The sequence below is a fragment of the Cobetia sp. SIMBA_158 genome, from assembly GCF_046566945.1.
Lineage (GTDB): Bacteria > Pseudomonadota > Gammaproteobacteria > Pseudomonadales > Halomonadaceae > Cobetia > Cobetia amphilecti.
Map to the genome: position 1 here is coordinate 572,207 of NZ_JAWJYL010000001.1, position 113,793 is coordinate 685,999.

Annotated in this window: 111 protein-coding genes (2 of these 111 only partly in view); 86 read left to right on the plus strand and 25 right to left on the minus strand. The window is 62.6% G+C overall.

From position 1 onward, the window contains the following. The 14 genes from R2R70_RS02610 to R2R70_RS02675 all read left to right on the plus strand — a co-directional run. Positions 1–459, plus strand: partial view of a phage regulatory CII family protein gene (locus R2R70_RS02610; protein WP_410977188.1) — the 3' portion only. It extends 6 nt beyond the left edge of the window; only the last 459 of its 465 coding nucleotides appear in the window; its start codon lies off the left edge, out of view; it ends in the stop codon at positions 457–459. Between the two features lie 78 nt (positions 460–537). Further along, positions 538–858, plus strand: a complete 321-nt coding sequence (locus R2R70_RS02615) for a hypothetical protein (RefSeq protein WP_054557037.1) — start codon at positions 538–540, stop codon at positions 856–858. Further along, positions 855–1,115 (plus strand): hypothetical protein, encoded by a 261-nt coding sequence (locus R2R70_RS02620; protein WP_152965445.1) that lies wholly within the window; start codon positions 855–857, stop codon positions 1,113–1,115. The genes R2R70_RS02615 and R2R70_RS02620 overlap by 4 nt, the downstream gene beginning before the upstream one ends. Continuing rightward, positions 1,112–2,011, plus strand: coding sequence for a DnaT-like ssDNA-binding domain-containing protein (locus R2R70_RS02625; protein ID WP_410977189.1), 900 nt, complete (start codon positions 1,112–1,114; stop codon positions 2,009–2,011). Before R2R70_RS02620 ends, R2R70_RS02625 begins: the two co-directional genes overlap by 4 nt. Then, on the plus strand, positions 1,953–2,696 hold the full coding sequence (locus tag R2R70_RS02630) for a replication protein P (protein ID WP_410977190.1): 744 nt from the start codon (positions 1,953–1,955) through the stop codon (positions 2,694–2,696). The genes R2R70_RS02625 and R2R70_RS02630 overlap by 59 nt, the downstream gene beginning before the upstream one ends. Continuing rightward, positions 2,689–3,045: a hypothetical protein gene (locus R2R70_RS02635; protein WP_176493366.1), complete on the plus strand. Its 357-nt coding sequence runs from the start codon at positions 2,689–2,691 to the stop codon at positions 3,043–3,045. The genes R2R70_RS02630 and R2R70_RS02635 overlap by 8 nt, the downstream gene beginning before the upstream one ends. 181 nt (positions 3,046–3,226) lie before the next feature. Then, entirely contained in the window at positions 3,227–3,511 is a 285-nt protein-coding gene (locus tag R2R70_RS02640; protein ID WP_084208170.1) for a hypothetical protein, read from the plus strand. Continuing rightward, positions 3,508–4,044 carry a VRR-NUC domain-containing protein gene (locus tag R2R70_RS02645; RefSeq protein ID WP_303569994.1) on the plus strand — a complete coding sequence of 179 codons (537 nt, stop codon included), beginning with the start codon at positions 3,508–3,510 and terminating at the stop codon, positions 4,042–4,044. The genes R2R70_RS02640 and R2R70_RS02645 overlap by 4 nt, the downstream gene beginning before the upstream one ends. 22 nt (positions 4,045–4,066) lie before the next feature. Beyond that, complete coding sequence (locus tag R2R70_RS02650) at positions 4,067–4,624, plus strand: hypothetical protein (RefSeq protein WP_410977191.1); 558 nt, start codon at positions 4,067–4,069, stop codon at positions 4,622–4,624. A gap of 199 nt (positions 4,625–4,823) precedes the next feature. Further along, the gene (locus tag R2R70_RS02655) at positions 4,824–5,081 is read left to right on the plus strand and encodes a hypothetical protein (RefSeq protein ID WP_410977192.1); all 258 of its coding nucleotides are present in this window, start codon (positions 4,824–4,826) and stop codon (positions 5,079–5,081) included. 264 nt (positions 5,082–5,345) lie between these two features. Then, entirely contained in the window at positions 5,346–5,876 is a 531-nt protein-coding gene (locus R2R70_RS02660; RefSeq protein ID WP_410977193.1) for a glycoside hydrolase family 104 protein, read from the plus strand. A 44-nt stretch (positions 5,877–5,920) separates the two neighbouring features. Further along, the gene (locus R2R70_RS02665) at positions 5,921–6,274 is read left to right on the plus strand and encodes a phage holin, lambda family (protein WP_144726159.1); all 354 of its coding nucleotides are present in this window, start codon (positions 5,921–5,923) and stop codon (positions 6,272–6,274) included. After that, the gene (locus R2R70_RS02670) at positions 6,262–6,687 is read left to right on the plus strand and encodes a hypothetical protein (RefSeq protein WP_410977194.1); all 426 of its coding nucleotides are present in this window, start codon (positions 6,262–6,264) and stop codon (positions 6,685–6,687) included. Before R2R70_RS02665 ends, R2R70_RS02670 begins: the two co-directional genes overlap by 13 nt. Beyond that, entirely contained in the window at positions 6,671–6,889 is a 219-nt protein-coding gene (locus R2R70_RS02675; protein ID WP_410977195.1) for a hypothetical protein, read from the plus strand. Before R2R70_RS02670 ends, R2R70_RS02675 begins: the two co-directional genes overlap by 17 nt. A 5-nt stretch (positions 6,890–6,894) precedes the next feature. Here R2R70_RS02675 and R2R70_RS02680 read toward each other — a convergent pair whose 3' ends face one another. Continuing rightward, the gene (locus tag R2R70_RS02680) at positions 6,895–7,086 is read right to left on the minus strand and encodes a DUF2188 domain-containing protein (protein ID WP_410977196.1); all 192 of its coding nucleotides are present in this window, start codon (positions 7,084–7,086) and stop codon (positions 6,895–6,897) included. A gap of 47 nt (positions 7,087–7,133) precedes the next feature. Further along, the gene (locus R2R70_RS02685; RefSeq protein WP_410977197.1) at positions 7,134–7,379 is read right to left on the minus strand and encodes a DUF2188 domain-containing protein; all 246 of its coding nucleotides are present in this window, start codon (positions 7,377–7,379) and stop codon (positions 7,134–7,136) included. A 106-nt stretch (positions 7,380–7,485) separates the two neighbouring features. On the opposite strand from R2R70_RS02685, the gene R2R70_RS02690 reads away from it, so the two are divergent. From R2R70_RS02690 to R2R70_RS02760, 15 genes are all read left to right on the plus strand, one after another. Next, complete coding sequence (locus tag R2R70_RS02690; protein ID WP_410977323.1) at positions 7,486–7,824, plus strand: HNH endonuclease; 339 nt, start codon at positions 7,486–7,488, stop codon at positions 7,822–7,824. 112 nt (positions 7,825–7,936) lie between these two features. Continuing rightward, positions 7,937–8,416 (plus strand): phage terminase small subunit P27 family, encoded by a 480-nt coding sequence (locus R2R70_RS02695; RefSeq protein ID WP_054557049.1) that lies wholly within the window; start codon positions 7,937–7,939, stop codon positions 8,414–8,416. A 6-nt stretch (positions 8,417–8,422) separates the two neighbouring features. Next, a complete protein-coding gene (locus R2R70_RS02700; protein WP_410977198.1) occupies positions 8,423–10,132 on the plus strand; it encodes a terminase large subunit in 1,710 nt (569 codons plus the stop codon). Between the two features lies 1 nt (position 10,133). Then, entirely contained in the window at positions 10,134–10,298 is a 165-nt protein-coding gene (locus R2R70_RS02705; protein WP_165873905.1) for a hypothetical protein, read from the plus strand. Then, positions 10,295–11,515 (plus strand): phage portal protein, encoded by a 1,221-nt coding sequence (locus tag R2R70_RS02710; RefSeq protein WP_410977199.1) that lies wholly within the window; start codon positions 10,295–10,297, stop codon positions 11,513–11,515. Before R2R70_RS02705 ends, R2R70_RS02710 begins: the two co-directional genes overlap by 4 nt. Further along, on the plus strand, positions 11,512–12,114 hold the full coding sequence (locus R2R70_RS02715; protein ID WP_084208182.1) for an HK97 family phage prohead protease: 603 nt from the start codon (positions 11,512–11,514) through the stop codon (positions 12,112–12,114). Before R2R70_RS02710 ends, R2R70_RS02715 begins: the two co-directional genes overlap by 4 nt. Before the next feature lie 15 nt (positions 12,115–12,129). Beyond that, the gene (locus R2R70_RS02720) at positions 12,130–13,365 is read left to right on the plus strand and encodes a phage major capsid protein (protein WP_286989352.1); all 1,236 of its coding nucleotides are present in this window, start codon (positions 12,130–12,132) and stop codon (positions 13,363–13,365) included. 77 nt (positions 13,366–13,442) lie between these two features. After that, entirely contained in the window at positions 13,443–13,772 is a 330-nt protein-coding gene (locus tag R2R70_RS02725) for a head-tail connector protein (protein ID WP_054557054.1), read from the plus strand. 7 nt (positions 13,773–13,779) lie between these two features. Then, the gene (locus R2R70_RS02730) at positions 13,780–14,325 is read left to right on the plus strand and encodes a head-tail adaptor protein (RefSeq protein WP_410977200.1); all 546 of its coding nucleotides are present in this window, start codon (positions 13,780–13,782) and stop codon (positions 14,323–14,325) included. Between the two features lie 11 nt (positions 14,326–14,336). Then, positions 14,337–14,915 carry a phage tail protein gene (locus R2R70_RS02735; protein ID WP_410977201.1) on the plus strand — a complete coding sequence of 193 codons (579 nt, stop codon included), beginning with the start codon at positions 14,337–14,339 and terminating at the stop codon, positions 14,913–14,915. Further along, a complete protein-coding gene (locus tag R2R70_RS02740) occupies positions 14,912–15,352 on the plus strand; it encodes a hypothetical protein (RefSeq protein ID WP_410977202.1) in 441 nt (146 codons plus the stop codon). Before R2R70_RS02735 ends, R2R70_RS02740 begins: the two co-directional genes overlap by 4 nt. 33 nt (positions 15,353–15,385) lie before the next feature. After that, positions 15,386–16,102 (plus strand): hypothetical protein, encoded by a 717-nt coding sequence (locus R2R70_RS02745; protein ID WP_410977203.1) that lies wholly within the window; start codon positions 15,386–15,388, stop codon positions 16,100–16,102. A 12-nt stretch (positions 16,103–16,114) separates the two neighbouring features. After that, entirely contained in the window at positions 16,115–16,288 is a 174-nt protein-coding gene (locus R2R70_RS02750) for a hypothetical protein (RefSeq protein ID WP_410977204.1), read from the plus strand. A gap of 76 nt (positions 16,289–16,364) precedes the next feature. Next, positions 16,365–20,168, plus strand: a complete 3,804-nt coding sequence (locus R2R70_RS02755) for a hypothetical protein (protein ID WP_410977205.1) — start codon at positions 16,365–16,367, stop codon at positions 20,166–20,168. A gap of 33 nt (positions 20,169–20,201) precedes the next feature. Next, the gene (locus R2R70_RS02760) at positions 20,202–20,600 is read left to right on the plus strand and encodes a hypothetical protein (protein ID WP_410977206.1); all 399 of its coding nucleotides are present in this window, start codon (positions 20,202–20,204) and stop codon (positions 20,598–20,600) included. 4 nt (positions 20,601–20,604) lie between these two features. On the opposite strand, the gene R2R70_RS02765 is transcribed toward R2R70_RS02760, so the two are convergent. Further along, positions 20,605–20,895, minus strand: a complete 291-nt coding sequence (locus R2R70_RS02765; RefSeq protein WP_410977207.1) for a hypothetical protein — start codon at positions 20,893–20,895, stop codon at positions 20,605–20,607. Between the two features lie 244 nt (positions 20,896–21,139). On the opposite strand from R2R70_RS02765, the gene R2R70_RS02770 reads away from it, so the two are divergent. From R2R70_RS02770 to R2R70_RS02795, 6 genes are all read left to right on the plus strand, one after another. After that, the gene (locus tag R2R70_RS02770; protein ID WP_410977208.1) at positions 21,140–24,517 is read left to right on the plus strand and encodes a hypothetical protein; all 3,378 of its coding nucleotides are present in this window, start codon (positions 21,140–21,142) and stop codon (positions 24,515–24,517) included. 86 nt (positions 24,518–24,603) lie between these two features. After that, the gene (locus R2R70_RS02775; protein WP_410977209.1) at positions 24,604–25,782 is read left to right on the plus strand and encodes a hypothetical protein; all 1,179 of its coding nucleotides are present in this window, start codon (positions 24,604–24,606) and stop codon (positions 25,780–25,782) included. Further along, on the plus strand, positions 25,782–27,026 hold the full coding sequence (locus R2R70_RS02780) for a carboxypeptidase-like regulatory domain-containing protein (protein ID WP_410977210.1): 1,245 nt from the start codon (positions 25,782–25,784) through the stop codon (positions 27,024–27,026). Before R2R70_RS02775 ends, R2R70_RS02780 begins: the two co-directional genes overlap by 1 nt. After that, a complete protein-coding gene (locus R2R70_RS02785) occupies positions 27,023–27,424 on the plus strand; it encodes a hypothetical protein (RefSeq protein WP_410977211.1) in 402 nt (133 codons plus the stop codon). The genes R2R70_RS02780 and R2R70_RS02785 overlap by 4 nt, the downstream gene beginning before the upstream one ends. Before the next feature lie 8 nt (positions 27,425–27,432). After that, complete coding sequence (locus R2R70_RS02790) at positions 27,433–29,520, plus strand: hypothetical protein (protein WP_410977212.1); 2,088 nt, start codon at positions 27,433–27,435, stop codon at positions 29,518–29,520. Between the two features lie 42 nt (positions 29,521–29,562). Next, entirely contained in the window at positions 29,563–29,784 is a 222-nt protein-coding gene (locus R2R70_RS02795) for a hypothetical protein (RefSeq protein ID WP_043336619.1), read from the plus strand. Between the two features lie 442 nt (positions 29,785–30,226). Here R2R70_RS02795 and R2R70_RS02800 read toward each other — a convergent pair whose 3' ends face one another. The 3 genes from R2R70_RS02800 to R2R70_RS02810 form a co-directional block, all read right to left on the minus strand. Further along, positions 30,227–30,832 (minus strand): hypothetical protein, encoded by a 606-nt coding sequence (locus tag R2R70_RS02800; protein ID WP_410977213.1) that lies wholly within the window; start codon positions 30,830–30,832, stop codon positions 30,227–30,229. A gap of 543 nt (positions 30,833–31,375) precedes the next feature. Further along, positions 31,376–31,843, minus strand: a complete 468-nt coding sequence (locus R2R70_RS02805) for a thermonuclease family protein (protein ID WP_410977214.1) — start codon at positions 31,841–31,843, stop codon at positions 31,376–31,378. Between the two features lie 548 nt (positions 31,844–32,391). After that, complete coding sequence (locus R2R70_RS02810) at positions 32,392–33,561, minus strand: glycosyltransferase (protein ID WP_410977215.1); 1,170 nt, start codon at positions 33,559–33,561, stop codon at positions 32,392–32,394. Positions 33,562–33,776: 215 nt separating this feature from the next. Between R2R70_RS02810 and R2R70_RS02815 the strand changes: the two genes are divergently transcribed. Further along, a complete protein-coding gene (locus R2R70_RS02815; RefSeq protein WP_410977216.1) occupies positions 33,777–34,718 on the plus strand; it encodes a methyltransferase domain-containing protein in 942 nt (313 codons plus the stop codon). Between the two features lie 81 nt (positions 34,719–34,799). Continuing rightward, positions 34,800–35,855 carry a methyltransferase gene (locus R2R70_RS02820; protein ID WP_410977217.1) on the plus strand — a complete coding sequence of 352 codons (1,056 nt, stop codon included), beginning with the start codon at positions 34,800–34,802 and terminating at the stop codon, positions 35,853–35,855. 60 nt (positions 35,856–35,915) lie between these two features. Here the strand turns inward: R2R70_RS02820 and R2R70_RS02825 are convergent, their stop codons facing one another. After that, entirely contained in the window at positions 35,916–36,455 is a 540-nt protein-coding gene (locus R2R70_RS02825; RefSeq protein ID WP_410977218.1) for a GreA/GreB family elongation factor, read from the minus strand. Positions 36,456–36,643: 188 nt separating this feature from the next. On the opposite strand from R2R70_RS02825, the gene R2R70_RS02830 reads away from it, so the two are divergent. The 6 genes from R2R70_RS02830 (at position 36,644) to cysN (ending at position 42,879) form a co-directional block, all read left to right on the plus strand. Continuing rightward, positions 36,644–37,333, plus strand: coding sequence for a tetratricopeptide repeat protein (locus R2R70_RS02830; RefSeq protein WP_410977219.1), 690 nt, complete (start codon positions 36,644–36,646; stop codon positions 37,331–37,333). Between the two features lie 389 nt (positions 37,334–37,722). Beyond that, entirely contained in the window at positions 37,723–38,361 is a 639-nt protein-coding gene (locus tag R2R70_RS02835; protein WP_410977220.1) for an NUDIX domain-containing protein, read from the plus strand. 345 nt (positions 38,362–38,706) lie between these two features. Next, the gene (locus R2R70_RS02840; RefSeq protein ID WP_043337025.1) at positions 38,707–39,153 is read left to right on the plus strand and encodes a DUF1249 domain-containing protein; all 447 of its coding nucleotides are present in this window, start codon (positions 38,707–38,709) and stop codon (positions 39,151–39,153) included. Between the two features lie 120 nt (positions 39,154–39,273). Continuing rightward, complete coding sequence (locus tag R2R70_RS02845; protein ID WP_192838500.1) at positions 39,274–40,020, plus strand: metallophosphoesterase; 747 nt, start codon at positions 39,274–39,276, stop codon at positions 40,018–40,020. Positions 40,021–40,357: 337 nt separating this feature from the next. Further along, positions 40,358–41,269 carry a sulfate adenylyltransferase subunit CysD gene (gene cysD, locus R2R70_RS02850; protein WP_303592935.1) on the plus strand — a complete coding sequence of 304 codons (912 nt, stop codon included), beginning with the start codon at positions 40,358–40,360 and terminating at the stop codon, positions 41,267–41,269. Positions 41,270–41,427: 158 nt separating this feature from the next. Continuing rightward, positions 41,428–42,879 carry a sulfate adenylyltransferase subunit CysN gene (gene cysN / locus R2R70_RS02855; protein WP_054557075.1) on the plus strand — a complete coding sequence of 484 codons (1,452 nt, stop codon included), beginning with the start codon at positions 41,428–41,430 and terminating at the stop codon, positions 42,877–42,879. A gap of 165 nt (positions 42,880–43,044) precedes the next feature. Here the strand turns inward: cysN and R2R70_RS02860 are convergent, their stop codons facing one another. Next, positions 43,045–44,262 (minus strand): globin domain-containing protein, encoded by a 1,218-nt coding sequence (locus R2R70_RS02860; RefSeq protein WP_324691987.1) that lies wholly within the window; start codon positions 44,260–44,262, stop codon positions 43,045–43,047. A 195-nt stretch (positions 44,263–44,457) separates the two neighbouring features. Here R2R70_RS02860 and norR point away from each other — a divergent pair, with 195 nt between their 5' ends. After that, positions 44,458–46,239 carry a nitric oxide reductase transcriptional regulator NorR gene (gene norR, locus R2R70_RS02865; protein WP_410977221.1) on the plus strand — a complete coding sequence of 594 codons (1,782 nt, stop codon included), beginning with the start codon at positions 44,458–44,460 and terminating at the stop codon, positions 46,237–46,239. Between the two features lie 152 nt (positions 46,240–46,391). Here the strand turns inward: norR and cmoB are convergent, their stop codons facing one another. Both cmoB and cmoA read right to left on the minus strand, forming a co-directional pair. Next, on the minus strand, positions 46,392–47,420 hold the full coding sequence (gene cmoB / locus R2R70_RS02870; protein ID WP_410977222.1) for a tRNA 5-methoxyuridine(34)/uridine 5-oxyacetic acid(34) synthase CmoB: 1,029 nt from the start codon (positions 47,418–47,420) through the stop codon (positions 46,392–46,394). A 31-nt stretch (positions 47,421–47,451) separates the two neighbouring features. Beyond that, positions 47,452–48,198 carry a carboxy-S-adenosyl-L-methionine synthase CmoA gene (cmoA, locus tag R2R70_RS02875; protein ID WP_043335167.1) on the minus strand — a complete coding sequence of 249 codons (747 nt, stop codon included), beginning with the start codon at positions 48,196–48,198 and terminating at the stop codon, positions 47,452–47,454. A gap of 204 nt (positions 48,199–48,402) precedes the next feature. Here cmoA and pgi point away from each other — a divergent pair, with 204 nt between their 5' ends. The 6 genes from pgi to R2R70_RS02905 all read left to right on the plus strand — a co-directional run bounded on the left by pgi (position 48,403) and on the right by R2R70_RS02905 (position 57,430). Next, positions 48,403–50,106 (plus strand): glucose-6-phosphate isomerase, encoded by a 1,704-nt coding sequence (gene pgi / locus R2R70_RS02880; protein ID WP_410977223.1) that lies wholly within the window; start codon positions 48,403–48,405, stop codon positions 50,104–50,106. A 270-nt stretch (positions 50,107–50,376) separates the two neighbouring features. Continuing rightward, a complete protein-coding gene (locus R2R70_RS02885; protein ID WP_233593451.1) occupies positions 50,377–51,129 on the plus strand; it encodes a YqiA/YcfP family alpha/beta fold hydrolase in 753 nt (250 codons plus the stop codon). A gap of 214 nt (positions 51,130–51,343) precedes the next feature. After that, the gene (parE, locus tag R2R70_RS02890; RefSeq protein WP_043335172.1) at positions 51,344–53,224 is read left to right on the plus strand and encodes a DNA topoisomerase IV subunit B; all 1,881 of its coding nucleotides are present in this window, start codon (positions 51,344–51,346) and stop codon (positions 53,222–53,224) included. Positions 53,225–53,347: 123 nt separating this feature from the next. Next, on the plus strand, positions 53,348–55,624 hold the full coding sequence (parC, locus tag R2R70_RS02895; RefSeq protein WP_131431579.1) for a DNA topoisomerase IV subunit A: 2,277 nt from the start codon (positions 53,348–53,350) through the stop codon (positions 55,622–55,624). Between the two features lie 106 nt (positions 55,625–55,730). Next, positions 55,731–56,942: a phosphoserine phosphatase SerB gene (serB, locus tag R2R70_RS02900; protein WP_054557084.1), complete on the plus strand. Its 1,212-nt coding sequence runs from the start codon at positions 55,731–55,733 to the stop codon at positions 56,940–56,942. Positions 56,943–57,181: 239 nt separating this feature from the next. Further along, positions 57,182–57,430 carry a TIGR02647 family protein gene (locus R2R70_RS02905; RefSeq protein WP_043335179.1) on the plus strand — a complete coding sequence of 83 codons (249 nt, stop codon included), beginning with the start codon at positions 57,182–57,184 and terminating at the stop codon, positions 57,428–57,430. A gap of 109 nt (positions 57,431–57,539) precedes the next feature. On the opposite strand, the gene R2R70_RS02910 is transcribed toward R2R70_RS02905, so the two are convergent. Beyond that, the gene (locus tag R2R70_RS02910; RefSeq protein WP_043335180.1) at positions 57,540–57,899 is read right to left on the minus strand and encodes a 5-carboxymethyl-2-hydroxymuconate Delta-isomerase; all 360 of its coding nucleotides are present in this window, start codon (positions 57,897–57,899) and stop codon (positions 57,540–57,542) included. A gap of 125 nt (positions 57,900–58,024) precedes the next feature. Continuing rightward, positions 58,025–59,245 (minus strand): EF-P beta-lysylation protein EpmB, encoded by a 1,221-nt coding sequence (gene epmB, locus R2R70_RS02915; protein WP_410977224.1) that lies wholly within the window; start codon positions 59,243–59,245, stop codon positions 58,025–58,027. A 91-nt stretch (positions 59,246–59,336) separates the two neighbouring features. Between epmB and efp the strand changes: the two genes are divergently transcribed. Together efp and R2R70_RS02925 are read left to right on the plus strand one after the other, a co-directional pair. Further along, positions 59,337–59,903, plus strand: a complete 567-nt coding sequence (efp, locus tag R2R70_RS02920; RefSeq protein ID WP_043335182.1) for an elongation factor P — start codon at positions 59,337–59,339, stop codon at positions 59,901–59,903. Between the two features lie 238 nt (positions 59,904–60,141). Beyond that, on the plus strand, positions 60,142–61,257 hold the full coding sequence (locus R2R70_RS02925; RefSeq protein WP_410977324.1) for an EF-P lysine aminoacylase GenX: 1,116 nt from the start codon (positions 60,142–60,144) through the stop codon (positions 61,255–61,257). A 487-nt stretch (positions 61,258–61,744) separates the two neighbouring features. On the opposite strand, the gene asd is transcribed toward R2R70_RS02925, so the two are convergent. Both asd and R2R70_RS02935 read right to left on the minus strand, forming a co-directional pair. Next, positions 61,745–62,662: an archaetidylserine decarboxylase gene (gene asd, locus R2R70_RS02930; protein ID WP_410977225.1), complete on the minus strand. Its 918-nt coding sequence runs from the start codon at positions 62,660–62,662 to the stop codon at positions 61,745–61,747. Between the two features lie 291 nt (positions 62,663–62,953). After that, complete coding sequence (locus tag R2R70_RS02935; protein WP_279831148.1) at positions 62,954–63,817, minus strand: sulfurtransferase; 864 nt, start codon at positions 63,815–63,817, stop codon at positions 62,954–62,956. A gap of 604 nt (positions 63,818–64,421) precedes the next feature. Here R2R70_RS02935 and R2R70_RS02940 point away from each other — a divergent pair. After that, positions 64,422–65,756, plus strand: a complete 1,335-nt coding sequence (locus R2R70_RS02940; protein WP_082388884.1) for an NCS2 family permease — start codon at positions 64,422–64,424, stop codon at positions 65,754–65,756. A gap of 147 nt (positions 65,757–65,903) precedes the next feature. Here the strand turns inward: R2R70_RS02940 and rsgA are convergent, their stop codons facing one another. Next, positions 65,904–66,914 carry a small ribosomal subunit biogenesis GTPase RsgA gene (gene rsgA / locus R2R70_RS02945; RefSeq protein WP_043335189.1) on the minus strand — a complete coding sequence of 337 codons (1,011 nt, stop codon included), beginning with the start codon at positions 66,912–66,914 and terminating at the stop codon, positions 65,904–65,906. A 183-nt stretch (positions 66,915–67,097) separates the two neighbouring features. On the opposite strand from rsgA, the gene orn reads away from it, so the two are divergent. Beyond that, a complete protein-coding gene (orn, locus tag R2R70_RS02950) occupies positions 67,098–67,670 on the plus strand; it encodes an oligoribonuclease (RefSeq protein WP_107335235.1) in 573 nt (190 codons plus the stop codon). Positions 67,671–67,715: 45 nt separating this feature from the next. Here orn and queG read toward each other — a convergent pair whose 3' ends face one another. After that, positions 67,716–68,786: a tRNA epoxyqueuosine(34) reductase QueG gene (gene queG / locus R2R70_RS02955; protein WP_410977325.1), complete on the minus strand. Its 1,071-nt coding sequence runs from the start codon at positions 68,784–68,786 to the stop codon at positions 67,716–67,718. 326 nt (positions 68,787–69,112) lie between these two features. On the opposite strand from queG, the gene R2R70_RS02960 reads away from it, so the two are divergent. The 19 genes from R2R70_RS02960 to R2R70_RS03050 all read left to right on the plus strand — a co-directional run bounded on the left by R2R70_RS02960 (position 69,113) and on the right by R2R70_RS03050 (position 92,334). Continuing rightward, entirely contained in the window at positions 69,113–70,918 is a 1,806-nt protein-coding gene (locus tag R2R70_RS02960; protein ID WP_410977226.1) for an NAD(P)H-hydrate dehydratase, read from the plus strand. After that, positions 70,899–71,384: a tRNA (adenosine(37)-N6)-threonylcarbamoyltransferase complex ATPase subunit type 1 TsaE gene (gene tsaE / locus R2R70_RS02965; RefSeq protein WP_043335197.1), complete on the plus strand. Its 486-nt coding sequence runs from the start codon at positions 70,899–70,901 to the stop codon at positions 71,382–71,384. The genes R2R70_RS02960 and tsaE overlap by 20 nt, the downstream gene beginning before the upstream one ends. A gap of 121 nt (positions 71,385–71,505) precedes the next feature. Next, a complete protein-coding gene (locus R2R70_RS02970; RefSeq protein ID WP_043335201.1) occupies positions 71,506–72,960 on the plus strand; it encodes an N-acetylmuramoyl-L-alanine amidase in 1,455 nt (484 codons plus the stop codon). 163 nt (positions 72,961–73,123) lie between these two features. After that, a complete protein-coding gene (gene mutL / locus R2R70_RS02975) occupies positions 73,124–75,457 on the plus strand; it encodes a DNA mismatch repair endonuclease MutL (RefSeq protein WP_410977227.1) in 2,334 nt (777 codons plus the stop codon). A 60-nt stretch (positions 75,458–75,517) separates the two neighbouring features. Further along, the gene (miaA, locus tag R2R70_RS02980; protein WP_082388890.1) at positions 75,518–76,501 is read left to right on the plus strand and encodes a tRNA (adenosine(37)-N6)-dimethylallyltransferase MiaA; all 984 of its coding nucleotides are present in this window, start codon (positions 75,518–75,520) and stop codon (positions 76,499–76,501) included. A 114-nt stretch (positions 76,502–76,615) separates the two neighbouring features. Then, a complete protein-coding gene (gene hfq, locus R2R70_RS02985) occupies positions 76,616–76,864 on the plus strand; it encodes an RNA chaperone Hfq (RefSeq protein WP_043335203.1) in 249 nt (82 codons plus the stop codon). A gap of 15 nt (positions 76,865–76,879) precedes the next feature. Beyond that, complete coding sequence (hflX, locus tag R2R70_RS02990) at positions 76,880–78,250, plus strand: ribosome rescue GTPase HflX (protein ID WP_052384759.1); 1,371 nt, start codon at positions 76,880–76,882, stop codon at positions 78,248–78,250. Between the two features lie 388 nt (positions 78,251–78,638). Then, entirely contained in the window at positions 78,639–79,865 is a 1,227-nt protein-coding gene (gene hflK, locus R2R70_RS02995; RefSeq protein WP_410977228.1) for an FtsH protease activity modulator HflK, read from the plus strand. After that, complete coding sequence (gene hflC / locus R2R70_RS03000; RefSeq protein WP_043335206.1) at positions 79,865–80,746, plus strand: protease modulator HflC; 882 nt, start codon at positions 79,865–79,867, stop codon at positions 80,744–80,746. The genes hflK and hflC overlap by 1 nt, the downstream gene beginning before the upstream one ends. Before the next feature lie 348 nt (positions 80,747–81,094). Next, positions 81,095–82,279 (plus strand): ATP phosphoribosyltransferase regulatory subunit, encoded by a 1,185-nt coding sequence (locus tag R2R70_RS03005; RefSeq protein ID WP_410977229.1) that lies wholly within the window; start codon positions 81,095–81,097, stop codon positions 82,277–82,279. Between the two features lie 146 nt (positions 82,280–82,425). Further along, complete coding sequence (locus R2R70_RS03010; RefSeq protein ID WP_043335209.1) at positions 82,426–83,721, plus strand: adenylosuccinate synthase; 1,296 nt, start codon at positions 82,426–82,428, stop codon at positions 83,719–83,721. Positions 83,722–84,113: 392 nt separating this feature from the next. Further along, on the plus strand, positions 84,114–84,620 hold the full coding sequence (locus R2R70_RS03015; protein WP_192837877.1) for an SUF system Fe-S cluster assembly regulator: 507 nt from the start codon (positions 84,114–84,116) through the stop codon (positions 84,618–84,620). 119 nt (positions 84,621–84,739) lie between these two features. Further along, the gene (gene sufB, locus R2R70_RS03020; RefSeq protein ID WP_054557094.1) at positions 84,740–86,182 is read left to right on the plus strand and encodes a Fe-S cluster assembly protein SufB; all 1,443 of its coding nucleotides are present in this window, start codon (positions 84,740–84,742) and stop codon (positions 86,180–86,182) included. Positions 86,183–86,256: 74 nt separating this feature from the next. Next, positions 86,257–87,006 carry a Fe-S cluster assembly ATPase SufC gene (gene sufC, locus R2R70_RS03025; protein ID WP_043335213.1) on the plus strand — a complete coding sequence of 250 codons (750 nt, stop codon included), beginning with the start codon at positions 86,257–86,259 and terminating at the stop codon, positions 87,004–87,006. After that, positions 87,006–88,418, plus strand: coding sequence for a Fe-S cluster assembly protein SufD (gene sufD / locus R2R70_RS03030; protein ID WP_216059846.1), 1,413 nt, complete (start codon positions 87,006–87,008; stop codon positions 88,416–88,418). The genes sufC and sufD overlap by 1 nt, the downstream gene beginning before the upstream one ends. Continuing rightward, positions 88,415–89,659 carry a cysteine desulfurase gene (locus R2R70_RS03035; protein WP_043335215.1) on the plus strand — a complete coding sequence of 415 codons (1,245 nt, stop codon included), beginning with the start codon at positions 88,415–88,417 and terminating at the stop codon, positions 89,657–89,659. Before sufD ends, R2R70_RS03035 begins: the two co-directional genes overlap by 4 nt. Positions 89,660–89,825: 166 nt before the next feature. Next, positions 89,826–90,401: a putative Fe-S cluster assembly protein SufT gene (gene sufT, locus R2R70_RS03040; protein WP_043335218.1), complete on the plus strand. Its 576-nt coding sequence runs from the start codon at positions 89,826–89,828 to the stop codon at positions 90,399–90,401. A 256-nt stretch (positions 90,402–90,657) separates the two neighbouring features. Beyond that, a complete protein-coding gene (locus R2R70_RS03045; RefSeq protein WP_153635363.1) occupies positions 90,658–91,263 on the plus strand; it encodes a YceI family protein in 606 nt (201 codons plus the stop codon). 138 nt (positions 91,264–91,401) lie between these two features. After that, the gene (locus R2R70_RS03050) at positions 91,402–92,334 is read left to right on the plus strand and encodes a vancomycin high temperature exclusion protein (protein ID WP_410977230.1); all 933 of its coding nucleotides are present in this window, start codon (positions 91,402–91,404) and stop codon (positions 92,332–92,334) included. A gap of 105 nt (positions 92,335–92,439) precedes the next feature. On the opposite strand, the gene R2R70_RS03055 is transcribed toward R2R70_RS03050, so the two are convergent. The 4 genes from R2R70_RS03055 to R2R70_RS03070 all read right to left on the minus strand — a co-directional run bounded on the left by R2R70_RS03055 (position 92,440) and on the right by R2R70_RS03070 (position 96,446). After that, positions 92,440–92,898: a hypothetical protein gene (locus tag R2R70_RS03055; RefSeq protein ID WP_043335223.1), complete on the minus strand. Its 459-nt coding sequence runs from the start codon at positions 92,896–92,898 to the stop codon at positions 92,440–92,442. A 307-nt stretch (positions 92,899–93,205) separates the two neighbouring features. Next, positions 93,206–94,114, minus strand: coding sequence for a 30S ribosomal protein S6--L-glutamate ligase (rimK, locus tag R2R70_RS03060; protein WP_043335225.1), 909 nt, complete (start codon positions 94,112–94,114; stop codon positions 93,206–93,208). A gap of 197 nt (positions 94,115–94,311) precedes the next feature. After that, positions 94,312–94,821, minus strand: coding sequence for an ATP-dependent zinc protease (locus tag R2R70_RS03065; RefSeq protein ID WP_082388802.1), 510 nt, complete (start codon positions 94,819–94,821; stop codon positions 94,312–94,314). Between the two features lie 500 nt (positions 94,822–95,321). After that, the gene (locus R2R70_RS03070) at positions 95,322–96,446 is read right to left on the minus strand and encodes a DUF3549 family protein (RefSeq protein ID WP_410977231.1); all 1,125 of its coding nucleotides are present in this window, start codon (positions 96,444–96,446) and stop codon (positions 95,322–95,324) included. A 780-nt stretch (positions 96,447–97,226) separates the two neighbouring features. Between R2R70_RS03070 and R2R70_RS03075 the strand changes: the two genes are divergently transcribed. The 3 genes from R2R70_RS03075 (at position 97,227) to R2R70_RS03085 (ending at position 99,544) form a co-directional block, all read left to right on the plus strand. Continuing rightward, on the plus strand, positions 97,227–97,961 hold the full coding sequence (locus R2R70_RS03075; protein ID WP_043335456.1) for an amino acid ABC transporter substrate-binding protein: 735 nt from the start codon (positions 97,227–97,229) through the stop codon (positions 97,959–97,961). A gap of 147 nt (positions 97,962–98,108) precedes the next feature. Beyond that, positions 98,109–98,783, plus strand: coding sequence for an amino acid ABC transporter permease (locus tag R2R70_RS03080; protein ID WP_410977232.1), 675 nt, complete (start codon positions 98,109–98,111; stop codon positions 98,781–98,783). After that, a complete protein-coding gene (locus R2R70_RS03085) occupies positions 98,780–99,544 on the plus strand; it encodes an amino acid ABC transporter ATP-binding protein (protein ID WP_131431600.1) in 765 nt (254 codons plus the stop codon). The genes R2R70_RS03080 and R2R70_RS03085 overlap by 4 nt, the downstream gene beginning before the upstream one ends. Before the next feature lie 193 nt (positions 99,545–99,737). Here the strand turns inward: R2R70_RS03085 and R2R70_RS03090 are convergent, their stop codons facing one another. After that, a complete protein-coding gene (locus tag R2R70_RS03090; RefSeq protein WP_054556810.1) occupies positions 99,738–100,004 on the minus strand; it encodes a late competence development ComFB family protein in 267 nt (88 codons plus the stop codon). Positions 100,005–100,203: 199 nt separating this feature from the next. Then, on the minus strand, positions 100,204–102,192 hold the full coding sequence (locus tag R2R70_RS03095; RefSeq protein ID WP_410977233.1) for a cation:proton antiporter: 1,989 nt from the start codon (positions 102,190–102,192) through the stop codon (positions 100,204–100,206). A gap of 75 nt (positions 102,193–102,267) precedes the next feature. Between R2R70_RS03095 and R2R70_RS03100 the strand changes: the two genes are divergently transcribed. Together R2R70_RS03100 and R2R70_RS03105 are read left to right on the plus strand one after the other, a co-directional pair. Then, on the plus strand, positions 102,268–102,633 hold the full coding sequence (locus tag R2R70_RS03100) for a YqcC family protein (protein ID WP_410977234.1): 366 nt from the start codon (positions 102,268–102,270) through the stop codon (positions 102,631–102,633). A 115-nt stretch (positions 102,634–102,748) separates the two neighbouring features. After that, positions 102,749–103,249, plus strand: coding sequence for a gamma-glutamylcyclotransferase family protein (locus R2R70_RS03105; protein ID WP_410977235.1), 501 nt, complete (start codon positions 102,749–102,751; stop codon positions 103,247–103,249). 135 nt (positions 103,250–103,384) lie between these two features. On the opposite strand, the gene brnQ is transcribed toward R2R70_RS03105, so the two are convergent. Beyond that, complete coding sequence (gene brnQ, locus R2R70_RS03110) at positions 103,385–104,725, minus strand: branched-chain amino acid transport system II carrier protein (protein ID WP_197738709.1); 1,341 nt, start codon at positions 104,723–104,725, stop codon at positions 103,385–103,387. A gap of 269 nt (positions 104,726–104,994) precedes the next feature. After that, positions 104,995–106,296: a DUF1853 family protein gene (locus R2R70_RS03115; RefSeq protein WP_410977236.1), complete on the minus strand. Its 1,302-nt coding sequence runs from the start codon at positions 106,294–106,296 to the stop codon at positions 104,995–104,997. A 1,266-nt stretch (positions 106,297–107,562) separates the two neighbouring features. Here R2R70_RS03115 and R2R70_RS03120 point away from each other — a divergent pair. From R2R70_RS03120 to R2R70_RS03150, 7 genes are all read left to right on the plus strand, one after another. Further along, positions 107,563–107,904, plus strand: a complete 342-nt coding sequence (locus R2R70_RS03120; RefSeq protein WP_107335218.1) for a hypothetical protein — start codon at positions 107,563–107,565, stop codon at positions 107,902–107,904. An 86-nt stretch (positions 107,905–107,990) separates the two neighbouring features. After that, positions 107,991–108,323, plus strand: coding sequence for a hypothetical protein (locus R2R70_RS03125; RefSeq protein WP_043335406.1), 333 nt, complete (start codon positions 107,991–107,993; stop codon positions 108,321–108,323). A 96-nt stretch (positions 108,324–108,419) separates the two neighbouring features. Further along, a complete protein-coding gene (locus tag R2R70_RS03130) occupies positions 108,420–108,752 on the plus strand; it encodes a hypothetical protein (RefSeq protein ID WP_043335408.1) in 333 nt (110 codons plus the stop codon). Positions 108,753–108,867: 115 nt separating this feature from the next. Beyond that, positions 108,868–109,200: a hypothetical protein gene (locus R2R70_RS03135; protein ID WP_410977237.1), complete on the plus strand. Its 333-nt coding sequence runs from the start codon at positions 108,868–108,870 to the stop codon at positions 109,198–109,200. A gap of 516 nt (positions 109,201–109,716) precedes the next feature. After that, complete coding sequence (locus R2R70_RS03140) at positions 109,717–109,983, plus strand: hypothetical protein (protein ID WP_192837887.1); 267 nt, start codon at positions 109,717–109,719, stop codon at positions 109,981–109,983. A 550-nt stretch (positions 109,984–110,533) separates the two neighbouring features. After that, positions 110,534–111,346 carry a haloacid dehalogenase type II gene (locus tag R2R70_RS03145; RefSeq protein ID WP_410977238.1) on the plus strand — a complete coding sequence of 271 codons (813 nt, stop codon included), beginning with the start codon at positions 110,534–110,536 and terminating at the stop codon, positions 111,344–111,346. A 227-nt stretch (positions 111,347–111,573) separates the two neighbouring features. After that, entirely contained in the window at positions 111,574–112,257 is a 684-nt protein-coding gene (locus R2R70_RS03150) for an alpha/beta hydrolase (RefSeq protein WP_410977239.1), read from the plus strand. Between the two features lie 139 nt (positions 112,258–112,396). Here the strand turns inward: R2R70_RS03150 and R2R70_RS03155 are convergent, their stop codons facing one another. Next, complete coding sequence (locus R2R70_RS03155) at positions 112,397–112,963, minus strand: DUF6314 family protein (protein WP_410977240.1); 567 nt, start codon at positions 112,961–112,963, stop codon at positions 112,397–112,399. On the opposite strand from R2R70_RS03155, the gene R2R70_RS03160 reads away from it, so the two are divergent. Beyond that, positions 112,962–113,793: the 5' portion of a carboxylate/amino acid/amine transporter gene (locus R2R70_RS03160; RefSeq protein WP_043335420.1), read on the plus strand. Its footprint extends 44 nt past the window's final position; the window shows 832 of its 876 coding nt (coding positions 1–832); the start codon lies at positions 112,962–112,964; its stop codon lies off the right edge, out of view. The two genes, R2R70_RS03155 and R2R70_RS03160, sit on opposite strands and share 2 nt — an antisense overlap.

Sequence of the window (113,793 nt, forward strand, 5' to 3'; positions counted from 1 at the left end):
ACCTATCTGGATGCGGTGCATGACGTGGTTTTCGAGTGCTGCCCAAAGGTGCTGGCAAGCGATATCGGCATGTCGGTGAAGTCACTTTACCGCCGGGTGGCCGAGGACGACCCCATGCCGATGCGTCTGATCGATGTGGTGGGGATCTTCTGGAACGTGGACCGCGAGCACCAGATGCGTTTGATAGCCCCGTTCCTCGATCACTTGGGGATGGTGGCGGTGCCGCGTTATGGGCAAGGCGAGGTGAGTCGTGGAGACGTGTTCGCATCTGTACTGAATGCACAGCAGGGCCAGGGCGCGATGGCGGCGCTGATTCAGGCGGCGATTGCGGATGGCGAGATAGATGACAAAGAGGCGGCGCAGCTTGAAGCGCAGCACAAGGCCATCGAGCAGCAGATGAGCACCCTGATGGGCCAGCTGCAGGCGATGCGTAAGCCGCTGAAGGTGGTTGGCAAATAACGAAACGTTAGATGCAAAGAAGCCCCGCCGGCGACCAAACCATGACGGGGCATCTCAAATACGCCAAGGAAGTATGGCATGACGATCAAGACGAGTGAAGCCAGGCAGATGTTGACCAGCTATCGCGGTTGGAGTTGTGAGTCCCTCAAGGCCGAGACCTATCGACTGGCGGTGGCCATCGAGAAGCGTGAGCGGGTGGGTGGCGTGATCGATTTGCGCATGAGCATGCAGCACCACCTGGCTGTGGTGGCCCTGCTGGAGTGTGGCAAGGGGCAGGGGGAGACGGCCAAGGAAGATGCCCGCCGATCCCTGTCGATCGACCACCACATGAGTGAGGCAGGACGCTATGAGCGCTTGTCGCTGGGGATGGCTGCCAAGGGTGACGAGGTAACGGCATGACGATAACGGCAAGCATGAGCACGGCACGTATTGAAGCCGAGATGGCTCGCGCGAGTCGTCATGTTGCTCAGCGAGAAGATATCCGCCATGAGCAGCCGGTGCGGGCCCGTGAGTACCACGAAGCCTATGCCACTTGGCACAAGTGCAATGCCATTCTCGCTGCCCGCCGAGGTGACAAGGGCGATGAGCTGGGCGGCAAGAAGTGGCACCGGGCGCGTGCGGCACGTCACTTGAAGTTGGCGGGAGGTGAGGCATGAGCCTGCATGCGATGAGTTGGGCGCGTGAGGTGATGCCCGAGATGCCTGAGTCGATCAAGGCGGGCCCGCGTCTGTTGCTGTTGTTGATGGCCGATTACGCGAACGAGCAGGGCGTGTGCTGGCCGTCCGTTCGTCGCCTAGCGGATGAGATGGCCTGTTCGATGCGCACGGTGCAGCGCGCGATTGAGGCGCTGGTCGAGCAAGGGGTCATGACGGTTGTGGCCCGCAAGACACCCTCTGGACGTCAGACCTCGAACTTCTACCGCCTTGCCATGGGTGATGACCAGCAGCAACCGCAAGCCGCCGATGAGCCGTCACCGGAAGAGCTCGAGGCGCTGATGGCCGGTAACGATGAGGAAGAGGCGCCTGCCGAGCCCGCCACAGCACCTGGCCAAGCCGAGCATCCCATCTTCGCCAATTCCGCCCAGCAGGCAGACAACGGCCAGTCGCAAGTGACTGCCGGTGCCCGTCAGGTGCCGATGACGCTGGACTGGCGACCGGACGACACCCACTGGCAGGCGGAGACCCTGCGCCGGGGTGATCCATCGCTGACATGGGATCAGGGCGAGCTGGCGGACTTCACCGCGCACTTCGCGGATCAGCCCGGACGGAGGCATTCGCATCATGCCTGGTGCGCCAAGTTCGCGGGCTGGGTGAGTGAGAACCGCAAGCGAGAAGCGGCCCGTCAGGCCCGCATGAGCCAGAACGCCAACACTTCATCGAACAACAATGCACGCAACGCTGGAGGCACCCATGGAAGCCGTCGCTCAACTGGTCCAATCCGTAACTCGAAACTCTCAGCCGCTGAAGGGCGTGCACTCATTGAGCGCCGCCGCCGTGAACAAGCCGAAGGCCAGCCGCCGTCCGGCGACGTCATCGATGGCGAGTGGTTGTGATGACCTGCCACGGGTGAGTCAGAAGGCGGTGGATGCGCTGTTCGATCGTTTGGCCCAGTTGCATGGCGCCCATTGGCACCGCCGCTGCCGTGAGATGGGCTGGGGCACTGAAGAGAATGGCCAGTGGGTGAGCTGTGACGTGGAAGGCGAGTGGCTGGCGGCCCTGAGCCACCTGAGCGCCCAGCACCTGCGCTGTGGCTTGCAGGCCGAGAAAGCCCGCACGGCCAAGTCACTCCAACAGCGTGGTAACGCCTTCCCGCCTGACAGCGCCATGCAGTTCGCCGAGCTATGCCAGATGACACCCGAGGGGCTGGGCCTGCCGGACTTCGATACCGCCTGGCAGGCATTGCAGGACCACGCCTTCACCGGCAAGCCGTACCCGCATGAGGCCATCGCCGCCGCGGGCGAGCACATGGACCTTCACGGCATGGCGTCTGCCAGTTATCAGCGCATGGACAAGCACGAGCGCGCTTTCCGGGTGTACTACCAGCAGGTGGTGGAGCGATACGCCCGGGGTGATGACCTCAAGCCGCAAGCGGCGATTGGACATGACGGCCAGCTGTCACCGGCAGAACGTGCCGTCATGGCGGGGGAGGAAAAGGCCCATAAGGCAGCGGGTGAACTGGCAGGCATTACACCTGCCCAGGCATTGAAAATGATGCGGGGAGGGTTAGCGCATGGATAACCATGAACATCAAGCACTCACAACCACTACCGGTGCCAACATTGGCAGAACCCCACGGCCACGACGTGCGGCGTTGGATAACCCCGCAAGTCAGCTGGGGCGAACTTATCTGGCACTTAGCGAATCGCGCTCATGGCTGATGCTGCATGAGCTGGCCGCCGAGATCCGCAAGCGCTTCGATCGGTTGGATAGTGAGGCAGCTATCAGCGCCCGCCTGCGAGATCTGCGTCGCCATCATGGGGTAAGAGTGGAGAGTCGCCGCCGTGGGGGGAGTGCGGCCCATGAGTATCGCTTGCTGCATCTTGCTCGAGGCAAGTCCCAGTCTGACATGCTGGAGGCTCTGCAGTGAGCTATCGCCCCGCTGGCAGCTTCAGGCGGCCGAATCGTTCAGCCCTGCGTCGCTGCTTTGCCTGCGGTAGGCGTGTAGCCGTTGATCAGCTGGCGGCGTGCCTGGGTACGTGCAAGCGCTGCATTGCCCTGGGTAGGCCACACTACAACGCCAAGGGTGCTCGGATAAGAGGAACAGGGTGATGGGGTATTCAGGCGGCAAGTACGCTCAGATGGCGGAAATGTTGCTGGCTACGGAGGACTTTCTGCTATTTCTCGATCATGCCAAGCGCTACCGCTACAAACTTGATGAGAACACTATTCCGGATGGGACTCATCAATATGAGGATGGCGTGGATTTCCTTTGCAAGGCATGCGGCGTCACGACTTTTGCCGATATGGACAAGGGCAAGCGATCTGGCCAGATGCTGCCACGAATCATCGCCAACTTCCGACGTTGGCAGTCGGCGCAAAGGAGACCTGAATGAGCTGGGCAACACATCCTTCCGCCAAGGTTGAGGCCCGCAAGTCGCCAAACCGTACCGCCGGTAAAGCCCGCAAGTCGGCGCCACGCATCGATCGTGAAGGGTTGGAGCAGAAGGTGCTGATTCGCTGGCTGTACGCTCAGCAGCAGAACGGCATGCAGGTAGGGCAGTTGCTGGGCGGTGTGGTCTACCACGTCCCCAATGGCGGGAAGCGCAACAAGAAGACAGCGGCAGACCTCAAGATGCAAGGCGTGCGGGCTGGAGTGAGTGACCTGGTGGTGGCCACAGCCCGCGGTGGGCATCACGGGCTCTACATCGAGTTCAAAGCTGCGCCCCCTCACGATGCCGCCCTGGCGAAGTCTCAGCGTGAGTGGCTGGAGAAGATGGAGGGCAATGGCTATCTGGCGGTACTGGCCAGGGGCGTGGATGAGGCCAAGGCGGTGCTGGTGGCCTATGCGAGCTGGCCCGAGACGGTGGTGGCCGGTGAGCCAGAAGTTATGCCGCATGGCAGTGAGTGGCGCAAGGCAACGGCATAAGGCTCACGGAGCAGGAGGGGACATGCAGCGGATCGAGGATATGGGGCTGGCGGAGACTTTTCGCCTGATCGCTAAGCTGCCGGAGGGCGTGAGGCGTCAGCAGGCGTTGGCACATGCTCTGGATGAGCTGCTCGAGGAAGAGATCGAGTATCGCACCGGGCTGCGCCACCAGAATGCCGGGTGGCATCAGGTGTCATCGGTGGGCGGTATGGGGGAAGGGCGTGGCGAGTGCACGGGGCTGGTGGATCACGTCGGCAAGGCCGCCGAGCGCTATCAGCAGGAAAGCCAGTGGCGGACGATGGCGGCGGCGTTGCTGTCACGTCTGACCGATCGACAGCGCATGGCGGTACTGCTGGCGGCCTATGCCATTCCGCCGGTGCATAATTGCCAGTCACCCCGCATGATGACCCAATCGCAGGCCGTGGCGGCGCAGGTGGCAATTCTTGCGCGGCTGGGGTGGGCGCCTGGGGCGGTGGAGGTGGCGCCGTTCAAGTCACCCACGGCACTACGGAAAACTGCGGCGCGTGGCCGCGGCTCACTACTGTATATGGTGCTTTCACAGGCTGAAATGGCTGCTTGACTACCATATGTTGCAAAAGTGGCCGCGAGAGGATACGATTCAGCTACTGTGTGATTCTTGTGTCTCTGGATCACCGCTCATTTCAAGGCCCTGCCATCCGGCGGGGCTTTTGGGTTTATGTATCGTTTATAGATCGCTTGGCTCTTTCCCCCGATATGGCTCACCCTCGCTAATGGGGCATTTTGAGCAAGGGGAGAGCATGAATCACATAGATGCTGGACTCGTCGAAAGGGCTAAGGCTGACCCTGTGGAGCTTCTGGCTCTAGGGGCTTTGCTAAATAAAGAGCGAAACAGGGACGAGCTTACCTTCTCGGAGCTACTCGAACGCTATAGACACGTAGGGCTGACGAGTGACATAGCAGATTCGGCCTGTCACGAGGAGGAGCTTGCGCGCAGGCTGGAGGAAGCGAGAGGTATCAATCGGACTTTTTCCTCTAAGAGCGGCCATGCTCGATGACATCATTTGTGTGACTCATGTGGAGATGGCCAAGAGGGGAGAGCTTAGGCCTCTTGGCGAGTCTCTATGAATTGTGTGACGACATGGGAATAGTCTTGGATGTTGTTGTCGAGGAATGTGAGTTTACACGGCTCACTCATGACGTAGCTGAGGCAGCGCTGAAGCACGGCCATCCCCGCAGACGATATTCGTAGTGTGTTCCATGTGATTTGCGAGCCCTGCCATCCGGCGGGGCTTTTTTGTATCTGCTTACCGGTGAGCTCCATGCCTGCACATGCCCCCGCTCACTGGCTCGATGAGGTCGAGCTGGTGGGCTTCGATGCGCCTGTTGATCCGGCGGCTGATGATGCCAGCAACCTGGCGGCCTTCCTGGACACCATTGCCTATGCCGAGGGCACGCCACGCTTCAGCTCGATTGAGGGCTATGACGTGCTGGTGGGCGGCAAGACCTTCGATGGTTTCGATGATCATCCCCGCCAGTCGGTGTGGCTGCCGAATCTCGGTATCCACTCGACTGCTGCTGGACGTTATCAGTTCTTGATCCGTACCTGGGATGACTTGGCCAAGCGCTTCCACCTGCCGGACTTCTCGCCAACCTCGCAGGATGAGGCTGCCAAGCAGTTGATCCGCCAGTGCCGAGCATTGGGGATGGTGTATGACGGGCGCATCGCTGAGGCCATCCACGCCTGCCGGCGCATCTGGGCGAGCCTGCCAGGGGCAGGTTATGGGCAGCGTGAGCTTGATACCGATGAGCTGCTGGGCGTGTACGTGCGTGCTGGCGGCCACATCGCATAACGATAACGACGAACTACGCAGGGCCTACCGACGCAGGAGGCCATATGCATGATGACGACCACGAGCCCGCCGATATGCCACACCGCGATCCATCGACATGGCAGATGCTGCTGGAGTGGCTGCAGCCGTATCAAGCCAACCTCTATGCAGCAGGGCTGTCATTTGTGATCGCGCTGCTGCGCGGCCTGCATGCCGGTGGCCGCTTCTACAAGTCAGTGCTCGAGGCGACCCTGGTGGGTGGTCTGACACTGGCGCTCAAGCCGCTGTTGGACTGGGGTGGCTTGGATCAGGACATGGCCGTGGCCATTGGCGCCGCGATCGCTTTCCTCGGTGTCGAGTGGCTGCGTGCCAAGTCTGACGCCATCTTCGATAAGGTGCTGGGACGATGGCTGCACTGATCACGACCGCGTGGGCATGGGGCCGCAAGCTGATGTCAGGCGTGAAGTTCGAGGTCATCCTGATGGCGGTGGTGCTGGGCTGGGGTGCGATGCAGACCTATGAGGCGACCAAGGCCGAGCAGCATGCCAATGACCTCAAGGCTGAGCTATCCACCGAGAAGGCAGTCAACCGCGGGCTCGAGATGATGGCGTTGCACTATGGCAATCAGATGAAGAGATTGTCCGTCGCACTGGAGGCACGCGAGGCCAGCCGCGCCCTGGATGACCGCTCAATCATGGCTGCCCGGGCAGCTGCACGCCGGATGGAGAGAGACGATGCGCCGACTGGGGATTGGGCTGACCGGCCTGTGCCTGACGCTGCTGCTGAGTGGCTGCAGCGCCTTCGAGAGCAAGCCAGTGGTGATGCCCACTGAGTGGCAGTGTACACCCGAAGTGCCGAGCTACCTGCTCAATCCGCTGCCCGCCCCTGATCGGCCAGTGGCATCCAACCGCGACCTGCTCAGCCTGCTGGCTGACTATGAGTCACAGCGCCGCCGCTTCAATGCCGACCGCACGGCGACGGCCTCGATTCTCGAGCGCTTGGCCGATGGTCCAGAAGACGTGGGGAATGAGTGATTCAGTCAGAACACACGATCCCGCCCGTTTCCCCCGTCGCGGATGACATAGAGCTTGTAGCCCAGGACATGGGCGAGAGTCTTAGCATACTCGCGGGCTTCGTCTTCCTGCTCGAATGTCTTGTGAGGCACATCCTCGAGCTCACGACGTACTGCCCAGCCGTCAGAGCAACGATAGAGGTATAGCTCGAGCATCATTAGAGGCTCCTGTGATCGAAAGCCGTGGTTCGATATATGTGTAGTTCTTACTGTAGTAATGGAGAGCATTTATCAAAAATGTTCCCGCCTCTTGCTTCAATCACGAGCTTGGTTCTCAGTCGTGCCGCGAGGCCGCGTGCGTAATCAATCGCATCGTATTGTGTTGTAAAGCTTCTAATACACAGTGCTTTACCCTCTCGTTTCACGGCCCATTGGTTATCTTGAACGACTACACGGATGCTCTCAGGAGTCGTCATATCGGCCTTCCTTTCTCTTAGATGGGTCTTGTGCATCTTCGTGCACTAAATTAGTTCCATCAATAAGAATATAAATATCTATCGACCTGTCAGCTAGGGGCTCTATATGCCTATCAAGCCACCGCGCCCATGCAAGGCGCCCATGTGTGGTGGCAAGACGACTGCCTCTCATGGGTACTGCGAAGCGCATGCCGATCGCGCCATCAACTGGTGCAAGAGCAAGCAAGGCGGGCAAGGGCGAGGTGGTCGGCCATGGAGGCGACTGCGAAACGCGATACTCAAGCGAGATCGCTACCTCTGCCAGCCATGCGAACGCATGAATCGCATCACGCCAGCCACTGAAGTCGATCACATCGTGGGTAAGGCTCAGGGCGGCACAGACGACCCTGACAACCTCGAGGCGATCTGCAAGGTCTGCCACCAAGCCAAGACGACGAGCGAGGCGCTGCTGGCCAGATCAGGCAACCACGACAGGCCCTGAGAGGGGGGAGGGGGTGCAATCTCTACCACCTTTGGGGCCGGCCACCGTTCCGTTACGTTTCTTTCTCACACCCGCGAAATTGAAAAATCAGCCTAGCGCGAAGGATTCTCAGATGACACGAGGTCGCAAGCCCAAACCAAGCCACTTGAAGGCGGTGCAGGGCAACGCCGGTAAGCGTGCCATAAACCACGACGAGCCCGAGGGCGATGCACTCGATGAAGCCCCGCCGGCACCCGACTGGCTATGCGAGATCGGCCGCGATGCCTGGGACAAGCTCGCGCCCTGGTTGGTCGGCTCCAAGATTCTGACGCGCTCTGACCTGCATCAGCTCGAGGCCTACTGCGATGCCTACGCCACCTGGCGGCAGGCCGTGGTCGAGATCCAGCAATGTGGCCTGGTGCTGGAAAGCCCTGCCACCGGTGCCCCCATCAAGAACCCAGCTCTGACCGCGAAGAATGAGGCAGCCCGCCAGATGACGACCTTCGGCAGCGCACTCGGTCTCGACCCGTCCAGCCGAGCACGCCTTGCCGTGCCCGGGTCCAAGGACGCCGCCAACCCCTTCGCCGAGCTGCTGGGTGGCAACAAGCGATGACACTCAATGGCCAGCTATCCCAACGTCAATGCTGCGAACAAGTACGCTCGGGACGTGGTGGCTGGCCGTATACCCGCTTGCAAGTGGGTCCGCCTTGCCTGCCAGCGTCATGTCGATGAACAGAAGGCGGCCAAGACGCGCGCCTTTCCCTATCGGTTCGATCGTGACGCCGCCGAGCGGGCATGCGCCTTTATCCAGCTTCTGCCTCACACCAAGGGCAAGTGGGCGCGCGAACGCAAGCTGATCACGCTCGAGCCCTGGCAGCTCTTTATCTTCAGTGTGCTGTTTGGCTGGATGAGCAAGCGTAACGGTCAGCGCCGTTATCGTGAGGCTTACATCGAGGTGCCGCGCAAGAACGGCAAGTCAGTGATCGCCGCGGGTGTGGCCACCTACATGCTGGCCGCCGATGGCGAGTACGGCGCCGAGGTCTACTGTGGTGCCACCACTGAGAAGCAGGCCTGGGAGGTTTTCCGGCCTGCCAAGCTGATGCTGCAGAAATCGCCGGCATTGGTCAGTGCCGCCGGTATCGAGGTGATGGCCAAGAACATCAGTATCCCCGGTGACGGCTCCCGTCTGGAACCGATGATCGGTGACCCGGGCGATGGATCGAGCCCCAGCTGTGCCATCGTCGATGAGTTCCATGAGCATCAGTCGCCCAGCCTCTACGAGACCATGCTGACCGGCATGGGTGCTCGCGATCAGCCGCTGATGTTCATCATCACCACTGCCGGCTTCAACCTCGCTGGCCCTTGCTACGACAAGCGCCGTCAGGCACAGCAGATGCTCGATGGCGTGGTCGATAACCCTGAGCTCTTCGCGCTGATCTACACCATTGATGAGGGCGACGACTGGCAGTCATCGGACGTGCTGCGCAAGGCCAATCCCAACTTCGGTGTCAGCGTCAGCGAGGAATTCCTGCTCAAGGCGCAGCGCGACGCCATCCAGTACCCCAGTCGCCAGAACTCCTTCCTGACCAAGCACCTCGATGTCTGGGTCTCGGCACGCAGCGCCTGGCTGAACATGGCCACCTGGCTGGCGGCCGGCGATGACTCGATGTCGCTGGAACAGATGGAGGGCGAGCCCTGCTGGCTGGGCGTTGACCTTGCTAGCAAGACCGACATCGCCGCCATCGGCCTGATCTTCCGCAAGGTGCGCGAAGACGCCAAGGTCGAGTGGCGTGCCTTCGTGCGCAGCTACCTGCCGGAAGGCGCGATCGAGCGCGCCAGCAGCAACCGCGCTGCCTATGAGGGCTGGGTCAACTCCGGCCACCTGATCATCACCGATGGCGAAGAACTCGACTTCGAGGTCATCCGGCAAGACATCCTCGATCTCTCCAGTCGCTTCGATGTGCAGGAAGTCGCCTACGATCCGTGGCGGGCCACCCAGCTCGCCCATCAGCTGATGCAGGAAGGCGCGCCGGTCATCGAGTACCGCAACACGGTCCAGAACATGAGCCCCGCCATGCGCGAAATGGAAGCCGCCGTCACTGGCGGCCGCTTCACGCACCCGGCTGACCCGCTGCTCACCTGGATGGCCAGCAACGTGGTCGCCAAGGCCGACGCCAAAGAGAACATCTACCCGCGCAAGGAAGCCGCCGACAACAAGATCGACGGCATCATCGCGCTGCTCATGGCGTTGGGGCGTGCCATCACCCTCGATGTCGAGCCGCCCAGCCTTCTCGACTCCCTCTCAGACGACGACTTCCTGGTCATGTGACATGCGAAACCTACTGTTCGACACCCTCGGGCTGGCCGGCTTCGCCAGCCTGACGGGCGGCCTGTACCTGCGATTCGGCCTCGCGGACGCGCTGATGGCCAGTGGCAGCCTGCTACTGGTGTTGGCACTGCTCGGCGCACGCGCCATGCGCAAGGGGGCCTCATGATTCTCGATCAACTGTTCTCCACCCGCTCGGTCGAGAACCCGGCAACACCGCTCACCGGTCAGACACTGACGGACTACCTGCATGGCGACTCCAGCATCACGGTCAACCAGCAGAGTGCTATGACGCTTGGTGCGGTCTACGCCTGCATCTACGTGCTGTCATCCTCGCTGGCGCAATTGCCGCTGCACGTCATGCGCAAGCAGAACGGCGTCATCACAGCCGCCACGGACCACCCCGCGTATCAGCTGCTGCACGACGAGCCCAACGACTGGCAGACCAGCTACAAGTGGCGCGAGACGGCCCAGTCCCACGTGCTCGGCTGGGGCAATGGCTACACCGAGGTGGTTCGGGATGCGCGGGGCAATGCCGTCTCCCTGCAACGCCATTGCCCATGGAACTGCAGCCCGGTGAAGCGCGGCAACCGCTGGCTATATGCCGTCACCGATGACGATGGCTCACGCGCCGTCGCGACCGAGGACATGATTCACGTTCGTGCACTCGGCTCGCACGATCGCACCGGCGTCAGCGTGGTGCGCCAGCACGCCGAGACCATTGGCCTCGGGCTGGCGGCTCAGCGCTACGGCAAGGATTTCTTCGAGGGAGGCGGGCGCCCGACCGGGCTTGTCACCGTCAAGGACAGCTTGAACGCCGATAGCTGGAATCGCCTCAAGGAGACCTGGGCCAAGGCCGTGGCCAGTCTTCGCCAGTCCGAGAACAAGACGCTGATGCTCCCCGCACAGCTGGATTACAAGTCGATCACCATCGCGCCGGAGGACGCTCAGTTCCTCGAGACGCGCAAGCTCAATCGCTCCGAGGTGGCCGGCATCTTCAATGTGCCCGCGCACATGATCAACGACCTGGACAAGGCCACCTTCTCGAACATCTCCGAGCAGGCCATCCAGTTCGTGCGGCACACGATGATGCCCTGGGTCATCAACTGGGAGCAGGAGATCAACCGCGCCATCTTCACACCCACCGAGCGACGGGCTGGCTACTACGCCAAGTTCAACCTCGCCGGGCTGCTGCGCGGCACCCCCACCGAGCGTGCCGAGTTCTATCACAAGGCCATCACCGATGGCTGGATGGACCGCAACGAAGTCCGCGCCCTGGAAGACATGAACCCACGCGATGGCCTCAGCGAAATGCTGATCAGCGTCAACGCCACCCCAGCCAGTCAGCTGGGCCAGTCACCCTCGCCCGAGGACTCCACATCATGAGTGAGACAGAAAAGCGCGCACTGACGTGCGAGGTCCGCGCCGAAGCGGGCGAAGAAGGGCAGCCGTTGCGGATCATTGGTCACGGCGCCGTCTTCAACAAGCGCAGCGAGATGATCATGGGCATGTTCAAGGAGCAGATAGCCCCCGGTGCGTTCGACAACGTGCTGGGCGATGACGTGCGCGCCCTGTTCAACCATGACCCCAACTTCGTGCTCGGCCGCACCCTCAGCAACACGCTGTCGCTGTCCGTGGATGAAGAAGGCCTGCGCTATGAGATCGACCCACCCGATACCCAGTCGGTGCGTGATCTGGTCATGGCGCCGCTGGCACGAGGTGACATCACCGGCTCCAGCTTCGCCTTCCGTGTCGCCCCCGATGGTGACGAGTGGGGCGAGGACGAGCACGGCGTCATCGTGCGCACCATCCACCGATTCAGCCGCCTGCTGGATGTGTCCCCCGTGACCTATCCGGCTTACCCCGATGCGGGCGCCGCCAAGCGGTCGCTCCAAGCCCGTTGCGATGAACTCCGAGAGATCACGCAGCGTGCCGTCAATCAGCGCCGCGCCCGCGAGCGCTTCCTTGAACTCATCAATGCCTGAGCCCGTGGAGGCTACATGAAACTCTCTGAACTGAAGCAGAAGTACGCGGCCGTCGCCAAGGACATGCGCAAGATGCATGAAGATGCCGGCGACACCGAATGGAAGGATGATCAGCGCAGCCAGTGGCAGTCCATGAAGAGCGAGCTGGATGGCCTGCAGGACAAGATCGATCGCGAAGAAGCGCTGCGCGATGCGGATCAGCGCTTCGTGCGTGACAACGAAGAGGAGCTGCGCGGCCAGTCTCAGACGCCGGAAGCTGGGCAGTCCCAGGGCCCGAGTGTGGACGAGCAGCGTGCCGCGGCCTTCGATGCCTTCGTGCGTGAAGGCATGGGCAACATGAGCAAAGAGCAGCGCGCGGTCATGCGTGAGATGCGGGCTCAGGCAGCGGGCGTGGATGACAAGGGCGGCTACACCGTGCCGACCACCATGCTCAACCGCATCCATGAGTCCATGCAGGATTACGGCGGACTGGCCTCTGTCGCCCAGATCCTGAGTACCTCCGATGGCGCCAACATCGAATGGCCGGTGTCTGACGGTACTGGGGAAGAGGGCGAGCTGCTGGGCGAGAATACCGCCGCCAGTGAAAAGGATGTCGAGTTCGGCATCCAGAACCTCGGCGCCAAGAAGCTGAGCTCCAAGGTCATCCGTGTCTCCAACGAGCTGCTGCAGGACTCGGCCTTCGACATCGAGGGCTTCCTGGCCTCGCGCATCGGCTCCCGTATCGGTCGCGCCGAAGCCAAGTACCTGGTGAGCGGAACCGGTGCCGGCACACCCCAGCAGCCCAAGGGTCTTGCCACCTCGGTCACTGGCACCGTGGCGGCGGCCGCTGCGGCCAGCCTGAACTGGAAGGACATCACCAAGCTGATCCACAGCATTGATCCGGCCTACCGTCGCGCTGCGAACTTCCGTCTGGGCTTCAACGACAACACCCTGCAGAAGATCACCGAGATGGAAGATGGCCAGGGTCGCCCGCTGTGGCTGCCGGCCGTCGCGGGCCTGGCACCGTCCACGGTGCTCGGTCAGTCCTACTTCATTGACCAGGGCTTCGAGGACATGGCCGCGAGCAAGAAATTCATGTTCGCCGGTGACTTCCAGCAGTTCGTGATTCGTCGCATCAACTACATGACGCTCAAGCGCTTGGTCGAGCGCTATGCCGAGTTCGACCAGACGGCCTTCCTCGCCTTCCACCGCTTCGATTGCGTGCTGCAGGACACCGCCGCCATCAAGGCGTTGACCGGCAAGGCGGCCTGATCTTCATCCACCACCTGACACAAGGGCCGCCATCGCGCGGCCCTTGCCTGTTGGGACCGACTCCATGAGGCATGCCGATGCTCGAGCTGGACATCATCAAGCTACACGTCCGGCTGGAGCCGGACTTCTCCGAGGACGATCAGCTCCTCGAGACCTATTCCAATGCGGCCCGTCGCGTCATTGAAGGACGCACGGGGCGCACGCTGTATGAAACCCACGACGCCATTCCGGCAGAAGGGGATGAGCACGCGCTGGTCATCGATGACGACATCACCACCGCGATGCTGCTGCTGATCGGTCACTGGTACGAGACCCGCGAAGCCGTGGTCATCGGCACCATCACCTCAGAGGTACCCATGGCCGTGGGTGCCCTGGTCGATCACTACACCCATTACCACTTCGCATGAGGTGACTATGCGTGCCGGACAGCTTCGCCATCGCGTCACCCTGCTGGGTAGCCGCACCGGACACCCGCCCAGCTGGCCCACCTTGCGTGAGGTCTGGGCCGAATTCGTGGAGCCCAAGAGCGCCGGGCGAGAAGAGCAGTCGGGTATCCGCGCTCCATCCTCCACGCTGGTGCGCATGCGACCCCGCGCTGAGTTGGCGGCAGGCCAGATCATCCGCCGCCGCGATGGGGTGCTGTTCATCATCGAATCCATCGACCCGGCACGCAGCATGGTCGAGATTGCCGCGCGTCGCCTGCAGGGCGTGTCTGCCGAGTATGAGTCGCTGAGTGGTGAGGCCTATCCCATTCAGGCATGGCTGCACCGACAGAACGTCTTCATCGGCCAGGCCAATGAGGCCCGCAACGTGGTCGAGGTGCTGCAACCGGAGCTGCGCTGGCCATGGCCGGAGCCCGGCGACATGATCCACATCGCCGGCCTGGCGCTCGAGATCGAAGGCATCGTGGAAGGCAGCGATGACGGCATCAGCGTGCAGTTGTTCACCATCCCTCGCTGACAGGAGGCCCCATGCCTCGCAAGCGCGGCAGAAACTCGCGGCTGCCCAATGGGGTAACGATCGATGGTCTGTCAGAAAGCCTCAAGGCCTTCAAGGCGTTACCTGCAGCAACGCGACGTGCAATGACGACTGCCCTGAATGAGCAGGCCTCAGCGACGCGCAGTCAGCTCATCGATGACATCAGCGCCGATGGTCAGGTCAGGAAAACGGCTGTCCGTTCTCGTATCACCGTAGAGAAAGCCAACAAGGACCAGCCAAGCGCCAGCCTGACGCTCAGCCGCTCGCCGGTGCCCTTCAAGTCCTGGCAGTACAGCACCGAGATGGAAGACAGCACCGGCACCCGCGCCAGTATCTGGATTCGCAAGGGCGGCCAGCGGATGCGTGTCTACGGCTTCGTCAATCCCAAGGGGCGGGGCAAGACGCCGCTGGTGCGCTATCGCAAGGGCAGCCAACAGCGTTTGAGGCGAGCCAGTGGCTGGACCCTCAAGAATCACTGGAATCATCAGGTGAATGGCGAACTGCGCACCCGCATCGCCTTCGACCTCCAGCAACGCTTCCTCGCCCGCCTGGCCAAAGAGAGAGCCACATGAATCCCATCACCCGCGTGATCGATGCCTTCGTTGCACAACTGGCGGCCATCTCGACTACCAATGGCTATGCCACGGACATCGCGCATATCGAATCTGAAGCTATCCAGATCAACCTGCGTTCGGAGACACCGCTGCCGCTGCTACACGTCCGGCGTCTGGCTAGCAGCGTGGACGCCCGTGCCGGGCGCGGTACCCGCAAGGAATCCCTCAGCCTGCAGATCGAGGCCTATCTCGATCTCAAGACGGCCAAGCGTGTTGGGCAGGATGCACTGCTCAATGACCTCTACAACGCCATCTATCCGGACAGCCAGGTGCTGCTCGATGGGCTGGCGGTCACTATCACCACCGGTGATGCCGAACTGGATGATGCGGAGCTGGGCAGCCGCATTCTTCCCATCTATCTGCCCGTGACCATCACCTACACCCGCACGAGGTAACTCATGGCTGACTTCAAAGACACAGGCCTAATCATGTCTGGCGACATCTTCATGGCCGAGGTGGATGCAGACGGCACGTTCGGCGCTCTGAATGGCCCGATGAACGTGCCGTCCCTGAGCATCACGCCGACCAGCGTGAACCGCATCTCTCGCCCTTCCTTCCAGAAGGACAACTACGGACAGGCACTGGATGCCGTCAACCTGCCCAGTGACTCGGCCAGTGTCACCATCCAGTTCGATTCCATGCCTGCCTCCATGCTGGCGGAGACGCTCGGTGGCACGGCAGAGCTTGCCGATGCCGAATCTGACAGCGTGACAGGTGAGGCGCTCACCCTGACGGAAGGTGGCTGGGCCGCGCTGCCGCATTCCGGACTGACCGTCGGCAGTGTCGTGGTAACCAAGGACACCACTGATGTCACCGCTGACTGTGACATCAATCTGAGTGCTGGCCTCATCAAGGCGCGTACCGCTTCAGCGGCAGGCGATGTCACCGTGGATTACGACACCGAGGCCGTCACCGGCTATCGCGTGATGGGTGACACCGAGATCTCCAAGCCGCGTTACATCCTTGTGGATGGCATCAATCTCGCCACCGGCAAACGTACCCGGGTCGAGATCTTCCGTGCCGTGCTGTCAGCGGATCAAGCCACCGAGCTGATGGGCACCGAGTTCATCACCGGTCAGCTGTCCGGCTCGCTGGTAGTGCCGCCCGGCAAGGGCGCCGCCTACACCGCCACCATGTACAGCTAACGGGAGCGAGACATGACCGACAAGACCACTGCTGACAAGCCAGGCAATGAGGCAAAGCCCACCGACTCGGTGAGCGTCAAGCTCAAGAAGGCGCACCGCCACGGCGGCAAGGAGTATGCCGTCGGCGACTCCCTCACCCTCGAGGTGCGCCAGCTGGATCGACTGAAGAAGGCGGGCAAGGTCTGAGCCATTGCCCGTCGCTGTGAGATGCACACCCTAGCCCGCCGCCTGGCGGGCTTTTTCATGTCCGGAGCAAGACACGATGGCCAATCAGAGTGACATCCAGCTGCGCATTCAGGCCGCCGTCGATGGGCTGCAAGACATCGGCAAGCTGATGAATGAGCTGGACAATCTCGGGCAGGACAGCAGCGAGGCCTCTGCTGAGGTTGAGCGCCTCTCCGAGCAGATGTCGGCCATCGGCCAGCAACAGAAGCTGGTCACCCAGATAAAGAAGGTCTCGGCTTCCGTGGAGGATGCCGGGGCTGCCATGCAGGAGTCTGTCAGCAAGGCAGATGCGCTGCAGACCGCTTATGACGCCGCCGCCAGTGCCGCGACGTCACAGCGCCAAGAGGTGGCGCAGGCAGCGGAAGCCGCACGACTGGCCAAGCAGGCGCATCTCGAGCAGTCGCAAACCCTGTCCCAGCTGCAAACCAGCTACAAGGGGGCTCAATCGGCGACAAGTGCCGCCAGGCAAGAGTGGCGTGATGCGGCCCAGCGGGTCAAAGACCTCGAGGCCGGTATCGCCAGCAGTGGCGAAGCGACCGATGAGCAGCGCCAGGCACTCATGCGCGCACAAGGCGCGGTCGATCAAGCCAAGGACAGCTATGACTCGCAAGCCACCAGCTTGAGTGAGCTGCGTGACGCCCTGCAGGAGCAGCGTGAAGCGACAGATGGTGCGAAAGAAGATTGGCAGACGGCTCAAGGGAGTGCCTCGCAACTGGCAGCGGGTCTCAAGCCGGTAGAGCGTGAGCTGACCAAGCAGGAAAAGGCGCTCAACAAGGCCCGCGCTGCCGCGGAGAAAGCCACTGCTGCCCATGAAGCGCAGCGGCAACGTCTTGCGCGGCTGCAGCAACAAGCCCAGGACACTGGTGTCGATATCAGCGACCTGGCAGCAGAGGAAGAGCAACTGGCGCAGGCCGCCCAGGCGCTGGACGCCGATGTCGCTGCGTTGACGCAGAGCCTGCAGGAAGCGGCCAATGCCGCTCAGGAGTCCGGCGAAGCTGCCGAAGAGAGTGAGGGGTTCTTCAGAAGAGCAGGCGCCTCATTGCGCAACTGGGCAGCCGGTGCTGCAGCGGCGGCGGCGGCGGGCGCCGCGCTTGCCGTTGGGTGGGCCACACGTTATGCCGTTCAGCAAGCCGAACTGGCCCAGCAGCTGGACACCACATCGCGCTCGCTCGGGATTTCTACTGACGCACTTCAATCCTACCAGTACGCCTTCCAACGCGCGGGCATCGATGCTGACAAGACCGCCGACATCTTCAAGGACACAGCCGACAAGATCGGCGACGCCTACCAGAACGGCGGCGGTGAGGCGCAGGATGCCCTCGAAGCCTTGGGCATCGAGGCCGAGGAACTGATCGAGCTGGCTCCCGATCAGATGATATTGCGCCTGGCCGATGCCATGAAGGACTTGCCCCAGGCGTCTCAGGTCAATCTGCTGGAGTCGCTGGCAGACGATGCCACGCGTCTGCAACCACTGCTTGCCAACAATGCCGCTGAGCTTCGGGCGCTGATGGAAGAGGCCAGTGAGGTGGGGCTGATCATGTCCCCCGAGCAGATAGCCAACCTGCAGTCCACCAATGATGCAATAGAGCGTCTGCAAGGCAGGCTGCAAGAACTTGGCAACCGCTTGTTGAGTGAATTGTCGCCTGCGGTCAACGAACTTTCTTCGTCGTTTGATGACCTGCTGGAAGAAACCCCCGGCCTGCTGGATGACCTGAACGAGGTCATCAGCAGTGTCATTCGTACTAGTGGCGAATGGGCACGCAGCTTCATCGAGAACCGTGATCAAATCAGCGGCGCCATGCAGTCGATCATCGACACGGGGCAATTTCTCGGCAACTCCCTGACAGCCGTCTTCCGTGGGGTGCAATCGGTGGTGGCGGGGCTAGTGGCCGCCGTTGCCGCGGCATCCACCTGGATACTTGAACTTACGGCCTCCTCAGTCAGGGCGTTGGAGATGGTAGGTCTGGCATCCGAGGCGCAGGTGGCTCAGGCCAAAGCTCGGGCTGAAGCTGCGCGCGCCACGCTCAATGACCTGAACGCGGATGCAGTGCGCTATGCCCAGCAAGCCGCTGCCGCTGCAAAGGATGCCTTCAACGCCTTTGACAATAGTGATAAAGCTGCACAGAAGGCCGCCGAGTCTTCCGGCAAGCAGGCTGCAGCATCAAAAGCCGCTGCCATTGCCGCCAAGAAGCAGGCTGAGGAGGAAGAGAAGGCTGCCAAGCAGGCAACGGATGCGGCCGCCAAACGCCAGAAGGCACTGGAAAACGCCGCCACTTCTCTCGGTACCTCGCTGGGCGAGCTGTCCAGTGGTATCGCGGACAGCGAGCAGGAAGCCCTTGATGCCTTCGCCACGCTGGCGGCCAGTGGTGAATTGAGCGCGGCGCAGCTGGCGACGGCCTTCGAGAAGGCGCAGGACAAGATCAAGTCTGACAAGGGCATCGCCGCCCTCAAGGATCAGGTCGATGGGCTGGTAAATGACGGTGTGACCGGTGCGGATGCCCTCGCGAACAAGTGGAAGTCTGCCGGTGCTCGTCTGGCCAAGGACATGGGCACCACCCTGGAAGAGATTCGCACCGGTATCACCGAGGCGGAACGCTCGGCCATTGATGCCTTCACCAAGATCGCCTCCACCGGCGAGCTATCCGCCAAGGAGCTGAGCCGTGCCTATGTTGGTGCCAAGGAGCAGATCAGCTCTGACGAGGGCATCAAGGCCTTCGGCGCGGTTCTCGATGGGCTGGTTAAAGATGGCGTGACCGGGGCTCGCACGCTCAAGGCGCAGTGGATCGAGGCGCAGGAAGCCACGGCCAAGGCAGCCTGGGGTACAGGAGAGAAGGCGCAGCAGGCCTCTGCCGACACGGCCAAGACGGTGGAGGCCTCTGTCACGCGCAGTGCCCAGACCATTGCCCAGCTGATGAGCAATGCCCTGCACGAGACGAAAGAGCAGATGCGATCGCTCAGTGACGCCGCCTATCAGGCCTTCGCGACTGACTGGGGGATCGACACCCAAGCCGAAGGCATCGAGGGCATGCAGGACCGCATTGCCGAGTTGGATCATGAGATCGGTGATCTTCGCGACAACCTCGCCACCCGTCTCGACTCCACCGGCTTCACAGCCTGGATGACGGACCTCGCCACCACGTCACGACAGACCGAGATCGCCTTCCTCGAGCAGAAGATCGCCGTGGAATCGCTGACCGACCAGATCGAGGCAGGACGGGCGCCAGCCAGCGCACTCTCGCAGGATATGGACGACCTCTCACGCCGCTTCGACCTGCTTGATGAGTCGGACCTTTCCGGCCTCGAAAGCTCCATCCAGTCGGTGCGCAGTCAGGTCGAGTCGCTGTCAGACAGCGTGAGTGACACCCTGGCCAGTCTGCGCTCGGAGCTCGCCAGCCTCCAGGGCGATAGCTCCCAAGTGGAGGCGCTGCGCTATCAGCAGCAACAGACCGAGCTTCAGGAGGCGCTCAACGCCGCCCGGGCATTGGGCGATGCTCAGACCATCAGTGCAGCACAGGAGTCGCTGCGTCTGGCGGAACGCGCCCACGACCTTCGCCTTGAGGATATCCGCGCTCAGTCCGAGCAGGAGAAGCAGCAGGCCTTGGCCGATGAGGCTGAGCGTCAGCGCAACGTGCAGGAGGCCGAGGTCACCCAGCGCGAGAACAATCGTGACGCCCAGAACCGTACCAGCCAGCTCACCCAGTCGGTGCAAGCTCAACGGCGCGTGGCGGTGGATCTCAACATCGCCGGCCAGCAGGTCACGCTGAACGGGGTGGATGAGAGCGAGGCCGATGCCTTCCTTGATCGATTGACCCAAGCCTCACGCACGACGGCCCGCCGCTGATGGCGGGCGTTTCATTTCTATCGAGAGAACTCCATGGCGATCACCCTTGAGGGCATTGTGCTGCCCGATGACATCCAGTGGACCGATGAGCTGGTGTCCCACAGCGTCGGCCAGGTGCAGACGCCCACGCTGACCGGGGCACTCATCATTGAGGAATCCGCGCAGGCGGCAGGGCGCCCCATCACCCTCGCCAGCGGCAACGGGGCATGGGTAACCCGCGCCACCGCGTTGGCCCTCACTGAGCTCGCAGCCACGCCGCGGCCAGACGGTACGCCCATGACGCTCATCTGGGGCGATGGGCAAACATTCGATTGCGTGTTCGATCGTGCCAGTGGTGAGGCGGTCACGGCCATCGAGGTCTATCGCCTCGCCGCTGGCGGCCAGGGGCCGGATCACCCCTACACCATCACCCTGCGCCTGATCACTTCATAGCAAATTACTTAACTTGAATTACGGGAGTAATGAGCTTTTCTAACTCTTCACGACTATCGACATCTGAGAGGCTGGGGGAATGCAATATATCTTCTATTTCATGAATATTAGCTTTTCCTTCTAGCCCTAGTTTGTTCATTAATGACTGTATGAAGTAAAGCACTTCATAGCCCTCGTCTTTATCAATTTTTATTCTGTCAAGCTTTCCAGCGTACTCTCCATCTCCTTTATCTCTACTCCAAAGGTAAGAATATTTATTGATTTGTAATTCTGATCTTCTGATTTTTATCGTCACTGTAAACTCCTAAGTAAGTACGACTGTTTGCTAAATCATGATAGTTCACCACATCAATATCGGAACTATTTCAATGAGAGTCAAAAATAATTTAATTTAAGATGATCATCTAGACGAAAGGGTATTTAACAAATATTCAACGTGATTTCACATCAGTTTAGGAGTTATAGATGAATTTGAGTAATTGGCAAGAGAGCTAACAACTTAATATCACTCAAAAATATATTTTATTGGAGCCAGCCACATGGCCGACGACACGATTCACAGCGGCGACATCCGCATCCTGCAGTCTGAGCGCATGACCGACAACGCCGATGGCGGTGGCCGGCTGACTGGCCGCCCCGTGACCGATGGCGCGAGCAATGACATCTTTGATGACATCTCTGATCTTGATCGCGCGGCGGGGCGCACCTCGCTGCGCAAGGTCGGGGCCGGCGTGCTGACCGACAACACCGCCCAATATTTCGGCGCGCACGCGATCATTGACCAGGTGCCGGCTGATCCGAATGTCAGCGTGGTGATGTTCGATACCGGCTCGCCATCTGATGAGCGTGCCGAGTCCCGCGATTATGTCGAGAGCTATGTGACCGCCGGCGCGACCTCGCGCATGACGCTGCTGGGCGATCAGCTGGCCGGACAGCGCAGCATCATCACTTTCCAGATGCCAGAGGCCACGCTGCCCGATCTGGGCGATGTGCTGGCGCTGATGACCGAGCAGGGCGATGCTGCCGGCGAGGTCCAATATGTGCGCATCTCAGAGATCGACCACGAGATCAGAACGTTTGAGTATGAGAACGGCAGCAACGTGCAGACGTTCGAGCGCCGCGTGCTGACGCTGGGGCTATCCACTGCGCTGCGCCAGCGCGTCTATGGCGTGCAGCCCAAGCCTGGCACCCTCGACCCCGATACCGTGATCCGCGAAGGGCAGAGCACCGATGCCGCCCGTTACTATGGCGTCAGCACTCTGACCCAGCCGGCCACCTTCGGGGCCAATAGCGTCACCGTGGCCAGCACCTATGCGCCGCTTGTGCCGGCGACCACCACCGAGCAGGCGGTGACCGATGTGCAGGTAGGCGGCACGGCCACCATCAGCGTCAGCAGCGGTGGCTCGACCTTCGAGGTGGCGCAGATTGCCAGCACCACCCAGATCGCTATCGAGCTGAATAACCGTGGCTTCACCTATGTCAGCCGCCTGGACCCGCTGCCGGCACCTGGCAGCGTGGTGATCGCTTATCGCTCGCTGGGCAAGTGGTATGAGCTGCGCGACGATGACGCCAATGGCGATCTCAGCGGCAGCGGTGCGGGGCGCGTGGACTACGCCACCGGATCTGTCAGCGTGACACTGGGCGGCCTGCCGGATGTCGGCAGTTCGGTGCTGTTCAGCTGGGGAACGCCAGCCCACTATGAGGACCGCGCCGGCCAGGCCACCATCGACAAGCCATGGATGACGTTCGTGCTCGATCACGCCGGCGTGATGCCTGGCAGCGTTACCGTGCGCTGGATCTCTGGCGGCAGCGAGAAGACGGCCACCGATGATGGCCTGGGGAGCCTCAGCGGCGCAGCCACCGGCCGCGTGGTCTATGGCTATGCCGACGGCAGTGGCGCGCCCCAGCCTGGCGAGGCGTATGTCGAGTTCAATGGCGACGCCTTCCCAGATGCCAGCACCCAGGTCGAAATCGAATATGACTATGGGGCACCGAAAACCGAGCAATTCCTGCCGTCTGCCAACGGGGCCGGCCTGGTCAGCCTCAGCATCAGCGATGCGCCGGTGCGTCCTGGTAGCGTGGCCATCACCTGGTCGGTGGTGCGCACCTGGTCGAGCAGCGAGAGCGAGTCGCGTAGCAGCCCGCGCACCGGCACCTGGGAGACTGTCGAGCAGAATGGCGGCGAGGCCGATGTCACCTGCACCATCACCGATGATGGGCAGGGTGGCTTTAGTGGCGGCTGGGAGGGCAGCATCGACTACGCCACCGGCGCGGTGACTTTCGAGGTCGAGAAGGTCCGCGAGGTCAGCGAGTGGGATGATGGCGACGCCACGCACCGCGAGTGGGGCAGCAAAGAAAAGCGCGACGTTTTCGAGAATGGTTCGAGCGTCTGGCTGACCAGCCAGCTGGACAGCGCCGCCCCGACTACCCACACCATCACCCAGGATCTCGCCCCGCTGGATGTCGAGCTGATGCCCCTGCTGCAAGATAGTGTCGTGCCTGGCACGCTGTCGTTCATCTTCCGAGGCGATACGTTCATCGACCGCCAAGGCAGTCTCTATCGCAGCGTGACCAGCAACGGGGCCGGCGTTCTCGCGGGGACCATCGACTATGGCACCGGCGATGCCCGCATCACCGACTGGCCGAGCGGCACCAGCGCCACCATCACCGTCAAAACGCTGGTGAGCACCTTCGGCACCTGGACGCTCGATGAGGCGTATTTCCGCACGCCAGGCTCGCCGCTGCAGGTGGGTGGTCTGCTGATCCAGGCCACGACGCTCGACGGCCGCTCGATCACCGGCCAGGCGGCACTCTCTGGCGAGATCGAGGGTGACGAGATGGCAGGCTCTGCCAGCTTCGAGACGGGGGTGGTGCGCGTGACCTTCGGCAAGCTGGTCAGCAATGACAGCCTGAGCGCTGCCGAGCGCGCCGAATCCTGGTATGACGCCACCGCGGTGGATGATGCCGGCATGATCTGGCGGCCCACCCAGGTGATCCCGAGCACCGCGCGTTTCAATGCCGTAATTCTGACCACGCTGCCGCTCGAGGCTGAGCTGATCGGCATCGACCCCGTGCGCCTGCCCAGCGATGGCCGCGTGCCCATCTATCGCGCCGGCGGCGTGGTGGTGGTGCATCACACCGGCCGCGCCCCGTTCCCGCTGGGGATCGGTGGCGGCACCACGCTGGATGTCGGCCGCTCGCGGCTGGCCAGTCTGGTGGTGGAGGACGCCACCGGCGAGGAGGTGCCAGCCACCCAGTACAGTGCAGACCTCGACGCCGGCACCGTGCAGCTCGCCGCGCCTGACACTGCCACCCACCCCGAACCCTGGTACGCCCTGCACCGCGTCGAGGACATGCTGCTAGTGGGTGACGTGGATCTATCGGGGGCGCTGACGCTCAAGGGCAATTTGAGCCACGACTACCCCGCGAGCGATACGCTGGTCAGCGCCGCGATGGTGGCCGGCGATCTGCAAGCGCGCGTGGCTGATTTCTTCGATCTCTCGAGCTGGGATCGAGACTGGAGCAAAGACGACAACGATGGCGCAGATGGCACCCTGGCCGAGTACAACGTGACCACCTACCCGCCCATCATTACCAATCGCGGGGCCATCACTGAGGATTGGGCGCTGATCTTCACCGGCTCAAGCACGTTCCGCATCATCGGCCGCACCGTGGGCGAGATCGGCGTGGGCAATATCAATGAGGACACGTCGCCTACCAACCCGAATCAGGGCGTACCCTATTGGACGCTCAAGGCGGGCGGATTCGGGGCCGGCTGGGTGAATGGCAACGTGATCCGCTTCTCGACCATCGGCGCGAGCTTCCCGATGTGGCTGGCGCGCGTGATCCTGCAGGGGCCGGCCAGCGGCCAGCAAGACAGCTTTAGGCTGCAGATCCGTGGCAACGCCAACGCCTGACCGTAGCCGGCAGGCGCAACCCTCTATCCCTATCCCTCAACCGCCCAGCCACTTGCTGGGCGGCCTTGTTTCTGGAGACGTTCAAGATGGTCGATTATCCCGTGAAGTGGTTCAGCAATGACATGGGTGGCGCGCCGGTGCTGGGTGATACCGCTGCCGGTGATTTCATCGCGCTGCTCAAGGCGTGCTTGGTGACGGGCTTCAATGTGACGCCGGTGGCAAGCGCTACCTATGAGGCCGAGAGCGGCGAGGTGCTGGTAACGCTGACCACTGGGCATGGCTTCAAAGCCTGGCAGGTGATCGAGATCAGCGGGGCAGACCAGGAGAGCTACAACGGCCAGCACCGCGTGACGAGTATCGGCAGCGACTGGGTGCGCTATGTGCCCGACGCTGCGCCCAGCGTGTCACCAGCCACCGGCACCACTATCGAGATCAAAGCGGCACCGGTGGGCGGCTGGCAGGTTGATGCTGAAAATGTCGATACCCATAAGCTGGCACTTTCTCGCATGGCAGCAGATGCAACGGATATGACCTTTATCATCGCTAATGGAGAAGAAGAAGGGGAGCGGCCAACAGGAGGCGAGATGGTGGCGAATGTTCGGGTTTGCGAGTCATTTACTGATCTCGATACTTACACCGAAGTCGCTAGACAATACTGGCCAGCAAGCAGTAATTATGCGTCGGCTGAATGGTTCATGGTGGCTGATGGCTATATTATTTATTGGGTGATCCGCTATGGCTCATCAGGAAAAAGAAGCGCAACAGTGCTTGGGGACATAGTGACCGTGAGGCCAGGCGATGCGTATCATTGCATCATTAACGGTATCCAGAGTGGCAGTAATAGCGATTGGAATGGGAGTGAGAGGTATTATTCCGATCTTGCTAGGTTTGGCAGCACCGAGCGCCGCAGTATTGCCCGTGCATATCACCAACTGCCAGGCAATACTGTTTGGAAAATGCAGGGCATAGGTGATGGGTTTGGCAATACCATGGACTACCCAACGCCACAAACAAATGGATTCTACGTTAATGCTAGCAAATTGATGATTATCGAGTCAGGTGGATTGCGAGGCTTTGCGCCTGGACTAGTTCAACCCTTGCAAACGTCAAGTGCTTATCATGGCGCTGTTATTGATAATTTGCCCAACTTCGAAGGCGTGCCCATAATCTTTTGGCTCATGATGAATTATGATTATGATTCCTCCGATGGCAGTGAGGTGCTGGTCGGTTTTCGTCTCGATAGCTGGAGAGGTGAGGTTGGCTAATGAGCATTCATCGTGTGGCATTAAACGAGCCAGACCCATCACTAGATGGCGCATGGTTTTATGATTCAGTCAATGGGGCACTTCGAAGCGATGACATTGATGATAGTGAAAGCACAACGCTAACTATTAACCCTTTCGCTGGTGCGGCAGCTGGGCACAGTGCCGTAAGAGTAATCATTAATACTCGGGTAAGCTCCGAGGGTAATTATGACAAGCTGTTTATTAGCGGGCCTGGGTATCAGCAGAATTACTCTGGCGAGCAAGACTGGGTTGAGAGTTCTTTTGTTATATCTGATGGTGAAGTCATAACATTAGAATACCGAAAAGATACCAGCTCCTCAAAAGGAGACGACTCTGCCTTTATTAATCTAATTGAATACCGATATGGTTCTGAGGTTCCGGCAGAGATTACCGACGATAACTATAGTGGCGATTGGTATTTCGATATAAATGAGGGAGCGTATAGAAGTGCTAATATAGGGCATGACAAAACTTCCTCAATGCATCTGGATCTCAAAGGCATGGGCGTTAATGACCTGGTTCTGGCCATTCTCGAGGTTAGGGCGAGCATGGAGGAAAACGCCGATAATCTTGTGATCAGCCACGATGAGGGGGACATAGAAGTAACAGGAGATAGTGGCTGGGTGCGCGTTGCAGTGGCCGTTCCTGAAGATGGCGTAATTACACTGTCATACGTCAAGGATAGTTCTGTTACGCGGTACTTGGATGCTGCCTTTATTAAAGCTGTTTATCTCGTGGATGGCGGTCTAGAGGCCGAGCCAGTGGCGTTTTTCTCAATAGGTGCGCAGGGAGGTCTGCCCGCATTAGGATTCAACCCGTTCGCATCGCCCCGAGTTCCTAACCCGTCAGCAATATCGGCCTCCGGCCTTAGCTTGATAAGGGTGGTTATTGGTAGTGCCTCTGGGCTTGGGGCCATTGACCAGATCGACGGCAGCGGTGCCAATGGCACGCCGACTGGCGGCGTCTCAGATCCCGCCCGCATGGGCGTCATTGCCGGCACCGTGCTGGACATCCAGGCCCAGCCCGTCAGCCGGCGGGTGCGAGTGCATGAGCGGGCCACTGGGCGCATCGTGCGCGAGACGTGGAGCGATGCCGATGGCAAATACCGTTTCACGGACCTCGACCCGCGCCGCGCGTTCTACGTGATGGCCTTCGATCACACCCTGCAGCAAAACGCTGTCGTGTCAGACAATGTGCATTCTGAGGTGGAGGACGGCCCGTGATCAATTTCTCGACAAGCGTGAAAAATGCGCGCCTGGCGGCCATCGCCGGTGCGATAGATGCCGGCGATTCGCCGGCGTCATTCGTTGTGTACTCCGGCACCCGCCCCTCGCCTGGCGCTGCCGTCACCGATCAGGTGGCGCTGGCCACGCTGGAGGTGCCCCAGCCATTCGCCGCCGATCTCTCTGGCGGCGTCCTGACGGGGGCAGCCTTTGAGGAGGTGATGGCCGACGCTGATGGCGAGGCCACCTGGTCGCGCCTGGTCGATGGCGCGGGTGCGTGGGTGATGGATCTGGATGTCGGCATCGAGGGATCTGGTGCTGACGTGACCATCAGCTCGACAACGATTTATCGCGGGATACTGACGCGGATCAGCCGCATGGTATTCGCTGAGGGCTAGGGGGCACCGTGAGAGAGATCAGGCTGCAGTTTGTCCAGGGGCTTGCGCCCTGGAATGCGCGAGCGCTCGAGCTGCGCCTGGGTGGCGATCCTGGTTTGCTGCTGCTGTTCGCCGGTGACTATGCGCCGCCGGCGGGTGGCAATGTCGTGCTGGGCTTCGGCGGTGCCACTGAGGCGGTGGAGCTGCCGCGCGAGCTGGTGCTCGATGCTCAGCTGACGCCGCCATCCCTCGATGCTCGACTCGCCCAGGGTGGCGCTATCGAGATCGCGGCCAGCCTGGTGATGCCAGTGACCACCGTGCGGGCGCAGCTCGAGCTGATCCAGTCGCTCAGTCTGGAGGCGACCACGCCGCCGGTGACGGCAGAGATCCGCGTCGAGCATGGTGTCAGCCTTTCACTGGTGGCCACGCTGGGTGCGCCGGCGGTAGTCGATGTCGCGCTGACCCGCGAGATCAATGTCTTTCGAGGGCCATCAGATAGTGCCGGTGCCCGCTTCGAGAACGCGGTCCCGCTCGAGGCCCAGGGCAGCACCCGCTGGGAGCAGCCTGCTCGCCCCTATGGTGCCACCGCGTCAGGCTTCGAGCAGGGCGCGACGCTTGCGGCCAGCCAGGGTGGCCAGTGGTCGGCACGGCCCCGCACCGATGCCATCAGTGGCTCGCGGTGGGAGCAGGCCGAGCGCATCCTGGGCACGATCAGCGTCAGCTCATGGCTGAGTCTACCGCGTGCGCGCAGATCCTCGCGGCCGCTATGGGAGCAAGGGCAGGGCATCGCAGCTGCTCGCTCGAGCGGCTATCAGCACCCGCCTCGCAATGATGCCCGCCTGCGCTCGCGCTATGAGGAGGCCCGCACCCTCGAGCCGGTGACGATGGATGTGCCCTATCAGCAAGGGCGCACCACTGGCGACGATTGGCGCGTGCCCTGGGAGCAGGCCCGCCGGCCTTCGCCTGGCATCGACTTGCCGCCTGAGCCGCTCGAGCCGCCAGATCCGCTCGAGCCGGTGGAGGGCAGCACCACCCTGCAATTCTGCCACGCCATGCCGAGCGCCCCATGGGTGCTGCAGTTCGGTCTGACGTGTGAGATACCCACCCCGACCATTCCCGTCAAGAGGCTCTATATCGTGCAAAACTCCGCGCGCCTGGTGCGCCTCTCCGATGGCCTGGAGCTGCCGGCCACCCAGATGACGCTCAGCATCGACGCTGACAGCTGGGCATGGTCATTCTCTGCCGGCCTGGCAGGGCGTGACGCTCAAGCGCTGGTGACCGGCACCGATGGCCAGCCGGTGGAGGTGATGGCCGAGATCAATGGCGAACAGTGGCGGTGCCTGGTGGATGGATGGCGACGCTCCGAGAGCTGGCAGAGCCATAGCGTGACCATCAGCGGCCGCTCGCTTGCGGCGTACCTGGGCGCGCCCTACGCCACCGCGCGCAGCTACACCGAGGACAGCCAGGCCACCGCCTCGCAGCTCGCCCGTGCTGAGCTGCCAGAGGGCTGGTCACTGGATTGGCGCATGACTGACTGGGTGGTGCCCGCCGGCGCGTGGAGTTATGACAGCCTCGCGCCCATCGACGCCATCTCGCGGATCGCTCAGGCGGCCGGCGGCTATGTGCAGGCCCACCAGCAGGATCAGACCATCATTGTCGCGCCACGCTTCGAGGCAGCGCCCTGGCGCTGGGCTGAGAGCGAGGTCGATCTGGCGGTGCCCCGTGACATCATCACCCAGCTGGGCAGCGATCAGCAGCCAGGTGATGCCCGCAATGCCGTTTGGTTGCATGGCGACACCGGCGGCATCCAGGCCCAGATCATCCGGCAGGGCACCGCCGGCGATCAGCTCGCGCCCACCGTGGTGGATGCCCTGATTACCGATCAGGCACCGGCGCAGTCGCGCGGGATCGCAGAGCTGGCCGCAACCCTACGCCAGAGCACCGAGAGCCTGCAGATGCCCCTGGCGGCCTCTCTGGGCGGCCTGCTGCTGCCTGGCATGATGATCGAGTGCGATGGCTGGCGTAGTGTCTCGCGTGGCGTGAGCGTCAGCGCAAGCCTGCAGGGGCGTGCCCTGAGCGTGCGCCAGTCCATCGAGCTGCAGAGATTCCATCTGTGATGGCGTCGTGTGGTATCAGTTCAAACAAAGGAGGGGGATAGCATGGCCAATCCATATCGCCGCCTGCTGGCGTTGCTGCCGACCACGCCGCGCCAAGTAGGCGAGGTGATCAGCGTCAGCGGCTCGCGCGTTCGCGTGGATCTGGTAGGGGGTGGGGTGCGCACCTGCCAGGGCGATGCCCAGGTGGGTGGCATGGTCTACGTGGAGGGGGACCAGATCACTGGCGTGGCGCCGAGCCTGCCGGTGGTGGTGGTCGAGGTGTAGCGAGTGAGCGTTTAGTTATAATAATACAGGTTCGTAAGGGGAGCTCTTAAAAAATAGGTTCTAGGAAAGTTGATTGTTATTGGGGCATAGTTTTGATGCATAGTCCCCCCAAACGTTAACTCCTGTTTGCGCTCTTCTCTCCTTCATTTTATTATGTGATTTGGTGTCATAAGAGAGTCAATGCATATAGTTGTAAATATTATGATTGCATGTAAGATTTAATGTCTTATGATGGCGTTAAGTTGCATATAATCTCAGAGAATTATTTTTTGTATTCTATCATGTGACTAAGATAAGATTACACAATAGTCTGCCTGCTGACTATTGCGATAAGTGTTAGTGTTAGCGGTTTTATTTTACTTATCATAAGTTGATAAAGCTGTAGCGCTATTTCTGAACTAGGTGTTATGTCGATAGTTTATATTGTCTTAATTACTTGGGTTTATAAGACGGGTTTACCATATTTTTGTTCAAAATTAACAAATATGCGCTCTTCTTCAGAGTTGAATTGCTCGGCAGACAATGGAAATGAATATTGAAGTTCGCTGTTCTCAAGATATAGGTCACAGTATATGACTATATAGGCACTATATCGACACATTGAGTCATTAGCTTCAATTAATCTGATGCGATTTATTGCTTCGCTGCTATCAGAGTTATTGAAAGCCGAACTTTGATCTCTATAATGTTTCGAGTAAGTTTCAATAGAGTTCAATGCTGAGATTTCATGAGTAGATAGTTCTGCTGATATTTGAAGGTCGATATTTTTTATAAGACCGATGTCGATAGACTCTTTGAATGTTACAGTGCCTGTTTCTCTTAATTTATTTTTATTTTCATTAGCTGAGTCTATAGCCTCTAGAGCGTCTTTTTTTATACTAAAAATGCTTTGGTTAATGAATTCTTTCCTGCGTTTTATTATCTTGTTTTTGGCTTTGCTGGATAATATGTAAGTTGTTATGCTGCCGAGAATAGCTCCGACCAACCCATTGTTGAGCAAACTTATCAACAGTGCAGTCCATTGCTGCGCTTGTTCTAATATATTCATATTTTTAATATCCGTGTGTAATAATTTAAGTTTCTTGGTGCATGGCTATCAAATTTATATGTGGGCGAAGCTCAGTTTAGTTGGTTGTATTAACGATTTTTAAATGTGTTGTATGTTCTTCGATTTTTGTCAAAGGTATAGAATCTAGTCATGCTCAATTGTTGCAAGCGACAGACTGGCATTAAGCACTTGACTCCTTGGTGAGTGGATAGGTTAGTCAATAGGGGCACACTTATGCGTGCGAGTTTATTGCGTCGGCGGGAGAATGTACATGCAGGGTGATACTAGCTGGGCTAAACGCACTAAGTGGCGGGGTAGGTAGCTGGTCGAGGTCCGAGCCTGCCGGTAGTGGTGCAGGTGTGGGGCCGGCAGGAATCGGGCCATCGCTGGGTCGCAGTTTGGGCGCAGAGTGGGACCAAATAACGTCCGTCATGTGGCACATGGATTGTGCTTAGTGGCTGAAATATCTCGAAAGACCTGCTGCCAGTGCAGTCCACAAAATGCCAAAAACGGATTCAAAATCCGCCGCCTGATTGAAGCCTATCAAGCGCTTTCCGGGCACCATTGCTTACCGTGTGTGCCTGCTATGTAAGGTAGAGCAAGTCCATTGCTTAGCAATGCCGCATTCAAGCTCACGCCATCAGCCCATGCTTCGACCAAAGGTCGGTTAAAGCTATCTTGTCCAATCCTCTCAACCATTAGCGGCCCTGTTATCTGGTCCTCAACGAATCGCTTGGCTTGCCTGGCAAGCTCACGCTCATCTGCTCTAGCTGAAGGCGTAGAGCATCGGCTCGAAAGCTCAGGGGTATTCAGTCCAGCTAGCCGAGTCCGATGAATGTTCCATCCGGCGGTGTCCCCAGGGATCAGAATCTCTATGGTGTCGCCATCGATTACGCGAGTAACCAGCACCTCGATGGGCGCCGCCTTTGTCATTGATGCGATGATGAGCAGGGGTAGAGCGATGAATATACGCATCAGTACGCTATTGACCTCGTGTAGACCAACCAGCATCCCATGACGGGAAGTGAGTAGGGAGAGCTTCTATTTTCCCTTTCTCCCTAATCGATTAGCCTAGCTGGTAGCTGCGTGGAAGGATCATCGGCCAGCACAAAGCATCTTGTATGGTGGCGTGTATGGCGTGAGGCAAAACTCTCCAAGAGGCTAGTTGTGACGTGCCTGTATCACTCCTGCAGGGGGCGCCAGCAATCCCACCTTCTGGACGACGTCGTCTGTCCTGCCTTCTGCGTCATCGCCTTATCGTCTTCTCTGTACCGTTCGTTGCGTGCTCGGCCCTTGCTCTGTGAGCAGCGTCTGTCCTGGCTTCAGGCCCGACTTCCGAGCTTGGTTTCCGCACTTGATTACCCTATCCGATACTCGATCAATAATGCCCTGACTCTTGGTCTGGACATCGCATCGCCGTGTCTGTCGATCGCTTTGTCACCCAACCGTCTTGCCAGCCAATCGTCTTGCCAGTCAATCGTCCTGCCAGTTCAGCGTCTCGGGAAGCGCTAGAGCAAGCCCTGCAGGAAAGTCTCTCGATAAATGCAGGGCTTTAGGTGTCAGCGGGAGTTTGATGTCACGGCATCAGTGGGCAGGGACAGAAACTCCTGCATGATGCGGGTATCGCGGAAGCGTTCGATCAGCTCCGGATCCGAGTCGAGTGCCGGCGGGTTGGCGAGGCCTTCGCGAATCTTGGCTGCCAGCGCCTCGATGGAGTCTTCGGAGATCAGGCGCGCTTGATCATGGATCAACACGTTGCGAATGCCGCCGGGGACATCCGGTGCCACGCACGGCGTGCCACAGCACATGCTCTCCACCAGCACGATGCCGAAGGCCTCACTACGCGAACTGAGCACGAACAGACGGGCGTGCTTCATCCACGGGTAGGGGTTCAGGCGGCTACCGATCAGGTGGACCCTGTCGCCGACGCCCAGCTCGCGGATCAATGCTTCGGTGGCTTCCCGCTTGGGGCCATCGCCGACGATGACGAGGTCTTCCTCGATGCCTGAGGCGAGGTATGCCTTGATCAGCACATCCTGACGCTTGACGTCCGAGAGGCGACACACCTGTACCACGTAAGGGCGGGAGGGCAGTTCCACCTCTTCCTCTGCCATGGCGGCGATGGCATCCAGATCACAGACATTGCCGATGGTCGCGAGTCGCGCCGGCTTGATTCGATGCTTTTCCAGCAGGTTTTCCAGTTGCTGGCGCACATTGTCGGTGTTGCACACGACCTGTTTGCCGCTATACAGGCGGCTCAACAGGAAGCGTTGTTGCCAGCCCTCTTTCAGGTCGCCGGGCCATGACACCGCCACCTGCCACAGGCGAGGGTCTCGCCACGACCAGAAGGTCTCGAAGGCGCCCTGGCCGCGCGTGATGACTCGATCGATCGGGCCGTGTTCCTTTTCCAGACGCGCGACGAAACGGCGCAGATAGTGAGCGCCGTAATAGCCTCGCCAGACGTATCCTGAGCCCTTGATCCACGGGCCCAGCAGCAGGCGGGTGAACAGGTCGTAGAGCAGGCCGATGCCCGTCTTGCGAAATGCCTTGTCGAAGTCGACCTGATGAAGGTGCACGCCGGCATCCGGGACGAGTTTCAGTTCGCCCTTCAGTACCAGTACATGGACCTCATGGCCTTCGCGGTGCAAGACATTGGCGAGATTGACGGTATTGCGTTGGATACCGCCGATGTTGAGCTTGCGGACGATCAGCAGGACGCGTTGGCTCATGACCTCCCCCTCCTTCGCTATATGCCGTTCTCTGGTCTCCACGATGCTGGCTTCACTCTACGCCGATCCATTTGGCGGAGGAAATGCGTGGCAGCGGGCCGTCAGCGGCATCAGTGGGCGGTTCATCTGCACCGAGAAGTGCCTTTGGCGAGTGAGTGAGGCATTATCTGCACCATCGCTTCGTCAGTTCTTTCTCCTTCGCCAAGATATTCTTCATGCCTGAGCCGAAAACCTCGTCCCGCGCTGGCGCTTCCCGCGTTCGCCGTGCCACCGCTGATCGTCATTTCGATGGTCTGGCCGACAAGTTCGAACGTGGTTTCTACACCACGGAGCGCGGCCGTGTTCGTCTTGCGCTGACCCAGCGTCTGATGGATGAGCGTTTCTCGCACCTGCCGCCTTCCCCGGTATTGGAAATCGGTGCGGGTCTCGGGCAGACCGCTCACTGGTGGCTCACGCGTGGGCACCATCTCACGCTGGTCGAGCCCTCTGGCGAGATGCGTGAGCGCGCGAAACGCTTCCTGAGCACTGCCGCGCCGCAAGGCCAGGAGCTGTCCGCTGGTTCGACGGCTGATCCATTCCAGGCGGCTCAGGCGGCGTCAGATCCGCAAGTGCCAGGTCAAACCGACGCGCTGTCGAATGATGAGCCGTTCGCTGGGCGACTGGTCTGGGAGGGGGGTGACCTGCAGGGCTTCGCCGCCGCGACTGATCAGCAGTGGCCGGTGGTGGTGTGCCACGCCGTGCTGGAGTGGCTGGTCGATCCGCGGGAGGGTTTTGCATTGCTCGCGGAGTTGCTGGCGCCCGGTGGCGTCATGTCGCTGAGTGTCTTCAATCGCGATGCGCTGGCGTTTTCCAATGTCAGCAAGGGCAATTTCGACAAGGTGCTGGAAGGGCGCCTGGCAGGCTGGGGCACCGGCAAGCGCTTGACGCCCATCTCGCCGCTGCGCGATGGCGAGATACGCCAGTGGGCCGCGGAGGCGGGGCTTGAGGTGCGTGAGCTGACCGGGCTGCGCGTCTTCCACGACTATCTGCGCTCACGCGACCCGCTGAGCGAGGCTGACATGCAGAAATTGCTGGCGCTCGAGTGTCAGCACTGGCGCACGCCCCCCTTCGTCTATCTGGGCCGCTATCTGCACTATGAGCTGGTGCGCCCGGCCTGAGGCGGCACCCGCACAACCGCATTGTTTCGATATCCGGCGCCCTCGCCGTTGTCCGTATCTTCCTACTCTGTTGGAGTCTTCATGTCTGCTCAAACCCCCGCCTGTCAGCTGCTCGAGCGTCAGGACAGTGATTTCCGTGATTGGCTGTGGGTCGCTGCACCGCGTGATGACTGGTGGCTGTCATCGGACCGCCAGCGGCGTGTCTGGGGGCATGACACCGGCATCGTGAATGCCGCGCGGGAAGCCGGGCACCGGGTCAGCCATGCGGTGTCCTTCGCCGATGCGCGAGCTGATGACACCATCGCGCAAGCCGCGGGCGCCATCGTGTTCTGGCCCAAGGCGCACGCGCTGGGCGAATGGTGGCTGGTGGCGCTGTGTCAGGTGTTGCCGGCCGGTACGCCGATCAAGGTGGTGGGCGAGGTCAATGGCGGCATCAAGCGCGCTGAGCGCATCCTCAAGGCGCTGGGATTGACGGCGCGCAAGGACGATACCGCGCGCCGTTGCCAGCTGTGGTCATCTGCCACGCGTGAGTTGACGGCCGAACAGGCCGCCAGCAGTGAATCGCCACTGGCAGTGGCTGGGCAATGGACAGAAGGCTGGGGTGAATTCGAGGCGCTGGAGATGCGACTGACCAGCCATCCGGGGCTCTATGGCAATGCCAAGCTGGACCCGGGTACCGCGCTGCTGCTGGAGAACCTGCCGACCCGTGGCTACAAGCGTGCGCTGGATATCGGGGCGGGTGATGGCATCATCAGCTGCTGGCTGGCGCGCCACGGTGCGCGCGTAATGGCAGGCGATGTCAGTGCCTTCGCGGTGGAGGCGACCCGTCGCAGTCTGGCGCTCAACGGGCTTGAGGCGGACGTACGCCTGAGTGATGTCTTCGCGGCGTTCGAGGGGGAGCGGTTCGAGGCCATCGTGGCCAATCCGCCGTTCCATCATGAGCGCGATATCGATTACGGGCCGGCGGCGCGCCTGATCAGCCAGGCACCGGATCACCTGATGCCCGGCGGCACCCTGACGCTGGTCGCCAACGCCTTCCTGCCGTATCCCGATCTGCTGCAGGCGGCCTTCGGCGAGTTTGAAGTGCTCGCGGAAACGCGCCAGTTCAAGGTCTATCGTGCACGCAAGGCGCGCTGATTCCCTGCGACCTGAGCCTCTGCGGCCTGATTCCCCGCGGCCTGATGCCCAGCTCGCCGCTTACGCCTCCGGCGACTGATAGCGGATGGCCGTGATGATGTAGGTCGTCTTGCCACCCGGCGCGGCCACGCTCACTTCATCATCCAGCCCCTTGCCCAGCAATGCCTGGGCAAGGGGCGCATCGACGCTGATCCAGCGGCGCGGATTGTCGGTCTCATCAGGGCCGACGATGCGAATCTCCATCTCCTCTCCCTGCTCGTCCTCCAGCGCCACGAAGGCCGCGAAATAGACGCGCTCCAGATCCGCGGGCAGGCGATCGACCACCGTCAGCTCATCCAGGCGTTTCTCCAGATAGGCGATCTTGGCGATGGTCTGATTGAGCGCCTTCTTGTTATAGGTGTAATCCGCATTCTCGCTGCGATCCCCCATGGCGGCGGCCTCGCCCGTCTTGCGCGAAAGTTCCGGGCGCCTCACGCGCCTCAGGTGGTCGGCCAGCCCCTTCATCTTCGCGTGGCCCTGCGGGGTAATCACGTTGCTCTTCTTTTCCTGGCGCGGGTCCGTCTTGGGGTCGCGCCAGCGTGTCATGTTGCGACCTTGCATGGTCTGCTCCGCTGGTTCTGTGGGTAAGGCTCAAGGCGTCGTGTGCGATGTTCGCTAGCGTTGAGACCTGCGACCAAGGGTGATTGGCGGCCAATTCAAACGTTCGTTACAGTCAGTGTGTTCGCCGGAGCACTTGCGCGTCACCCATGCTGAATCTGCCAACAATAACGAAAATCAGGGAGCTGTCCATGCCTATGCTGCCATCTTCACACCCGTCTTGCCGTGTCATATCCCGTTGCTGTCGCGTATTGCTCTCCGGGGGCATGGCGCTGGGCATCACGCTGGCCGGCATGACCGGAGCCCATGCTGCCCCGGGCGATGATGACGTCTTCCCGCTCTCCAAGCGCTGGGCACAGATCAATTATCAGGTCTCCGGTGATGCTCAGGAAAAGGGCATGGAGGCCCTGGGCAAGGAGGTGCGGGCGCTGGCGGATCAGTATCCGGACAATGCCCATGTGCTGACCTGGGAAGGCATCATCCTGGCCTCATGGGCCAAGGCGCGCGGTGGCCTGGGAGCGCTGGATCTGGCCAAGGAAGCCAAGTCCACGCTCGAGAAGGCGATCACGCTCGACCCCAAGGGCGACAATGCCTCCGCCTATGTGACGCTTGGCGCGCTCTATGACAAGGCGCCTGGCTGGCCGGTGGGCTTCGGGGACGATGAGAAGGCGGGAGAAGTGCTGCGCAAGGGGCTTGAGGTCAACCCGACGGGCATGGATACCAATTATTATTACGCTGATTATCTGGCCTCCGAAGGCCGTGATGAGGAAGCGCTCAAGCATGCGCGTCTCGCTCAGGACGGGCCGCCGCGTCCCAACCGTGAGCTGGCCGATCAGGAATTGCAGAAAGAGATCGCCGCACTGATCAAGCGCCTGCAGTGAGTCTCCGCCGCCCGTATCGCTTGCATGGCTGTTGGAGGCGGAGGCTGGCTGGAGCGACCATCAGTGGGCCCAGCAAGTGAACGGCAGCACTGGCGTCAGGCGCTGATGTAACACCCCGAATGAATCCCCTGAATTCCTGAGCCCCTAAACCCCAGAGCCCCAGAGCCCCAGAGCCCCAGAGCCCCTGAGCCCCACGGCCCGAGCGGAGATCCCGTTCGGGCCGTGTCGTTTACCGCTCTGTGGATGAGAACTCGCCCAGATGCCTTCAGATGGCGCCTTGAATGGCGCTGATGACTGACTCGGTACGGTGCGGCAAGCAAGTTTGCAGGTGACGGGCTGGCCAGTCTCGCGGCAGGACAGGATAATGCCTGCTCAGCCAAGGAGGATGCATGAGCGAGCAACAAGAGCACGTCGCAGGGCAACAGGCCTTCGCACATGATGATGTCGAACTGGTCGAAGCCAGGGTGTTGCAGGACGGCTTCTTTCGCCTCGAGCAGCGCGAATTCCGCCACCAGCGTTTCAACGGTGGCTGGAGCGATGTGATCCATCGCGAGGTGCATGTCCGTCACGATGCGGTAGGCGTATTGCCCTACGACCCGGTCAACGACCGCGTGGTCTTCGTCGAACAGATTCGTGCCGGCATGCTGGAAGACGCACGCACGCCCTGGAGCCTGGAGCCGATTGCAGGGCTGGTGGACAAGGACGAACAGGCCCATGAGGTCGCGCGCCGTGAGGCGGTCGAGGAGGCGGGGTGTGAGCTGACCGACCTGATCGAACTCTACCGCTACTATCCGAGCCCCGGCGCCTGTACCGAGGAGGTCACGCTGTTCATTGGTCTGTGTGACAGCCGTGGGCTGGGCGGCGTGCATGGTCTGGCCGAGGAGAATGAAGACATCCGCGTGCATGTGCTCGATTTCCAGGCGGCCCTCACGCTGCTGGAACAAGGGCGGTTGGGCAATGCGATGGCCATCATGGCCATGCAATGGCTGCTGCGTGAACGTGCCTCGTTGCGCGTCATGCATGCCTGAGGCAGTGAAGGCGAAGCTTGGCAATCCCCCGCGTCTCACGCAGGCTTCCTCAACCTGCGCGTCAGAGCTGCTATTCTAGAGGCTTGCTGAAAACCGGCAGCCAGCAATGATCACTGTCAGCGCCAGTGTCCGTATCGGTCTCGGTTTTCGTCTCAGCTTCAGTCCCGAGAGCTGGACTCGAGAGTCGATAGCCGAAAGTTGATAGCCGAGAGCTGATCGCCGACAGCCTGAGCGCTGGCGCAGCGCTTGATTTATCGCACGCCGCCCGCATCTTGCCACGCACGATAGCGGGCGTGCTTTGACAGACAACATGCCAATGTTCTGAGATTCGCAAGGAGATCGCCCATGCAGGTCAAGAAAGCCTATGTGGCTGACCTAAAAGCACTCCATGCCGAGTGCGGGTCCAATTATCTGCGCCTCACGCGCATCCTCGGCAAGGCCGAGGCCGGTGACAGCTTCGCCTTCCCGCTGGCGGGCAATCAGGGCCACTTCGGCACGCTGCTGCTCGAGGTGGTCGAATGCGCGCCCTATACCACCATGGTCACGGTCGCCCAGACCGGCGTGCTGGACCACATCATCGATTCGCCGCGCATGAGTGTGCACCTGTACCACGATGTGCGCATGGCGGAGGTCACCGACTTTCAGCGCCAGCGTCACTTCTCAGGGCGCAATCGTTACCCGAATCCGCGCATGCACCAGCCGGACGAAAAGCTTCAGCTCAATCGCTTTCTCGGCGAATGGCTGACCCATGCCCGCGCCTTCGGGCAGGCGGATGTGCCGGAGTTGCCGTGACGCTCAAGGCTGGCATGGCGCACAGGCGCTGACACCCGATGGATTTCCCGTCTTGATTGACAGAACCGCGATGGCCCGGCCGTCGCGGTTCTGTTCATTTCCCTGCTGCTCGAGAGACCGATGCGACTGATTCAGATAAGTGATTGCCATCTGCGCGCCGACCCTGATGCGCGTTCACGGCTGGGCTTCCCCTGGCGTCAGCTGGAGGCGGTGATGGCGCATGCCTCGCGCCTGCGCCCCGATATCCTGCTGGTGACCGGTGATGTCAGCCAGGACGAGAGTCCTGCCTCCTATCGCATGGCGGCAGAGCTGTTCGATGGCCTTGGCTGCCCCTGGTTCTGGTTCGCGGGCAACCACGATCACCCTGAATTCATGCAGGAGCTGCGTCCCTTCCATCACGAGCTGGATCTGGGCGACTGGCGACTGCTGTGTCTGGATTCGCGCGTCACCGGGCAGGCGGGGGGAGAGCTTGGCGAGGAGCAGTTGAGCGAGCTTGCGCAGTCACTGGCGCTGTCCGTCGAGCTGGACCCGCGCCCGATCCTGCTGGCCATGCATCATCATCCGCTGCCGATCGGCTCGGACTGGATGGATGCGCTGGGCCTTGCCGACCGCGATGCGCTGTGGGAAACGTTGCGCCCATACCCGCAGGTGCGGGCCGTGCTGTGTGGGCATATCCATCAGGCCTTCACGCAACTCATGCCGTGTGGGCAGGGCAGTGTGGCCGTCTATGGCGTTCCTTCCACCTCCGATCAGTTCGCTCCGCTCAGCCATGATTTCGCCGTGGATGAGGCGGCGCGCCCCGGCCTGCGCGTGGTGGATCTCGATGGCGAGCATCTCGAGACCTGGGTGGAGCGGGTCACGCTCTAGCCAGGCTCGCAAGGAAGGGCGGGCAAGCTCGCCCCATGCGCTGGCGCTGCCACAGCGTCAGCATGAATGTTCTGGGCGTCAGCATGAAAGTTCTGGGTGTCAGCGTGAATGCCCTCGGCCTTCATGAATGTGGCGCAAGACCCACAGGTATCAGGTATGCCTTTTTGGTCTTAAAAGATAGTTTCTGATTCTTTGACGTTATCAAGGCGGGGCGAGTACCGTGTAACCATTCGGCGTGCTCCCTCGGGGCATCCATCTGTCGCTGACAGAGCGCGCCACTGACTTCACGGGCCGCCTCTCGGGGCGTGTCCCAACGCTCACGAGGTTGCCGCACGCGATGCTTACCCCCGAACGTCAGACCCACCTCAAGCAGCTTGAGGCCGAATCCATTCACATCATCCGTGAAGTGGCAGCGGAATTTGCCAATCCGGTCATGCTGTACTCCATCGGCAAGGATTCCGCCGTCATGCTGCACCTGGCGCGCAAGGCCTTTGCGCCGGGCGTGCCGCCGTTCCCGCTGATGCACGTCAACACCACCTGGAAATTCCAGGAAATGATCAAGTTCCGCGACGAGATGGCCGCGGAAGTCGGCATGGAGTTGATCGAGCACATCAACCAGGAAGGCGTCGCGGCGGGCATCAACCCGTTCGATCACGGCAGTGCCAAGTACACCGACATCATGAAGACCGCCGGTCTCAAGCAGGCACTCGACAAGCACGGCTTCGATGCTGCCTTCGGTGGCGCACGTCGTGACGAGGAAGCCTCGCGCGCCAAGGAGCGCGTCTACTCCTTCCGCGATCAGTACCACCGCTGGGACCCCAAGAATCAGCGTCCGGAGCTGTGGAACATCTACAACTCCAAGATCAACAAGGGTGAGTCCATCCGCGTCTTCCCGCTCTCCAACTGGACCGAGCTGGACATCTGGCAGTACATCTACCTTGAGTCCATCAAGATCGTGCCGCTGTACTACTCCGCCGTGCGTCCGGTGGTGAAGCGTGACGGCCTCGACATCATGGTCGACGACGACCGTCTGCCGCTCAAGGAAGGCGAAGTGCCGGAGATGAAGTCCGTGCGTTTCCGCACCCTGGGCTGCTACCCGCTGACCGGCGCCGTGGAATCCACCGCCGCGACCCTGCCGGAAATCATCCAGGAAATGCTGCTGACGCGTACCAGTGAGCGCTCCGGGCGTGCCATCGACCATGACCAGGCAGGCTCGATGGAGAAGAAGAAGCGCGAAGGTTACTTCTAAGGTCGCCCCAGTATATTGCCTGCAGGCGCCGCCACGCGTCGCTTGATGACCTGAACGAACAATTTGCCTGATGAGTCGGCTCGCAGCCTCACGAGACACTGGCTCGCGACACTGGCTCGCCACCTCATCAGGCCCATGACAGCGGCAAGGAGAAGAATGTGTCCCACGCGTCAGACAAGATTTCCGCGGATATCGAAGCCTACCTGCAAGAACACGAGCGCAAGGACCTGCTGCGCTTCATCACCTGCGGTAGCGTCGATGATGGCAAGTCGACCCTGATCGGTCGTCTGCTGTTCGATTCCAAGCTGATCTATGAAGATCAGCTGGCCTCCATTACCCAGGCCTCCAAGACCAGTGGCACCACCGGTGACGAGGTCGATCTGGCCCTGCTGGTCGATGGCCTGCAGTCCGAGCGTGAGCAGGGCATCACCATCGATGTCGCCTATCGCTTCTTCTCGACCGACAAGCGCAAGTTCATCATCGCCGACACGCCGGGGCACGAGCAGTACACCCGCAACATGGCCACTGGCGCCTCATCCGCGAGCCTGGCGATCATCCTGATCGATGCGCGCTACGGCGTGCAGACCCAGACCCGTCGCCACAGCTTCATCGCCGACTTGCTGGGCATCCAGCACCTGGTGATCGCGGTCAACAAGATGGACCTGGTCGATTATTCCGAGACGCGCTTCAACGAGATAGTCGCCGAGTATCAGGAATTCGCCAACAAGCTGAACGCGCCGGACATCCGCTTCGTGCCGATGTCAGCGCTCAAGGGTGACAACGTCGTCAATCGCAGTCCGTCACTGGACTGGTACACCGTCGATGGCGAAGCGGGCCCGTCACTGCTGGAGGTGCTGGAAACCGTCGAGCTGACCCACGACCAGAACCTCAGCGATCTGCGCTTCCCGGTGCAGTACGTCAATCGCCCCAACCTCGATTTCCGCGGTTACTGCGGCACTTTGGCGGCCGGTGTCGTGCGTCCGGGTGACAGCGTCAAGGTGCTGCCGTCCGGCAAGACCTCGACCATCGAGCGCATCGTCACCTTCGATGGTGATCTCGAGATCGCCTATCCGGGGCAGGCCATCACTCTGACGCTGGACGATGAGATCGATATCTCGCGTGGCGACTGGCTGGTGGCGGCGGATGCCGAACTGCCGCTCTCCAATGCACTGGAAGCGGATGTCGTCTGGATGCACGAGAAGCCGCTGCAGCCGGGCCGTCAGTACGATATCAAGCTGGCGACCCGTGACCTGACCGGCCAGGTCAGCGCCATCGACTACCTCTACGACGTCAACACGCTGGAGCATCACGAGGGCGACAGTCTGGCGCTGAACGCCATCGGCCGCGTCCAGCTCGAGCTGACCCAGGCGGTGCCGGTGGATGACTACCGCTCAAGCCCGGGTACCGGCAGCTTCATCGTCATCGATCGCCTGAGCAACGTGACCGTCGGCGCGGGCATGATTCGCGGCGTGGGTCGCTCCGGCACCCAGGCCACCACCCAGCAGACCGACTGGGCCGCGTTTGAAGCCGACCTCAACGCGCTGGTGCGCAAGCACTTCCCGCACTGGGAAGCGCGAGATGTACGCGAACTGCTCGGCCGCACCAACTGATTCCGTCCTGTAGCGACAGCAGAATGGAAGTCAGCGAAATACCAACAACAACGCTGGACACGCAATAACAACACGGCCTGCTGGAATGAAGCCGGAGAACGCAAAAGCCCCCATGGCCGCAAGGCGATGGGGGCTTTTTGCATGGTGCGGCTCACACCTGGCGCATCAGGCGACAGCAGTGTCGATGGCGAGCGGGGCGGAGGGGCCGAAATGCTCGTGGTGACACTGGCTGAGCGGTACGCCGATACGGCTGAGGTGCTGGATCATGCTCTGCATGAAGCCATGCGGGCCGATCACGAAGGCCTGCAGCGACTCGGCGCTGGCACCGGTCGCGGCGATCTGCTGCGCCAGCCAGTCGCGCTCGATGATGCCCAGCTGCGCATGGGGCGGCAGCGTCTCGGCCTGTTCGTAGCAGACCTGATAATGCAGCTGCCTTGGATACTGCGCGACCAGCGCCTTGAGGGTGGCGTCGAAGGCATGTACCTCGGGATTGCGCGCTGCATGCAGATAGATCACCTGGCGGCCTGCTGCCAGCGCCGCCGTCAGCAGCGAAAGCATCGGCGTCTGGCCGACACCGGCCGACAGCAACAGCACCGGGGCATCGGCGCTCTGCGGGGCAGCATGCTCGAAGGTCAGCTCGCCGGCCGGCGGCAGCAGTTCGATCTCGTCACCTGCCTTCAGCGCATGCAGGTACTGGCTGGACTGGCCGTGGGCCTCACGCTTGACCGAGATGCGGCAGAAGCGCTCGTCCGGCGCGTGGGACAGGCTGTAATGGCGGTGGATCACGCCCTGCGGTGTCGTCAGGCGCATGCCGATGTACTGGCCCGGCAGGAAGGAGAACATCGGGCCTTCCACCGGTGCCAGGTACAGCGAGCGAATCTCGCGGCTCTCGTCCTGCGTGCGCACGATGCGGAAGCGGCGCAGCCCCTGCCAGCCGCCGCGGGTAGCGGCGAAGCTGTCGTAGCGGCCCTGCTCGGCGGCGATCAGCACAGCGGCCAGTTCCCCGTAGAGGGCGCCCCAGGCATCGGCGATCTCCGGTGTGACGGCGTCCCCCAGCACCTCGCCGATGGCGGCCATCAGGCACTCGCCGACGATGGGGTAGTGTTCCGGCAGGATATTGAGCGAGACATGCTTGCTGACCACGGGCGCCAGCAGGCGGTCCACCGCCTCACGCGAGTGGCGCGCGCCGACATAGGCGAGTACGGCGCCGGCCAGCGCACGGGCCTGGCCGCCGCTGGCCTGGTGGGTCTGATTGAACAGCGGCTTCACCTCGGGATAGCGCTCGAACATCAGCGGATAGAAGCGCGCCGTAATGGCATTGAGGTGCTCGGCGACGACGGGAGCGGTGGCGGCGATCAGGTCTTCCTGGGCGTTGGTCAGCATGACGATACCTCTGATTGATGTCCTCCTATCCATGGCAAGGGGCGTGCCAACTCTCGAGGCCAGACGTCATGCACTCTGCAGGCCTGTGATGTCAAAATGACATGGTTATGTGGCGTGTTTTAATGACATCATGCGTGTCATGATGACATCAATCTTCAGTCCTCTCTCACTCCCGATACCTGCAAGGATGACCGCATGCCCGATGCCCACTTGCCCCTGAACGATACGCCGGTGGCGGCTGTGAATGCCTGGCTCGCCGCCTGGTTGTCCCGCGAGGAGGGCGGCGAGCGGCGCGCGCTGCCATGGACGCGTCTGCTGGCCGCGATCATGCAGCAGCTGCCCGGTGAGGCGGCGACCCTGATGCGCTACCTGCCCGAGCGTGACGAGCTGTTGCCACTGGCCACCTACGGCCTGCCTGCCGAGGTGCGCGGGCGACGCTTCGCGCTGGCGGAGCACCCGCGGCTCAAGGCGATCGCCGAGCACACGGGAGTGCATCGTTTTGCGTTGGACAGCGACCTGCCGGACCCCTTCGATGGCCTGCTGGGGGACGTGCATGGGTCGGATCTGCTGGTGCATGACTGCGCCGGTATCGCGCTGCGCGAGGGCGATACCCTGCTGGGAGTGATGACCTTCGACGCGCTGACGCCGGGAGTGCTGGCCCCGCTGGAATCGCTGTGCGCCTCTGCGAGCACGGACGAGCTGGCACTTCCGCTTCAGGAGTTGCAGGCCTGGTTGTCACTACCCGCGCATTGCCTGTCGCTGTCACTGCGACAGGAGTGGGCCGCGGGAGCCACGGTCGGCAGATCAGGGCTTTCGGCACCGATGGTGGTATCACCGACAGGCATGGCGTCACAGAGCGCCATGGCCTGCCCGCAGCGTGGCCCGGCGATGGCCAGGCTCGAGGCGCAGCTGGAGGCGGTCGCCGATACCGAGATGACGGTGCTGGTGCAGGGCGAGACCGGCGTGGGCAAGGAGGGCGTGGTCCAGCGCCTGCACGACGCTTCCCGGCGGGCGGCGCGGCCGCTGGTACGCATCAACTGCGCCGCCTTGTCGCCGGACCTGGTCGAAAGCGCGCTGTTCGGGCATCGGCGTGGCGCCTTCTCGGGCGCGACCCATGATCACCGTGGCCACTTCGTGATGGCGGATGGCGGCACCCTGCTGCTGGATGAGATCGGCGAGCTGCCACTGGCGCTGCAGCCCAAGTTGCTGCGGGTGTTGCAGGAAGGCGAGCTGCAGCCGCTGGGCAGCGATCGCGTGGTCAAAGTCGATGTGCGCGTCATCGCGGCCACCAATCGCGATCTCGAGGCGGAGGTCGCTGCCGGGCATTTCCGTGAAGACCTCTATCACCGCCTGAGCGTTTATCCGCTCAGGGTGCCGCCGCTGCGTGAACGCGGGCGTGCGGACCTGCTGGCGCTGGCCGGCACCTTCCTGGAACACAACCGTACGCGCCTCGGACTGGGCAATCTGCGCCTGACGCCGGCGGCGGAGCGCCTGCTGTGCGAGTACCCCTGGCCCGGCAACGTGCGTGAGCTGGAGCACTGCCTGAGCCGCGCCGCCCTGCATGCCCGGCTCGCGCATGGTGCCCACCCGACTCGCCTGCGCGCCGATGGGCGCCAGCTGGTGGTGATCACGCCGGAGCTGCTGGGGCTGGAGGTCAATACCGAGATGTCACTTGAGCGGGCCACCGGCGCGGCGCAGGAGATTCAGGGCGCGCAGGTGGGGCTGGTGGATCAGGCGGGAAGAGCGAGTCAGGCGGCGGAAGCGAGTCAGACAGAAGGAGCAAGCTCTGCACAGCGCACCGCCTGGCAGGGAGGCGACGAGACGCTGGGACTGCGCGATGCCACCGAGGCGTTTCAGCGCGAGCACATCTCGCGGGTCTGGCAGGCGAGTGATCGCAACTGGGCGGAGGCGGCGCGCAGGCTCAAGGTCGATCGCGGCAACCTGTACCGGCAGGCGCAGCGTCTGGGAATTGTCTGAGGCGCGAGGCAGTGTCTGGGGCGAGAGGAAGTGTCTGATATGAAAAAAGAAGACGGCGATGCTCATGGAGCATCGCCGTTCTTGTATCTCTGCCGCCGTCGGCCCTGGCGCGACGAGAAGTTCGTGTCTCGAACGCGTGTTCAGGCGTTCGTTCAGGCGCGAGTGGCGATCAGCACCGCACGCCGCGGCGCCGGGCGGCCTTCGCGGGTCAGGCTCGGGTCAGCGGGATCGAGGAAGTCGCTCAGCGAGTGGTAGGTCATCCAGTCGGTGGCACGCTGCTCGTCCAGGGTGGTCACGGCTTCATCGACGATGCGCACGTCCTTGAAGCCGGCGCGCTCGCACCAGTGAGCCAGCGCCTGCGAGGAGGGCAGGAAGTAGACATTGGGCATCGCGGCATAACGTTCGCCGGGCATCAGCACCGTCGTCACGTCACCTTCCACCACCAGGGTTTCCAGCACCAGCTCGCCGCCGGGACGCAGGGTGTCGCGCAGCTGGAAGAGGTGGTCCATCGGCGAGGGGCGGTGATAGAGCACGCCCATCGAGAACACGGTATCGAAGGCGCCCATCTTCGTCGGCACATCCTCGATGCCCACCGGCAGGAAGTGCAGGTTGCGGCCCTGGGGGTGGTCCGCGCCGATGAAGTGGCGCACGGCATGGAACTGGCAGTAGAAGCGCGGCGAAGGGTCGATCACCAGCGTGAAGGCTGCACCTGCACCGACCATGCGCCAGCCGTGGTAGCCATTGCCGCCGCCGACATCCAGCACGCGGCGATGGGTGAGATCCGACAGATGCGGCGCGAGACGCTGCCACTTCCAGTCGGAGCGCCATTCGGTGTCGATATGGATCTCGTCGAGCTGATAGGGGCCCTTTCGCCACGGCATCATCGCGCGCAGCAGGTTCTCGCTCTGGCGCAGCTGGCCGCTAGTCAGGCCAGTGGGAAAGCGTGCACCGACCCGGTCGGCATCCAGCTGAACATCGCGCGCGTCGGGCAGGGCGGGCAGCTTTTCCAGCGCGCCATGCCAGGCCTTGAGGTCGGCGTGACGCTTGCGGTCCAGGCCAGTGGCCAATTGCTCGGGCAGGGCGCCCAGCCAGCGGGCGAAGCCGTCGCCGACGGCGCCTGGCTCACAGGCAAGCTCGGTGAAGGCGCGGTAAAGGTCGCGGTCATACGGGGAAATGCTCATGCGCTGGGTCGGGTCCGTGCAGGCGTAGCGGTCATTCGGCGGCTTTGAAGGCGACCATCGATGCGAAATTCAGGTATTGCAGCCAGGTGTGGCTGCGCTGGAAGCCGGCGCGCGCCAGGCGCTCGTGATGCGTGTTCAGGCTGTCGGGCTTCATCACGTCCTCGAGGGCCTCACGTTTCTGGGAGATTTCCAGATCGGAGTAGCCGTTGGCGCGCTTGAAGTCATGATACCGTTCGATCAGCCAGGCATTCTCGACCGGATCATCGCTGATGATCTTCTCGGAGAGGATCAACACGCCGCCGGGTTCCAGCGCCGCGAACAGCTTGTCGATCACGGCGTCGCGGTCTTCCGGCGGCAGGAACTGCAGCGTCAGATTGACCACGATCATGCCGGCCGGCTGATAGTCGAGGGTGCGAATGTCGGCTTCGGTGACGTTGATGCGGTGGTCGGGGAAGGCCTCGGCGAGTTCGCGGCTGGCGCGCTCGACCATCGGTCTGGACAGATCGACGGCTTCGATCTCGATATCCTCGGCGGCCATCTCGCGGGCCAGCGCCATGCTGGCAGCACCCAGTGAGCAGCCCAGATCATAGACCCGCGCGCCGGGGCGCAGGTGAGCGCGGGCCATCAGGCCCAGCATGGCGATGATCTGACCGTAACCCGGCACCGAGCGGCGCAGCATGTCCGGAAAGCAGCTGACGACCTGCTCGTCGAAGGAGAAGCTGGCGACACGGTCAAGGGGTGTCGTAAATATCGCGTCACGGTAAGATGCATCACTCATGGATCAAGGCTTCATCGGGCAGTGGGCCAGGGCGACATGCCTGTGGCCGAGGACCGGCCGGGCAGAGCGCCCCGTCGGGCCCGCCATTCTACGCATTCGGCGCCCGTGACGCACCCGTCACGGCCGGCGGGTGATGCCTCCATCAATCGATTTCAGGCCGGGCCATGCAGGGCCGGTCATTACACTTCAAGGAGAGAGGTGGCCATGTCCACTCAATCAGCGGCACGTTCTGCGCGTCGTAATACCCAGGCCTGGCAGGCTCTCGCGCGCCATCACCAAGAGCAGATGGCCGATGTGCATCTGAAGGACCTGTTCGCCGAGGATGCGGCGCAAGGGCGTGACCGAGTGGCGACCTTCACGCGCTCTGCCGCGGGGTTGCGTCTGGATCTCTCCAAGCAGCGCCTCAAGGGCGAGACCCTGGAGCTGCTGCTGGATCTGGCGCGCGAAACCGGTGTCGAGCAGGGCATCAAGCGCCTGCTGGCCGGTGAACATGTCAATCGCTCCGAAGACCGTTCGGCGCTGCACGCCGCGCTGCGTCTGCCGCGCTCCGCCAGCCTCGAGGTGGACGGCGAGGATATCGTGCCGGCCATCCACGAGAGCCTCGAGCACCTGGCCGAGATGGTCGACACCTTCCACAGCGGCCAGTGGCGTGGCGCCACCGGCAAGCCGATCACCGATGTGGTCAACCTCGGTGTCGGTGGCTCGGACCTGGGCCCATTGATGGTCTCCAGCGCCCTGAGCGATTGCCGTCCCAAGGACATCCACGAGATCGGCGTGCACTTCGCCTCGACCATGGATGGCTCTCAGCTGGCCGATTACCTCGAATCGCTCAGTCCGGAAACCACGCTGTTCATCCTGTCCTCCAAGTCATTCTCGACCATCGACACGCTGTCCAATGCCCGCACCGCGCGCGACTGGCTCAAATCACGCCTCGACCCGGAAGGGCGCCTGGAAGCGCTGATCAACCGCCAGCACTTCATCGGCGCTTCCGCCAAGCCGGAGAAGATGACCGAGTGGGGCATCGCGCCGGAACATCAGCTGCTGTTCTGGGATTGGGTCGGCGGCCGCTATTCGCTGTGGGGCACCATCGGTCTGCCCATCGCGCTTAATGTCGGCATGGACAACTTCCGTCGTCTGCTGGCCGGGGCGCATGAGCTGGATGAGCACTTCCGCACCGCGCCGCTGGTAGACAACCTGCCGGTGCTGCTGGCGCTGGCCGGGATCTGGAACAACAACTTCCTGGATATCCGCGCCCACTCCATCCTGCCCTATGATGGCCGGCTGGAGTACTTCGCAAGCTACCTCGAGCAGCTGGAGATGGAATCCAACGGCAAGTCGGTGACCAACGATGGCGAGATGATCGACTACTCGACCTGTCCGGTGCTGTGGGGCCAGCTGGGGCCCAACGCCCAGCACGCCTTCTATCAGCTGCTGCACCAGGGCACCCAGGCGGTCGAGTGTGACTTCATCGCGCCGATGTGCCGTTATGATCACGTCGAGGACGCCGAGACGCGCGCCCACCTCAAGGCACAGCACCGCCTGACGCTGGCCAACTGCTTTGCCCAGTCACGTGTACTGATGCTGGGCGATGACGCCATCCCCGGTGATGAGGCGCAGCCGAACCACAAGCGCTACCGTGGCAATCAGCCGTCGACCACGCTGTTGCTGGAAACGCTGACGCCGGAAACGCTGGGTGCGTTGATTGCGCTCTACGAGCAGAAGGTCTTCGTTCAGGCCACCATCTGGGATATCAACCCGTTCGATCAGTGGGGCGTGGAGCTGGGCAAGCAGATCGCCACCGCCACCGAAGCGACCATGACCACTGGCGAAGGCTTCGAGACACTGGATGCCTCCAGCCGTGCGCTGATCGAAGCGGTGTGGGCAGCCCAGGATCAGGACCCGCGCTGAGCCCACGGCGGATGTGAGTGAGGGTGTGAGTGAGAGAGCGTGTAAGGGCATGCTGATATGCCATGCAAGACGAGCGGCGGCAGTCGTCGCTCTCTGTTGATTTATACAGTATTCTCGCTATCCTATAAGCGAATCAATCGTTTACACTAGACAGCACGACGCAGACCGTCGAAAACCCTGCTCCCAACCTATGAACGCTCGAGAGATGCCCAGCCATCTTGAGGCGTGGGAGGGGAGGTTTCGCGGTCTGGCGTGTTGTCGGGAGTGCTGATGGCCAATTCCCCCTTTCCGTCAGATACGGCAGCGATGCACGCCACCGCGCCCGTCAAGGGTCTGCTGTATCTGCACGGCTTCAATTCGGCCAGTTGTTCGCCCAAGGCACGCTTGATGCAGCGCGCGGCAGAGCAGTTCGGCCTGCCGTGCGTGATGCCGGACATCCCCCCGGAGCCCGGCGCGGGTCAGGCGGCGGTCAACGCGGCCTATCTCACGTTGTGTGAGCGCCTGGCGCTGGACCCCGCAGACCCTGCCTGTGATGACGCCATCATGGTGATCGGCAGCTCCATGGGCGGCTTTCTGGCCACCTGGCTGGTCGCGCGTGAGGCCGCACGCCTCGAGGGGCCGGCAGGTCCTTCTCAGAGCGTCTGGCGTCAGGGGCCGCGCAGCGTGCTGATCAATCCGGCCGTGCGTCCCGCGCGACTGGTCAGCGAATGGCTCGGCTCGGTGCATGCCAACCCCTATACCGGCGTGACGTTCACCGTCACCGAGGATTTCGGGCCCGGACTGCTCGCATTGGAAGCGGAACCGGTCACGGCGCAGCGCACCCTGGTGCTGTTGGCGACGGCCGATGAGACATTGGATGTCAATGATGCCGCAGGGCTCTATCAGGGAAGTCGCTTGATCATCACACCGGGTGGCGATCACGGCTTTGCGCAGCTGGCGGAATATCTGCCGGCGATCATGGCGCATGGCGGGCACCGGCTGGCCCCCGCCACCGCAGCGGCGATGCATGTCGCGCCGGACTAGCAGGTCATGCGCGTGGTGCTTTCTGCTACGACACACCACGACCCGGCTGGGCAAGGCACCTCTTGGCACGACATGGATTGGCACGACTTGGCAGGGCGTTCGATGCTGAACGCCAGGCGCCGGTCTCTCATTTTTCAGGAATCCGTTGTCCGTCTCGCGCACGTGAAATGGCGAGTCGGATGGCGGGCGTCAACACCAAGGACACAAGGCTGCGATGAGTCAGTACAGCGCCAGTTCCATTGAGGTCCTCTCCGGCCTCGAACCGGTCCGCAAGCGGCCCGGCATGTATACCGACACTTCTCGGCCCAACCACCTGGCGCAGGAAGTCATCGACAACTCCGTCGATGAGGCGCTGGCGGGGCACGCGAAGGAAATCCGCGTGCGCCTGCTCGAGAATGGCGGTATCGAGGTCGGCGATGACGGTCGTGGCATGCCCACCGACATCCACCCCGAGCATGGCGTGACCGGCATCGAGCTGATCCTCACCAAGCTGCACGCGGGGGGCAAGTTCTCCCAGGACAGCTACCGCTTCTCCGGCGGCCTGCACGGCGTGGGCGTCTCGGTGGTCAATGCGTTGTCGACGCGTCTGGAAGTGGAAGTATGCCGCGATGGCCTGCGTCAGCGCATCGCCTTCGAGAATGGCGAGAAGGCCGAGGAGCTGACCCAGATCGGCACCGTCGGCAAGCGCAATACCGGCACCCTGGTGCGCTTCTGGCCGGACGAGAGCTACTTCGACAGCCCGCGCCTGGCGATGCCGCGCCTGCGCCACCTGCTGCGTGCCAAGGCCGTGCTGTGTCCGGGCCTCAAGGTCGTGCTCATCGAGACCGATGGCAGCGAGACGACCTGGCACTACGAGGATGGCCTGCGCGATTACCTGCTCGGCGCCACCGATGGCTTCGAACGCCTGCCGGAATCGCCGTTCGTCGGCCATTTCGAGGACGAGGAGCACGGGGTCGACTGGGCGATCCAGTGGCTGCCGGAAGGCGGCGAGCTGGTGCAGGAACCCTACGTCAACCTGATCCCCACGCCGCTGGGCGGTACCCACGTCAATGGCTTGCGCTCCGGTCTGCTCGAGGCGCTCAAGGAATTCTGCGACTACCGCAGCCTGCTGCCGCGTGGCGTCAAGCTGAGCGCGGATGACCTGTGGGAGCGCGCCGCCTTCGTGCTGTCGGTGAAGATGCTCGATCCGCAGTTCGCCGGCCAGACCAAGGAGCGTCTGTCCTCGCGCAGCGTCGCCGCCTTCGTCTCCGGCGTGGTCAAGGACGCCTTCTCGCTGTGGCTCAACCACCATGTCGATCAGGCCGAAGCACTGGCGGAACTGGTGATCTCGGCGGCCCAGCGCCGTCTGAAGAGCGCCAAGAAGGTCGCGCGCAAGAAGGTCACCTCCGGGCCTGCACTGCCGGGCAAGCTCTCGGACTGCTCAAGCTCCGACCCTGCCGACAGTGAGCTGTTTCTGGTCGAGGGTGACTCCGCCGGCGGCAGCGCCAAGCAGGGCCGCAACCGCGAGACCCAGGCGATCCTGCCGCTGCGCGGCAAGATCCTCAATACCTGGGAAGTCGAGTCGCATGACATCTACTCCTCCCAGGAAGTCCACGACATCGCGGTCGCCATCGGCCTGGACCCGGGCTCGGACGACCTCACCAAGCTGCGCTATCACAAGGTCTGCATCCTGGCGGATGCCGACTCCGATGGTCTGCACATCGCCACGCTGCTGTGCGCGCTGTTCGTGCGTCACTTCCCGGCGCTGGTGGATGCCGGGCGCGTCTTCGTCGCCATGCCGCCGCTGTACCGCATCGACCTGGGCAAGGAAGTGCATTACGCCCTGGACGAGAGCGAGAAGGCGCACATCCTCAAGCAGCTCGAGAGCAAGCGTGGCACACCCAACGTGCAGCGCTTCAAGGGTCTGGGTGAGATGAATCCGCTGCAACTGCGGGAAACGACCATGGCGCCGGACACCCGTCGTCTGGTGCAGCTGACGCGCAGTGCAGATGACGGCACCCATGAAATGCTCGACATGCTGCTGGCCAAGAAGCGCGCCAGTGATCGCAAGAGCTGGCTCGAGGACTACGGCAACATGGCCGACATCGAGGTCTGATCATCGTGAGCTTCGAGCGCAGCTGAACTTCGAAAGCCGGACAAGCTGCGCGACAGCATTCTTTCGGGAGCGCCACAGTCAGGCGCTCCCCGGTTTTACGCTCGTAATCAAGGTCAAGCGCCCATGAGCATGGATATCCAGGTCGCGGAGGGTGACGTCGAACGTCTGGCCCTGCGCGACTACACCGAAAAGGCGTACCTCGACTATTCGATGTACGTGATTCTCGACCGCGCCCTGCCGCATGTCGGCGATGGCATGAAGCCGGTGCAGCGCCGCATCGTCTACGCCATGCGCGAACTGTCCCTGACGGCCAATGCCAAGTACAAGAAGTCGGCGCGTACCGTCGGCGACGTACTGGGCAAGTTCCACCCCCACGGTGACAGCGCCTGTTACGAGGCGATGGTGCTGATGGCGCAGCCGTTCAGCTATCGCTATCCGCTGGTGGATGGCCAGGGCAACTGGGGTAGCCAGGATGACCCCAAGTCCTTCGCGGCCATGCGTTACACCGAATCGCGGCTGTCGAAGTACTCCGAGGTGCTGCTGTCCGAGCTCTCCCAGGGTACCGTCGACTGGGTGCCCAACTTCGATGGCACCATGAACGAGCCCAAGGTGCTGCCGGCGCGTCTGCCCAATGTGCTGCTCAACGGCACCACCGGTATCGCGGTGGGCATGGCGACCGACATCCCGCCGCACAACGTGCATGAAGTCGTGGCCGCCACGCGCCATCTGCTGCGTCATCCGGACTCCGACAGCGATCAGCTGATGGAGTACCTGCCGGCACCGGACTTCCCCACCGAGGCGGAGATCATCACGCCGCGCACCGACCTCGCCAAGCTCTACCGCACCGGTCGTGGCAGCGTGAAGATGCGCGCCCGCTATGTGCTGGAGGAGGGCGATATCGTGATCACGGCGCTGCCGTATCAGGTCTCCGGCGCCAAGGTGATCGAGCAGATCGCCGCCCAGATGCAGGCCAAGAAGCTGCCGATGGTCGCGGACCTGCGTGATGAGTCCGACCACGAGAACCCGACGCGCCTGCTGATTCAGCCGCGCTCCAATCGTGTCGATATCGAAGGCCTGATGGCGCATCTGTTCGCCACCACGGACCTCGAGAAGAACGCGCGCGTCAACATGAACGTCATCGACCTCAAGGGGCGCCCGCGGGTGATGGCGCTGCACGAGATGCTGGCCGAGTGGCTGCGCTATCGTCGCGCCACCGTGCGTCGCCGCCTCGAGCATCGTCTGGCCAAGGTCGAGGACCGTCTGCATATCCTCGAGGGTCTGCTGACGGCTTATCTGAATCTCGACGAGGTGATTCGCATCATCCGTGAGGAGGAAGACCCCAAGGCCAGCCTGATCGAGACCTTCCAGCTCTCCGAGCGTCAGGCCGAGGCGATCCTCGAGCTGCGTCTGCGTCACCTGGCACGTCTTGAAGAGATGAAGCTGCGTGGCGAGCAGGACGAGCTCAAGCGCGAGCGCAAGCACCTCAAGCATCTGCTGGGCAATGACGAGGCACTGACGGACCTGATCGACAGTGAGCTTGAGCAGGCCGCCACCGACTTCGGTGATGCACGTCGCTCGCCGCTGGTCGAGCGCGGCGAAGCCAAGGCACTGTCGGAAGTCGAGCTGATGGGCGCCGACCCGATCACCGTCGCGCTGTCCGAGAAGGGCTGGATCCGTGCCGCCAAGGGGCATGATATCGATCCCGAAGGCCTGTCCTACAAGGCCGGCGACCGCTTCCATCTGGCGGCGCGCGGCAAGACCAATCAGCCGCTGGTGCTGCTGGATGACACCGGGCGTGCCTACACCCTGGCCGCGCACAATCTGCCCAGTGCGCGCGGGCAGGGCGAACCGATCACCGGGCGCATGAACCCGGCGGCGGGGGCGGCGATGGTCGGGCTGCTGCTCGATGCGCCTTCCGCGCGCTATCTGCTGGCCTCCGATGGCGGCTATGGCTTCGTGACCACGCTCGAGCAGCTCACCGGCAAGAACAAGTCCGGCAAGGCGGCGCTGACCTTGCCGCGCGGCTGTGCGGTGCTGCCACCGGTCGAGGTGCCGACAGTGCCGGAGGCTGCCGATGGCACGCCCGCGGCCTTGGAAGTGGCGGTGGTGTCCAACGAAGGGCGCCTGCTGGTCTTCCCGCTCTCCGAACTGCCCGAGATGTCCAAGGGCAAGGGCAACAAGATGCTGTCTATTCCGGGCGAACGCGCCGCCAACCGCGAGGAGTTCGTGCGCTCGCTGGTGGTCTTGCCCGCCGGCGCGACCCTGGTGGTGCATGCCGGCAAGCGCAAGACCCTGCTCAAGGGGGCGGATCTCGATTATTATCGTGGCGAGCGTGGCCGCCGCGGCAGCAAGCTGCCCAAGGGCTTCCAGAAGGTCGACCGTCTGGCCGTCGATAGTTGAATCCGGGCCGGATGGCCTGGCTTGTTAGCTGAGGTGCGTCGGCGTTGACGCCGACATGTCCCGTGGGCGACACCTTGATGATTCATTGCTCAGGAATGATTTTCCAATGACACAACGTATCTTGATCCGTGCCACCGGTACGGCTCGTCCAGGACAGCTGGCAGGGCTTGGTCAGGCGCTGGCGCGCAGCGGCGCACGACTGCTGGACATCAATCAGAGCGTGACCTTCGGGCTGGTGTCGCTGGAAGCGCTGGTGGCTCTCGGTGCGGAGTCCGATCTGGAAGCCGCGCTGGCCGCCGCCGGTGAACAGCTGGGGCTGGATGTGCAGGCCGTGCAGGTCGGTGCTGAGGAATACGCGCGCTGGAGCCATCAGGCGGAGCGCCCGCGCTGGATTCTGACGCTGCTGGCGCCGTGTCTGCCGGCCGGCATTCTGGCCGAGGTCGGTGGCCTGACGGCCGAATTCGGCATCACCGTCGAGCTGATGCATCGTCTGTCGGGGCGTGAGCCGCTGGATGGCGAGTCACCGGCCGAAGGCGCCTGTGTCGAGTGCTGGCTGCGCCTGCCGGAGAGTGACACCGACATCAACGCCCTGCGCGAGAAGGCGCTGGCGCTGGGCGCGCTGCACGGTGTCGACATCGCGATCCAGGAAGACGATATCTGGCGTCGTCATCGTCGCCTGATCTGCTTCGACATGGATTCGACGCTGATCCAGACCGAAGTGATCGATGAGCTGGCGCGTCGTCACGGTGTCGGCGAGGAAGTCTCGGAAGTCACCGAGCGGGCCATGCGGGGCGAGCTGGACTTCAAGGAAAGCTTCCGCGAACGCATGAGCAAGCTGGAAGGCCTGGATGAGTCGGTGCTGGCCGATATCGCCGCCAATCTGCCGCTGATGGATGGGGTCGAGCGCCTGATGGCCAACCTCAAGGCGCTGGGCTATCGCACCGCGATCCTGTCCGGCGGCTTCACCTACTTCGCGCGTCATCTTCAGCAGCTGCTGGGCTTTGATGAGATCCACGCCAATGAGCTGGTGATCGTCAATGGCAAGGTCACCGGTGAAGTGCGCGAGCCGATCGTCGATGCCGAGCGCAAGGCGCTGCTGCTGCGCGAGATCGCCGAGCGTCATGGCCTGCGCATGGAGCAGACCATCGCCGTCGGTGACGGTGCCAATGACCTCAAGATGCTGGCCGAGGCGGGGCTGGGCATCGCCTTCCGCGCCAAGCCGCTGGTGCGTGAACAGGCGCGTCAGTCGATCTCGACCCTAGGCCTGGATGCCGTGCTCTACCTGATGGGCTATCGCCAGCAGGATCTCGAGCACTGATCCGTGATTCAGCCGCTGAACGCCTGCTCTGAGTGACAAGTCAGTGTGTGAGTGACAACGCCCCCATCGCTGCCGCGATGGGGGCGTTGTCGTCTGGTCATCTGGCCGCAGAATAGTCCCAAAGCAGCAATGCGCTTTCGGGTGTGAGGGCTAGACTGGAGGGGAAGCGCCGACGACTCGTCGCTCGTCAGTTGACGCCATACTGAAACGCCACTCGCCACGCCGTCAGGAGTTTGCCCATGCCGTCACCCTATGACGATGAACTGCACCTGCTGTGCCTGTTTCCGCATGATGCCGCCCTCAAGGGTTTGAAGATTCGCCACGATGCCAGTCCCGACATGGTGGCCGCCGCCGAGCGTCTGCATGCCAAGGGGTTGACCACGCTGCCGGATGGCGGCTATCTGACGTCGGTGGGCCGTGAGGCCGCCGAGCACGCCCATCGTCTCAATGACCTGCTTCACGTTCCGATGGCCATGACGGGCACCTGAGTCCACCCGTTGGCTGAATCGCTGATCGCAAGAAGGAAAAACGCCCCGTGGCTTTCGGCCACGGGGCGTTTTCGTCTGCGGCCTCAGGGGCGGTGAGTCACCTGTGCGCTCAGGCCTTGTGCTTGCGATAGGTCGCGCGGGTGATCTCGACGATCTCCACGCTGACTTCGCGGGCCGCCTCGCAGTGAGGCTTGAGGGCCTCCATCAGGATATCCGCCAGGCGCGACTTGTCGTCATCGCTGCGGCCTTCCAGCTGGTGGCAGTGCAGGTTGACGAAGCCGTGCTTGTGCGCCAGCGGTGCCTGATTGCCGGCCAGACGCCAGTGACGCCAGCTTTCCGCGCGCACCTTGATGTCGGTTTCCTTGAACAGGCCACTTTGCATGGCAGCGGCATGCAGGTCATCCATGATCGCGTCCATGTCGAGGCTGGGGGCCAGACTGTCGGCATAATCAATGACGAGATGAGGCATGTGATGGGCTCCTTGAGCATGGCCACGCCTCTCGGGGCGTGTGCCGATGATGAAATTGGCCAGCGATAGTAGCAAATTTTGTGCAGCACGCCGCCTGTTGTTGCCTCACGCTGCCAGGGCGCCATTCACGCACTGGCGATGATGCCTGTCAGGTTGAGCGAAGATGGCTCGCCCTCGTCACCCGCAGGGGAAGACGCCGAAGGGCCAGTGGCGGCGGCGTCGACTCCCGGATGTGTCTTGGACACCGTGGGCTTGGACAGAGGGGGCTTGGAAAGCGGTGTCTTGGAGCGTCGGCCGGGCACTTCACGTACCAGGCGCGGCATCAGGAAGCCGGGCAGATGCTCAAGCAGCGCTTCCATCAGGTTGCAGGCCTCTTCATCGCTGACCGCGAAGTGGGCGGCGCCCTGCACGGGGTCAAAGGCATGCAGGTAGTAGGGCAGTACGCCGCACTCGAAGAGTCGCTCGGCGAGGGCTGTCTGCACTTCCACGCTGTCATTGACGCCGCGCAGGATGACGCCCTGGTTGAGCAGGGTGACGCCGGCGCTCTTGAGGCGAGTCATGGCGGCAGCGACGGCGTCGTCCAGCTCGTTGGCATGGTTGGTGTGAATGACCAGCACCTTCTGCAGGCGCGTGGTACCCAGCCAGCCGAGCAGCTCGTCATTGACGCGGTCCGGAATCACCACCGGCAGGCGCGTGTGGATGCGCAGGCGCTTGAGATGCGGGATCTCGCCCAGCGACTCCACCAGCCACGCCAGGCGCTTGTCGGGCGAGACCAGCGGGTCGCCACCGGACAGGATCACCTCGTGGATGCGCTCGTCGGAGCGCAGGTAGTCGAGGATATCCTGCCACTGCGCGCGGCTGGGCTGATGGTCGTCGTAGGGGAAGTGACGGCGGAAGCAGTAGCGGCAGTTGATCGCGCAGCCGCCGCTGGCCATCAGCAGCACCCGATTGGTGTACTTGTGGATCAGCCCCGGCAGCGGCGTATGTTCGGCCTCTTCCAGCGGATCGGTGACGTAGCCGTCGAGCACGTCGGTCTCGGCGTCCAGCGGCAGCACCTGGCGCAATAGCGGGTCGTCGGGGTCATTGGCGCGGATGCGGCTGGCATAGGCCTCGGGCACACGGATCGCGAACAGTTCATGGCCGTCGCGGGCGCCCGGCAGCCATTCGCGCTCGAGCCCCAGACGCTCCAGCAGAGCCTGTGGAGAGCGGATCACGTCGCGTAGCTGTGCACGCCAGTCATTCGGGGCAGACGGGGCTTCAGCGGCAGATGAGAAGGCCTCTGAGGCACGACTTTCGTGGCTGGTGTGCGGGATGGTATGCAAGGATGCAGGGGTTCGGGTTATCATGCGCATCACTTCTAGTCATGATTGCAGCCAATTGACTGCAATCTGGAATTCATGGCGGGCAAGACCCGTTAACGAGTCGAGAGCGAGCAAGATGGCCAACTATTCTACCAACGAATTCAAGTCCGGTCTGAAAGTGATGCTGGACAATGATCCCTGTGCCATCGTCGATAACGAACTGGTCAAGCCGGGCAAGGGCCAGGCCTTCAACCGCGTCAAGCTGCGCAACCTGAAGACCGGTCGTGTATGGGAGCGTACTTTCAAGTCCGGCGAGAGCATCGAAGCCGCCGATGTCATGGAAGTCGACATGGAATACCTCTACACCGACGGTGAGATGTGGCACTTCATGCGTACCGATGGCTCCTTCGAGCAGTACGCTGTCGATGGCAAGGCGCTGGGCGACACGGTCAAGTGGCTGAAAGAGCAGGTCGTCTACACCATCACGCTGTGGAACGACAACGCGATCGCCGTCACCGCGCCGAACTTCATCGAGCTGGAAGTCGTCGAGACGGACCCGGGTCTCAAGGGCGACACCGCCAACGGTGGCTCCAAGCCGGCGACCCTGTCTTCCGGTGCCGTGGTGCGTGTGCCGCTGTTCATCAACCAGGGCGAAGTCCTCAAGGTTGATACCCGCAGCGCCGAGTACGTGTCTCGCGCCTGAGCCCTTTCGCTCACGTCGTGAACACCCTGATGCCTCGCCTCGTGCGGGGCATCATCGTTTGTGCTGCTCCTTCGTGCTCCTCATTCCTGCTGGTCGGTCGTGCAGGGTGATCGTGTCGATCAGCCCTTCCGGTTGGCCAACGCTCCCGCTGATCCCTTCCTCGAGCCTGTCCATGTCTGATGCCGATTCTTCCGCCGTTGCTTCACCTCTCTCAGCCGCTGCCGCGCCAGGCGCTGCCCTGGCAGAGGACTGGGCGCCCACTGCCACGCGCGAGCGGCTCGTCCAGCGCGCGCGTCTGATGAGTGAGGTGCGGGCTTTCTTCGCTGAGCGTGAGGTGCTGGAGGTGGAAACGCCGGTGCTGGGGCAGGCCGGTTCGACGGATGTCGGTCTCGCATCATTGTCCTTGACCGCGCAGTTGCCGGGCGAGCGTGAGCGCGTGCCGATGTGGCTGCAGACATCGCCGGAATTTCACATGAAGCGTCTGTTGGCGGCCGGCAGCGGGCCGATCTTCCAGATCGCGCATGCCTTCCGCGATGGCGAGGTCAGCCGCCGCCACAATCCCGAGTTCTGCATGCTGGAGTGGTATCGCCCCGGCATGAGTCTTGAGGCGCTGATGACGGAGACCTGCGAGTTGATCCGGCGCGTGATGGCGCTCGGGGCACAGCTGACCGGTCAGCCGTCGTTGCTCAATGAGTCACAAGGCGCCCAGGCCAGGCCTGCCATCACGCCTTACCGTGCGCTGTTTCGCCGTGTGCTGGCGCTGGACCCCTTCACGGCCTCGCTTGAGGAGCTACGAGCCGCCTGTGCGCGAGAATGTGAGGTCGCGGCTGACGACTGGTCGCATGAGACCTGCCTGGATGCGCTGATGAGCCTGGTGATCGAGCCGACTCTTGGCTTAGGGTCACAGGGCGCAGAAGCACAGGGCGCAGAAGCACAGGGCGCAGGAGCGCAGGGGCCAGGGTCAGAGGGGATAGAAGCGAAGGGACAAGCCACCGTGGAGCTGGTCACCGAGTACCCGGCCGCACAGGCCGCCTTGGCGCGCAAGCATCAGGACAGTGAGGGCGATTGGGTGGCGTCGCGTTTCGAGGCCTATGTGGCGGGCATCGAGCTGGCCAACGGCTATGACGAGCTGACCGATGCCAGTGAGCAGGCGGCGCGCTTTGCCGAAGACAATGCCGCGCGAGTCGCCCAGGGCCTGCCTGAGGTGGCGGCGGACCAGCGCCTGGTGGCGGCCTTGCAGGCGGGGATGCCCACGGGGAGCGGGGTGGCGCTGGGGCTGGATCGCCTGATCATGCTGGCGCTGGGAGAGCGCGATATCTCGGCGGTGATCGCTTTCCCGGCATCACGTGCTTGAGAGCCGACATGAGAGGCAGCTTTCGATGTGATTTGCGTGAATCCCAGCGTTTATTGCCAACACGCTTGCCGAGCGTGCGTCGACTAGACTGGAGTAGTCAGCGTGGAGGGTTGGCGCTTGCCGGCGAAGCCCGCAGGCAAGGTGATGGCAGGACCAGGGCAATGGTCGCAGCGGGTCTTCTTTTATCGGGCATGGTGAAAGAAGGCGACAGATGATGGCTCGAACCCTCGGAGCCTTCGAGGCATCATCCGGCAGTCGCGTCGTGAGAGCGTGACGCCCGTCATGGAGGACTCTGATCTGTTTGGGCACTGAATGTAGTGATCACCCCGATGGCAGCGTTCATCGCGGGGCAAGGCAAGAAGGCGAGGAGCGCGGTCAGTCTCCTGTCGTTAAAAAGGGAAGCCAGGGGCTTCCCTTTTTTTATGCGCGGGTTTCATGTGCGGGCTTTATGCACGAGTGTCGTGCTCGCGCTGCGCCATGCCTGACCTTATTTCTCGTCTGTAGTCGGCGTGTCCTGCGCCGTCTCTGTCGCATGCTCTTCTGCCTCGGTCGGGGCCGGTGCTGTCGCAGACGGGCGCATGCCGAGTGACTGACCCATGCTGACCTTCTGGCCCGGTGTCAGGGCGTCATCGAACTCGACGCTGTCCGGGAAGCACATCACCACGGTGGAGCCGAGCTGGAAGCGGCCCATCTCGGCGCCATGTGCCAGCTCGATGAGCTGATCGAAACGGGTCGTCTCGACATCACCGGAAAGCGGCGTGACCTGACCACTCCAGACGGTCTTGATCGCCGCGACGATCATCGCGCCGACCAGCACCATGGCCATCGGACCATGCTCGGTCTCGAAGATGCACACCAGGCGCTCGTTGCGCGCGAAGAGGCCCGGCACGTGATTGGCGGTGGCTTCGTTGACCGAGAACAGACGCCCCGGGACATAAGCCATCTCGACCAGACGACCGGCCACCGGCATATGGACGCGATGGTAGTCCTTCGGTGACAGATAGACAGTGGCGAAGCGACCGTTACGGAAGGGCGCGGCGCGCTCTTCACTGCCACCCAGCAACTGGGTCAGCGAGAATGCCTGACCCTTGGCCTGTACGAGAGTGCCGTGTTCGATGTTGCCGAACTGGGACAGTACGCCATCGGCCGGTGACACCAGGCCTTCGCCGATGGGGCGGGCGTCCGCCTTCAGGGCGCGGGTAAAGAAGTCATTGAAGCAGGCGTAGGCACGCGGATTCTCCTCGAGCGCCTCGTTCATGTTGACACCGTAGGCCTTGATGAAACGCTCGATGAAGGTGTTCTTGACCCACAGATTGGTGCAGGCGGCGACACGGCCGATGACACGTGAGATCAGGTGCTGGGGCAGTGGGTACTGGCTCAGGGAAAACAGCTTGGCGCGATCCACGATGGCGATCCTTGCAGGCACTTTCAGGAATGAAAAGCCCGCTCCTCGAGAGGGCGGGCGTTGGCCGGCAACAGCGGCGGCCAGCAGTTGGGCTGCACCTTAGCCCATCGTCAATAACGGCTCAAGCCTGCGAATTGCCGCAGCCGTGGGCCTGGCGACAGTTGCCAGACAGGCCATGCGTGTCATCCCGGCATGGCCAGCCTTGGCGTGCTGGCGCTCGCTAGGCCCGTCTCAGGCTGCAGTCTGGAGCCTTAAGCCTGTTATCAGGAGCCATCAGCCCATTATCAGTCGTCAGCGCTCGATGGGCGTATCGTCACGGTTGCCCCATTCCTTCCAGGAGCCCGGATAGGCGCGCACATCGCTGAAACCCAGCGCCTGACCCACCAACCAGGTCAGGCCGGAGCGGTGATGGCTCTGGCAGTGCGTCACGATGTGCTGTTCGGGGTTGAGGCCGCGAGCGCCCAGTTCGGTCACCAGCTCCGCATAGTCGCGGATACGCAGGTTGCGCTCACGGTCCATGGCCTCGGTCCACTCGAAATGCACGGCGCCGGGGATATGGCCGAGGCGGGCGTTCTGGCCCTTCTCGCCGCGATATTCCTCCGCGGAGCGCGCATCCCAGACCACAACGCTTTCCTGCGGGTCCTCGGCCGCCAGTCGATCGAGAATGTCTTCCCGCGTCGCCATCACGCTGGTGTCCATGTAGGCGGCGTGATACTCGCTGGGGCTCCAGTCGCTGGCGGTGTCACTCAGCGGCAGGCCATCGCCTTGCCATGCGTGCAGGCCACCATTGAGGTAGCTGTAGCGGGTATGACCGAGCAGCGCCAGGGTCCACAGCAGGCGTCCGGCCCAGCCGCCGCCTTCATCGTCATAGGCCACCACATGGCTGTCGCGGGTGATGCCAAGCGCTGACATCACGCCAGACAGTGCCTCGGGGCTCGGCACGCCGGGAATGTCGTCGTCATTGCTGCCGACCAGCTGCTTGAAGTCGAGCAGGCGAGCGCCGGGCACATGACGCGCATGGCTCTCGGCTTTCAGTGGCACGTCGACGATCACGATATCAGGATGGTCGAGCATCTCCGCGAGCTGCTGCGGTTCGACGATCAAGGGCAGCAGGTCGGCTTCCGAAGGGGAAGGGTGTGAAGAATCGTGAGACATGGCGTAATCCTTGCTTCTACGAAGAGAGTGATCCTTCCGGCATCATGGCACGTCGGCTGGCACTGTGGTCAAGTCACTACGATCAAGACATGCAATCAAGTGACTGCGGCGAGGCGAAGTGTCACCGCGCCAGATTCCTTGCCATCTTGTCCCCTGAAACGACATGTTTTCAGTATAATGCCGCGCGTCACATTCTGGGGCGAACGTGTGAATGCCCAGTGCGAACGCATAACGGTACAGACGTGGACGACGCGTGTGCCAGCAGGGCACAGTGCGCGCCATGACCTGACCTTCTGGACAGCCTTCTGATCAACTGGCGAGGCCAGCCAGCAGCCAGTAGATCCAGTAGGTCTTGTAGCCAGTAGGTCTTGTCGAAAGAAGCGCTTGTTTCAGTGCAGCGGGCCTGAGGCGAATGCCACATTCTGGCCCTCGGGAACACCCTCTTCGCGGCCCCAGGCAATACACTGTCTATAGCCAGTGGCGCTGCTGCACTCTTCGAGTGCGGTGCGGGCGCTCAATGTGTGTTATTTCGGTGCAGCATGTCGGCGACTCGTCGACGCTGAGCTGCTACTCAATCGCTTCATCCTGAACGGGAGTCATCATCTTGCTCGAGCGCCTATTCTCACTGCGTGCCGAAGGCACCACGACGCGCACGGAAGTGCTGGCGGGCATCGCCACCTTCATGGCGTCGATGTACATCATCGTGGTCAATCCCGGCATCCTGTCAGCCGCCGGCGTGCCATTCAGTGCCGCCCTCACGGCGACCGTGCTGGTCAGCTTCTTCGGCAGCTTGATGATGGGCCTGTACGCGCGCAACCCGATCCTGGTCGCGCCGGGCATGGGCATCAATGCCCTGTTCGCCTACACCATGGTGCTGGGCGGCGGCATGAGCTGGGAGGTCGCGCTGGGCTGCGTGTTCTGGGCCGGCGTCATCTTCGCGGTACTGGCCATGTTCAACGTGCGCCGCCTGGTGATCGATGCGATTCCCGCTCAGCTCCGCTACGCCATCGCCTGTGGTATCGGCCTGTTCATCACCTTGATCGGTCTGGTGAATGCCAAGCTGATCGTCTCAAATCCGGTCACCGTGGTCAGTGTGGCGCCGATGACGCCCTCGCTGGTGGTCTTCCTGCTTGGGCTGGCGCTGACCGCCATCCTGGTCGCGAAGCGCATTCACGGCGCACTGATCATCGGCATCATCGTCACGACCCTGATGGCGACCACCATCGGGCGTCTGTGGGGGGATGGCAGCGCCTACTTCCCGCCGGAGATCGCTCAGCCGACGCTGGTCAACTTCACCGGTATCTTCGCTGCGCCTGATTTCAGCGGCCTGCTGGCGCTGGACCTGCTCGGTTCGCTCAAGGTGGCCTATGCGCCGTTCATCTTCGTCATCCTGTTCACGGTGTTCTTCGATGCGCTCTCGACCTTCATGGCGGTGGCCGAGGCGGGCAATCTGAAGGACGAGAATGGTGACCCGCGCAATATCCGTCGCTCGATGATGGTCGATGCCTTCTCGGCGCTGGTATCTGCGCCACTGGGTACCAGCCCGGCAAATGCCTACATCGAATCGGCGGCCGGTATCAGTCAGGGCGGACGCACCGGGCTGGTCGCGGTGGTGGTGGCGCTCTGCTTCCTGCCGTTCCTGTTCCTGGCACCGTTGCTGTCGCTGGTACCGTCCATCGCGACTGCCCCGGCGCTGATTCTGGTCGGCGTGTTCATGATGGAGCCGATCGGCAAGATCCACTGGCACCAGTTCGATGATGCGATTCCGGCCTTCATCGCCATGGTGATGATTCCGCTGACCTACTCCATCACCCACGGTATCGTGTTCGGCTTCCTGAGTTTCGTGGTCATCAAGCTCGGCGTCGGCAAGGCGCGCGAGATTCGCCCGACCATGTGGGTGCTGTTCGCGCTGTCACTGCTGCTGTTGCTGGAAGGCTAGGCTTCGAAAGCGGCAGTGGTGTGTCTCGAGGCTGTGATGTGTCTCGATGATGTGATGTATCTCGAGAGTGTCGAGCATGAAAAAGCCCCGCCAGGCAGTGACTGCCTGGCGGGGCTTTTTGTTGACGGCTTTTTTGATAGCGCCTGATCAGCTCTCGGTCAGCGACAGCAGGATCTTCTTGTAGCTCTCGAAGCGCACGCGGCCGATCTCACCGTTGTCCACGGCCTGCAGCAGGGCGCAGCCCGGCTCCTTCTCGTGCTTGCAGTCGCGGAAGCGGCAATAGCCGAGATAGTCGTGGAACTCGCGGAAGCCGTCGGTGACCTGCTCGGGAGTCAGGTGTACCAGGCCGAATTCACGGATGCCGGGCGAGTCGATCAGGTCACCGCCATCCGGCATGTGATAGAGCCAGGCGGTGGTGGTGGTGTGCATGCCCTGGCGTGATTCGGCCGACAGCGGGCCGACACGAACCTCTTCCCTGGGCAGCAGCATGCCGATCAGGGACGACTTGCCGACGCCACTCTGGCCGACGAAAACCGAGGTGCGGTCGCTGAGCTGGGCCTTGAGAGCGTCAAGCCCCGACTCGCCACGCGTGGTGCAGGCGACGACTTCGTAGCCGAGCGCTTCATAGCGCGCCAGCAGGTCGCGCAGCTCACCGCCACTTTCCGGCAGCAGGTCGACCTTGTTGAGCACCAGCACCGGCGTGATGCCGGTGGCTTCCGCGGCGATCAGATAGCGGTCGATCAGGTTGGGCTGCGGGGCGGGCTCGGCGGCGAACACGATCAGGATCTGGTCGATGTTGGCCGCCACCGGCTTGAGCACGCCGCGCATGTCGGGGCGTTCAAGCTCGGTGGTGCGTGCGCCACGCGCGACGACGACGCCGCTGGCATCGCTGGCTTCGCGCCAGATGACCCGGTCACCGGTGACCAGCGTCTCGAGGTTGGCGCGCAGGTGGCAGCGGTGCAGGCTGCCGGATTCGCTCTCGACTTCCAGGCTGCGCCCGTAGTGGGCGATGACACGGCCATGCTGCTCCGGGCCATATTCGCCGGCGTCGAGCTTGTCGCGGTCCTGCGTCTCGCGCTTTTCGGCGCGCTTGGTACGCTCGGCCTGCACCTTCTCGATTCGCCATTGCTGCTGGCGGCTTAGCTTGCGTTTACTCATGCTTGGCTGGTGACTCCGGTCGCCGTTCGTTCGCCAGGGATGGGAGAGTCTTCCCCCCTTTGCGGCGCGATTGTACCCTTTGCGCCCTCGGGTGTCGTGCGACGCCCCGGGATGGCGTGTGATACTGCTGTCATCGACTGGCGTCCCGCGCCATTCCATCATCTGCTCAGCAAGGAGTGACCCATGGCAAATCCCACCGCGCAGGCCGACCGCCTCATCTGGATCGACCTGGAAATGACCGGTCTCGACCCGGCGCGTGAGCGCATCATCGAGGTGGCCACGCTGGTCACCGACGGCGACCTCAACCTGATCGCCGAAGGCCCGGTGCTGGCCGTGCATCAGCCGGACAGCCTGCTGGAGGCGATGGATGAGTGGAACACGCGCACCCATGGTGAATCCGGGCTGGTGAAGCGCGTCAAGGAAAGTCAGATAGATACCGCCGAAGCCGAACGCCAGACCCTCGAGTTCCTGGCCCGGCACGTGGCGGCAGGCGCCTCGCCGATGTGTGGCAACAGCGTGCATCAGGACCGCCGCTTCCTGCAGCACGAGATGCCGTTGCTGGAAGAATTCTTCCACTACCGCAACATCGATGTCTCGACCCTGAAAGAGCTGGCCAAGCGCTGGAATCCGGCCGCGCTCGACGGCTTCAAGAAGCGTGCGACCCACCAGGCGATGGACGATATCCGTGAGTCACTGGCGGAGCTTGCGCATTACCGCAAGACCTTCCTCAAGCTGACCCAGCAGGGCATCGTCTAAGTATCGCTCCTCAACTGAAAGCGATAGCCCACGAGGCAACGGCTCTCAAAGCGCGGTGGCCAGGCGGGCGCCGCGCTTGAGGGCCTGCTCCTTCAGCGCCCAGCGCACATGCTCGCGCAGTGGCTCGCTGGGGTAAGCCAGACGGGCGCGCAGCACATGCTCGACCTGCTCCGACCAAGGCGCATTGCCCAGCCCGATGGCGATGTTGGAGAGCCACTTCTCGTAGCCGATGCGTCGAATCGGGCTGCCTTCCGTCTTGCTGAGGAATTCCTGCTCCCCCCAGCAGAACAGGCGGATCAGCTCGATGCGATCCAGATCATGACGCGGCGAGAAGTCAGTCTCCTGGGTCGCCTTGGCGAAGCGTGTGAAGGGGCAGAACAGCTGACAGTCATCGCAGCCGTAGATGCGGTTGCCCATCGGGCGACGGAATTCCTCGGGGATGGCGCCATCGAGCTCGATGGTCAGGTAGGAGATGCAGCGCCGCGCATCGACGACCTTGTCCTCGACGATGGCATCCGTCGGGCAGGCGACCTTGCAGGCGTTGCAGCTGCCGCAGTGTTCCTTTTCAAAGGGGGCGTCCACCGGCAGGGGCAGGTCGGTGTAGAGTTCGCCCAGGAAGAACAGGCAGCCGGCCTGCTGATTCATCAGCATGGCGTTCTTGCCAAACCAGCCGATGCCGGCTTTCTGGGCAAGGGCGCGCTCCATCACCGGGGCGGAGTCGACGAAGGCGCGATAGCCGAACTTGCCGACTTCTCCCTCGATCTGCTTGGCCAGATTGGCCAGTCGCTTGCGCATCAGCTTGTGGTAATCACGCCCCAGCGCGTAGCGTGACACATAGGCGCGTTCGGGTTGGCTGAGCACCTGAGTGGTCTCGACCTCAGGCGGCAGGTAATCGAGACGCACGCTGATGACGCGCAGTGTCCCGGGCACCAGCTCTTCAGGGCGAGTGCGCTTGGTGCCGTGCTTGGCCATGAAGTTCATCTCGCCGTGATGGCCGTTGGCCAGCCAGCGCTCCAGATAGGCCTCGTGGGCCGAGAGGTCGACATCGGTGATGCCGACCTGCTGAAAACCCAGCTCGCGCCCCCATGTCTTGATGCGCGTCGCCAGTTCCTCCATGGCCTGTTCATCGGCGGCGGGGCTCCCGGTGTCGGCAGGTGAAGCGGCGGGGGTGGATGAGTGCGGAGCAGACATGGGGTTTCCAGCGAGATCGAGGGCAGAGGCGCGCCACCTTAGCGCAACTTGCCGGTCAGCCCAAGCGTGCTGCCTGACGGCGCGAGCACGGCAGGTAAGGTGCAGTAGAAAGGAAGGCGGCATGCAGCGCCATGCCTCGCGATAGGCAACGCATATCCAGGCAGGCAGCGAGTGTCTAGACAGGCAACGAGCGTCTAGACAGGCAACGAACATCCAGTCAGGCAATGGATATCCAGACAAGGAGTGTAGGCATGACAGCGCACGAATCGACCTCTGACCAGTCCTGCCCCCCGGCATCTTCGGCAACCCTGACGCTGTGGCGCTCGGTCAACTGTCTGTGGCCGTTGGCGGCGCTGCGTGATCTGGAGCATTGGATGCTCGCGGAGGAGACCGTCGCCGCTGACAGTGGCCAGAGCGAGGCGCCGGTGGAGAAGCGCCTGATGGGGCGCGCCGCGCAATCGGCGTTCGATCTGCTGCGTCAGCGTTGGCCGGAGACTCGCAGGCTGTGCGTGCTGTGTGGCGGCGGCAACAATGGCGGCGATGGCTATCTGCTGGCGCGCCTGGCATTGCTGGCGGGCTTCGAGGTGCGGGTCATCGCCTTGACGCCGGAGGATGCCTTGACCGGTGATGCGCAGCTGGCCGCGATCGCGGCGCGCGAGGCTGGTGTCGAGACGCTGGCATGGCCGAAGGCCGATGAGGAGGCGGCGGATGCGCTGCTCAAGGGCTGGTCCTTGCTGGTGGATGCGCTGACCGGCATCGGCCTGCGCGATGCGCCGCGCGGCAGCGTGGTCGAAGCCATCGAGCGCATCAATCACGCTCATCAGCACGGCGTGCATGTCATGGCGCTGGATGTGCCCTCAGGCTTGAATGCCGCGACGGGCGCGGTCGCGGGTGTCGCCGTGGAAGCGGATGTGACGCTGACGTTTCTGGTCGACAAGCCGGGCCTGCACACCGGACGCGCCGAGCTGCACGCCGGGCACGTCAGTCTGGCGCGCCTGGGCGCGGCGCGCGTGTTGCCGGAGGTGGTCGCGCAGTCGCGAACCGCGGCCTTGCTGGCAGAGGACGCCGTGCAGCGGCTGACACCGCGCTGGCTGGAGTCCGAGCTGGTGCCGCGCTCGCCGCTGGCCCACAAGGGCGATACCGGCAGCGCGCTGGTCTTCGGCGGCGGGCCGGGGCTGGGGGGCTCGGTGTTGCTGGCCAGTGAGGCGGCGGCGCGGGCCGGCGCCGGCAAGGTCGCGCTGCTGACGGCACCCGCGCATATCAGCGCCAGCCTGACGCGCTGCCCCGAGGTCATGGCGCGCGGCCTCAAGAGTGGCCCGGAGGGCAGCAGTCATGATGGCTTCGCCGTGCTGGAATCACAGCTGGCACAGGCCAGCGTGACGCTGGTCGGGCCCGGCATGGGCACCGAGAGTCTCGAGAGCATGCTGTGGGGCTGGGGCGGCATGTCGCGGGTGCTGGCGGCGGGGCAGCCGCTGGTCGTGGATGCCGATGGCCTGAGCCTGCTGGCCTGGCGCGCGAGCGAAGGCGACATCATCCGTCGCGACGACTGGGTGCTGACGCCGCACCCCGGTGAGGCCGCGCGTTTGCTCGATTGCAGTGTGGCGGACATCGAACACGACCGAATCGCAGCCGCAAGAGCACTCCAGCAGCGTTTCGGCGGCAGCGTGGTGCTCAAGGGCGCGGGCAGTCTGGTGGCGAGCCCTGTGGGGGTACTCGAGGGGCCGGCGGTGGCGCTCTGCCCCTATGGCAATCCGGGCATGGCCAGTGGCGGCATGGGCGATGTGCTGGGTGGCATCATCGCGGGTCTGGCGGCGCAGGCGCTCAACGGCGGCTTCGATGCACGCCAGCCGCGTTCCTCCCAGGATGAGGCGGCGCAGGCCCGGCGAGTCACGCGCGCCATGGCGCAGGCGGCGCGGCTTGGGGTGCTGGTGCATGCCCTGGCGGCCGACCGGGCGGTACAGGAGCGTGGTGAACGTGGCCTGCTCGCAGGTGATCTGGCATCCTATATGCATTTATTGCTCAATCCACGGGCCCGAGATGCGCATACTTCTGTCTGATGAAAACGCCCAGGTTGCCTTCGGCACTCAATTGGGAAATATCCTTGCCGGCCGCGGGCTGGTGTTCCTGGAGGGCGAGCTGGGGGCGGGCAAGACGACCCTGACCCGCGGCGTGCTGCGCGCCTATGGTCACCAGGGCGCGGTCAAGAGCCCGACCTACACCCTGGTGGAACCCTACGTGCTGCCACGGGCCGAGGGTGGCGAGTGGCACATCAACCACTTCGACCTCTACCGCCTCGCCGACCCTGAAGAGCTCGAGTTCATCGGGGGGCGCGATCTGCTCGCCGCCGACAGCCTGGCGCTGATCGAGTGGCCGAGCTGTGGTCAGGGCTTTCTGCCCACGCCGGATCTGCGCATCACGCTGTTCGTCGCCGACGAAGGACGCGAGGCCGAATTGACTGCCCTGACACCGCGAGGTGAGGGTTGGTTGGCAACACTGGCCGAGCGCCGAACCTCTCAGGCATGATGACGCCGATCCGCTTGTGTTGTCTGGCGGTGCAGTGTCCGATCATTCGTTATCTTCATTCATGTTCTTTCTGTCTGGGTCATCCTGTCTGATGCCTGAAATAGCGTCCAAAATTCCCCGTATGCGTCTGGCGCGCAGCTTCCGTCGCTGGCTGGCGGGTGGCGTCGTCTGCTCGCTTGCCAGCCTGGTGCTGGCGCCGCAAGCGCTGGCCGCCAAGGTCGAGAACCTGCGCCTGTGGACCGCACCGGACCACACGCGGCTGGTGTTCGATCTCGACAGTGCCGCCAAGGCCAAGGTCTTCGGCCTCGACAATCCGCGCCGTCTGGTGATCGACCTTGCCGGCAGTGAAGTGGCCAGTGCCGCCGTCGAGCGCAAGTTCGCCGCGCTGAATCTCGAAGGCAGTGCCATCAAGTCGATCCGCAGCGGGCGTCAAGGGGATGCCCTGCGTGTGGTGCTCGACCTGACGCGCCCGGTCAATCCCAAGGACTTCACGCTGGCGCCGAATGCCAAATACGGCAATCGCCTGGTGGTGGATCTCGAGTTCCCCGGCGAATCGGCGGTCGAGAACCCCATCGACCCCATCGAGGCCCGTATCCGCGAGCAGGAACAGGCCGCGGCCAAGCGCAAACTGAAGGGCGAGCCGGCGGAACCTGTGGTCAATACCCAGGCGGCGGCACATCCCAAGCGTGACATCATCATCGCGATCGACCCTGGCCACGGTGGGGAAGACCCGGGCGCCAGCGGCCCCAGCGGGACTCGAGAGAAGGATGTGGTGCTCAAGATCGGCAAGCGTCTCAAGCGCATGTTCGATGCCCAGCCCGGCTTCAAGGCCATCCTGACCCGCAACAGCGATTACTACATCCCGCTGCGCAAGCGCACCGAGATCGCGCGTGAGCAGAAGGCGGACTTCTTCGTCTCGATTCACGCCGATGCCTTCAACAGTCCGCGCCCGCACGGCAGTTCGGTCTTTGCGCTCTCAAGCCGCGGCGCGACGTCCGAGACCGCACGCTGGCTGGCCGCCACCGAAAACCGTGCTGACCTGATCGGGGGCGTGGATGGCAATCTCAGCCTGAATGACAAGGATGAGATGCTGCGTGGCGTGTTGCTCGACCTGACCATGACCGCGACGCTCAACGATTCGCTGGCGGCGGGTAGCGGCGTGCTGGCCAACCTCGGGCGCATGAATTCCCTGCACAAGCGTCAGGTGGAGCAGGCGGGCTTCGTGGTGCTCAAGTCGCCGGATATCCCCTCGCTGCTGGTGGAGACAGGCTTCATCTCCAATCCTCAGGAAGAGCGCAATCTCAACAGCGGCCCCTATCAGGAGAAGCTGGCGCGCTCGATCTTCTCGGGAATCCAGAGCCACTTCGAGCGCAATCCGCCGCCCGCAAGTCTGCTGGCATGGCAGCGCAGCCAGGCACGCGGTGGCAACGGCGGCGAATATCGCGTCAAGAGTGGCGATACGCTGTCGGAAGTGGCCCAGCGCCACAACGTGAGCATGGCGGCCCTCAAGCAGGCCAACAACATGAGTGGCGATACGGTGCGCGTGGGCCAGCTGCTCAAGATTCCGCGCAGCTGAACCTGACGTCATGAAGTCGCCCTGACCGCGCCTTGCGTTGGCGGGGCGCAGACACTGTCCGCTGATGCAGTTCCGGCATGCGTTGCTTGCCGTGGCTGGGTCGGCGGACAGTATCGTTTTCAGAGAAGCGGCATTTTTCGCTCGTGTATCCAGGAGTCTATCGATGTCTGACGAGCTGACCGACATGCAGCCCGCTCGCCCTGGCGAGCGACGGATCCGTATCCTCAATCCGCGCCTCGCCAACCAGATCGCGGCGGGTGAGGTCGTGGAGCGGCCGGCTTCCGTGGTCAAGGAGCTGGTCGAGAACGCCATCGATGCCGGCAGCACCCGCATCGAGCTGGAGCTGGAAGGTGGCGGTGCGCGGTTGATTCGCGTGCGCGACAACGGCTGCGGCATCACCGAGGAAGACCTGCCGCTGGCGCTGTCACGGCATGCGACCAGCAAGATCGAGAGCCTGGATGACCTCGAGGGCGTGGCGAGCCTCGGTTTCCGGGGCGAGGCACTGGCCTCGATCAGTTCGGTCTCGCGGCTGGAGCTGTTCTCGAATGTCTCGGAGGAACCAGCCAACGGCTGGCGCGTGGTGGCGGAAGGGCGCGAGATGGCGCCGCGCGTCTCCCCGGCGCCGCATCCGCGTGGCACCAGCGTCGCGGTGCGTGATCTGTTTTTCAATACACCGGCGCGCCGCAAGTTCATGCGCACCGAGAAGACCGAGTTCGGCCATGTCGAGGAAAGCTTCCGGCGGCTGGCATTGTCACGCCACGATATCGGCTGGACGCTGCGCCACAACCAGAAGGTGGTACATCAGTTGCGTGCCGGTGAAGACACCCTGACGGTGGAGCGGCGCATCGGTGCGCTGCTGGGGCGCAACTTCCTCGAGCATGCGCTGCATCTGGATATCGAGGCCTCCGGCCTGCGCCTGTCCGGCTGGGTGGGCTTGCCGACGCACTCGCGTGCCCAGGCCGATCAGCAGTACTTCTTCGTCAATGGCCGCGTGGTGCGCGACCGGCTGGTCGCGCATGCCGTGCGTCAGGCCTATCGCGATGTGCTGTTCCATGGTCGGCATCCGGTGTTCGTGCTCTATCTGGAGCTCGACCCGACGGTGGTGGATGTCAACGTTCACCCGACCAAGCACGAAGTGCGCTTCCGGGACGGGCGACTGGTGCATGACTTCCTGTTCTCGAGCCTGCACAAGGCGCTGGCCGAGGTGCGCCCCGGTGACAACAGCGCCGCGCCTACTGGCATCGAGGGGCAGGAGAAGGAAGAGGACCCCGGCTGGCAGCAGCAGGGCATGCGCCTCGGGCGTCAGGAACAGGACGCCCAGCCAAATGCCACCACTGAACAGCAAGCGTCATCGGCCGGCCCGCAGGCGGGGGGCGACTCGTCAGCCTCGCCGAGCGCTCCTGCAGGCCGCCCTGCGGCCCCCTGGCAGCCTTCCTCGCAGCTGCCGCCTGCCGGTGATGGTCGCTCCAGCGAACGTCTGAGCGCCGAGCGTGTGCGTCAGTTCATGGCCGGCTATCGGGCACTGCACCCCAGCGAAGATCATCTGCTGACGCCGGGTGGCGGCGCAGGCGGCACGGGCGTGGTCAACGACCCGGCGGCGATCGCCAGTGCCGAGCGTGAGGCGCGGCGTGCACCACGTGTCACGCTGGGTGAAGGTGGCCGCGAGGGTGACGGGCCAGGGCAGGGCGCAGGACTGGGGAGTGCGCAGGCCGGTGTCGGGGAAGCTGCGCCCGGCTGGCGGGTCGACACGCCTCAGGTGGGTGGGCCGTCCGGTGGCGCGTCTTCCAGCGACGCCGTGTCTGGCATGTCGGCGCCGTCTGTCTCAGGCAGTTCGGTCTCGGGTGGCGCGGTCTCAGGCAGCTCGGCAGTGGTGATGCGTGGTCTGCCGGCCCAGAGTGACGACGATGACACGCCGCCGCTGGGCTACGCCGTGGCGCAGCTGCACGGCGTCTACATCCTGTCGCAGACCTCGCGCGGGCTGGTGATGGTCGACATGCATGCCGCTCACGAGCGCATCACCTATGAGCGCATGAAGCAGCATGTGCATGGCGGCGGCCATCTGGAGGCCCAGCCGCTGCTGGTGCCGGTGTCGCTGGCGGTCAGTGCGCGCGAGATGGGCACCTTCGAGCGCGAGTCCGAGGCGTTCACGCGTCTGGGCGTCGAGCTGGACGCTGCCGGGCCGGAAACACTGCTGGTGCGTCAGGTGCCGGTCGTGCTCGGCAATGCCGATGTGGAGCCCCTGGTGCGCGGCATGCTGGAAGATCTTGAGCGCTATGGGCGCAGTGACCGCATGGAGGCGCACATGAATGAACTGCTCGCCGACATGGCGTGTCGCGGCAGCGTGCGCGCCAACCGCCGACTGACGATTCCGGAAATGAATGCCCTGCTGCGTGACATGGAGCGCACCGAGCGCTCCGGGCAATGCAATCATGGCCGTCCGACCTGGACCGAGCTTTCGATGCATGAGCTCGACAAGCTGTTCCTGCGCGGCCAGTAGATGAGGCCCCGTGTCGTCGCGGTTCACCCCTGATTCACCTCCCAGCCCAGACAATAGGCCATGACCCAGATTCAACCCCCTGAAGATTCCCGACACCACGCGCCTGAGGTGGCTGACAAGCCGCCTGTCGTGTTGTTGATGGGGCCGACGGCCTCAGGCAAGACCGACCTCGCCATTCGCTGGCATGAGGAGCAGGGCGCGGAGCTGGTCAGTGTCGATTCGGCGCTGATCTATCGCGGCATGGATATCGGCACGGCCAAGCCGAGCGCGGCAGAGCTGGCCCGAGCGCCACACCGCCTGATCGACTTTCTCGATCCGCTGGAGAGCTATTCCGCCGCCGAGTTTCGTCGCGATGCGCTGGCGCATATCGCCGAGATCCAGTCCCGCGGCAAGATGCCGCTGCTGGTCGGCGGCACAATGATGTATTTCAAGCGTCTATTGGAAGGCGTGGCGGAGCTGCCGGCAGCGGATGCCGAGCTGCGCGCGGAGCTCGAGGCGCGTATCCAGTCCGAGGGCCTGCCGGCGCTGCATGCGCAGCTGGCGCGGCTTGATCCGGCCACGGCACAGCGCATTCGGGCCACCGATCCCCAGCGGCTGACACGCGCGCTGGAGGTCTGTCTGATCAGCGGGCGCCCGATGAGCGAGCTGCTCGCGGAGCAGCCAGAGGCGGAACTTCCGTTCCGGCCGATAGCGATCGCACTGGCGCCCCACGATAGAGCCGTGTTACATGAACGTATCGAGACGCGTTTTGATCAGATGTTGGAACAGGGCTTCATTGCCGAGGTCGAAGCGCTGAAGGCACGTCCGGAGCTGCATGCGGGCCTGCCCTCGATACGTTGTGTCGGCTACCGTCAGGTGTGGGATTTTCTCGATGGCCATCTGAGCCGGGATGAGATGCGCGAACGCGGCATCATCGCGACGCGTCAACTCGCCAAGCGACAGTTGACCTGGTTGCGGAGCTGGCAGGGGATTCACCCGGTGGATTCCATGGGTGTAGATCCTTACAGTGAAACCTTGAAAATCGTGCGCCAGACCTGCACTTAGCGTAACATGAGCGGTCACGACCCGCGCCCGTGAAGCCCCCTCAAGAGGGCAACCCGGAGCGCTGGCGAACATAACCATACTTACCTCGAACGAGACATTTTTACGGAGAGTCACATGTCCAAAGGTCAATCACTCCAGGACCCGTACCTGAACATCCTGCGCAAGGAACGTATCCCGGTCTCGATCTTCCTGGTCAACGGCATCAAGCTGCAGGGCCAGATCGAATCCTTCGATCAGTTCGTGATCCTGCTGCGCAATACTGTCTCCCAGATGGTTTACAAGCACGCTATCTCGACCGTGGTGCCGTCGCGCAATGTGCGCCTGCCGGCCCAGGATCCGAGCGTGCCGTCCACAGAAAGCTGAAGTTAGAGGCGCTGATTGTTCTTCGAACGACCCGAAGCCGGTGAAACGGCCGTCCTGGTGCATGTCAATTTCCGGGACGAAAAAGAACGCGAGGATGCCGGTGAGCTCCTCGAACTCGTACGTTCGGCAGGCGCCGTGCCGGCGACCCTCATCGAGGGTAGCCGGCCCCGCCCCGACTCCCGTACGTTCATCGGAGAAGGCAAGCTTGAGGAAGTGCAAGAGGCCCTGGCCGTGCACGAAGCCGAGCTGGTCATTTTCAACCATTCATTGAGTCCTTCCCAGCAGCGTAACCTCGAAGCCACGCTCAAGTGTCGCGTCATCGACCGTACTGGTCTGATTCTCGACATCTTTGCCCAGCGTGCGCGGACCCATGAGGGCAAGCTGCAGGTGGAACTCGCACAGCTCGAGTACATGTCCACCCGCCTGGTGCGGGGTTGGACCCACCTTGAGCGTCAGAAAGGCGGTATCGGTCTGCGAGGCCCGGGGGAAACCCAGCTCGAGACTGACCGTCGCCTGTTGCGCGCCCGTATCAAGTCGATCCACAAGCGACTCGAGAAGGTGCACAAGCAGCGCGATCAGAACCGCCGTGCCCGTGCGCGTGCCGAGATCCCGAGCCTGTCGCTGGTCGGCTATACCAACGCCGGCAAGTCGACGCTGTTCAACGCGCTGACCACCTCCGAGGTATACGCCGCCGATCAGCTGTTCGCGACGCTGGACCCGACGCTGCGTCGTCTGGAGCTCGAGGATGTCGGTCCGGCAGTCCTTGCCGATACCGTCGGCTTCATTCGTCATCTGCCGCACAAGCTGGTGGAAGCCTTCCAGGCGACCCTGCAGGAAGCGGCGGAAGCGGATCTGCTGGTACATGTCATCGACGCCGCAGACCCGGAGAATGACCGCAATACCGAGCAGGTCAATCACGTCCTGAGCGAGATCGATGCCGGTGATGTGCCGCGTCTGTTGGTCATGAACAAGATCGACCGACTCGACATGGCGCCGCGCATCGAGCGTGATGGCTTCGGTCGTCCGCTGGCGGTGTGGCTGTCGGCACGCGACGGCAAGGGGCTGGATCTGCTGATGCAGGCCTTCGCCGAGCTGCTGTCCGACAACGTCATCTCCATGCAGCTGACGCTGGGGCCTGCGAAGTCCCGTCTGCGGGCAGGCCTGCATGAGCTGGACGCGGTCAAGGACGAGCAATATGACGAGCAGGGCAATGCGCTGCTGGACATTCGTCTCGAGAAACGCGACTTTCTGCAGTTGTTGTCGCATCTTGGTGAATCGCCTGAAGATTATCTCGGCGGTGAACATGACGACCGTGAAGCCTGGCAGCGTGAGCTGTCCGCCGAACGCGCGGAAAAGCATCGCGTGTCGGTCACGCACAAGTCCTGATACCGTCTGGTAACGAGACTTGCGCCGGTGCGCTGCGCGGCAGCTCGATGAGAAGTGGCGCACGAGGCAGCAGCGCACCGTTGTCGCAAGGCAGTGGCAAGCACTACCCGGCATCCATCGCCGCGCACGAATGACGATGGATGCCCTCGCGCAGGGCATGCCCTGCGCGTCAGAGCAGCGGGCATCCAGCAGGATTGGCTGGATGCCGTCCGACGGACGATGGCCGTCGGGCAGGGCCATGGCCTTCTCCCGCAAGGGACGCGTCGCCATGCCGTACGAGAGAATCGGTCGCCGGAGGCCATCAGGCTCAAGGTACGGAACCGGTCGCAGCTGGCAGGGCGGCGTCATCATAATGACGAGCGGAACATCGACTGAGTGGAGACGACGTATGGCTTGGAATGAGCCGGGTGGCGGCAACCAGCATGACCCGTGGAGCGGCGGTGGTCGCAACGGGGACAAGAAGGGGGGCGGGGGTAACGGCGGTGGCAATGGCGGGCCGCCCGACCTCGACGAAGCGCTGAAGAAATTCCAGGACAAGCTCAACGGCATGCTCGGCAATGGCCGCAAGCGTCGTGGCGGTACCGGTGCCGGTGGCAATGGCGGCAACGGTGGCAGCACCAATGCCTTCGCACTGCCGGGTATCATCGGTGTCATCCTGGTCGCCATCTGGGCGGCTTCCGGTTTCTATCTGGTCGATCAGTCAGAGCGTGGCGTCGTGCTGCGTTTCGGCAAGTACAACGACATCGTCGGTCCGGGCCTGCACTGGAATCCGCCGATCATCGACGATGTGCGTGAGGTCAACGTCACCAAGGTGCGTTCGCTCTCCCAGACCAAGTCGATGCTGACCCAGGACGAGAACATCGTCGAAGTCCAGATGTCCGTGCAGTATCAGGTGTCCAACCCGCGTGACTTCCTGCTCAACGTCCGTGCGCCCGAGATCAGTCTCGAGAACGCCATGGACTCTGCGCTGCGTCACGAAGTCGGCAGTGCCGACATGAACGACATCCTGACCTCCGGTCGTGAACTGCTGGCCAGCAACGTCAAGTCGCGCCTGCAGTCCTATCTGGACAACTACGGTGTCGGCCTGACGCTGCAGACCATCAACGTCGAGTCCACCTCTGCGCCGGCAGCGGTCCAGGATTCCTTCGATGACGTCATCAAGGCGCGTGAGGATCGTCAGCGCACGATCAACCAGGCACTGGCCTACGAGAACTCGATTCTCCCGGAAGCCCAGGGTCAGGCGCAGCGCATCATCGAGGAAGCCGAGGGTTACAAGGAGTCCGTGGTCGCGAAGTCCCAGGGTGAGGCCAACCGCTTCACGTCCCTGCTGACCGAGTACCAGAAGGCGCCGGAAATCATCCGCGAGCGCATGTATCTGGAAACCATGGGCGAAGTGCTCGGCAAGACCAACAAGGTGCTGGTGGATGTCGAGAACGGCAATTCCCTCATGTACCTGCCGTTGGACAAGCTGGCCAACAAGTCCAGTGCTGCCGCCGAAGACAGCAGTGGCATGAGTCGTAGTGAGCTGGACCGTGTGTCCCGACAGGCGAGTGATGCCCTGAGCCGCAGCCAGAGCACTGACAGCAGCAACAGCATCCGTCGGGAGGGTCGTTAATGATCAACAATCGCTCACTGATGGCCGTCGCCGGTCTGGCCGTAGTGGCCTGGCTTGGTAGCAACAGCCTCTACACGGTTGATGAGACCCAGCGCGCCATCAAGCTCAAGTTTGGTGAAGTGGTGGAAGACAACATCCAGCCCGGCCTGCACTTCAAGCTGCCGGTCTACAACACGATCCGTACCTTCGATACGCGCGTGTTGACGCTGGATGCCCAGGCAAGCCGTTATCTGACCCGCGAGAAGAAGGCCGTCATCGTCGATTCCTTCGTCAAGTGGAAGATCGTCGATCCGAAGCGCTACTACGAAGCGACCTCCGGCGACGAGCAGATGGCCGAGCGCCTGATCGCGCCGCGTGTCGACGAGAGTCTGCGTAACGAGTTCGGCAAGCTCGAACTGGTGCAGATCATCTCCGAGCAGCGTGACGCGCTGATGAAGAAGCCCACCGAAGAGCTCGACGAGGTGATGCGCAAGGAACTGGGGGTGTCGATTCTCGATATCCGCGTCAAGCGTATCGACCTGCCGGACGAAGTCTCCCAGGCGGTCTACGAGCGCATGAAGACCGAGCGTCAGCGTGAGGCACGAGAGTATCGTGCCCAGGGTCAGGAGCAGGCCGAGAAGATCCAGGCCAATGCCGATCGTCGCCGTTCCGTCCTGCTCGCGCAGGCCGAAGAACAGGCGCAGACCCTGCGCGGTGAGGGCGATGCCTCCGCCGCCGCCATCTATGCCGGTGCGTACGGGGCGGATACCGAGTTCTTCCGCTTCTACCGCTCACTGCAGGCCTATCGCGACAGCTTCAAGGGCGATGGCAACATGATGGTCATGCAGCCGGACAGCGAGTTCTTCCGCTTCTTCAAGGACCCGCAGGGTGGCAGCAAGTAAGCAGCATCACTCAGCCCGAAGGCTCGCTTTCGGGGATGTTGCGCGCGGCCTCTGGCAGCATCAGAGGCCGCGCAGTGGATGAACGTCGCTCGAGAGGTTCGCGGGGTTCATCCCACAAGGATTCATGCTAGACTCCTGCAACCGGGCACCGCCCGGTTTTTTTGTGGCCGCTTTTCATGCACAGGCGCAAGGCCGACAGGAAAGCGTCGAGCAGGACCTTGCTTCACGGGTCTCGGTCGGCTGCTGTGAAATCCCCCGCGGGCGTTTCGTTTGTCACGCACGCCAGCCGGGTGAATTTCCTCGCGTCACGAGTCACCCCTTGTCATAAATCTCTCGCAGGATAGCGCAATGACCATCGCAGATCGCTGGCTCCTCCCGGATGGCATGGATGAGGTATTGCCCCCTCAGGCAACCCGTATGGAGGCGCTGCGCCGCGCGCTGCTCGACCTCTATCATCGCTTCGGCTATGACCTGGTGCTGCCGCCGCCCGTCGAATTTCTCGATTCGCTGCTGACCGGCACCGGTACCGAGCTTGATCTGCAGACCTTCAAGCTGACCGACCAGATGACCGGTCGCATGATGGGCGCCAGTGCCGACGTCACCCCGCAGGTGGCGCGCATGGACGCTCACTCCCTGCACCGCGAAGGCCCGGTACGTCTGTGCTACTGCGCCAACGTGCTGCGCACCAAGGCGGACAAGCACCAGGGCGGTCGCAGCCCGGTGCAGGTCGGTGCCGAGCTCTTCGGTCACGCCGGCCTCGAGGCCGACCACGAGATCCTGCATCTGGCGCTGACCAGTCTCGAGCAGGCCGGTGCCGGTGAATTGCACCTGGCACTGGGCCATATCGGCATCTATCGTGCCTTGATCGCCGAAGCCGGCATGAATGACGAGCACGAGCGTGAACTGTTCGCCGCCATCGAGCGTAAACAGTATTCCGCTCTCGATGCATTGATCGATCGCGTGGTGGGTGACAAGGTAGTGGCGGGCATGCTCAAGGCGCTGCCGCACCTGCACGGTGATGACGAGATTCTTGCCCAGGCGCGTACCGCCTTCGCCGGCGCACCGGCGGCAGTCGCCAGCGCTCTGGATCAGCTGACGGCGCTGAGCTGCGCGGTCCGCGAGCGTCATCCGCAGGTCACGCTCTATTTCGATCTCGCCGAACTGCGCGGTTACGAGTATCACACCGGCATGGTGTTCGCGGCCTACGTCCCGGGTTACGGTCAGGCGCTGGCCAAGGGTGGTCGCTACGACGATACTGGACGTGCCTTCGGTCGTGCGCGTCCTGCCACCGGCTTCTCGATGGACCTCAAGCAGCTGGCCTCGCTGGCCGTGCAGGCTCCGGCCTGTGATGGCATCTGGGCGCCGGCACTCAACGACAGCGCGCTGCGTGAGTGTGTCGATCAGCTGCGTGCCGCTGGCGAGCGTGTCATCGAAGCGCTGCCGGGCCAGACCACCGGCGCGGATGCACACCGTTGCAACCGTGAGCTGGTCAATGGCGCCGGCGGCTGGCAGGTCGTCACGCTCGAAGCCTGAGCTTCGGTGACCCGAGAGCGATGGCAGCGAGTGACAGATAGCAGAACAGCTGGGGCCACTGGGTCCCGAGGTGCAGCTGCCGACAGGGCAGCTGCACTTGTGAGTGGGTTTTCACCGACGGTTATTCACCGAAAGAGATAGGAACCATGGGCAAGAATGTAGTCGTGCTCGGCACCCAATGGGGTGATGAAGGCAAGGGCAAGGTCGTCGACCTGCTGACCGAATCCGCCAGCGCCGTCGTGCGTTTCCAGGGTGGCCACAACGCGGGTCACACCCTGGTGCTGGACGGCAAGAAGACCGTCCTCCACCTGATCCCGTCCGGCATCCTCCATCCGGGCAAGACCTGCGTCATCGGCAACGGTGTCGTGCTGTCTCCGGAAGCGCTGATCAAGGAAATCCGTGAGCTTGAAGCCAACGACGTGCCGGTGCGTGATCGCCTGCGTCTGTCGCCGGCCTGCCCGCTGATCCTGTCCTACCACGTGCGTCTGGACCAGGCGCGCGAGAAGGCCCGTGGCGTCGCCAAGATCGGTACTACCGGTCGCGGCATCGGCCCGGCCTACGAAGACAAGGTCGCGCGTCGTGGCCTGCGTCTGGGTGACATGCTCCACCGTGAGCGTTTCGCCTCCAAGCTGGGCGAAGTGCTGGATTACCACAACTTCGTGCTGCAGCACTATCACGGTGAAGCGCCGGTCGACTTCCAGCAGGTGCTGGACGAAGCCATGGAAATGGCCGAAGAGCTGCGTCCGATGGTCTGCGACACCGTGGATCTGGTCCACTCCGTGCGCAAGGCCAACGAGAACATCCTCTTCGAAGGTGCTCAGGGCTCACTGCTCGACATCGACCACGGTACCTACCCGTACGTCACCAGCTCCAACACCACTGCCGGCGGCACCGCCACCGGTTCCGGCGTCGGCCCGCTGTATCTCGACTACGTGCTGGGCATCACCAAGGCCTACACCACGCGTGTCGGCTCCGGTCCGTTCCCGACCGAGCTGTTCGATGAGTTCGGCCGTCACCTGGCCGAGCGTGGTCACGAATTCGGTGCCACCACCGGTCGTGCGCGTCGTTGTGGTTGGTTCGATGCCGTCGCTCTGCGTCACGCCGTGCAGATCAACTCGGTCAGCGGCATCTGCCTGACCAAGCTGGACGTGCTGGACGGGCTCGAGAACATCCGTGTCTGCATCGGCTATCGCAGCAAGGATGGCGACGTGCTGGACAACCCGGTGGATTCCGAAGGCTACGAAGCCATCGAACCGCTGTACCAGGACCTGCCGGGCTGGAGCGATTCCACCATCGGCGTGCGCGAAGTCGACAAGCTGCCGGCCAACGCCCGCGCTTACATCAGCTTCCTGGAAGAGCAGGTCGGCGTGCCGATCGACATCATCTCCACTGGCCCGGACCGCAACGAGACCATCGTGCTGCGCAACCCGTTCCACGGCTGATCATCACGTATGGCTCAGATGAGCCTTGCATGACGGCATGATGGCGTGACCAAGACACCCCGTCGGGATTTCCCCGGCGGGGTGTCTTGCGTTGTGGAGGGGCGCGCGTTGTAGAGAGGGCGTGCGTTGTAGGGAAGGGGCGTAGCGGGGCGGCCGTCATCGATCTCCCGCTGCGCACGGGATTGTTGTACAGAGCACCTGGTCCCTCGGGCAGGGCTGGTAGATATTTTAAATGGGAATGATTGTTATTTTTGTTGTGATCGGCGGCTATCTTGTCGGCAAACTGGTTGCCCAGGTCGCAATTCGACGTTTTCGGTGGGGTCCCCGCTTCACATCGTTCTGATACAGGACTAAAATGGTCCCCAATTAATCTTCCCGTGGTGGAGGCCAGCATGCTGAAGCTTTCCAAGATGACCGATTATGCCGCTGTCGTGATGGCGCGCATCGCCCGCGAGCCGGACTCGGCCCATGCGGCGATCGATCTGGCCGAAAGCGTGCAGCTGCCGCATCCCACCGTGAGCAAGACGCTCAAGGCGCTGGTGCGGGCAGGGCTGCTTGAGTCGCGGCGCGGTGCGCTGGGCGGTTATCGCCTGGCACGCCCGGCCAGTCAGATCACGGCCAGCGACATCATCAGCGCCATCGAAGGCCCGGTGGCCGTGACCGAGTGCAGCCACGCCGACGGCGATTGCGAGCTGGTCAACACCTGCGGGGTGGCCGACAACTGGCAGCGCGTCTCGTACGCCATCAGTGAGCTGCTGGGCAGCGTGACGCTGGCGCATCTGGCGTCATCCGCGCCACTGCGCATGCCGGTGCAACTGCCGATTCAGGCCATAAGCCTGTACGGGGATGACGAGCCGCCCCCCATGGCCACGGCAGCCAACAGCACCGGCAAACGCTGAATCCGTTGCCGCGCGACACACGTCGCCGGGGCAACACGAACATTCGAACTTCGCTGCGATTCGGGCGGGGTGATCAGGCATCTGAACAGACCCGGAGCTCTCCGGGAGAGGAGACCAGCATGGCGAGCCAGGAGATGGAGCAGCTTGTACAGCGCGAGTACAAGCAGGGCTTCGTGACCGATATCGAGAGCGACACCATTCCGCCGGGACTGGATGAAAGCGTGATTCGCTTCATCTCGGCCAAGAAGGGTGAGCCGGAGTGGATGCTGGAGTGGCGTCTGGATGCGTATCAGCAGTGGCTGAAGATGAAGGCGCCGTCCTGGGCCCACCTGGATTATCCGGAGATCGACTATCAGGCGATTTCCTACTTCAGCGCCCCGAAGAAGCCGGAAGACCGCCCGCAGAGTCTGGATGAGGTCGACCCCAAGCTGCTCGAGACCTACGAGAAGCTGGGTATCCCGCTGCACGAACGTGCCGCACTGGCGGGTGTCGCGGTCGACGCGGTCTTCGACTCCGTGTCCGTGACCACCACCTTCAAGAAGGAGCTCTCTGAGGCGGGCGTCATCTTCTGCTCCATCTCGGAAGCCATCCAGGACTACCCGGAGCTGATCAAGCAGTATCTCGGTACCGTGGTGCCCAAGGCAGACAACTACTTCACCGCGCTGAACGCGGCCGTCTTCACCGATGGCTCCTTCGTGTTCGTGCCGGAAGGCGTGACCTGCCCGATGGAGCTTTCCACCTACTTCCGCATCAACGCCGCCAACACCGGCCAGTTCGAGCGTACCCTGATCATCTGCGAGAAGCAGGCTCAGGTCTCGTATCTGGAAGGCTGTACCGCGCCACAGCGTGATGACAACCAGCTGCACGCCGCCGTGGTCGAGCTGGTGGCCCTGGAAGACGCCTACATCAAGTACTCCACCGTCCAGAACTGGTATCCGGGCGATGAAGACGGCAAGGGCGGCATCTACAACTTCGTCACCAAGCGTGCCGACTGCCGTGGTGACCGCTCCAAGGTCTCCTGGACCCAGGTCGAGACCGGCTCCGCGATCACCTGGAAGTACCCGTCGTGCATCCTGCGCGGCAAGGACAGTGTCGGGGAGTTCTACTCCGTCGCCGTCACCAATGGCCGGCAGCAGGCGGACACCGGCACCAAGATGATCCACATCGGTGAGGGCACCAAGTCCACCATCGTCTCCAAGGGCATCTCGGCCGGTAACTCCGAGCAGTCCTATCGTGGTCTGGTCAAGATCGGCCCGCGGGCCAAGGGCGCGCGCAACTTCACTCAGTGTGACTCGCTGTTGATCGGCGACCGCTGTGGCGCGCACACCTTCCCGTATCAGGAAATCGGCAACGCGACGGCCACCGTCGAGCACGAGGCCACGACCTCCAAGATCGGCGAAGATCAGCTGTTCTACTGCCGTCAGCGCGGCATCAGCGAGGAAGATGCGGTCAACATGATCGTCAATGGCTTCTGCAAGGACGTCTTCCAGGAGCTGCCGATGGAGTTCGCCGTCGAGGCCGAGGCGCTGCTCAACGTCACCCTTGAAGGCGCCGTCGGCTGATCCCGCCGTCCCTTTCGCATTCACCCCATTCTTGAGGGCCGCTCGCGGGCGGCCTGTCAGCAAAAGGTATCAACATGCTCGTAGTCAAAGATCTGCACGTTTCGGTGGAAGGCAAGGAAATCCTCAAGGGTCTCGATCTGACCATCAACAAGGGTGAAGTCCACGCCATCATGGGTCCGAACGGCGCAGGCAAGTCCACGCTGTCTTCCGTGATCGCCGGCAAGGACGGCTATGAAGTGACCTCGGGCACCATTACCTATGAAGGTGAGGATGTGCTGGAGATGGAAGTCGAAGAGCGTGCGCGTGCCGGCATGCTGCTGGGCTTCCAGTACCCGGTGGAAATCCCGGGGGTCAAGAACGTCTACCTGCTCAAGGCGGCGCTGAATGCCAAGCGTGAAGCCGAAGGCCTGGGCGAGATTCCGGCCCCGGAATTCATGAAGCTGATCCGCGAGAAACTGGCCTTCATGCAGATGGACGCCAGCTTCCTGCAGCGCGCCGTCAACGAAGGCTTCTCCGGCGGTGAGAAGAAGCGCAACGAGATCCTGCAGATGCTGGTGCTGGAACCGAAGCTGGCCATGCTCGACGAGATCGACTCCGGCCTCGACATCGATGCCCTCAAGGTCGTCGCCAAGGGTGTCAACTCGCTGCGCAACGAAGACCGCGCCGTGCTGATGGTCACCCACTACCAGCGTCTGCTCGAGCACATCGTGCCGGACCAGATCCACGTGCTGATGGATGGCCGCATCGTCAAGTCCGGTGACAAGTCGCTGGCCCTCGAGCTCGAAGCCCAGGGCTATGACTGGCTGCAGGAGGAAACCGCGTAATGACAGCACTTGCTACCGCGTCCGTCCCCGGCAGCGAAGCCTTCGCCAGCGAATTCGCTGCCCGCAAGGCTCGCTTTGCGGCCGACCCGAGCTGGATGGCCGCCCGCCGTCAGGCCGGCATCGCCCGCTTTGAAGCCCTCGGCCTGCCGACCCGCAAGGTCGAGGCCTGGAAGTACACCGACACCCAGGCACTGGGTCGTCAGCAATATCGTCTCGCCGACGATGCAAGCCTCGCGCCGGCCGTGAAGGATGCGCTGGCTCTCGACGTCGACGCCTACCGTCTGGTGTTCGTCGATGGCCTCTACAATGCCGAGCTGTCCGATGTGGCAGGCCTGCCCGACACCGTGCGTGTCGTGCCGCTGTCTGATGCCATCGTCGATCAGCCGGAAGTCATCGGCGGCTCGCTGAACCGTCTGACCGGCATCGATTTCACGCCGTTCGTGGCGCTGAACTCCGCCTTCACCGAAGAGGGTGCGGTGATTCAGGTCGGCCCGCGCACGGTGCTCGACAAGCCGGTCTACGTGCTGTTCCTGTCGCGTGCCGCCGTCGAAGGCCAGCCCGTGACCATGAGTCACCCGCGTCTGCTGGTGCAGCTGGGCAGCCGCGCCGAAGCCAGCGTGATCGAGCATCACATCGGTGAAAGCGGCGCGACCAACTTCACCAACATGGTCAGCGAAGTGATGCTGGAGCGCGGCGCCGTGCTCAATCATTACAAGCTGGGCGAAGCCGCCACCGGCGAGACGCATATCGCCTCGCTGCAGGTCGAGCAGCCGCGTGACAGCCAGTATCGCTCCATCAACCTGAACACCGGTGGTGGTCTGGTGCGCAACGATATCGTCTGCGACCTGAACGGCAACAACGCCCATGCACGTCTCGATGGCCTGTTCTTCGGTCGTGATCGCCAGCACGTGGACACCCACTCGCTGGTCAATCACAACGAGGCACTGACGTTCTCCGACGAGAACTACAAGGGCATCCTGGCCGACCGTGCCCGCGGCGTCTTCAATGGCCGCGTGCTGGTCAAGCGCGACAGTCAGCAGATCGAGGCGCATCAGAACAACGCCAACCTGCTGCTGTCGGACCGCGCCGAGATCAACACCAAGCCGGAACTCGAGATCTACGCCGACGACGTCAAGTGCTCCCACGGCACCACGACCGGTCAGCTCGACGAGACCGCCGTGTTCGCGCTGCGCGCCCGTGGCATCGATGAGCAGACCGCCCGTGGCCTTTTGACCCTGGCCTTCGCCAACGAAGTCATGACCGGCCTGGGCATCGACGCCATCGCCGAGCGCATCGAGCGCAGTGTCGCGGGACGCCTGCCGTCACGCTTCCACCTCGATGAGCTGGTCGATCTCAGCGTCGAGCTGGGCGGTGGCGCCGTGGCGGTGGCACGTGATGAGGACTTTGCATGAGCGCACTCGACAACCTGATGCTCGACGTCGTGCGGGTACGCGAGGATTTTCCGATCCTCGAGCGTCGTGTGCATGGTGATGTGCCGCTGATCTATCTGGACAGCGCCGCCACCAGCCAGACGCCGACCGCCGTCATCGACGCGATGAGCGACTACTACCGCAAGACCAATGCCAACATCCACCGGGGTCTGCATACCCTGGCGGATGAGGCGACGGCGGCCTTCGAAGGCACGCGTGAGAAGGTGCGCAGCTTCATCAATGCGCGCCTGACGCGGGAAGTCATCTTCACGCGCGGCACCACCGAGGCGATCAATCTGGTCGCCAACAGCTGGGGGGCCAACTGGCTGAATGCCGGCGATGAAGTGCTGATCTCGGTGATGGAGCATCACGCCAACATCGTGCCGTGGCAGCTTCTGGCCGAGCGTCTCGATATCGTCATCAAGGTCATCCCGTGTGACGACGATGGCGTGCTCGACATGGCGGCCTACCGCGACCTGCTGGGCGAGAAGACACGCCTGGTCTGCGTCAATCAGGTCTCCAACGCCCTGGGCAGCATCAACCCGGTGGCCGAGATGGCGAAGCTGGCACACGCTCACGACGCGCTGATTCTGGTCGATGGCGCCCAGGCGGTGCCGCATCAGCAGGTCGATGTGCGCGAGATCGATGCTGACTTCTATGTCTTCTCGGGCCACAAGATGTACGGCCCGACCGGCATCGGTGTGCTCTACGGCAAGGAAGCGCTGCTGGAGGCGATGCCGCCGTGGCAGGGTGGTGGTGAGATGATCCGCACGGTGTCGTTCGAGAATGGCACCCTGTTCGCGGACCTGCCGCACAAGTTCGAGGCCGGCACGCCGCCCATCGCCGAGGTCATCGGGCTGGGCAAGGCCATCGACTGGCTGGACTGCACCCACATGGCGCTGATTACGCGCTGGGAACAGCAGCTGATGCGCCATGCCAGCGAGCGCATGCGCGAAGTGGACGGCCTGCGCATCATCGGCAACTCGCCCGACAAGGCGGGCGCGATCTCCTTCGTGGTCGATGGTGCCCACGCCCAGGATATCGGTCTGCTGATCGACCAGCTGGGGGTCGCCATCCGTACCGGCCACCACTGCGCGCAGCCGGTGCTGCGTCGCTTCGGTGTCGATGCCACCTGTCGTGCCTCCTTCGCGGCCTACAACACGCCGGAAGAGATCGACATGTTCGTCGATGCCCTGCAGCGTGTGCTGACCATGGTGCGCTGAGCACCCCCCTGCGGTGGCCCTGACGGGCGCTGATCAATGAGGCTCGCGCATGGCGGGCCTCATTGGTATCGGCCCTTGCCAGGGGATGTTGTCACCCGCACGTCTTGAGTGAACCAACAGAATTCACGATCCGCATGCCTGTCATGCGGCTCGGCAAGGAGAGGGCATGAGCCACACTGAAGACCAGCTGGCCAGCCTCGGCAAGGGCCAGAAGATGCCGTTGCAGCGGGACGTGGAGGGCATCTCGGTACCGTTCGGCAAGTCGGTGACCCTGCACGAGGACTCGGTGGTCGAAGTCATGCAGGCCAAGGGCGGCACCGTCAGCGTCGCCTTCGAGGGTCGCATGTACCTGATCGAGAGCTTCAGCCTCGATGCGCTGGGGCTGGACGCCGTGCCGCGTCCGCATCTGCCGGCCGGCCAGAGCGACGCCGACATCGAGGCCTTCGTCTGGGCCCAGCTGCGCACCTGCTTCGACCCCGAGATCCCGGTCGACATCGTCGAGCTGGGGCTGGTCTATGGCTGTCGTATCGACACCCTGATCAGCGGCGAGAAGATGGTCAATCTCAAGATGACGTTGACCGCGCCGGGCTGCGGCATGGGCAACGTCATCGCCGAGGACGCCAAGCGCAAGATTCTCGGCGCTGAGGATGTCTCCAAGGTCCACGTCGAGATCGTGTTCTCGCCTGCCTGGTCGCGCGAGATGATGAGTGAGGATGCCCGCCTGGAACTGGGCATGTTCTGAGCATCATCAGCGCACCTTAGTCGTCTGCTGTTGTCGCCCTTTATTGTCTGCGGCTCCCTGGCCGGCCTTTCATGGCCGGTAGTCGCAGTATCACTCGGGTGAGATGCAGCAAACGCAACCGGGTGGGCGGGAACCTCTCGTCCATCCGGCTATCCAATTCACGTTGCTGAGCGTCCGGGCAAGTTGCTGCCTCGGGCCGCGTCGGCACGTCCGTTTGACGGTTTCCCGTATCACCTGCCTCAAGGAAGACTCCCCAATGCGATTCCAGACTGCGCTGCGCACCCTGACCGCCACCCTGATCCTGAGCACCGCTGCCAGCGCGCAGGCCGCCTGGAAGCTGGATGGCGATGTGTCACAGCTGAGCTTCCAGACCACCAAGATGGCCAAGTCGGGCGCCAGCACCGTCGAGACGGATGCTTTCACCTCCTGGCGTGCGCGCGTTAATGACGCCGGTCAGCTGTCGGTGGAGATCGACCTCGACTCCGCCAGTACCGGCATCGACATTCGTGACCAGCGCGTCAGCGAGAAGCTGTTCGAGTCCGGCACCTATCCGTTGGCCGTGATGACCGCCAGTCTCGACATGCCGACCCTCAAGGTGATGGAGCCGGGTGATACTCAGAAAGTGGATGTCGAAGGCCAGCTGACGCTGCACGACAACACCCAGAACCTGCCGATGAGCCTGCAGGTGACGCGCCTGCGCGGCGACCGCTGGCTGGTGCAGACCCTCACGCCGGTGATGGTCGATGCTGAGCAGTTCGCGCTGGTCGATGGCATTCGCACCCTGCGTGACCTGGCCGGGCTTGGCAACATCGCGACCCAGGTGCCAGTCAACGTCAAGGCCGTGATGGTGCAGGAAGACTGAGCGGAGTCACCCGCATGCGTGGCCGGGGAACAGTCAGTGCTGGCAGAGCCTCGGCCGCTTGGGTAGGCTGGGCGCTCATGCCTGCACGATGTGACGGTAACGGCAGGACAGACAGGCAGGGATGGGCGTGAGGAAGAGATGCAGCGAGTGATCATGCGGGCTGGCTGGACCATCTTCGGTCTGCTGGCCGCCGGTGCAATGACGGTGGTCGGGCTCAACCTCTGGGTCGTGATGGCAACGCACGATCGCATTGCCACGTCACCACTGACCTGTCAGAGCCGTGAGGTGGGGATCGTGTTCGGCACTTCCCATGGCCTGGTGGGCGGGGGCAGCAATCCGCACTATCAGGCGCGCCTCGATACCGCCGCCCAGCTCTACCGCCTGCGCCGCGTCTCCAACCTGCTGCTCTCGGGAGACAACCGCACGCGTTACTACAATGAGCCGATGACCATGTGGCGTGATCTGCGAGCGCGCAACGTGCCGCAGGAGTTCATGACGCTCGATTACGCGGGCTTCTCCACCTTCGATACCCTCGTGCGAGCGCACAAGGTCTTCGGTGTCGACGAGGCGGTGCTGGTCACCCAGCCGTGGCATTTGCCGCGTGCGCTGTTCATCGCCGATGCACTGGGTCTGGAGGCGGTAGGCTGTCCGGCCATCTCCGAGCGCCAACCGCCGGGGCTCAAGCTGATGCTGCGCGAGTGGCTGGCCCGTGCGGCGACAGTGGGTGATCTCTACCTGTGGGGGCGCAAGCCGCGCTTCCTCGGGCCGCAGGAGTCGCTGCCGACGCCGGTGTTGTCATCGCACTCATCATCGCATCCCTCATCATCTCACTCCTCAGACAAGCACGTGATGTCGCCGCGAGAGGCCTCCGTGACAGCCGGAGCAGGGCAGCAGGCCGCTGTCAGTCGTGATGTGGCGGATGGAGTGGAAATAGCGGATGCAGTGAATGCTGCCGACACGCCGGACCCGCATGCCCTCGCGCGTCAGGCGCAGGCAAGCCTGCTGGCCAGTCTGCCCGGAGTGAAGCAGGCATTGCTCCAGTGGCTGCCTGTCAGGTCTGATACGAACTAGCCGCGCATTGGCCTCGTCAGACGCACAGGGTCAACACGAAAACGCCTCGCACTTCCTTTGGAAGGCGGGGCGTCTTGCGTTCACGGCCTGGCGGCGGGCAGGTGGCTAGCCGGCGCGGCGGCGGGCGGCCTGGCCTGTCTGGTGACGATACAGCTCGCGGATCAGATGGCGGCAGTTGTGGAAGATGCCTTCCAGCACCTTTTCCATGCTGTCAGGCAGCGGATGCGTGAAGGCGGTCGAGCAGGCCTGCATCAGGACACGTTCCTGTTCGAGCAGCTCGTTGATCAGCACCTGATTGTCATTGCCGACGATGCTCTTCAGGCGACTCCACAGCCACATGTAGTCATCGCGCTCGACATCGGCGTCGCGCGGCATCAGGCTTAGATGCTTGCGTGTCTCGACTTCCAGGGCCTGTTTGAGCTCGACACGGCTCGCATAGAAGGGCTCGAAGGCCTTCAGGAGCGCGGGACGCAGCCGTTCGGCGTTATCCTCGAAATAATCAAGACTGTCTGCCAGGGCTTCCTGGACGCTATCCATCGCCACCTGGCGATTGTCGAGAAACATGGGCGGTCACCTCCTCCGTCAGAAGAGATTGTGCGGGTGAAAACAGTGTTTTTCTACCCCTGAAGGGCAGAAAGTCAGGATATTTATTCCCGCACTGTCAATCCCTGCAGTTTACGACGATACAATGACGTTCTGGTGACGATCATCGTTGCCTTCCAGGCGCTGGCCTTGCCCTGTTTCCATCGCTCACGCTCGTACACGCGCGGCCATCTGACCCAGAAACGCCAAGGGTGCAGTCATGACGACCTGCACCCTTGGGAAGCGTTGCGCGCAATGCCCTCAGGCTTCAGCCCTAAGGCTCAAGCCCTCAGCCCTTGGGCTTGGGCGGAATCTTCTTGGCCGGCGCGGCGGACTTGGCGATGTGATCGATGATCAGACCGGCGATGTCCTTGCCGGTGGCCGTCTCGATGCCCTGCAGGCCCGGCGAGGAGTTCACTTCCATGATCACCGGGCCATGATTGGCGCGCAGCAGGTCGACACCGGCGACGGACAGGCCCATGGCCTTGGCGGCGCGGATGGCGGTGGAGCGCTCTTCCGGCGTGATGCGGATCTCGCTCGCGGTGCCGCCACGGTGCAGGTTGGAGCGGAACTCGCCATCGGCCGCCTGACGCTTCATGGACGCCACCACCTTGTCACCCACCACCAGGCAGCGGATGTCGGCGCCACGCGCTTCCTTGATGTATTCCTGCACCATGATGTTGGCTTTCATGCCCATGAAGGCCTGGATCACGCTCTCGGCGGCCTGGTTGGTCTCGGCGAGCACCACGCCGATGCCCTGGGTGCCTTCGAGCAGCTTGATGACCAGCGGTGCGCCCTTGACCATGGTGATCAGGTCGGGGATGTCATCCGGCGAATGCGCGAAGCCGGTGACCGGCAGGCCCAGGCCCTTGCGCGACAGCAGCTGCAGGGAGCGCAGCTTGTCGCGTGAGCGGGAGATGGCCACGGAATCATTGACCACGTAGGTGCCCATCATCTCGAACTGGCGCAGCACGGCGCAGCCATAGAAGGTGACGGAGGCACCGATGCGCGGCACGACGGCATCGAAGTGCTCGATCTCGGCGCCCTTGTAATGGATGGACGGGCGGTGCGAGGCGATGTTCATGTAGCAACGCAGCGTGTCCACCACGCGCGCGGTGTGGCCACGTGCCTCGGCGGCCTCGATCAGGCGACGGGTGGAGTAGAGGCGTGAGTTACGCGACAGGATACCGATATGCATGAAATCCTCCGGAGCCGAATGGGCCAGACAGAGATAGGAATGAATCAGAAGAAGACTGACGTGATGCCCGTCAGGAGGCGTGGTGTTCGCCGGTGAAGCCTTTGTCGTCTCGAGGCGTCACGCGATGCAGATGGCAGCGGGGCCAGCGTCTTGAGGCGAGATGCCGAGGCATGCCGCCGCGCGCCTGGCTGGTGCCGTCAGGGTTCGCCATGCAGATAGGCGGCGCCCGGTGCGACCAGCAGGCGACGCAGGGCACGGCGCCCCAGCAGAATGGGGTGACGCATCTGGGATCGGTCCACCAGCGTCATGTCGATATCGTAGTCGAGCCCGGCCAGCTTCATGCGCGAGCGAATCGCGTAGCGCCACTCGGCCTGACCATTGGATGAGCGCACGCGGCGGCGATCATGCACCGGCGTCTCGACCGTATGCGGCGGGGAATCACTACCGCCGGTCCGGGTGATGAAGCGAACCCACAGATCATCGTTGTGTTCGAAGACCTCGATGCTCTCGGCATGCAGCGCACTGGAATGCGCACCGGTGTCGATCTTGGCATTGAGGTGCAGCTTGAGTTCCGGCAGCTCGATCAGCTCACGCCGACCCACCACTCCCCGCGGACGAAAGCCCAGCAGGTCATGATTCAGTGTCTTGAGATCGAGGGGCGGTGCCTTGTCGATGTGATGACGCGAAGTGTTCTTGTGATGCGACATGTTTCATCCTGAATCAGAGGGCGTGAGCGAAGCGGGCAGCGGCTCACGGCATGAAGACACCGGGCAGGCGCGGCACAGCGTAATGTGCGTTGCCGGCATGGCGGGGTAATGGCCAGGCGGGCGCGCAGCATAGTCACTTAACGTACTGACAGCAATCCTTGCTGAAGCCTCTTTTTTCGCGTCACGAATCGGGGATGACGGTGGCGGTGTCAACGCCCGCCAAAACCGCCCCGGGCACGCGGTCATGGCACGCGGTCATGGCGCGCTTTCATCACCGCCGGACGCCTCGCTTGCGGGCGCTGGGCAAGTCACCCACGGCCACAGGCGCGGGTGACATCGTGCCGGTGGCGCGTCGCAGCACGCCTTGTTCATCGGTGCCGATCAGCCCCGATTCCATGCCTTGAGCAAGTGTCCGATCGAGTGTCTGTTCAAGTGTCCGATCAAGTGTCGTGGGTTATGCGCATGATCTCAAGCACTGTCACCTGCGGGCATGCCCGGCGTCAATGACGCGGGGCAGGATTGCCGGTTTCGGCCTGGCGGGTCAGAGCGGCAAGCGCCTGACCCAGCGGGCTGTCCGCGCTTGCGTTGCGCAGCGTCATCAGTACCGGCAGACGCAGACGCGGAATCAGGGCGAGGTCGCGGGCCAGGGCGGCGAAGTTGGCCTGCGGGCAGCTGGCCAGGCGGGTCAGGAAGGCCGGCAGACGTTCGGCATCTTCCAGGTGGGCGTAGCCGCGCGCGGCGATCGCGACCAGCACGTCGACATTGACGGCCTCGTCGTCGGCCAGCAGGGTATCGATCCACTCTGCCGCCGCAGGCCGTGGGCTGGCACCGGCGGCCCGCAGGCAGGCGCACAGCGTCTCCAGATCCCCCAGGTCACGCGCGGCCTGGCCACGTGCGATCAAGGCGGAGAGCAGCTCGGTCTCGTATTCCTCCGGCAGCGGGGCGGCCAGCTGGGCATGGGCGGGCGGTGCCTGCTCTAGACACAGCGCGATGGCGCGCAGCGGCGTGTCCGGCAGGTCAGCCAGACGCTGCACGAAGGCAGCGGCAAGCTCGCTGGACAACTCGCCGCGTCGTGTCAGCACGTCGGCAATACCCTGCAGGCCGAGTGACGGCCAGTCATCCAGCGGTAGCTGGGCGGTGAGATACTGCTCGGCGAGCTCGTAGTACTGGCTGGCAGGGCGGTCGCAATCGAGGCTGGCGCGGGCGTGCAGCATGGCGCGCAGGCTGTCGTCCGGCGTGAAGGCCAGCGGGTTGTCCTGCATCAGGTTGTCGATCTTGCCTGCCTCGGCCTGCTGGAGATCAGGCCGGCCGACGGTCAGCGCCGTCTGACCCAGCGTCGTGATCAGACGTTCGAGGAAGGCATCGCGTTGCGCGGGGGACAGACGGCCTTCCTCATCCAGCGGCAGGGCCAGAAACCACACCAGCGGATCGTCGAGCCCAGCCGGACGGAACACGCATGACAGGCGCGCCTGACCCTTGAAGGGCTGCTCCCACGGCTGCTGTTCGGTCTCGAAGGCTTCCAGTTGCTCAAGCCTGAGCGGCGCCAGGGTGCGACCCAGGTGATAAAGGTGCAGCTCGGCGCCGGTGCGTGTGAAGAAGTTGCTCAAGGAAGAGAGAGGAGTCATGAGGCTCACCACGGCTGTGTCTCCGCCACGCCTTGGCTGGGCGTGCGGAAGAACGAAAGAAAAGAGTCTTGTCGAGCATCATTGCCAGGCGTGGCATATGTCGTTGAGTGACAGTTGCCGGCGCGTGACATGTGCCTGAGCATGTCTGGAATGGCAGCGACTTTAGCGATTCACCGGCTGTCATGCCACCCGCTGGCGTGTGATGGCGGCCAGAGGAAAGAGGGCGACCTGTTCCTATTATGGCCGCTCTTTCGACCCGTGACGGCTTGACAGATGACGCGGCACCTCAAGTCCCGCTGAGCGTTTTGCAGGTTGATGATTTTTTGATCAATTTTCGTCATCCCACGGCTGGCGCGGCTTGCAGCGTGACCGAGACGGGTTATCCACAGCATCGTCCACGGATGGCGTGAATAACTGTCATCCACTTGTCGTCAGGCTGACATCTAACGCTGCAGGTAGCCCATACGGCGTCACTGGCCCGCCATGACAGGCATGCTAGAATCGCGCTCATTGACAGGAATGCTGTCTTATTCCTTCTGGTTATGACCTTAAGGGATGAAATGATTGGGAATGCGGGGCAGTCCCGTTATCCTATACAACCAAATCACATATAAAAGGCTGTGCTTATACCTGTTCTGTTGGCTCGACATCCGCGTTCAACCGAATGTCAGCGACCGTCCAGCGCCAATGGCCCAGTCTTGCGATCCACGAGGAATCCCGATGCGCCAATCACGTTCGCTCGCAGCTGTCTTCTCTTCTACCGCTCTCAAGGGCGCCGTGATGGCTGCCGCGCTGGGCGCGACCACCCTGGGCAGCCTGGCGGCACAGGCTGACACCCTCAAGGTCGGCATGTCGGGCGGCTACTTCCCGTTCACCTTCGTCAAGCAGGACAAGCTGCAGGGCTTTGAGGTGGATGTCCTCAACGCCGTCGGCGAGATCACCGGTGACGACATCGAATTCGTGACCATGAGCTTCTCCGGCCTGATCGGCTCGCTTGAAGCCGGCCGTATCGATACCGTGGCCAACCAGATCACCATCACCGATGCGCGTAAGGCCAAGTTCGCCTTCACCCAGCCCTACGTCTATGACGGGGCTCAGGTGGTCAAGCGTCGCGGCAATGACGAGATCACCGGCGTCGAGTCCCTTAAGGGCCACAGCGTGGCGGTCAATCTGGGCTCCAACTACGAAGCGCTGATGAAAGAGCTGCCCTACGCCGACCAGATCGACATCAAGACCTATGAGTCCAACATCGAGCAGGACACCGCTCTGGGCCGAGTCGATGCCTTCGTGATGGACCGCGTCAGCGCAAGCCAGGTGATCCAGAAGACGCCGCTGCCGCTGGAACTGGCTGGCAAGCCGTTCTCGCGTCTCGAGAACGCACTGCCGTTCCGCAAGGACGCCGAAGGCGAGGCCAAGCGTGACGAGGTGGATGCCGCGCTGACCGAGCTCAAGGAAAATGGCCGCCTGGCCGAGATTTCCAACAAGTGGTTCGGCAACGACATCACCACGCCTTGAACATTGCCCGCTGCGCCCTGATACAAGGGCGCATGCCAGGATGTCATGTGCAAACGGGGTGACGGCTTGACCGTCGCCCCGTTGTCGTCATGTCGACGGGTGTCTTTCCAGACCCTCAGCCAAGCCCCCAGCCTGTCCGGATAACGAATGGATACTCTCGATATCGATTACATGCTCGGCCTATTTCCGATCATGCTCAAATACCTGCCACTGACACTCGAGATGGCCTGTATCGGCATGCTAGCCGCGCTGGTGCTCTCATCGCTGTTGGCGGTGGTGCGGGTGCTCCAGGTGCCGGTGCTGAATGCGCTGACCATCGTGTTCATCTCCTTCTTCCGTGGCACGCCGCTGCTGGTGCAGTTGTTCCTGTTCTACTACGGCCTGCCACGAGTGCTGGAGTTCCTGACCCAGATCGATGGCGTCACCGCGACGATTCTCGGCTTGACGCTGCACTTCTCGGCCTACATGGCCGAATCCATCCGCGCCGCCATCGTCGGGGTCGATCGCAGCCAGACCGAGGCGGCGCTCTCCATCGGCATGACCAATGTCCAGCTGATGCGGCGCATCGTGCTGCCCCAGGCGGCCCGCGTGGCGGCCCCCACGCTGATGAACTACTTCGTGGACATGATCAAGTCCACGTCGCTGGCCTTCACGCTGGGGGTGACCGAGTTGATGGGCGCGACCCAGAAGGAAGCGGCGGGCAGCTTCCTGTACTTTGAATCCTTCATCGTCGTGGCCATCGTCTACTGGGTGATGGTGGAAGGGCTGTCCTTCGTGCAGCGCTGGATGGAGAAACGTCTCAACAAGGCCTATCAGCGATGATTGCAGTCAGAAACCTGGTCAAGAAATTCGGCGGGCAGGCCGTACTCGATGGCATCACTCTGGAAGTGAAGCAGGGTGAGATCATCGTCGTCATCGGCCCGTCAGGCACCGGCAAGTCCACGCTGCTGCGCTGCATCAACTTCCTCGAGCAGCCCGATGGTGGCGAGATCCAGATCGGCGAGCGCAAGGTCGAGGCCACACGCGCCAGCCGTCATGACATTCTCGGTCTGCGTCGCAGCAGTGCCTTCGTGTTCCAGAACTACGCGCTGTTCGCCAACAAGACGGCGCTGGAGAACATTGCCGAGGGCCTGATCGTCGTCAACGGCTGGCCCAAGGCCAAGGCGCACCAGCGGGCGCGCGAGATTCTCGAGCGTATCGGCATGAGCGAGAAGGCGGATGCCTTCCCGGCGGCTCTGTCAGGCGGTCAGCAGCAGCGTATCGGCATCGGGCGCGCCATGGCCGCCCAGGCCGAGGTGATCCTGTTCGATGAGCCGACCTCGGCACTGGACCCGGAATGGGTCGATGAGGTGCTGGAGCTGATGAAGCAGCTGGCGGTCGAGCGCCAGACCATGATCGTGGTCACCCACGAGATGCAGTTCGCGCGGGAAGTCGCCGACCGCGTCATCTTCATGGAAGGCGGGCGCATCGTCGAACAGGGGCCGCCGAGTCAGCTGTTCAGTGCGCCCAAGGATGACCGCACGCGCGCCTTCCTGCGCAAGGTGCTGGATGAAGTGCCGCCGCAGTGCGCCGAGGGAATCTGATACTGCCCGGTTGAGGTAATGCCCCTCAGGTCACCTGAGATAATGCCTCGGGCAGCATCTGCGACAGACACAACGGCCACCGCGATACCCATCGCGGTGGCCGTTGTCGTTTCTCTGGCGGTGATCATTGATCCGCTTCTGGTGTTGTAGGGCGCGTTGCGAGTGTGTTTCATAAGCTGCCCACAACGCGTGGCTAGCCGTGGCGGGGCATCGAGCGCACCTTGTCGAAGGCTTCCTGAAGCGCCATCGAGACGCGCTCTTCCAGCAGCTCCTGTTCGGCGGGCGCCATGTAGAACGCCATGTCGACGTCGTGGCGGATATAGCGGGGCGCCAGCTGATTGAGCGCGATGCAGGCCACGTCTTCGCGGCTGTCGACATCCATGGCATGGCTATCGGGATGCAAGCGCAGCTGGTCGAGCACCAGCTGCTCCATGTAATTGTGTACGCCTGCGCTTTCCATGTGTATTGCCTCCTGGTGATGGGTGCTATCTCCCATGCAGGGCCGTGCCCCCTGACATGTCGATCCCTTCAGTGTGCTCATCAGTATGTTCATCCGAGCTGACTCTCTGTGACGCTCTCCCTCCCGCACGCCAGCTCGGTTGCTGGCGGCAGGACAGCAGGCGGCGGAGTCTTGGGTATCGCCTGCCGCTCAAGGCCTGTCAGCCGGTCAGCAGGCGGGTTTCCGCCTCTTCAATATGATCAGCCAATCCCGATAATACCAGTGTATCGCCACACGCCAGCGTCAGGTCGCCGGTGGGCTCTTCCAGGTTCTCGCCACTGGCGCGCACCACGCGTGAGACGAGAATGCCGCACACCTCCGGCAGGGCGATGTCGTCCAGTCGCCGGCCACAGGCCCAGGCATCGGCGGTCAGCGTCAGCGGATGACGCCGCAGCAGCGGGTTGCCGCGTTTGTCGGTCAGCTGGGACTGCTGACCATGGAAATAGCCATGTAGCATGCTGTAGCGCGCTTCGCGTGCATTCTGGATCGAGCGCGCCACGCGGCGGAAGGGCACCTCGAGATTGACCAGCACATGCGAGACCAGCATCAGCGAGCCCTCGAGCACCTCGGGAATCACCTCGGTGGCCCCAGCGGCCTTGTAGGTCTCGAGGTCCGCGTCATCCTGGGTGCGCACCAGCACCTTGAGGTTCTCGAGTTCCAGCGGCTGGATGGCGCGCAGAATGGCCAGCGCATGCGAGAGCTGATTGACGGTGATCACCACCTGCCGGGCACGTTCGATACCGAGTGCGCGCAGGATTTCCAGGCGCTGCGCATCACCGAACACCACCGGCTCGCCGGCGCTGGCGGCCTCGTGGACGCGGATGGGGTCGGCATCGATGGCGATCCACTCAAGCTTTTCCTGAGTGAGAAATCGCCCCACCGTCTGGCCGACACGCCCGAAGCCGCACACGATGACATGGCCACTGAGCGGGGCGGTGGCGGCGCTCAGCTCCGCGGTGGTGTGCGGGTTCTCCTGGGTGGGTGTGGTGGAGCGACACAGGCGGCGCGTCAGCTGCTGGTTGTGGCGAATCAGGCTTGGCGTGACCACCAGCGAGCCGATGATGATCGCCACCACCAGGCCCACGGTCTCGTTGTCCATCAGGCGTTGCTGACTGGCCAGGGCCAGCAGCGCGAAGCCGAATTCGCCACCCTGGGACAGCACCAGGCCAGTGCGCAGCGCGCTGTCCAGCGGGCGGCCGGAGAGGCGCGCCAGTCCGGTGATCAGCAGTGCCTTGGTCGCCAGCAGGCAGGCCACGCCGATGACGACCCAATACCACTGGGCCAGCAGCACCTGCGGGTCCAGCAACATGCCCACCGAGACGAAGAACAGCCCCAGCAGGATGTCGCGGAAGGGCCGGATGTCGGCCTCGATCTGATGGCGGAAATGGCTCTCGCCGAGCATCATTCCGGCCAGGAAGGCGCCCAGCGCCATCGACAGGTGCAGGCTGTGGGTCAGCCAGGCGGAGAACAGCGCCACCAGCAGCACGGTGAGCACGAACAGCTCTTCCGAGCGCGCGCGCGAGATTTCCTGGAACACGAACGGCAGCACCCACTTGCCGATCATCAGCATCACCGCCACCAGCCCCAGCCCCTTGATGAGCATCAGGCCCAGGTCACTGAGCAGCTGGCTGCCATCACCGGCCATGGCCGGAATCAGGATCAGGAACAGCAGGGCGGCGAGATCCTGGAACAGCAGCACGCCCACGGCGGCGTGGCCGTGGGGGCTGTCCAGTTCATTCCAGCGCGCCAGTTCCCGCGTGACGATGGCGGTGGAGGAAAGCCCCAGCGCGCCGGCTGCGACCAGCGCCGCCGCCGGTGACAGGCCAAGCGCACAGCCCAGTGCCCAGAACAGCCCGCTGCATACCGCCACCTGACAGGCGCCCAGCCCGAATACCGTGGTCTTGAGGGCGCGCATGCGCGGCACCGAGAATTCGAGGCCGAGCGAGAAGAGCAGAAATACCAGTCCGAATTCCGACAGGAAGGCGAGTTCTTCCGGGCGACCGATCCAGCTCGCCAGATGAGGGCCGACCAGAAAGCCGACCGCCAGATAGGCCAGCACCGGCGGCAGATGCAGGCGGCGGAACAGCGCCGCGGCCACCACCGAGGCTCCAAGCAGTATCATCACATCATTGAACAGCGTGTCTGCCATGCGGCCTCCTGGCCTTCCGTGAGCATCATCGGGATAATAGCGTGAACGAACCATGCATGATTTGACGGAGGTCGCATGAATCCGACTGAACAACCCCAGGACGGCGAGATCGCCGGCAATCCCTACGACGAGCTGCGCGCGCTGCTGGCACGCCTGGAAGCGACCATGAAGGCAGCAGACCTGTGGCGCATGGACACGCCATCCCCGCAGGCCTTCATGAGTGTGGAGCCATTCTGTGTCGATCGCATGGACATGGGCCAGTGGCTGCGCTTCGTGTTCATCGCCCGTCTGCAAGCGCTGTGCGATGCCCGTGCGCCGTTCCCCGCCAAGTGTGAAGTGGCGCCGGCCATCGAGACCTGGCTGAAGGATGCCCGCCCCGAGCGCCGCGTGGCGATGACGGAAGTGATTCGCGAGATCGACACCCTGATCACGACGCACTGATTGTCGGGCAGGCATCTCACCTCGCACTGAGCCTCCTCTTACCCGACACCTCCCACTGAGCCCTTCGCGCGTGATGCCCTCGCATTGCGCCTCGAGACAACTGTCAGGAGCTTGCATGGCCTATTACTTCGCCTACGGCAGCAACATGAATCCGGCGCGTGTCGTGGCACGCATCGGCGAGACGCGACGGGCCATGCATGGTTGGTTGCAAGAGCATCGCCTGAGTTTCGACAAGGCCTCTCGGGTCGATGGTATCGCGCATGCCAACGTGCAGCCTGCGCCGGGCGAGCGCGTCGAAGGCGTGCTGTACGAGCTGCTCGAGGCCGAGCAGATCACGCTGATGGACCCCTTCGAAGGCCGCCCGCATGAATATGAGCGTTTCCTTCATCCCATCGTCACCCGTGAAGGCGTGATCGACGCCTGGGTGTATGTAGCGCTGCCCGAGCGCACCGCCGAGGGTCTCAAGCCGGCGCGCGAATACCTGGAGCACCTGCTTGGCGGGCGCGACTTCCTGACGCCGGACTACTTCACGGCGCTGAGCGGCGTCGAGGCCGTGCATGCGCTGGATGACGCCACCCTGGCTCAGCTGGGCCTGTCGCGCACTACGCCGCGCTGACGGTCGCCTGACAGCGGACGGGTGCCTGTCATCTGTTTTCGGTCAGCTGGCGTGTGGCAACAAAAAGCCCGCCTCTCGTTGGAGAGGCGGGCTTTCGTGTTTCTGGTCACGCTGCGCGACTGATTGGCGTGAGCCTCAGTCCTGCGCGGCCAATGCCGGGTCCAGGTTCGTCTGGTCACGACGGCTGGCCAGCATGCCGATGATCAGCCCCGCCAGCGCCGGCGCTAGCCAGCCCAGATTCATCGAGGCCAGCGGCAGCAGCGGCTCGATGCGGTGCGAGATGGCCATCAGCGAGTCGATGCCACTGGCTTCGAAGCCATCCAGCAGGCTGACCAGCAGCGTCAGGCCCAGGGTCCAGGCGAACACGCGCGGCGCATCGTGCAGGCGCGGACGCAGGTAGGACAGCAGCGTCAGCACCAGCACCAGCGGATAGAGCGTCACCAGTACCGGAATCGAGACACTGATCAGGGTCGAGAGGCCCAGATTGGCGATCAACGCCGAGGCCACGGCCATCACGATCACCAGCAGGCGATAGGGCACGCTCGGCAGCAGGCGATGGAAGAACTCGCCGCAGGAGGTCAACAGGCCCACCGCGGTGGTCAGACACGCCAGGGTGATGACCAGCGCCAGGATCAGCTTGCCGGCATCGCCGAACAGTGCCTCGACGTAGACCGGGATCAGCTCGCCCTTGGCCGCTTCGCTGACCAGCGCATGGCTGGTGGCGCCCATGTAGGTCAGCGGCAGGTAGACGGCGGCCAGACAGATGGCGGCGATGGCGCCGGCCCACAGGGTGTAGCGGGTCACGTCAGCGGTCGCGGTGATGCCGCGTGCCTTGATCGCCGAGACGATCAGGATGCCGAACACCATCGAGGCCAGCGCATCCATGGTCAGGTAGCCCTGCTGGAAGCCGGTCATGAACGGCGCCTCGGCCCACTCGGGACTCACCGGCCCCAGCGGCCCCTGCGGGTCGATGATGGTGAACAGCGCGATCAGCGCCAACAGCGCGATCAGCAGCGGCGTCAGCCACTTGCCGACCACATCCATCAACTTGCCCGGGCTCAGCGCGATCAGCGTGGCGATGCCGAAGAACAGCACCGAATGCAGGGCCAGGCCGCTCTGTGCTGACATGTCGATGAAGGGACGCATGCCCATCTCGAAGGCCACGGTGCCGGTGCGCGGAATCGCGAACATCGGCCCGATGGACAGGTAGATGGCGACGCCGAAGGCCGCGGCTGCCCACTTGGGCAACGGCGAGGTGATCTTGTCGAGGCCACCGCCGATCACGGCCACCGCGACGATACCGGCCAGCGGCATGCCGACACCGGTGGCCAGAAAGCCCAGTGCCGCCGGCCAGAATTCGGCACCCGCGCCCTGACCCACCTGAGGCGGGAAGATGATATTGCCTGCGCCCAGAAAGAGGGCAAAGGTCATGAAGCCCAGCGCCACGATATCGAGGCTGGAAAGTCGTGTTTTCACTATGACGTCCTACGGATTCAGCAGATGCGTTGCAGCAGGCGTCATCAGGTGACCGATGAGGTGGTCGGTCAGGCAAGAAGACGTGCCGAGAAGCCGTTGGCTAGCGACAGGGGTGGGTCACCAGCAGACCCGGGAGCAGCGGGGTAGTGTTGCGCGCGGGCCGAATGGCGAGATCAGACTGACGGATTGTCGCCACCCTGATCTGACGCGGCGCATTATCGTTGATTTCACGTAGCAAGACAAAGTCGCCAGCAAGTCACGCGGCAGGCTCACTGCGCGGCAGGTGGTGGGGGCGGTAGTGGAATGAAGCTCGGCCAGTCGTCCGGCACCACGAAGATCCGCCATTGCTGGCGGGGTGAGCTGGCGGTGGTCGGCTCGCCGTCAGGCGCCGCCACGCTGCGCTCCAGCCACAGCTGGCGGGGGTGTTGATACGTGCGCTGGCGGCTGTGCTGCTGAGCCGCCGCGTCTTGCTGAGCCGCCGTGACCTGCTGAACTGGTTCGTCCGGGCTGAGGTCGTCAGCGGCGCCAGGTGGCACGAAGTGATCGCGCAGCCAGCGGTCCAGTTCATGCCATGGTTGTAGCGACGCCACGGGCGGGGCGGCCAGCCAGGCAGGTTTTTCCCTGACACAGCCCAGCAGCGGGCCGCCATGCATCGGGGAGGCCTCGAGGGTCTGACAGAAGGCGGCAAACTGGCTGACCCTCATCCACCAGCCGGCCTGGCGCGCACTCTCGGGATGGCAATGGCGGGGCGGGGGCAGCGTGTCGGCGGGAGCTATATCTGGCTGCCAGGGGCGAAACAGGCAACCGGGCAATGCCAGTTGCTGGCCTGCAAGCAGCGGGGCAGGCGGATCTTCTGCCAGCGGTGAGTTCGTCTCGCTCGCGCCTGCCTGTCTGGCCAGTGCTTGTCTGGCCAGTGCCTGGCGGATCGTCTGCTGCCCGCGCTCGGTATAGGCCAGGGGCAATTGATGCTCAAGGCTGCGCTGATACTTGATGGAGAGGCTGTCGGCGCCGCCGGGGCCTATCCAGCGTGCTGGGCTGTCGGCCGCTTCAGGGCCTTCGGGCAGGCCGAGATAGAACTTGATCGCGACCTCCAGGTGCGTGGGCGCCGTGTCCTGCGCCGCCAGATAGAGCATGTCCAGCTCGCCCAGCGTGATCTTGCCCTGGGAAATCCTGAGGTTGTTGACCAGCAGGCGACTGCCGGGCGCGTGTGCCAGCACGAATTGCCAGAGCAGCTCATGGTAGTGGCCCAGGCGATAGTGGCGGCGCTCATTCACGGCAGCCTCGAGCGCGTGGGGCGCCTGCTCCAGCGCCATCAGCCAGTGGTGGCGGACGCGGTCATCCTTTAGTCCGAGTGCCGCCAGGGACGGGCGTGGGTAACGCGCAGGCTGCAAGAGATCCGGGGCACTCAGAAGCCAGGCGATATCCCTGACGCGCGGGTGACTGTAGCGCGCGCAATCGCGGCGCAGGTCGCAGCCGGTCGCACAGGGGGAGTCGGCCCATTGGGCAAAAGGGGGCGATGACTCGGCTGCACCGGGCGATGCATGGGGCGGGGCTTCGGGCTCGATAGGCATGACGCCAGTGTATCCCACGTCGGATGACGGTCGATAATGCGCGACGTCGTTCGGGGCTGGCTCTGTGTGAACCGAGCCGAGTGCTGCTTGCCGGCCGTGGTGTCCTGCTGGTGCTCCTTCTCTCCCTCTATCTACTCCCTTTTCCTTTCCCTTTCTCCACTCCCACTCTCTGCTCCCTCTGTCTTCTTGCTCCTTTTCTCAATCGCCACTCTTTACCCGACCCTTTACGCCAGTCTTGCGCTGCTCACGCGACATTTTCTCGCCGCTTTCTTGACGCTCTTCCAACACGTTCTGCTGTCCGTCGACGGAAATGCGACGGCCGTCCCCAAGCTGTCATCATTTTGACATCGTTGCGTGGGTCGCCTAAGCGATTGAAAACGTTGAGATTACTTCGCGTGGGTGAGTGAGGCGGCTTCAGTCCGGGTTGGAAGAGCGCTGAATTGATTCGCTGGGGGAATCAATCCTGTTCCGGTGCGGGGATATATCCCACGGCTCGCGAGGTTCACAATGCACTCCATCAACGTTGCAGTAAATATGCAGGGCTGATGAGGCGGTACTGACCTCGAGCTCTTGGTTGTCGAGTGACATGAATCTTCTCGACATCAGTGGGCAAGACGTCACCGACTGACAGTGTGAGGGGCAGGATCCACACCCTGAACAATCGGTCAATGAATATTCGTAAAGATTGATGTGCACAATTTCTTGCTGCTGGACGCTGTTTTCAGGCGTCTCAGCCAAAGCAGAAAGAAAAATACGCATTTTCTTGTTTTTGTGGCATCCAGTTCTGCTGTGGCGACGTATAACTCATCAGCACAGCAAGACACACCCTGCAGCGTGCAGCATGTTCGACCAAGGTGGTGGGCGAGACACTGTCTTCCTCAGCCAAAGTCGATAGTGATCTGCCAGGTCGAAGCGCCGCTCAAGGGGATGGGCCAGCACGCAAACAAGGAATTCTTGCACTCTCCATGTTGTACAAGTCTTTTTCAGAACCGCTGCAATAGCTTTATGGGTGATGAGAGGGGCAGGAGGGTCAAGCACTGGGGAAGGCCGTTCGTTTCCAGTGGCGTTGCTCAAAGAGAAACAGTGAGCTTCCAGTTGCACGGCTAGTTTGAACGCAGCATAACAATTAGTCTGTTAATCATCGAAGCGCAGCACGCACCACAGACAGTGAAGGCCAGGACCCGGACAGGGGTCAGCAAACCACTCCTTCACTGACTGACAACGACTCAAAGCGGAAGCATCCGCACCAGGACCAGGAGATACACCATGAAAAACATTTCCCTCAAGACTCTGATCGCTACCGTCGCCATCGCCACTGCCAGCACCTCCGTATTCGCAGCCGACGATAGCCCTGCCGCCGTGCGCGTCCAGAACGCCATCAGCAGCCAGCAGATCATGGGCCAGACTCAGCCGGCTGCCACCAGCCAGCAGAGTTTCTCCGAAACGGGCATGAGCGTTGCCGCCGGTCGCGTTGAGCAGGCGCTCAATGCTGACCACATCCGCGGCGTCGATACCGCTGCCGTGTCCCAGGCCAACGCCACCGTCAATGATCAGGGCAAGAGCGTCGCCGCTAGCCGCGTTCAGCAGCACATCAGCGACAACGCCTGAAGCCGGGTAGGTCACGCTGACAACTCGGTGACCCCCGAACATCGCCTCACCTGACATTCGACCTTGCCCATTTCTGGAGAATCATCATGAAAACCCTGACTTCCCTGATCGCCGCCGCTGCCATTTCCATTGCTGCCACCGGCGTTGCCACCGCTGATGAAAGTGTTGCCGATGCCCAGGTGCGTGCCGCACTGAGCGAACAGGTCATCCACGGCCAGGCGCAGCCCGCCGCGACGCAGCTGAATGCTGCCGAGTCCGGCATGAGTGCCGCTGCCAACCGTGTCGAGCAGTCCCTGAACGCCGACACCATCAAGGGTGAACAGACGCACGCCGTCTCCCGCGGCCAGAGCCTGAGCAACGACAACGGCAAGAGTGTCGCGGCATCACGCTTTGAAGATGCGCTGAACGACAACGCCTGAGTCTGCAGGTCCTGATTCATGGCCCCAGGCCCGGGACCACAGCAGCACTGATCTCCCTTTTATCTATTCGCTACTCACCTTTTTTGGAGTCATCTCATGAAAACCCTCAATGCCCTTATCGCCGCCGTTGCCCTGTCCGTGACCGCCACTGGCGTCGCCAATGCCGATAGCGTTGCCGACCAGCAGGTTCGCGCCAACATCAGTGAATCCGTGATCCACGGTCAGGCCCAGCAGGCAGCCACTCAGCAGCAGGCCATCACCGATGCAGGCAAGAGCGTTGCGGCCAGCCGTGTCGAGCAGGCGCTGAACAGCCAGACCATCAAGGGCCAGCAGGCGCAGGTCACTCGCGACACTCAGCAGTTCGTCAATGATTCCGGCAAGAGCGTTGCCGCGTCACGTGTCGAGCATGCCCTGAACGACAACGCCTGATGCGTCGCGCCGTCACGCTGACGGCAGCGAACAAGGACTCTGCTTGCGACCTGGCTGACCTTTTTGACCCAGTTGGCCCGGTTGACCCGAACAAAGATTTCACTGGAGATATTTCATGAAAATGCTCAATACCCTCATCGCCGCCACCGCGCTTTCCGTTGCTGCCACCGGTGCTGCCTTTGCAGACAGCGTCGCTGACATTCAGGTACGCTCTGCGCTCAGCGAATCCGGCATCCACGGCCAGGCCCAGTCCGCCGCCGCCGAGCAAGCCACCTTTGCCGATACCGGCATGAGCGTTGCTGCGGGCCGTGTCGAAAGCTCCTTGAACGATGCTGCGATCGAAGGTCAGCGCGAGACCCTGGCGTCTGACTCACAGCAATTCGTCAACGATGCTGGCAAGAGCGTTTCCGCGACTCGCGTCCAGCATGCTCTGAGCGAAAGCGTCTGAGCCAGATTGTCTGGTTCAGGTTGTCTGAGCCCCGCTCTGATTCGTGACTACGCATAGCAGCAACTGACTCAAGTGTCCCCGCAGCAAGTGTCGTCATGAGCAGCAGCAAGAGTTTTAAGCAGCTAGAGCTTGACGATCTAAAAGCGTGAACAAGCCAGTCGTAAAGCAGTGTCACTGACTCTTATCGCCAGGTGATACCTCGCCGCGAAGTGCAACGACAGTCTGACCCTTCCTGAAATGGCCGGTATCTGTCGGGAGTCATCCCACGCAGCGACGCCCCGTGCCTAATACGATGACGTAGAAGGGTCCCGCCATGGGCAAGCCTGAACAGCGCGCCATCGTAAGCCGCATCCTTGTGGGTAGTGCTTGTTGATAGTCTTTGATAATTGTTCACGTGGGTAATATCAAGTATCAACTCTGATAGATATCCCGCCTGGGTATACGCAGTACATGAAGTGATCAATGATGTGTCACTTCATGGCAACTCGATAGTGAAAATGAACGGAGGATAGAAAGATGATCAAGTCATTCATGACTCACGGCCTGGCAGCGTTTGCCCTCGCCACCAGTGGTCTGGCCAGTGCCGATATCAGCACTGATGACAGCAGTAACGCGCGATTCAATAGCGCTCAATCTCACGGCATTCACAGCGAAGTGCGTGATTATCAGAAGAGCGAAAAGCGCTACGCCGCAAATCCTGACATTCTGATCACCAGTCGTGGCAATGTGTTTGCCGATAGTGATGTGCATGGTGCAGTCGATATCGACGCCGATCATCGCTGATTTTTCGATGCTGACGGTTCACACGACTCGGTTCACATGACACGCTTCACATGACTTCATGCCGCAAGTTGTCATTGCGAAACAATTGAAGCGCTGTGATTTGATTGCCGCTGCTTGAATCACCGCGCAGCGACGATCGAAAGCGTAGGCACTGATGCGCAAGCCAGTGACTACCGACATTCAGGGAAAGCGAAAGGAAATATCCCAGACGTAGAGACACTTGGATAGTGAGCAGAACGCTTGAGCAAGGGCTTTGGGCCCCTCCACCAGCCTGACTTGAACGACCCGGTGGCAAAACCCTTTCTCAAACGCTTTCCTGTCCTGGGTGTCGCTGTCCCGACATTCGTTGCCCGCCACCATGGCGGGTTTTTTTATGCCCGGATTCTAGAAGGGCGCAGCAAGTGGTTGGTCGACTCTGTACACGGCACCTTGCTTGATGACCGCAATATGCTGAGGGTTTTCCAGGTAATTCGTAAGGATTCATCGGCAGTTCACTGTATGGATGTCATGATGAATCACGGTGATTAAACGTTGTTGATTGCCGGCCTGCATGTCGGATAGCCCGAGGCAGGATGCCATGATATCAATCAAGTGGAGGCCCATGATGGTGCGCGGAAAACTCAAGAAAGTGGCAGGTTCATTGGTGTTGGGTGTTGGTTTGATGTCAGGGAGTGTGATGGCGGGTGATGTCGTCGAAAAGCCCAAGGTGCTGATCTTCGATGTCAATGAAACGCTGCTGGATCTTGCCTCGATGCGCAGTTCCGTCGGCGAGGCACTGGGGGGCAGAGAAGACCTGCTGCCCCTGTGGTTCTCGACCATGCTGCATTATTCTCTGGTGTCTACCGTGACCCGGGATTACCACGATTTCGGGCAGATCGGTGTCGCTTCGTTGCGGGTGGTCGCGCAGAACAACGGTGTCGAACTGACGGATGAGCAGGCGAAGAAGGCCATCATCACCCCGTTGCTGACACTCCCGCCTCACCCTGATGTCAAGGAAGGTCTGGCCAGGCTGAAGGCTGAAGGCTACAAGATCGTCAGCCTGACCAACTCGTCCAACAAGGGCGTCCAGGCGCAGTTCGAAAACGCGGGATTGCTGCCGTATTTCGATGCGCGCTACAGCATTGAAGATATCCAGATCTACAAGCCGGACCTGCGTTCCTATGAATGGGTGCTGGACAAGCTTGATGTCGAACCCGAGGAAGCCATGATGGTCGCGGCACATGGCTGGGATGTCGCGGGCGCCAAGGAGGCGGGCTTGCAGACCACGTTCATCGCCCGCCCGGGCAAGGCCCTGTTCCCGCTGTCAAAGAAGCCCGATCATGTCGTGAAGGATGTGAACGAACTGGCCGACATTCTGCAATAGCATCAGAACCCTTGATTGACGGAACCCTTGATTGACAGAACCCTTGATCGACGGGTGCTGAAGATATTCTGTCATCATGGCGTTTATGGCATTGGTGAGGCTGGCTGGCGTCGAGTGACAGGGCAATTTGCCTGTTCATGGTGAGATTGCCAGCCTCATCGCATGGCAGATGACGGCGTCAATGGTAGGCTGGGCGGCATTCCCCTTCTTACCGACCGGAGCTGAATATGAGTGACGCATCACAGCAGCATGGCCACCGTGCCCCTCAGATCATCGAGCCGAGCGCCCAGGCGGATGCCTGCGTGATCTGGCTGCACGGCCTGGGTGCTGACGGCAGTGATTTCGTGCCCGTGGTGCCTGCGTTGGGTCTGCCCGAGAATCACGGCGTGCGTTTCGTCTTCCCGCATGCACAGGAGCTGGCCGTGACCGTCAATGGCGGCATGCGCATGCAGGCCTGGTACGACATTCTCGAGATGAATCTCGGGCGGCGCGTCGATGAGGTGCAGCTGCGTGAATCCGCAGCCTACGTGCATGCCTTGATCGAGGAGCAGATCGCCCAGGGCATCGCCAGTGAGCGCATCATTCTGGCCGGCTTCTCCCAGGGCGGCGCGGTGGTCTATGAGGCGGCGTTGAGCTGCGAGCGTCCGTTGGGCGGCTTGCTGGCGCTCTCGACCTATTTCGCGACCAGCGCGACCATTGCGCCGAGCGCCGCCAATCAGGGCTTGGCCATCAGTGTCCATCACGGTACCCACGACGATATCGTACCGCTGGCACTGGGTGAGGCGGGCGCCGAGAGTGCGCGTGCGCTGGGGCATCCGCTGGAATGGCAGACCTGGCCGATGGCGCACGCCGTGTGTCTCGAGGAAATCGAGGCGATCGGTGAGTGGTTCAAGGCGCGTCTGCTGGCCTGATCGGCTGCCAAGATCGACTTTCAGTATCGACTGCCAGAGCAAAAACGCCGCTGACGGAGTGATTCGTCAGCGGCGTTTTCATGTGCTGCCAGCGCCCCCGTCATGCGCCGACAGCGCTCATGTCAGATACTGGTCGCGCTCAGCAGCGATAGCGGTAGGCGAGGTGTTCATCCTTGCGCGGGCCGGTGATGCGCCAGTCGAGATCAAAGCCCAGGGCATTGCCCGCCTCATCGCGCTCGATGACCAGCGTGGCGGCGTAGAGGTCATCGATGCACAGATGCGCTTCACGACTGACGAAGTGATCTTCGCCTTGAGCGCCGTCGGCCACCAGGTCGAACAGGAAGACGGCGGCATCGCGGCCACGACGCTCATGACTGAGCGACAGCGCCTCACCATCCGCGGCCAGCTGCCAGCGATAGCGGTTGTGGAAGTTGACGCTGGATGACTGGTCCTCGAGCTGGAACTGGCCCTGCTCGAGAAATACCACGCTCTCCGCCTCTTGCTGAGCCGCTTGCCGTGCCCCGTCATGAGGGAAAGCAGCGGCTTCTCGAGAGACCGTCACCTCGCCGCTTCCCTGGCCAGACCAGGCATTGCGCGAGGCCGGGCCGGAGCGTGACGAAAAATCCAGCCGGCGGATCTGCGCGAGCAGCGCATAGAGGGTTACAATTGGTGTCAACTTCTTCTGGCTACCGGGTTTACTCGTCATGTCCTACCTGATTGGTGTCACGGCCCTCTGGGCCTTCTCGTTTTCCCTGATCGGCGTCTATCTCTCCGGTCAGGTCGATAGCTATCTGGCCGTACTGACGCGTATCGCGCTGGCCTGCCTGATCTTCGCGCCATTCATGCGCCCGCGTGCGATCAGTGGTCGTCTGCGCTTCCAGTTGATGGCCATCGGCGCGATCCAGCTCGGCCTGATGTACATCTTCTTCTATCGCTCCTTCCTGCTGCTGCCCGTGCCGGAAGTGCTGCTGTTCACCATCTTCACGCCTATCTACATCACCTTGCTCGATGACCTGATGAACAAGCGCCTGTCGCCATTCTACCTGCTGACCGCCGCGATTGCGGTGCTGGGTGCGGCGATCATTCGCTATGACGGGGTCAGTGACGGCTTCTGGCTCGGCTTTGCGGTCGTGCAGGGCGCCAATCTGTGCTTTGCCATCGGGCAGGTGGCCTACCGTCAGGTCGCTCCGCAGCTGCCGGCGGATGTCGCCCATCGCCATGTGTTCGGCTGGTTCTATCTCGGCGCGCTGGCGCTGGTGATCGTGATGTTCCTGTTGTTCGGCAGTACCGACAAGCTGCCGTCGCAGCCGGTGCACTTCGTGGTGCTGGGCTGGCTGGGCATCGTGGCCTCGGGGCTGGGCTACTTCCTGTGGAACAAGGGCGCGACCCGGGTCGATGCCGGCACGCTGGCGATCATGAACAACGCGCTGGTGCCGGCGGGCCTGCTGGTCAATCTGCTGATCTGGAACCGCGACGCCGACCTGGCGCGTCTGGCGCTGGGTGGGGCGGTCATCGTGGCGGCACTGGTGATCAATC

Coding starts and splice junctions, on each gene's coding strand:
- R2R70_RS02615 (WP_054557037.1), top strand. CDS start 538: ATGACGATCAAGACGAGTGAAGCCAGGCAGATGTTGACCAGCTATCGC.
- R2R70_RS02620 (WP_152965445.1), top strand. CDS start 855: ATGACGATAACGGCAAGCATGAGCACGGCACGTATTGAAGCCGAGATG.
- R2R70_RS02625 (WP_410977189.1), top strand. CDS start 1,112: ATGAGCCTGCATGCGATGAGTTGGGCGCGTGAGGTGATGCCCGAGATG.
- R2R70_RS02635 (WP_176493366.1), top strand. CDS start 2,689: ATGGATAACCATGAACATCAAGCACTCACAACCACTACCGGTGCCAAC.
- R2R70_RS02640 (WP_084208170.1), top strand. CDS start 3,227: ATGGGGTATTCAGGCGGCAAGTACGCTCAGATGGCGGAAATGTTGCTG.
- R2R70_RS02645 (WP_303569994.1), top strand. CDS start 3,508: ATGAGCTGGGCAACACATCCTTCCGCCAAGGTTGAGGCCCGCAAGTCG.
- R2R70_RS02650 (WP_410977191.1), top strand. CDS start 4,067: ATGCAGCGGATCGAGGATATGGGGCTGGCGGAGACTTTTCGCCTGATC.
- R2R70_RS02655 (WP_410977192.1), top strand. CDS start 4,824: ATGAATCACATAGATGCTGGACTCGTCGAAAGGGCTAAGGCTGACCCT.
- R2R70_RS02660 (WP_410977193.1), top strand. CDS start 5,346: ATGCCTGCACATGCCCCCGCTCACTGGCTCGATGAGGTCGAGCTGGTG.
- R2R70_RS02665 (WP_144726159.1), top strand. CDS start 5,921: ATGCATGATGACGACCACGAGCCCGCCGATATGCCACACCGCGATCCA.
- R2R70_RS02670 (WP_410977194.1), top strand. CDS start 6,262: ATGGCTGCACTGATCACGACCGCGTGGGCATGGGGCCGCAAGCTGATG.
- R2R70_RS02680 (WP_410977196.1), bottom strand. CDS start 7,086: ATGATGCTCGAGCTATACCTCTATCGTTGCTCTGACGGCTGGGCAGTA.
- R2R70_RS02685 (WP_410977197.1), bottom strand. CDS start 7,379: ATGCACAAGACCCATCTAAGAGAAAGGAAGGCCGATATGACGACTCCT.
- R2R70_RS02690 (WP_410977323.1), top strand. CDS start 7,486: ATGTGTGGTGGCAAGACGACTGCCTCTCATGGGTACTGCGAAGCGCAT.
- R2R70_RS02695 (WP_054557049.1), top strand. CDS start 7,937: ATGACACGAGGTCGCAAGCCCAAACCAAGCCACTTGAAGGCGGTGCAG.
- R2R70_RS02700 (WP_410977198.1), top strand. CDS start 8,423: ATGGCCAGCTATCCCAACGTCAATGCTGCGAACAAGTACGCTCGGGAC.
- R2R70_RS02705 (WP_165873905.1), top strand. CDS start 10,134: ATGCGAAACCTACTGTTCGACACCCTCGGGCTGGCCGGCTTCGCCAGC.
- R2R70_RS02710 (WP_410977199.1), top strand. CDS start 10,295: ATGATTCTCGATCAACTGTTCTCCACCCGCTCGGTCGAGAACCCGGCA.
- R2R70_RS02715 (WP_084208182.1), top strand. CDS start 11,512: ATGAGTGAGACAGAAAAGCGCGCACTGACGTGCGAGGTCCGCGCCGAA.
- R2R70_RS02720 (WP_286989352.1), top strand. CDS start 12,130: ATGAAACTCTCTGAACTGAAGCAGAAGTACGCGGCCGTCGCCAAGGAC.
- R2R70_RS02725 (WP_054557054.1), top strand. CDS start 13,443: ATGCTCGAGCTGGACATCATCAAGCTACACGTCCGGCTGGAGCCGGAC.
- R2R70_RS02730 (WP_410977200.1), top strand. CDS start 13,780: ATGCGTGCCGGACAGCTTCGCCATCGCGTCACCCTGCTGGGTAGCCGC.
- R2R70_RS02735 (WP_410977201.1), top strand. CDS start 14,337: ATGCCTCGCAAGCGCGGCAGAAACTCGCGGCTGCCCAATGGGGTAACG.
- R2R70_RS02740 (WP_410977202.1), top strand. CDS start 14,912: ATGAATCCCATCACCCGCGTGATCGATGCCTTCGTTGCACAACTGGCG.
- R2R70_RS02745 (WP_410977203.1), top strand. CDS start 15,386: ATGTCTGGCGACATCTTCATGGCCGAGGTGGATGCAGACGGCACGTTC.
- R2R70_RS02750 (WP_410977204.1), top strand. CDS start 16,115: ATGACCGACAAGACCACTGCTGACAAGCCAGGCAATGAGGCAAAGCCC.
- R2R70_RS02755 (WP_410977205.1), top strand. CDS start 16,365: ATGGCCAATCAGAGTGACATCCAGCTGCGCATTCAGGCCGCCGTCGAT.
- R2R70_RS02760 (WP_410977206.1), top strand. CDS start 20,202: ATGGCGATCACCCTTGAGGGCATTGTGCTGCCCGATGACATCCAGTGG.
- R2R70_RS02770 (WP_410977208.1), top strand. CDS start 21,140: ATGGCCGACGACACGATTCACAGCGGCGACATCCGCATCCTGCAGTCT.
- R2R70_RS02775 (WP_410977209.1), top strand. CDS start 24,604: ATGGTCGATTATCCCGTGAAGTGGTTCAGCAATGACATGGGTGGCGCG.
- R2R70_RS02780 (WP_410977210.1), top strand. CDS start 25,782: ATGAGCATTCATCGTGTGGCATTAAACGAGCCAGACCCATCACTAGAT.
- R2R70_RS02795 (WP_043336619.1), top strand. CDS start 29,563: ATGGCCAATCCATATCGCCGCCTGCTGGCGTTGCTGCCGACCACGCCG.
- R2R70_RS02800 (WP_410977213.1), bottom strand. CDS start 30,832: ATGAATATATTAGAACAAGCGCAGCAATGGACTGCACTGTTGATAAGT.
- R2R70_RS02805 (WP_410977214.1), bottom strand. CDS start 31,843: ATGCTGGTTGGTCTACACGAGGTCAATAGCGTACTGATGCGTATATTC.
- R2R70_RS02810 (WP_410977215.1), bottom strand. CDS start 33,561: ATGAGCCAACGCGTCCTGCTGATCGTCCGCAAGCTCAACATCGGCGGT.
- R2R70_RS02815 (WP_410977216.1), top strand. CDS start 33,777: ATGCCTGAGCCGAAAACCTCGTCCCGCGCTGGCGCTTCCCGCGTTCGC.
- R2R70_RS02820 (WP_410977217.1), top strand. CDS start 34,800: ATGTCTGCTCAAACCCCCGCCTGTCAGCTGCTCGAGCGTCAGGACAGT.
- R2R70_RS02825 (WP_410977218.1), bottom strand. CDS start 36,455: ATGCAAGGTCGCAACATGACACGCTGGCGCGACCCCAAGACGGACCCG.
- R2R70_RS02830 (WP_410977219.1), top strand. CDS start 36,644: ATGCCTATGCTGCCATCTTCACACCCGTCTTGCCGTGTCATATCCCGT.
- R2R70_RS02835 (WP_410977220.1), top strand. CDS start 37,723: ATGAGCGAGCAACAAGAGCACGTCGCAGGGCAACAGGCCTTCGCACAT.
- R2R70_RS02840 (WP_043337025.1), top strand. CDS start 38,707: ATGCAGGTCAAGAAAGCCTATGTGGCTGACCTAAAAGCACTCCATGCC.
- R2R70_RS02845 (WP_192838500.1), top strand. CDS start 39,274: ATGCGACTGATTCAGATAAGTGATTGCCATCTGCGCGCCGACCCTGAT.
- cysD (WP_303592935.1), top strand. CDS start 40,358: ATGCTTACCCCCGAACGTCAGACCCACCTCAAGCAGCTTGAGGCCGAA.
- R2R70_RS02860 (WP_324691987.1), bottom strand. CDS start 44,262: ATGCTGACCAACGCCCAGGAAGACCTGATCGCCGCCACCGCTCCCGTC.
- norR (WP_410977221.1), top strand. CDS start 44,458: ATGCCCGATGCCCACTTGCCCCTGAACGATACGCCGGTGGCGGCTGTG.
- cmoB (WP_410977222.1), bottom strand. CDS start 47,420: ATGAGCATTTCCCCGTATGACCGCGACCTTTACCGCGCCTTCACCGAG.
- cmoA (WP_043335167.1), bottom strand. CDS start 48,198: ATGAGTGATGCATCTTACCGTGACGCGATATTTACGACACCCCTTGAC.
- pgi (WP_410977223.1), top strand. CDS start 48,403: ATGTCCACTCAATCAGCGGCACGTTCTGCGCGTCGTAATACCCAGGCC.
- R2R70_RS02885 (WP_233593451.1), top strand. CDS start 50,377: ATGGCCAATTCCCCCTTTCCGTCAGATACGGCAGCGATGCACGCCACC.
- parE (WP_043335172.1), top strand. CDS start 51,344: ATGAGTCAGTACAGCGCCAGTTCCATTGAGGTCCTCTCCGGCCTCGAA.
- parC (WP_131431579.1), top strand. CDS start 53,348: ATGAGCATGGATATCCAGGTCGCGGAGGGTGACGTCGAACGTCTGGCC.
- serB (WP_054557084.1), top strand. CDS start 55,731: ATGACACAACGTATCTTGATCCGTGCCACCGGTACGGCTCGTCCAGGA.
- R2R70_RS02905 (WP_043335179.1), top strand. CDS start 57,182: ATGCCGTCACCCTATGACGATGAACTGCACCTGCTGTGCCTGTTTCCG.
- R2R70_RS02910 (WP_043335180.1), bottom strand. CDS start 57,899: ATGCCTCATCTCGTCATTGATTATGCCGACAGTCTGGCCCCCAGCCTC.
- epmB (WP_410977224.1), bottom strand. CDS start 59,245: ATGATAACCCGAACCCCTGCATCCTTGCATACCATCCCGCACACCAGC.
- efp (WP_043335182.1), top strand. CDS start 59,337: ATGGCCAACTATTCTACCAACGAATTCAAGTCCGGTCTGAAAGTGATG.
- R2R70_RS02935 (WP_279831148.1), bottom strand. CDS start 63,817: ATGTCTCACGATTCTTCACACCCTTCCCCTTCGGAAGCCGACCTGCTG.
- rsgA (WP_043335189.1), bottom strand. CDS start 66,914: ATGAGTAAACGCAAGCTAAGCCGCCAGCAGCAATGGCGAATCGAGAAG.
- orn (WP_107335235.1), top strand. CDS start 67,098: ATGGCAAATCCCACCGCGCAGGCCGACCGCCTCATCTGGATCGACCTG.
- queG (WP_410977325.1), bottom strand. CDS start 68,786: ATGGAGGAACTGGCGACGCGCATCAAGACATGGGGGCGCGAGCTGGGT.
- R2R70_RS02960 (WP_410977226.1), top strand. CDS start 69,113: ATGACAGCGCACGAATCGACCTCTGACCAGTCCTGCCCCCCGGCATCT.
- tsaE (WP_043335197.1), top strand. CDS start 70,899: ATGCGCATACTTCTGTCTGATGAAAACGCCCAGGTTGCCTTCGGCACT.
- R2R70_RS02970 (WP_043335201.1), top strand. CDS start 71,506: ATGCGTCTGGCGCGCAGCTTCCGTCGCTGGCTGGCGGGTGGCGTCGTC.
- mutL (WP_410977227.1), top strand. CDS start 73,124: ATGTCTGACGAGCTGACCGACATGCAGCCCGCTCGCCCTGGCGAGCGA.
- miaA (WP_082388890.1), top strand. CDS start 75,518: ATGACCCAGATTCAACCCCCTGAAGATTCCCGACACCACGCGCCTGAG.
- hfq (WP_043335203.1), top strand. CDS start 76,616: ATGTCCAAAGGTCAATCACTCCAGGACCCGTACCTGAACATCCTGCGC.
- hflK (WP_410977228.1), top strand. CDS start 78,639: ATGGCTTGGAATGAGCCGGGTGGCGGCAACCAGCATGACCCGTGGAGC.
- hflC (WP_043335206.1), top strand. CDS start 79,865: ATGATCAACAATCGCTCACTGATGGCCGTCGCCGGTCTGGCCGTAGTG.
- R2R70_RS03005 (WP_410977229.1), top strand. CDS start 81,095: ATGACCATCGCAGATCGCTGGCTCCTCCCGGATGGCATGGATGAGGTA.
- R2R70_RS03010 (WP_043335209.1), top strand. CDS start 82,426: ATGGGCAAGAATGTAGTCGTGCTCGGCACCCAATGGGGTGATGAAGGC.
- R2R70_RS03015 (WP_192837877.1), top strand. CDS start 84,114: ATGCTGAAGCTTTCCAAGATGACCGATTATGCCGCTGTCGTGATGGCG.
- sufB (WP_054557094.1), top strand. CDS start 84,740: ATGGCGAGCCAGGAGATGGAGCAGCTTGTACAGCGCGAGTACAAGCAG.
- sufC (WP_043335213.1), top strand. CDS start 86,257: ATGCTCGTAGTCAAAGATCTGCACGTTTCGGTGGAAGGCAAGGAAATC.
- sufD (WP_216059846.1), top strand. CDS start 87,006: ATGACAGCACTTGCTACCGCGTCCGTCCCCGGCAGCGAAGCCTTCGCC.
- R2R70_RS03035 (WP_043335215.1), top strand. CDS start 88,415: ATGAGCGCACTCGACAACCTGATGCTCGACGTCGTGCGGGTACGCGAG.
- sufT (WP_043335218.1), top strand. CDS start 89,826: ATGAGCCACACTGAAGACCAGCTGGCCAGCCTCGGCAAGGGCCAGAAG.
- R2R70_RS03045 (WP_153635363.1), top strand. CDS start 90,658: ATGCGATTCCAGACTGCGCTGCGCACCCTGACCGCCACCCTGATCCTG.
- R2R70_RS03050 (WP_410977230.1), top strand. CDS start 91,402: ATGCAGCGAGTGATCATGCGGGCTGGCTGGACCATCTTCGGTCTGCTG.
- R2R70_RS03055 (WP_043335223.1), bottom strand. CDS start 92,898: ATGTTTCTCGACAATCGCCAGGTGGCGATGGATAGCGTCCAGGAAGCC.
- rimK (WP_043335225.1), bottom strand. CDS start 94,114: ATGCATATCGGTATCCTGTCGCGTAACTCACGCCTCTACTCCACCCGT.
- R2R70_RS03065 (WP_082388802.1), bottom strand. CDS start 94,821: ATGTCGCATCACAAGAACACTTCGCGTCATCACATCGACAAGGCACCG.
- R2R70_RS03070 (WP_410977231.1), bottom strand. CDS start 96,446: ATGACTCCTCTCTCTTCCTTGAGCAACTTCTTCACACGCACCGGCGCC.
- R2R70_RS03075 (WP_043335456.1), top strand. CDS start 97,227: ATGGCTGCCGCGCTGGGCGCGACCACCCTGGGCAGCCTGGCGGCACAG.
- R2R70_RS03080 (WP_410977232.1), top strand. CDS start 98,109: ATGGATACTCTCGATATCGATTACATGCTCGGCCTATTTCCGATCATG.
- R2R70_RS03085 (WP_131431600.1), top strand. CDS start 98,780: ATGATTGCAGTCAGAAACCTGGTCAAGAAATTCGGCGGGCAGGCCGTA.
- R2R70_RS03090 (WP_054556810.1), bottom strand. CDS start 100,004: ATGGAAAGCGCAGGCGTACACAATTACATGGAGCAGCTGGTGCTCGAC.
- R2R70_RS03095 (WP_410977233.1), bottom strand. CDS start 102,192: ATGGCAGACACGCTGTTCAATGATGTGATGATACTGCTTGGAGCCTCG.
- R2R70_RS03100 (WP_410977234.1), top strand. CDS start 102,268: ATGAATCCGACTGAACAACCCCAGGACGGCGAGATCGCCGGCAATCCC.
- R2R70_RS03105 (WP_410977235.1), top strand. CDS start 102,749: ATGGCCTATTACTTCGCCTACGGCAGCAACATGAATCCGGCGCGTGTC.
- R2R70_RS03115 (WP_410977236.1), bottom strand. CDS start 106,296: ATGCCTATCGAGCCCGAAGCCCCGCCCCATGCATCGCCCGGTGCAGCC.
- R2R70_RS03120 (WP_107335218.1), top strand. CDS start 107,563: ATGAAAAACATTTCCCTCAAGACTCTGATCGCTACCGTCGCCATCGCC.
- R2R70_RS03125 (WP_043335406.1), top strand. CDS start 107,991: ATGAAAACCCTGACTTCCCTGATCGCCGCCGCTGCCATTTCCATTGCT.
- R2R70_RS03130 (WP_043335408.1), top strand. CDS start 108,420: ATGAAAACCCTCAATGCCCTTATCGCCGCCGTTGCCCTGTCCGTGACC.
- R2R70_RS03135 (WP_410977237.1), top strand. CDS start 108,868: ATGAAAATGCTCAATACCCTCATCGCCGCCACCGCGCTTTCCGTTGCT.
- R2R70_RS03140 (WP_192837887.1), top strand. CDS start 109,717: ATGATCAAGTCATTCATGACTCACGGCCTGGCAGCGTTTGCCCTCGCC.
- R2R70_RS03145 (WP_410977238.1), top strand. CDS start 110,534: ATGTCGGATAGCCCGAGGCAGGATGCCATGATATCAATCAAGTGGAGG.
- R2R70_RS03150 (WP_410977239.1), top strand. CDS start 111,574: ATGAGTGACGCATCACAGCAGCATGGCCACCGTGCCCCTCAGATCATC.
- R2R70_RS03155 (WP_410977240.1), bottom strand. CDS start 112,963: ATGACGAGTAAACCCGGTAGCCAGAAGAAGTTGACACCAATTGTAACC.